General features: G+C 67.5%; 108 protein-coding genes (2 of these 108 cut by a window edge). 56 read left to right on the top strand and 52 right to left on the bottom strand.

Translation table 11 applies throughout. The features are described from left to right. From AB0P21_RS38505 to AB0P21_RS38490, 4 genes are all read right to left on the bottom strand, one after another. On the bottom strand, positions 1–83 hold the start of the coding sequence (locus tag AB0P21_RS38505) for a carbohydrate ABC transporter permease (RefSeq protein ID WP_363703943.1). It extends 895 nt beyond the left edge of the window; only the first 83 of its 978 coding nucleotides appear in the window; its start codon is at positions 81–83; its stop codon lies off the left edge, out of view. Further along, complete coding sequence (locus tag AB0P21_RS38500) at positions 80–1009, bottom strand: sugar ABC transporter permease (RefSeq protein WP_363703941.1); 930 nt, start codon at positions 1007–1009, stop codon at positions 80–82. Before AB0P21_RS38500 ends, AB0P21_RS38505 begins: the two co-directional genes overlap by 4 nt. Next, positions 1009–2388, bottom strand: coding sequence for an extracellular solute-binding protein (locus AB0P21_RS38495; RefSeq protein ID WP_363703939.1), 1380 nt, complete (start codon positions 2386–2388; stop codon positions 1009–1011). The genes AB0P21_RS38500 and AB0P21_RS38495 overlap by 1 nt, the downstream gene beginning before the upstream one ends. 204 nt (positions 2389–2592) lie before the next feature. Then, on the bottom strand, positions 2593–3597 hold the full coding sequence (locus AB0P21_RS38490) for a LacI family DNA-binding transcriptional regulator (protein ID WP_363703937.1): 1005 nt from the start codon (positions 3595–3597) through the stop codon (positions 2593–2595). An 87-nt stretch (positions 3598–3684) separates the two neighbouring features. Here AB0P21_RS38490 and AB0P21_RS38485 point away from each other — a divergent pair, with 87 nt between their 5' ends. Genes AB0P21_RS38485 through AB0P21_RS38475 form a run of 3 tightly spaced genes read left to right on the top strand, consistent with a single transcriptional unit; the run spans position 3685 to position 6526 of the window. Next, positions 3685–4929 (top strand): DUF4032 domain-containing protein, encoded by a 1245-nt coding sequence (locus AB0P21_RS38485; protein ID WP_363703935.1) that lies wholly within the window; start codon positions 3685–3687, stop codon positions 4927–4929. A gap of 50 nt (positions 4930–4979) precedes the next feature. Next, a complete protein-coding gene (locus AB0P21_RS38480) occupies positions 4980–5471 on the top strand; it encodes a SigE family RNA polymerase sigma factor (protein WP_363703933.1) in 492 nt (163 codons plus the stop codon). Beyond that, complete coding sequence (locus AB0P21_RS38475; protein WP_363703931.1) at positions 5471–6526, top strand: hypothetical protein; 1056 nt, start codon at positions 5471–5473, stop codon at positions 6524–6526. Before AB0P21_RS38480 ends, AB0P21_RS38475 begins: the two co-directional genes overlap by 1 nt. Here the strand turns inward: AB0P21_RS38475 and AB0P21_RS38470 are convergent, their stop codons facing one another. The 4 genes from AB0P21_RS38470 to AB0P21_RS38455 all read right to left on the bottom strand — a co-directional run bounded on the left by AB0P21_RS38470 (position 6527) and on the right by AB0P21_RS38455 (position 9245). Next, positions 6527–6940, bottom strand: a complete 414-nt coding sequence (locus AB0P21_RS38470; protein WP_363703929.1) for a type II toxin-antitoxin system VapC family toxin — start codon at positions 6938–6940, stop codon at positions 6527–6529. It abuts the gene before it with no gap. Then, positions 6940–7212 carry a type II toxin-antitoxin system prevent-host-death family antitoxin gene (locus tag AB0P21_RS38465; RefSeq protein ID WP_363703927.1) on the bottom strand — a complete coding sequence of 91 codons (273 nt, stop codon included), beginning with the start codon at positions 7210–7212 and terminating at the stop codon, positions 6940–6942. Before AB0P21_RS38465 ends, AB0P21_RS38470 begins: the two co-directional genes overlap by 1 nt. Before the next feature lie 117 nt (positions 7213–7329). Next, entirely contained in the window at positions 7330–8097 is a 768-nt protein-coding gene (locus AB0P21_RS38460) for an SDR family NAD(P)-dependent oxidoreductase (protein WP_363703925.1), read from the bottom strand. Next, positions 8094–9245, bottom strand: coding sequence for an acyl-CoA dehydrogenase family protein (locus tag AB0P21_RS38455; RefSeq protein WP_363703923.1), 1152 nt, complete (start codon positions 9243–9245; stop codon positions 8094–8096). Before AB0P21_RS38455 ends, AB0P21_RS38460 begins: the two co-directional genes overlap by 4 nt. An 86-nt stretch (positions 9246–9331) precedes the next feature. On the opposite strand from AB0P21_RS38455, the gene AB0P21_RS38450 reads away from it, so the two are divergent. The 6 genes from AB0P21_RS38450 to AB0P21_RS38425 all read left to right on the top strand — a co-directional run bounded on the left by AB0P21_RS38450 (position 9332) and on the right by AB0P21_RS38425 (position 17835). Then, on the top strand, positions 9332–9916 hold the full coding sequence (locus AB0P21_RS38450; protein WP_363703921.1) for a TetR/AcrR family transcriptional regulator: 585 nt from the start codon (positions 9332–9334) through the stop codon (positions 9914–9916). A 60-nt stretch (positions 9917–9976) separates the two neighbouring features. Then, positions 9977–10849 carry a S1 family peptidase gene (locus AB0P21_RS38445; protein WP_363703919.1) on the top strand — a complete coding sequence of 291 codons (873 nt, stop codon included), beginning with the start codon at positions 9977–9979 and terminating at the stop codon, positions 10847–10849. Positions 10850–10890: 41 nt separating this feature from the next. Beyond that, positions 10891–12537, top strand: coding sequence for an alkaline phosphatase D family protein (locus AB0P21_RS38440; RefSeq protein ID WP_363703917.1), 1647 nt, complete (start codon positions 10891–10893; stop codon positions 12535–12537). 143 nt (positions 12538–12680) lie between these two features. Beyond that, complete coding sequence (locus AB0P21_RS38435; RefSeq protein ID WP_363703915.1) at positions 12681–13568, top strand: S1 family peptidase; 888 nt, start codon at positions 12681–12683, stop codon at positions 13566–13568. Between the two features lie 235 nt (positions 13569–13803). Next, positions 13804–14670, top strand: a complete 867-nt coding sequence (locus tag AB0P21_RS38430; RefSeq protein WP_363703913.1) for a S1 family peptidase — start codon at positions 13804–13806, stop codon at positions 14668–14670. Positions 14671–14850: 180 nt separating this feature from the next. After that, positions 14851–17835, top strand: coding sequence for a hypothetical protein (locus tag AB0P21_RS38425; RefSeq protein WP_363703911.1), 2985 nt, complete (start codon positions 14851–14853; stop codon positions 17833–17835). On the opposite strand, the gene AB0P21_RS38420 is transcribed toward AB0P21_RS38425, so the two are convergent. The 3 genes from AB0P21_RS38420 to cysS all read right to left on the bottom strand — a co-directional run bounded on the left by AB0P21_RS38420 (position 17832) and on the right by cysS (position 21055). Then, the gene (locus AB0P21_RS38420; protein WP_363703909.1) at positions 17832–18563 is read right to left on the bottom strand and encodes a hypothetical protein; all 732 of its coding nucleotides are present in this window, start codon (positions 18561–18563) and stop codon (positions 17832–17834) included. The genes AB0P21_RS38425 and AB0P21_RS38420 overlap by 4 nt on opposite strands. A 91-nt stretch (positions 18564–18654) precedes the next feature. Continuing rightward, complete coding sequence (rlmB, locus tag AB0P21_RS38415) at positions 18655–19620, bottom strand: 23S rRNA (guanosine(2251)-2'-O)-methyltransferase RlmB (protein ID WP_363703907.1); 966 nt, start codon at positions 19618–19620, stop codon at positions 18655–18657. Between the two features lies 1 nt (position 19621). Continuing rightward, positions 19622–21055 carry a cysteine--tRNA ligase gene (cysS, locus tag AB0P21_RS38410; RefSeq protein ID WP_363703905.1) on the bottom strand — a complete coding sequence of 478 codons (1434 nt, stop codon included), beginning with the start codon at positions 21053–21055 and terminating at the stop codon, positions 19622–19624. Between the two features lie 74 nt (positions 21056–21129). On the opposite strand from cysS, the gene AB0P21_RS38405 reads away from it, so the two are divergent. Both AB0P21_RS38405 and AB0P21_RS38400 read left to right on the top strand, forming a co-directional pair. Further along, complete coding sequence (locus AB0P21_RS38405; RefSeq protein ID WP_363703903.1) at positions 21130–21687, top strand: GNAT family N-acetyltransferase; 558 nt, start codon at positions 21130–21132, stop codon at positions 21685–21687. A 77-nt stretch (positions 21688–21764) separates the two neighbouring features. After that, a complete protein-coding gene (locus AB0P21_RS38400; RefSeq protein ID WP_363703901.1) occupies positions 21765–23051 on the top strand; it encodes a peptidase C39 family protein in 1287 nt (428 codons plus the stop codon). Positions 23052–23130: 79 nt separating this feature from the next. Here the strand turns inward: AB0P21_RS38400 and AB0P21_RS38395 are convergent, their stop codons facing one another. Then, the gene (locus AB0P21_RS38395; protein WP_363703899.1) at positions 23131–24801 is read right to left on the bottom strand and encodes a DUF2207 domain-containing protein; all 1671 of its coding nucleotides are present in this window, start codon (positions 24799–24801) and stop codon (positions 23131–23133) included. Positions 24802–24925: 124 nt separating this feature from the next. On the opposite strand from AB0P21_RS38395, the gene AB0P21_RS38390 reads away from it, so the two are divergent. The 3 genes from AB0P21_RS38390 to AB0P21_RS38380 all read left to right on the top strand — a co-directional run bounded on the left by AB0P21_RS38390 (position 24926) and on the right by AB0P21_RS38380 (position 29375). Then, positions 24926–26254, top strand: a complete 1329-nt coding sequence (locus tag AB0P21_RS38390; protein ID WP_363703897.1) for a neutral zinc metallopeptidase — start codon at positions 24926–24928, stop codon at positions 26252–26254. A 100-nt stretch (positions 26255–26354) separates the two neighbouring features. Then, a complete protein-coding gene (locus AB0P21_RS38385; protein WP_363703895.1) occupies positions 26355–27449 on the top strand; it encodes a neutral zinc metallopeptidase in 1095 nt (364 codons plus the stop codon). Between the two features lie 858 nt (positions 27450–28307). Beyond that, positions 28308–29375 carry a neutral zinc metallopeptidase gene (locus AB0P21_RS38380; protein ID WP_363703893.1) on the top strand — a complete coding sequence of 356 codons (1068 nt, stop codon included), beginning with the start codon at positions 28308–28310 and terminating at the stop codon, positions 29373–29375. Positions 29376–29440: 65 nt separating this feature from the next. On the opposite strand, the gene AB0P21_RS38375 is transcribed toward AB0P21_RS38380, so the two are convergent. Beyond that, positions 29441–31126: a DUF2207 domain-containing protein gene (locus AB0P21_RS38375; RefSeq protein ID WP_363703891.1), complete on the bottom strand. Its 1686-nt coding sequence runs from the start codon at positions 31124–31126 to the stop codon at positions 29441–29443. Between the two features lie 70 nt (positions 31127–31196). Here AB0P21_RS38375 and AB0P21_RS38370 point away from each other — a divergent pair, with 70 nt between their 5' ends. From AB0P21_RS38370 to AB0P21_RS38355, 4 genes are all read left to right on the top strand, one after another. Further along, a complete protein-coding gene (locus tag AB0P21_RS38370; RefSeq protein ID WP_363703889.1) occupies positions 31197–32420 on the top strand; it encodes a neutral zinc metallopeptidase in 1224 nt (407 codons plus the stop codon). A 355-nt stretch (positions 32421–32775) separates the two neighbouring features. Then, positions 32776–33384, top strand: coding sequence for a hypothetical protein (locus AB0P21_RS38365; RefSeq protein ID WP_363703887.1), 609 nt, complete (start codon positions 32776–32778; stop codon positions 33382–33384). Between the two features lie 276 nt (positions 33385–33660). Beyond that, a complete protein-coding gene (locus AB0P21_RS38360) occupies positions 33661–37587 on the top strand; it encodes a Pls/PosA family non-ribosomal peptide synthetase (protein ID WP_363703885.1) in 3927 nt (1308 codons plus the stop codon). Then, a complete protein-coding gene (locus AB0P21_RS38355; RefSeq protein WP_363703883.1) occupies positions 37587–38933 on the top strand; it encodes a M1 family metallopeptidase in 1347 nt (448 codons plus the stop codon). The genes AB0P21_RS38360 and AB0P21_RS38355 overlap by 1 nt, the downstream gene beginning before the upstream one ends. 1 nt (position 38934) lies before the next feature. Here AB0P21_RS38355 and AB0P21_RS38350 read toward each other — a convergent pair whose 3' ends face one another. After that, entirely contained in the window at positions 38935–39804 is an 870-nt protein-coding gene (locus AB0P21_RS38350) for a LysR substrate-binding domain-containing protein (RefSeq protein WP_363703881.1), read from the bottom strand. A gap of 70 nt (positions 39805–39874) precedes the next feature. Between AB0P21_RS38350 and AB0P21_RS38345 the strand changes: the two genes are divergently transcribed. After that, positions 39875–40840 (top strand): nitrilase family protein, encoded by a 966-nt coding sequence (locus tag AB0P21_RS38345; protein WP_363703879.1) that lies wholly within the window; start codon positions 39875–39877, stop codon positions 40838–40840. Here the strand turns inward: AB0P21_RS38345 and ispF are convergent. Genes ispF through AB0P21_RS38330 form a run of 3 tightly spaced genes read right to left on the bottom strand, consistent with a single transcriptional unit; the run spans position 40834 to position 42541 of the window. After that, entirely contained in the window at positions 40834–41304 is a 471-nt protein-coding gene (ispF, locus tag AB0P21_RS38340; RefSeq protein ID WP_363703877.1) for a 2-C-methyl-D-erythritol 2,4-cyclodiphosphate synthase, read from the bottom strand. The two genes, AB0P21_RS38345 and ispF, sit on opposite strands and share 7 nt — an antisense overlap. Continuing rightward, on the bottom strand, positions 41301–41996 hold the full coding sequence (gene ispD / locus AB0P21_RS38335; RefSeq protein ID WP_363703875.1) for a 2-C-methyl-D-erythritol 4-phosphate cytidylyltransferase: 696 nt from the start codon (positions 41994–41996) through the stop codon (positions 41301–41303). Before ispD ends, ispF begins: the two co-directional genes overlap by 4 nt. Positions 41997–42055: 59 nt before the next feature. After that, positions 42056–42541, bottom strand: coding sequence for a CarD family transcriptional regulator (locus tag AB0P21_RS38330; protein WP_164595486.1), 486 nt, complete (start codon positions 42539–42541; stop codon positions 42056–42058). Positions 42542–42796: 255 nt separating this feature from the next. Between AB0P21_RS38330 and AB0P21_RS38325 the strand changes: the two genes are divergently transcribed. Then, positions 42797–43369 carry a hypothetical protein gene (locus tag AB0P21_RS38325; RefSeq protein ID WP_363703873.1) on the top strand — a complete coding sequence of 191 codons (573 nt, stop codon included), beginning with the start codon at positions 42797–42799 and terminating at the stop codon, positions 43367–43369. A 37-nt stretch (positions 43370–43406) separates the two neighbouring features. On the opposite strand, the gene AB0P21_RS38320 is transcribed toward AB0P21_RS38325, so the two are convergent. From AB0P21_RS38320 to AB0P21_RS38305, 4 genes are all read right to left on the bottom strand, one after another. Then, positions 43407–44414, bottom strand: a complete 1008-nt coding sequence (locus AB0P21_RS38320; RefSeq protein WP_363703871.1) for an iron-siderophore ABC transporter substrate-binding protein — start codon at positions 44412–44414, stop codon at positions 43407–43409. A 43-nt stretch (positions 44415–44457) separates the two neighbouring features. Further along, the gene (locus tag AB0P21_RS38315; protein WP_363703869.1) at positions 44458–44670 is read right to left on the bottom strand and encodes a hypothetical protein; all 213 of its coding nucleotides are present in this window, start codon (positions 44668–44670) and stop codon (positions 44458–44460) included. A gap of 220 nt (positions 44671–44890) precedes the next feature. Beyond that, on the bottom strand, positions 44891–45568 hold the full coding sequence (locus AB0P21_RS38310; protein WP_363703867.1) for a response regulator transcription factor: 678 nt from the start codon (positions 45566–45568) through the stop codon (positions 44891–44893). Further along, positions 45565–46782, bottom strand: coding sequence for an ATP-binding protein (locus tag AB0P21_RS38305; RefSeq protein WP_363703865.1), 1218 nt, complete (start codon positions 46780–46782; stop codon positions 45565–45567). Before AB0P21_RS38305 ends, AB0P21_RS38310 begins: the two co-directional genes overlap by 4 nt. Positions 46783–46992: 210 nt before the next feature. On the opposite strand from AB0P21_RS38305, the gene phoU reads away from it, so the two are divergent. Beyond that, the gene (gene phoU, locus AB0P21_RS38300; protein ID WP_363703863.1) at positions 46993–47715 is read left to right on the top strand and encodes a phosphate signaling complex protein PhoU; all 723 of its coding nucleotides are present in this window, start codon (positions 46993–46995) and stop codon (positions 47713–47715) included. A 53-nt stretch (positions 47716–47768) separates the two neighbouring features. Here the strand turns inward: phoU and AB0P21_RS38295 are convergent, their stop codons facing one another. Genes AB0P21_RS38295 through AB0P21_RS38280 form a run of 4 tightly spaced genes read right to left on the bottom strand, consistent with a single transcriptional unit; the run spans position 47769 to position 51283 of the window. Next, positions 47769–48515 carry a phosphoglyceromutase gene (locus AB0P21_RS38295; RefSeq protein WP_363703861.1) on the bottom strand — a complete coding sequence of 249 codons (747 nt, stop codon included), beginning with the start codon at positions 48513–48515 and terminating at the stop codon, positions 47769–47771. Positions 48516–48525: 10 nt separating this feature from the next. Then, positions 48526–49014 (bottom strand): YbjN domain-containing protein, encoded by a 489-nt coding sequence (locus AB0P21_RS38290; RefSeq protein ID WP_363703859.1) that lies wholly within the window; start codon positions 49012–49014, stop codon positions 48526–48528. Beyond that, entirely contained in the window at positions 49011–50303 is a 1293-nt protein-coding gene (gene mshA / locus AB0P21_RS38285) for a D-inositol-3-phosphate glycosyltransferase (RefSeq protein ID WP_363703857.1), read from the bottom strand. Before mshA ends, AB0P21_RS38290 begins: the two co-directional genes overlap by 4 nt. A 47-nt stretch (positions 50304–50350) precedes the next feature. Then, positions 50351–51283 (bottom strand): hypothetical protein, encoded by a 933-nt coding sequence (locus AB0P21_RS38280; RefSeq protein ID WP_363703855.1) that lies wholly within the window; start codon positions 51281–51283, stop codon positions 50351–50353. A gap of 79 nt (positions 51284–51362) precedes the next feature. Between AB0P21_RS38280 and AB0P21_RS38275 the strand changes: the two genes are divergently transcribed. Next, positions 51363–52118 carry an SDR family NAD(P)-dependent oxidoreductase gene (locus tag AB0P21_RS38275; RefSeq protein ID WP_363703853.1) on the top strand — a complete coding sequence of 252 codons (756 nt, stop codon included), beginning with the start codon at positions 51363–51365 and terminating at the stop codon, positions 52116–52118. Here AB0P21_RS38275 and AB0P21_RS38270 read toward each other — a convergent pair. Further along, entirely contained in the window at positions 52105–52740 is a 636-nt protein-coding gene (locus tag AB0P21_RS38270) for a helix-turn-helix domain-containing protein (protein ID WP_363703851.1), read from the bottom strand. The genes AB0P21_RS38275 and AB0P21_RS38270 overlap by 14 nt on opposite strands. Before the next feature lie 273 nt (positions 52741–53013). Here AB0P21_RS38270 and typA point away from each other — a divergent pair, with 273 nt between their 5' ends. Then, on the top strand, positions 53014–54876 hold the full coding sequence (gene typA, locus AB0P21_RS38265; protein ID WP_363703849.1) for a translational GTPase TypA: 1863 nt from the start codon (positions 53014–53016) through the stop codon (positions 54874–54876). Positions 54877–55002: 126 nt separating this feature from the next. Next, positions 55003–55596 carry a L,D-transpeptidase gene (locus tag AB0P21_RS38260; protein WP_363703847.1) on the top strand — a complete coding sequence of 198 codons (594 nt, stop codon included), beginning with the start codon at positions 55003–55005 and terminating at the stop codon, positions 55594–55596. 57 nt (positions 55597–55653) lie between these two features. Here AB0P21_RS38260 and AB0P21_RS38255 read toward each other — a convergent pair whose 3' ends face one another. Beyond that, positions 55654–56151 carry an O-acetyl-ADP-ribose deacetylase gene (locus tag AB0P21_RS38255; RefSeq protein WP_363703846.1) on the bottom strand — a complete coding sequence of 166 codons (498 nt, stop codon included), beginning with the start codon at positions 56149–56151 and terminating at the stop codon, positions 55654–55656. 105 nt (positions 56152–56256) lie between these two features. Here AB0P21_RS38255 and AB0P21_RS38250 point away from each other — a divergent pair, with 105 nt between their 5' ends. Next, a complete protein-coding gene (locus tag AB0P21_RS38250; protein WP_363703844.1) occupies positions 56257–57066 on the top strand; it encodes a L,D-transpeptidase family protein in 810 nt (269 codons plus the stop codon). A 22-nt stretch (positions 57067–57088) separates the two neighbouring features. Here AB0P21_RS38250 and AB0P21_RS38245 read toward each other — a convergent pair whose 3' ends face one another. The 5 genes from AB0P21_RS38245 to AB0P21_RS38225 all read right to left on the bottom strand — a co-directional run bounded on the left by AB0P21_RS38245 (position 57089) and on the right by AB0P21_RS38225 (position 63045). Beyond that, entirely contained in the window at positions 57089–57439 is a 351-nt protein-coding gene (locus AB0P21_RS38245) for a DUF2516 family protein (protein WP_363703842.1), read from the bottom strand. Between the two features lie 89 nt (positions 57440–57528). Then, positions 57529–58062, bottom strand: a complete 534-nt coding sequence (locus AB0P21_RS38240) for a hypothetical protein (protein ID WP_363703840.1) — start codon at positions 58060–58062, stop codon at positions 57529–57531. Then, on the bottom strand, positions 58062–58580 hold the full coding sequence (locus AB0P21_RS38235; RefSeq protein ID WP_363703838.1) for a helix-turn-helix transcriptional regulator: 519 nt from the start codon (positions 58578–58580) through the stop codon (positions 58062–58064). The genes AB0P21_RS38240 and AB0P21_RS38235 overlap by 1 nt, the downstream gene beginning before the upstream one ends. Positions 58581–60967: 2387 nt before the next feature. Beyond that, positions 60968–61978 (bottom strand): asparaginase, encoded by a 1011-nt coding sequence (locus AB0P21_RS38230; protein WP_363703836.1) that lies wholly within the window; start codon positions 61976–61978, stop codon positions 60968–60970. 59 nt (positions 61979–62037) lie between these two features. After that, a complete protein-coding gene (locus AB0P21_RS38225) occupies positions 62038–63045 on the bottom strand; it encodes a folate-binding protein (RefSeq protein ID WP_363703834.1) in 1008 nt (335 codons plus the stop codon). A gap of 108 nt (positions 63046–63153) precedes the next feature. On the opposite strand from AB0P21_RS38225, the gene AB0P21_RS38220 reads away from it, so the two are divergent. Continuing rightward, positions 63154–63978 carry an LLM class flavin-dependent oxidoreductase gene (locus AB0P21_RS38220; protein WP_363703832.1) on the top strand — a complete coding sequence of 275 codons (825 nt, stop codon included), beginning with the start codon at positions 63154–63156 and terminating at the stop codon, positions 63976–63978. A 73-nt stretch (positions 63979–64051) separates the two neighbouring features. Here AB0P21_RS38220 and AB0P21_RS38215 read toward each other — a convergent pair whose 3' ends face one another. Further along, positions 64052–65434, bottom strand: a complete 1383-nt coding sequence (locus AB0P21_RS38215) for a cation:dicarboxylase symporter family transporter (RefSeq protein ID WP_363703830.1) — start codon at positions 65432–65434, stop codon at positions 64052–64054. Between the two features lie 153 nt (positions 65435–65587). Between AB0P21_RS38215 and AB0P21_RS38210 the strand changes: the two genes are divergently transcribed. Both AB0P21_RS38210 and AB0P21_RS38205 read left to right on the top strand, forming a co-directional pair. Beyond that, entirely contained in the window at positions 65588–66844 is a 1257-nt protein-coding gene (locus AB0P21_RS38210) for an ATP-binding protein (RefSeq protein ID WP_363703828.1), read from the top strand. Then, on the top strand, positions 66837–67514 hold the full coding sequence (locus AB0P21_RS38205) for a response regulator (protein WP_363703826.1): 678 nt from the start codon (positions 66837–66839) through the stop codon (positions 67512–67514). The genes AB0P21_RS38210 and AB0P21_RS38205 overlap by 8 nt, the downstream gene beginning before the upstream one ends. 17 nt (positions 67515–67531) lie before the next feature. On the opposite strand, the gene AB0P21_RS38200 is transcribed toward AB0P21_RS38205, so the two are convergent. After that, a complete protein-coding gene (locus tag AB0P21_RS38200) occupies positions 67532–69466 on the bottom strand; it encodes a hypothetical protein (protein ID WP_363703824.1) in 1935 nt (644 codons plus the stop codon). 314 nt (positions 69467–69780) lie between these two features. Further along, positions 69781–70275 (bottom strand): FABP family protein, encoded by a 495-nt coding sequence (locus tag AB0P21_RS38195; protein WP_363703822.1) that lies wholly within the window; start codon positions 70273–70275, stop codon positions 69781–69783. 166 nt (positions 70276–70441) lie between these two features. On the opposite strand from AB0P21_RS38195, the gene AB0P21_RS38190 reads away from it, so the two are divergent. Next, positions 70442–70804, top strand: a complete 363-nt coding sequence (locus AB0P21_RS38190) for a DsrE family protein (protein WP_363703820.1) — start codon at positions 70442–70444, stop codon at positions 70802–70804. A gap of 9 nt (positions 70805–70813) precedes the next feature. Here the strand turns inward: AB0P21_RS38190 and AB0P21_RS38185 are convergent, their stop codons facing one another. Next, a complete protein-coding gene (locus AB0P21_RS38185; protein WP_363703818.1) occupies positions 70814–72583 on the bottom strand; it encodes a hypothetical protein in 1770 nt (589 codons plus the stop codon). Beyond that, positions 72583–73146, bottom strand: coding sequence for a hypothetical protein (locus tag AB0P21_RS38180; RefSeq protein ID WP_363703816.1), 564 nt, complete (start codon positions 73144–73146; stop codon positions 72583–72585). Before AB0P21_RS38180 ends, AB0P21_RS38185 begins: the two co-directional genes overlap by 1 nt. A gap of 196 nt (positions 73147–73342) precedes the next feature. Between AB0P21_RS38180 and AB0P21_RS38175 the strand changes: the two genes are divergently transcribed. After that, positions 73343–74515, top strand: a complete 1173-nt coding sequence (locus AB0P21_RS38175; protein WP_363703814.1) for a molybdopterin-dependent oxidoreductase — start codon at positions 73343–73345, stop codon at positions 74513–74515. After that, positions 74512–74970: a hypothetical protein gene (locus AB0P21_RS38170; RefSeq protein WP_363703812.1), complete on the top strand. Its 459-nt coding sequence runs from the start codon at positions 74512–74514 to the stop codon at positions 74968–74970. Before AB0P21_RS38175 ends, AB0P21_RS38170 begins: the two co-directional genes overlap by 4 nt. Here the strand turns inward: AB0P21_RS38170 and AB0P21_RS38165 are convergent. Then, a complete protein-coding gene (locus AB0P21_RS38165; RefSeq protein WP_363703810.1) occupies positions 74910–75737 on the bottom strand; it encodes a 3-keto-5-aminohexanoate cleavage protein in 828 nt (275 codons plus the stop codon). The genes AB0P21_RS38170 and AB0P21_RS38165 overlap by 61 nt on opposite strands. A gap of 94 nt (positions 75738–75831) precedes the next feature. On the opposite strand from AB0P21_RS38165, the gene dtd reads away from it, so the two are divergent. Beyond that, on the top strand, positions 75832–76257 hold the full coding sequence (gene dtd / locus AB0P21_RS38160) for a D-aminoacyl-tRNA deacylase (RefSeq protein ID WP_363703808.1): 426 nt from the start codon (positions 75832–75834) through the stop codon (positions 76255–76257). A 182-nt stretch (positions 76258–76439) separates the two neighbouring features. Here dtd and AB0P21_RS38155 read toward each other — a convergent pair whose 3' ends face one another. After that, on the bottom strand, positions 76440–77666 hold the full coding sequence (locus AB0P21_RS38155) for a choice-of-anchor P family protein (protein ID WP_363703806.1): 1227 nt from the start codon (positions 77664–77666) through the stop codon (positions 76440–76442). Between the two features lie 284 nt (positions 77667–77950). On the opposite strand from AB0P21_RS38155, the gene AB0P21_RS38150 reads away from it, so the two are divergent. Then, the gene (locus AB0P21_RS38150) at positions 77951–78679 is read left to right on the top strand and encodes a LamG-like jellyroll fold domain-containing protein (protein ID WP_363703804.1); all 729 of its coding nucleotides are present in this window, start codon (positions 77951–77953) and stop codon (positions 78677–78679) included. Positions 78680–78737: 58 nt separating this feature from the next. On the opposite strand, the gene AB0P21_RS38145 is transcribed toward AB0P21_RS38150, so the two are convergent. The 6 genes from AB0P21_RS38145 to AB0P21_RS38120 all read right to left on the bottom strand — a co-directional run bounded on the left by AB0P21_RS38145 (position 78738) and on the right by AB0P21_RS38120 (position 83223). Next, positions 78738–79034 (bottom strand): DUF1416 domain-containing protein, encoded by a 297-nt coding sequence (locus AB0P21_RS38145; protein ID WP_363703802.1) that lies wholly within the window; start codon positions 79032–79034, stop codon positions 78738–78740. 1 nt (position 79035) lies between these two features. Then, positions 79036–79884 (bottom strand): sulfurtransferase, encoded by an 849-nt coding sequence (locus tag AB0P21_RS38140; RefSeq protein WP_363703801.1) that lies wholly within the window; start codon positions 79882–79884, stop codon positions 79036–79038. Between the two features lie 11 nt (positions 79885–79895). After that, positions 79896–80351 carry a DUF4395 domain-containing protein gene (locus AB0P21_RS38135; protein WP_363703799.1) on the bottom strand — a complete coding sequence of 152 codons (456 nt, stop codon included), beginning with the start codon at positions 80349–80351 and terminating at the stop codon, positions 79896–79898. Between the two features lie 272 nt (positions 80352–80623). Next, positions 80624–81487: an RDD family protein gene (locus AB0P21_RS38130; RefSeq protein WP_363703797.1), complete on the bottom strand. Its 864-nt coding sequence runs from the start codon at positions 81485–81487 to the stop codon at positions 80624–80626. 46 nt (positions 81488–81533) lie between these two features. Then, positions 81534–82019: a thioredoxin family protein gene (locus tag AB0P21_RS38125; protein ID WP_363703795.1), complete on the bottom strand. Its 486-nt coding sequence runs from the start codon at positions 82017–82019 to the stop codon at positions 81534–81536. A 136-nt stretch (positions 82020–82155) separates the two neighbouring features. After that, positions 82156–83223 (bottom strand): OmpA family protein, encoded by a 1068-nt coding sequence (locus AB0P21_RS38120; RefSeq protein ID WP_363703794.1) that lies wholly within the window; start codon positions 83221–83223, stop codon positions 82156–82158. 396 nt (positions 83224–83619) lie between these two features. On the opposite strand from AB0P21_RS38120, the gene AB0P21_RS38115 reads away from it, so the two are divergent. The 8 genes from AB0P21_RS38115 to AB0P21_RS38080 all read left to right on the top strand — a co-directional run bounded on the left by AB0P21_RS38115 (position 83620) and on the right by AB0P21_RS38080 (position 92132). Next, entirely contained in the window at positions 83620–84984 is a 1365-nt protein-coding gene (locus tag AB0P21_RS38115; RefSeq protein ID WP_363703792.1) for a glycosyltransferase, read from the top strand. After that, positions 84981–87029 carry a right-handed parallel beta-helix repeat-containing protein gene (locus AB0P21_RS38110; protein ID WP_363703790.1) on the top strand — a complete coding sequence of 683 codons (2049 nt, stop codon included), beginning with the start codon at positions 84981–84983 and terminating at the stop codon, positions 87027–87029. The genes AB0P21_RS38115 and AB0P21_RS38110 overlap by 4 nt, the downstream gene beginning before the upstream one ends. Further along, a complete protein-coding gene (locus tag AB0P21_RS38105) occupies positions 87026–88297 on the top strand; it encodes a hypothetical protein (protein WP_363703788.1) in 1272 nt (423 codons plus the stop codon). Before AB0P21_RS38110 ends, AB0P21_RS38105 begins: the two co-directional genes overlap by 4 nt. A 33-nt stretch (positions 88298–88330) precedes the next feature. After that, on the top strand, positions 88331–89671 hold the full coding sequence (locus AB0P21_RS38100) for a UDP-glucose/GDP-mannose dehydrogenase family protein (protein WP_363703786.1): 1341 nt from the start codon (positions 88331–88333) through the stop codon (positions 89669–89671). A 33-nt stretch (positions 89672–89704) separates the two neighbouring features. Beyond that, a complete protein-coding gene (gene arfB, locus AB0P21_RS38095; protein WP_363703784.1) occupies positions 89705–90130 on the top strand; it encodes an alternative ribosome rescue aminoacyl-tRNA hydrolase ArfB in 426 nt (141 codons plus the stop codon). Positions 90131–90286: 156 nt separating this feature from the next. Continuing rightward, complete coding sequence (locus AB0P21_RS38090) at positions 90287–90910, top strand: hypothetical protein (RefSeq protein WP_363703782.1); 624 nt, start codon at positions 90287–90289, stop codon at positions 90908–90910. Further along, positions 90907–91524 (top strand): hypothetical protein, encoded by a 618-nt coding sequence (locus AB0P21_RS38085; protein WP_363703780.1) that lies wholly within the window; start codon positions 90907–90909, stop codon positions 91522–91524. The genes AB0P21_RS38090 and AB0P21_RS38085 overlap by 4 nt, the downstream gene beginning before the upstream one ends. After that, entirely contained in the window at positions 91521–92132 is a 612-nt protein-coding gene (locus tag AB0P21_RS38080; protein WP_363703778.1) for a hypothetical protein, read from the top strand. Before AB0P21_RS38085 ends, AB0P21_RS38080 begins: the two co-directional genes overlap by 4 nt. On the opposite strand, the gene AB0P21_RS38075 is transcribed toward AB0P21_RS38080, so the two are convergent. After that, complete coding sequence (locus AB0P21_RS38075) at positions 92095–93471, bottom strand: hypothetical protein (protein WP_363704151.1); 1377 nt, start codon at positions 93469–93471, stop codon at positions 92095–92097. The two genes, AB0P21_RS38080 and AB0P21_RS38075, sit on opposite strands and share 38 nt — an antisense overlap. 552 nt (positions 93472–94023) lie before the next feature. Further along, on the bottom strand, positions 94024–94263 hold the full coding sequence (locus AB0P21_RS38070; RefSeq protein WP_363703776.1) for a MoaD/ThiS family protein: 240 nt from the start codon (positions 94261–94263) through the stop codon (positions 94024–94026). A gap of 160 nt (positions 94264–94423) precedes the next feature. Between AB0P21_RS38070 and AB0P21_RS38065 the strand changes: the two genes are divergently transcribed. Then, positions 94424–95134, top strand: a complete 711-nt coding sequence (locus AB0P21_RS38065; RefSeq protein ID WP_363703774.1) for a response regulator transcription factor — start codon at positions 94424–94426, stop codon at positions 95132–95134. A 257-nt stretch (positions 95135–95391) separates the two neighbouring features. Continuing rightward, positions 95392–95598 (top strand): hypothetical protein, encoded by a 207-nt coding sequence (locus AB0P21_RS38060; RefSeq protein WP_363703772.1) that lies wholly within the window; start codon positions 95392–95394, stop codon positions 95596–95598. Between the two features lie 216 nt (positions 95599–95814). Here the strand turns inward: AB0P21_RS38060 and AB0P21_RS38055 are convergent, their stop codons facing one another. Further along, complete coding sequence (locus AB0P21_RS38055) at positions 95815–97590, bottom strand: bifunctional metallophosphatase/5'-nucleotidase (protein ID WP_363703770.1); 1776 nt, start codon at positions 97588–97590, stop codon at positions 95815–95817. A gap of 118 nt (positions 97591–97708) precedes the next feature. Between AB0P21_RS38055 and mshD the strand changes: the two genes are divergently transcribed. The 5 genes from mshD (at position 97709) to AB0P21_RS38030 (ending at position 102080) form a co-directional block, all read left to right on the top strand. Further along, on the top strand, positions 97709–98641 hold the full coding sequence (gene mshD / locus AB0P21_RS38050) for a mycothiol synthase (RefSeq protein WP_363703768.1): 933 nt from the start codon (positions 97709–97711) through the stop codon (positions 98639–98641). Between the two features lie 295 nt (positions 98642–98936). Continuing rightward, complete coding sequence (locus tag AB0P21_RS38045) at positions 98937–99416, top strand: DUF6318 family protein (protein ID WP_363703766.1); 480 nt, start codon at positions 98937–98939, stop codon at positions 99414–99416. Positions 99417–99829: 413 nt separating this feature from the next. Next, complete coding sequence (locus AB0P21_RS38040; protein ID WP_363703764.1) at positions 99830–100360, top strand: hypothetical protein; 531 nt, start codon at positions 99830–99832, stop codon at positions 100358–100360. Positions 100361–100536: 176 nt separating this feature from the next. Then, the gene (locus AB0P21_RS38035) at positions 100537–101148 is read left to right on the top strand and encodes a DUF6318 family protein (protein ID WP_363703762.1); all 612 of its coding nucleotides are present in this window, start codon (positions 100537–100539) and stop codon (positions 101146–101148) included. Between the two features lie 416 nt (positions 101149–101564). Further along, complete coding sequence (locus AB0P21_RS38030; RefSeq protein ID WP_363703760.1) at positions 101565–102080, top strand: PKD domain-containing protein; 516 nt, start codon at positions 101565–101567, stop codon at positions 102078–102080. A gap of 23 nt (positions 102081–102103) precedes the next feature. Here AB0P21_RS38030 and AB0P21_RS38025 read toward each other — a convergent pair whose 3' ends face one another. Further along, on the bottom strand, positions 102104–103177 hold the full coding sequence (locus AB0P21_RS38025) for an alpha/beta hydrolase (protein WP_363703758.1): 1074 nt from the start codon (positions 103175–103177) through the stop codon (positions 102104–102106). Between the two features lie 67 nt (positions 103178–103244). On the opposite strand from AB0P21_RS38025, the gene AB0P21_RS38020 reads away from it, so the two are divergent. Both AB0P21_RS38020 and AB0P21_RS38015 read left to right on the top strand, forming a co-directional pair. Beyond that, positions 103245–105404: an RNA degradosome polyphosphate kinase gene (locus AB0P21_RS38020; RefSeq protein WP_363703756.1), complete on the top strand. Its 2160-nt coding sequence runs from the start codon at positions 103245–103247 to the stop codon at positions 105402–105404. Positions 105405–105414: 10 nt separating this feature from the next. Further along, a complete protein-coding gene (locus tag AB0P21_RS38015) occupies positions 105415–106296 on the top strand; it encodes an NUDIX domain-containing protein (RefSeq protein WP_363703754.1) in 882 nt (293 codons plus the stop codon). Here AB0P21_RS38015 and AB0P21_RS38010 read toward each other — a convergent pair. The 3 genes from AB0P21_RS38010 to AB0P21_RS38000 all read right to left on the bottom strand — a co-directional run bounded on the left by AB0P21_RS38010 (position 106283) and on the right by AB0P21_RS38000 (position 108464). Next, the gene (locus AB0P21_RS38010) at positions 106283–107194 is read right to left on the bottom strand and encodes a hypothetical protein (RefSeq protein WP_363703752.1); all 912 of its coding nucleotides are present in this window, start codon (positions 107192–107194) and stop codon (positions 106283–106285) included. The two genes, AB0P21_RS38015 and AB0P21_RS38010, sit on opposite strands and share 14 nt — an antisense overlap. Before the next feature lie 77 nt (positions 107195–107271). Further along, positions 107272–107679, bottom strand: a complete 408-nt coding sequence (locus AB0P21_RS38005) for a hypothetical protein (RefSeq protein WP_363703750.1) — start codon at positions 107677–107679, stop codon at positions 107272–107274. 65 nt (positions 107680–107744) lie between these two features. Continuing rightward, on the bottom strand, positions 107745–108464 hold the full coding sequence (locus AB0P21_RS38000; RefSeq protein WP_363703748.1) for a response regulator transcription factor: 720 nt from the start codon (positions 108462–108464) through the stop codon (positions 107745–107747). 274 nt (positions 108465–108738) lie between these two features. Between AB0P21_RS38000 and AB0P21_RS37995 the strand changes: the two genes are divergently transcribed. The 6 genes from AB0P21_RS37995 to pstS all read left to right on the top strand — a co-directional run. After that, on the top strand, positions 108739–109203 hold the full coding sequence (locus AB0P21_RS37995) for a bifunctional nuclease family protein (protein ID WP_363704149.1): 465 nt from the start codon (positions 108739–108741) through the stop codon (positions 109201–109203). Between the two features lie 124 nt (positions 109204–109327). Further along, complete coding sequence (locus AB0P21_RS37990) at positions 109328–109678, top strand: hypothetical protein (protein ID WP_363703747.1); 351 nt, start codon at positions 109328–109330, stop codon at positions 109676–109678. A 105-nt stretch (positions 109679–109783) separates the two neighbouring features. Beyond that, the gene (locus AB0P21_RS37985) at positions 109784–110611 is read left to right on the top strand and encodes a hypothetical protein (protein ID WP_363703745.1); all 828 of its coding nucleotides are present in this window, start codon (positions 109784–109786) and stop codon (positions 110609–110611) included. A 1-nt stretch (position 110612) separates the two neighbouring features. Continuing rightward, positions 110613–111920 carry a hypothetical protein gene (locus AB0P21_RS37980; protein ID WP_363703743.1) on the top strand — a complete coding sequence of 436 codons (1308 nt, stop codon included), beginning with the start codon at positions 110613–110615 and terminating at the stop codon, positions 111918–111920. Positions 111921–111935: 15 nt separating this feature from the next. Continuing rightward, a complete protein-coding gene (locus AB0P21_RS37975) occupies positions 111936–113231 on the top strand; it encodes a hypothetical protein (protein WP_363703741.1) in 1296 nt (431 codons plus the stop codon). Between the two features lie 324 nt (positions 113232–113555). After that, positions 113556–113775: the 5' end (the start) of a phosphate ABC transporter substrate-binding protein PstS gene (pstS, locus tag AB0P21_RS37970; RefSeq protein WP_363703739.1), read on the top strand. It continues 914 nt past the right edge of the window; the window shows 220 of its 1134 coding nt (coding positions 1–220); the start codon lies at positions 113556–113558; its stop codon lies beyond the right edge, outside the window.

Here is a 113775-nt window from a genome sequence, read left to right as displayed (position 1 = left end):
CGCTTCTTCTTGCCCGTACGCCGGGGCGCGGGCGCCGGCGTGGTTGCCTCGAGCACCTGCCGCGGTTGCAGAGTCGTTGTCATCGGCCACCTTCGTTGTCCCGCGAGACGCGCAGGTAGATCGTCGAGAAGACCATCAGGACCACCATCAGCATCAGGCCGAGCGCGCCACCGCCGCCGAAGTCACCGAAGTTGAAGGCGTACTGGTACATCAGGTAGGCCACCGTCACGGTCGCGTTCTCCGGGCCGCCGCCGGTCAGCAGGTAGGGCTCGATGAAGACCTGCATGGTCGCCACCACCTGCAGCATCAGCATCACCAGCAGGATCAGCTTGGTCTGCGGGATGGTCACGTGCCAGACCCGCTTGAACAGGCCGGCGCCGTCCAGCTCGGCGGACTCGTAGAGCTCACCAGGGATGCTCTGCAGGGCCGCCAGGTAGATCAGGGTGCCGGTGCCGAGGTTCATCCAGGTGGAGACCAGGACCAGCGACACCAGCGCGGTACTGGAGGAGTCGAGCCAGGCCAGCGGCGGGATCCCGAACACGTCCAGGATCTGGTTGAACAGGCCGGCGCCCGGATCGTAGAACCACTTGAACAACAGCACGCCGACAGCCGGCGGCAGCATCACCGGCAGGTAGACGACGAAGCGCAGGTAGCCGCGCGCGTGCCGCAGTTCGTTCAGCACCACCGCGAGCACGAACGGGACCGCGTAGCCGATCACCAGCGACAGGCCGCTGAACGCGGCCGTGTTGATCCAGGCCGACCGGAACGCGGGGTCCTCGATCACGGTGCGGAAGTTGTCGAAGCCGACCCACTTGGCCGGGTCGACGAAGTTGTTCTCCTGGAAGGAGAGCACGACCTCGCGGATCATCGGGTACCAGGAGAAGAAGGCGAAACAGATCAGCGCCCCGCACAGGAACCCGTACGCCGTGAGGTTCCTGCCCACCGCGCGGCGCGCCGCTCCCTGGGGAAGGGAGCGGCGCACCGGCGGCTTCGCGGTCAGCAGAGCCATCAGGTGTTCTTGGCGAGGATCTTGTTCGCCTTGCCCTCAGCGTCCGAGAGCAGCTTGTCGATGTCGGCGTCCTTGCGGGTCAGCACCGCGGACATCGCCACGTCCAGGACGGCGTACAGCTCCTGCGCCTTCGGCGGCTCGAGCTTGTTGGTGATGTCGGCCTGCGCGTCGACGTACGGGGTGAAGTGGTCCACCGGGACGGTCGCGAACTGCTTGCGCAGAGCAACGATTTCCTTCCCCGGCGCCGAGTTGCCGTACAGGTCCGGGATCGGCAGGCCGACCGGGCGGCCCTGGGTCTTGGCCCGCTCGTAGTTGAACTGGCCCTTGCCCGGCGTCAGCTCGTGGAACTCCAGCCAGGCCAGCCCGGCCTTGATCTTCTCCGGCGTCGCCTTCGGGTTGAACATGTAGCCGTCGCCACCGCTCAGCGACGACTTGCCCTGCGACTCCGGTACGGCGGTCACGCCGTAGTCCTCGAACTTGCCCTGGAAGTCGTTGTTGACCGACTGGACCACGTCCGGCGCGCCGATCATCATGCCGAGCTTGCCCGAGCCCATCATCCGCATCAGGTCTTCCCACTGCAGCAGCTGCTTGGTGCCCATCGAGTTGTCGTCCCAGCGCATCTTCTTCAGGTTCTCCAGCACGGCCTTGCCCTCGGCGCTGTTGAACGCGGCCGACTTGCCGTCGTCGGCGACCATCGAACCGCCACGGGCGTACAGCGAGGCGGCGAAGTGCCATCCGCCGGTGTTGCCCGCGCTGTACTCACCAAAGCCCGTGTAGCCCGCGCCGAGACCGGCGATCTTCTTGGCGGCCTCCTGGACCTCGCCCCACGTCTTGGGCGGCGAGTCCGGGTTCAGGCCGGCCTGGGTGAAGAGCTTGCGGTTGTAGACCAGGCCCATGTTGTAGTTGTTGCGCGGCAGGCCGTAGGTCTTGTCCTCGGACTTGAAGACGCCCTGGACATCCGGGCGGACGTCCTTGAGGGCCTTCACGTCGGCCAGGTACGGGCTGATGTCCGCGGCCTGCTTGGCCTTGATGATCTTCTGCACGTCGGTGTAGTAGACGTAGAAGACGTCCTCCTGGGTGCCGCCGGCCAGCTTCGCCTGGAAGGTGTCCGGGTTGATGCAGGGGAACGCGTCCTTGCTCTGGATCGTGACGTTCGGGTGCAGCTTCTGGAAGGCGGCGACGTCCTCGTCCCAGCCGGCGCGTTCCTTCGGGTTGCTCTTCGGCGGCTGGCAGCCCACGGTGATCGTGACCGGGGCGTTCGCGTCGCCGGAGCTCTGTGCGGCCGGCTTGTCGTCCCCGGATCCACAGGACGCGGCCGCCAGGCCGAGCCCTGCCACGAGCAACAGGCTGAGCGCCTTGCGGTGGCTCGTTGTCCTCATCGATGTGCCCTTCTGCTGACGAGGGCGCTTTCCGTCCCGCCCCTCGGATGTGGTCCGTACCGTAGGCAACGCGACCGGATGTGCGCAATACTTCGATCGCAAGTTGCAAAAACGTGACTACGCGAGGGAACAAAACAAAACGGAGGCCTCGAACAGTTCCCTGTTCGAGACCCCCGTGGGGTGTCTGTCGTTGTCAGACCAGGCTTACACCTTGGCTGTCGACCTCAGCCGGGCGGTCGACGCGCGGACCACCAACTCGGGCTCGAACAGCAACTCGTCGGCCGGTACGGCGGCCCGCTCGATCAGCGCGACCAGCATGTCGACGGCGGCCCGGCCCATCGCGTCGATCGGCTGCCGGACCGTGGTCAGTGGCGGGTCGGTGCAGTTCATCATCGCGGAGTCGTCGTACCCGATCACCGAGACGTCGTCGGGCACCGACAGGCCGGCCCGGCGGACCGCCCGGATCGCGCCGAGCGCCAGGATGTCGCTGGCGCAGACGATGCCGGTGACGCCCTGCTTGACCAGCCGGCTGGTGGCCGCGTGGCCACCCTCGAGCGAGAACATGGTGTGCTCGACCAGGGCCGGGTCGGCCTCCGGCGAGGCGAGGAAGGCGTCCAGCTTGCGCCGCGACGGGATGTGGTCGCGCGGTCCGAGCACCATCCCGATCTTCTGGTGGCCGAGCGCGCGCAGGTGGCCGATCGCCATCTCCGCCGCGACCACGTCGTCCGAGGACACCTGCGGGAAGCCGAGATGGTCGACCGCCGCGTTGACCAGCACGGTCGGCAGCTTGCGTTCCTGGATCAGCTCGTAGTGCGCGTGCGGCGCATCGGCCTGCGCGTAGAAACCACCGGCGAAGACGACGCCCGAGACCTGCTGCTGCAGGAGCAGGTCGACGTAGTCGGCCTCGGAGACACCGCCGACGGTCCTGGTGCACAGCAACGAGGTGAAGCCCTGCTGGGCCAGCGCGCCGCCGACCACCTCGGCGAAGGCCGGGAAGATCGGGTTCTGCAACTCCGGCAGCACCAGGCCGACCAGCCGGGCCCGGTCGCCACGAAGCTGGGTCGGACGCTCGTAGCCGAGCACGTCCAGCGCGGTCAGCACCGCCTCGCGGGTCGCCTCGGAGACGCCCGGTTTACCGTTCAGCACCCGGCTCACGGTCGCTTCACTCACACCGACCTTTTTGGCCACCTCTGCAAGACGTCGAGTCATAACGCAAACACTACGCCATATTTCGCAAATTCTTGCAGTCGCTTACGTTCATTACCCGATCCGTCAGGAACTGACACACTGGTCACCGTGCCTCGCTTCGTCGCCACCCGCCCGGACACCGGACTGCTGTCACTCCCGTGGGACATCCCGCTGGAGGACTGGCCCGAGGACCAGCTCGTCGCACTGCCGCGCGGTATCTCGCGGCACGTGGTCCGCTTCGTCCGGGTGAACGGCACGGTCTACGCGATCAAAGAAGTGATGGAACACCTCGCGATGCACGAGTACCGGCTGCTGCGCGACCTGGAGCGCCTCGACTCCCCCTCGGTCGAGCCGGTCGGCGTGATCACCGACCGGCTGGACAAGAACGGGGAGCCGCTCGACTCGATCCTGGTCACCAAGCACCTGCAGTTCTCGCTGCCGTACCGCGCGCTGTTCTCCAGCACGCTGCGCCCGGACACCGTCAACCGGCTGATCGACGCCCTGGTCGCGCTGATCGTCCGGATGCACCTGCTCGGCTTCTTCTGGGGCGACTGCTCGCTGTCGAACACCTTGTTCCGCCGCGACGCCGGCGCCTTCGCGGCGTACCTGGTGGACGCCGAGACCGGCGAGCTGCACCAGGACATCTCCGACGGCCAGCGCGCGCACGACCTCTACACCGCCGAGATCAACCTGTTCGGCGAGTTCTCCGACCTGGAGGCCGGTGGCCTGCTCGACCAGGACATCGACCCGCTGGAGACGATCACCACCATCACCGCCCGGTACGAGGCGCTCTGGAAGGAGCTGACCGCGCCGGAGGAGTTCCACTCCGACGAGATGCACCGGCTGGACTCCCGGATCCGGCGGCTGAACGAGCTCGGCTTCGACGTCGCCGAGATCGACATCATCACCGACTGGGACGGCAGCCAGGTCCGGATCCAGCCGAAGGTGGTGGACGCCGGCCACCACTCCCGCCGGCTGCTGCGGCTGACCGGTCTCGACGTCGAGGAGAACCAGGCCCGCCGGCTGCTCAACGACCTCGACTCGTACTCCGCCGCGACCGACCAGCAGAACGAGGACGAGGAGATCGTCGCCCACGAGTGGCTGACCGACGTGTTCGAACCGGTTGTCCGCTCGGTCCCGCGGGACCTGAAGCGCAAACTCGAGCCGGCCGAGGTGTTCCACGAAGTACTCGAGCACCGCTGGTTCCTGTCCGAGCAGGCCGGCCACGAGATCGACACGATGGAGGCGGCCCGCTCGTACGTCGGCGACGTCCTGGCCGCCAAGCCGGACGAGAAGCTGACCCTGCCGCCGGCTCCGCTGCCCGGTACGACGCTCGACCCCGATCTGGACTGACATGCAACGTCTCCCCTCCCGCCTGCGTGGTACCGGGTAGGAGGTGGGGGATGGACTTCGACGAGTGGGTCAGGGCGCGAGGTGCCGCGCTGTTGCGGTTCGCGTACCTGGTCACCCGGGACCACACGCGCGCCGAAGAGGCAGTGCAGGACGCCCTTGTCGCGGCGTACTCGCGCTGGTCGCGGATCCAGAGCGCCGGTGATCCGGAGGCCTATCTGCGCCGGGCCGTCGTCAACGCCGACATCTCCCGCTGGCGCAAGTTCTTCCGTCGCGAGACGCCGGTCGGCGAGGCCGCCGGCTTCGACTCGGCGACAGCGGACCACGCCGGACCGTACGCCGAACACGACGCGGTCTGGGCTCTCTGCGCCTCCCTCCCGACCAAACAGCGCGCCGCCGTCGTCCTCCGGTACTACGAAGGGCTGCCGGACAACGAGATCGCCGAGATCCTCGACTGCACTCCCGGCACGGTCCGCTCCCAGATCCATCGCGCCCTGGCGTCCCTGCGGACGAGCCTGGGCACGACCGAGGAGGTCACCCACTGATGACCAGCCAGGAAGAAACCCTGCTCACGGAGAGCCTGGACCGGCAGGCCGCTCAGGCGCCCGACGACCGCGACCTGCTCAACACCGTGCGCTCCCGCCTGCGTCGCCGCCGCTCCGGCCGGGCAGCCGGTTCACTCGTCCTCGCCTGCGCGGCGGTGGCCACCGGCATCTTCGGCGTCCATTCAGTGCTGGGTCCGGGGGTGACAGCCGGTCCGGACGTTGCCCCGGCAACTCAGATCTCGCCCGGCCCGACACCGACCGAGGGCTGGCGCTGGGAGTCCTATCGGACGATCCAGCTCCAGGTGCCCAGCGACTGGACCTACGGCACGACCGACCGGCCGGCTTGCATGGTGCAGAAGAAGGAGCCCCCGTACGTCGGCCGCCCGGGGATGGTGCCGTCGATCGGCTGTCAGTCCTGGGTGCTGGGACCCGCGGTGCGTTCGCCGTACCTGTGGTTCGCGTCCTCGCGGCTGGTCGGCAGTCAGGACGCCGGCGACGGCTGGGTCGAGGAGACCCGGGAGTTCGACAACGTGAAGGTGACTGTCTTCGCCGGTGACGCGGCCCAACGAAGGCGCATCTTCGATACGGTCACCCCGATCGTCAGCGTCGACGGCAACGGCTGCCCGCCGGTGGTCCCGATCGCCGCGCCCCGCACCGGCAACCCGCTGGCGACCGTCGGGGCCGTCCGGTCGATCAGCGTCTGCTCCTACGGCGCTCAAGTCCTGACCGCGAGCTCCACCCTGCCGGCCGATCGAGCCCGCTCGACAGTGGCCGCCATCCTCGCCGCACCACGAGGCGGTGGACCCAACAAGCCGGAGTGCACTGACTTCAGCCCGGTCGACGTCCTGCTCCTGGTCAAGGGCAGCAAGCACGACGCCGAGGTCACCATCCGCTACAGCCAGTGCACCGACAACGGCACCTTCGACGGCACCACCACCCGCCGCCTGGCCAGGTCCTACCTCGAACCACTCCTGACCGGCGCCCACGCGCTGGCCGGCTGGACCGGCGAGAGCGGCCTCGGCCTGATCAACTACAGCCCCGCCAAGTCCAAGTAGTCAGCGCGGGGCATCCGGAAGACCTGGAGACGCGATCGGCAGTCCCAGGTCTTCCGCTGCAGCAAGCAACCTGCGGTCGTACGTCACGAAGGACGTCAGGTCGTCAGCCAGTACTGCGTCCGCGGTGGCGAGGTGAATCGCATCGAGCGACCGGAGGGCGAGCTCTTCGTAGGCGGCAGCGGTCGTCCGGACCAGCTCGTCGATCTCGTAGACGGCGATCCGGCCGAGCACGCCGGGGACGGCGGCCAACAAGGCCGGCTCGGTCCGTCGTACAGCACGAGGAAGCTCGACCTCGGCCAGGGTCGAGGAGACCAGCAGTTCGTCCGGTTGATCCACGATCCAGTCGACGAGGGCATCCGACTCCACCTCGCGACGGACGAGCTTCACCAGCGCCGCGGTGTCGAGGTAGATCATCAGTACCGTTCCTCGTCCCGCATCTCCTCCAGCAACTCACCAGCCTGCTGATCCGTGCGCACCGCACCCCGTGGGTGCGGCAGCGGGCCGGTGGTTCGCGGCAGCCGGAGCTTGCCGGTCTCCAGCAAACGAGCGACCGGGGACGGGGTGGCAGGGATCAGCCGGGCGATCACCGCGCCGCGCTCGGTGATCTCGATCTCCTCACCCTGCTTCACCCGGGCCAGCACCTTCGCTGTCTCCTGATTCAGCACCCGTACCGGAATCTCGACCATCGTCACATTGTAGTACATATTTGTCAGACACCTCCTCCGCCGCGAACCGTCCGTCGGTTCAGCAGAGAAGTTATCCGCGTTGAGACCTCGCCCGACGTCTGTCCACAGGACAGTTGATCAGCGCGGGGGCATTCGGAGGGCGCCGTCGAGGCGGATCACTTCGCCGTTGAGGAGTTGGTTGCCGACGATGTGGTCGACGAGGGCGGCGTACTCCGAGGGGCGGCCGAGGCGGGCCGGGTGCGGGACCTGCTGCTCCAGGACCTTGCGGGCGTCCTCGGGGAGGCCGGCCAGCATCGGGGTCTCCATCGTGCCGGGGGCGATGGTGACGACACGGATGCCCTTGTCGGCCAGGTCGCGGGCGGCGGTCAGGGTGAGGGCGACGATGGCGCCCTTGCTGGACGCGTACGCCGCTTGGCCGATCTGGCCGTCGTACGCCGCGATCGAGGCGGTCATCACGACCACACCGCGGTCACCGTCCTCGTCGGGCTCGAGGGCGATCATCCGCTCGGCGGCGAGCCGGAGCACGTTGAAGGTGCCGATCAGGTTGACCTCGATCACCTGCCTGAAGGTTGCCAGCGGCAACGGTCCCTTGCGGCCGACGACCCGGCCGGGGGTGGCGATGCCGGCGCAGGTGACGACCAGGCGCAGCGAGCCCAGCTCGGCGGCCGCGTCGAGGGCAGCCGTGACGGCGGCCTCGTCGGTGACATCGGTGGGCACGAACACGACGCGCTCCCCCAGTTCGTCGGCGATCGCCTTGCCGGCCGAGGACGGCAGGTCGCAGATCACCACGCCGGCGCCGGCCGCGGCGAACCGGCGTACGGTCGCCTCGCCCAGGCCGGAGCCACCACCGGTGACGAGCGCGACATCGGACTGGCCAAGCTTCATCGAACACTCCTGAGAAGATCGCGGCTGATCACCAGTCGCTGGATCTGGTTGGTTCCTTCGAAGATCTGGGTCACCTTGGCCTCGCGCATGTAGCGCTCGGCCGGGAACTCGCGGGTGTAACCGTAGCCACCGAGCACCTGGACCGCGTCGGTGGTCACCTTCATCGCGTTGTCGGTGCAGACCAGCTTGGCGATCGCCGCCTGCTGGGTGAACGGCCGGCCGAGGTCGCGCCGCCGGGCCGCCTGCAGGTACGTCGCGCGCGCCGACTCGGTCGCCGCGGCCATGTCGGCGAGCAGGAACTGGACGCCCTGGAAGTCCGAGATCGGCTGACCGAACTGCTCCCGGCCCAGCGCGTACGACGCCGCCAGATCGAGCGCGGCCTGCGCCAGCCCGACCGCGCACGCCGCGATCCCGAGCCGGCCCGAGTCGAGCGCCGACAGGGCGATCCGCATCCCGTCGCCCTCCTCGCCGATCAGGTTGGCGACCGGGATCCGGACCTTGTCGAAGTTGACCAGCGTGGTGGTCGACCCGGTCAGGCCCATCTTGCGCTCAGGTGCACCAAAGCTGAGCCCGCCGGACGAGGCCGGCACATGGAAAGCCGAGATGCCGTGCTTCGGATCGGCCGAGGTCCGCGCGAAGGTGGTGTAGAAGTCGGCGTGCGAGCCGTGCGTGATCCACGACTTGGTGCCGGACAGCACGTACTCGTCGCCGTCGCGGACCGCCTTCGTCGTCATCGCGCTGATGTCCGACCCGGCCTGCGGCTCCGACAACGCGTACGCGCCGAGCAGGTCGCCGCCGACCATGTCGGGCAGCAGCAGCTCGCGCTGGTCCGGCGAGCCGAAGTTGGCGATCGCGTAGCTGGTCATCGTGTGCACGGACAGCCCGACGCCGACCGACATCCAGGCCGCGGAGATCTCCTCGAGCATCTGCAGATAGACCTCGTACGGCTGCTCGGCGCCGCCGTACTGCTCCGGATACGGCAGGCCCAACAGCCCGGCCCGGCCGAGCGTGCGGAACGCCTCCCGCGGGAAACTCTCGGTCTCTTCCGCCTTCGCGGCGTACGGCGCGAGCTCGTGCTCGCACAGGTCCCGGACCAGGCCCAGCAGATCGCCGGCTTCCTCGGTCGGGAGCAAGCGGTCGACCGCCATCGGGCACCCCTCTCAACGAGCTACCGAAATGATACTCGCATTGATACTGAAGACCATACTTGAGTATCGTTCTATGCTGTCTCGATATGACAACAGTCGTCCCCGGGCGTCGGACCCGCAGGCAGTCGGAGCTGCTCGACCGGCTCCTGTCCCTGTTTCTCAGCCAAGGCTTCAGCAGGTTCACCCTGGACGACCTGGCCGCCGAGCTGCGCTGCAGCAAGACGACCCTGTACGCACTGGCGCCGAGCAAGGAGCAGCTCGCCGTCGAGGTGGTCAAGCACTACTTCAAGAACGCCACCGCGGAGGTCGAGGCGGCGGTCGCCAAGCAGACCCGGCCGGACCGCCGGATCGCGGCGTACCTGAACGCCGTCGCCGACGCGCTGCGGCCGGCCGGCCGGACCTTCCTGGACGACGTCGCCACGTTCGCGCCGGCCCGGTCGGTCTACGAGCGCAACACCCGGATCGCGGCCGACCGGGTCCGGTCGCTGATCGAGGACGGGATCGCCAGCCGGGCCTTCCGGCAGGTCGACATCGGCTTCGCGGCCGAGATGGTCGCGCACACCATGCAGGCGATCCAGCGCGGTGACATCACCCGGCGGACCGGCCTCAGTGACGCCGAGGCGTACCGCGAGCTGGCATCGTTCGTGTTGCACTCACTGCGTCACGACTGAGATGCGGCCGGTTGCTGCCAGCGACCGGTCTGGACCGCTCACAGTGGAAGGCTGTTCACCATGACTGCTTCTTTCAGCCGCGTGGCAGCACTGCTGGTCACCGGTGCGCTCACCCTGTCGGTCCTTCCGGTCGCCTCGGCGGCCAAGCCTGAGCCGCCGCGCTCCGCGGCCGCGATCACCGCCGCCCTGAACGAGAGCGTGGAGATCCCCGGCACCGCGTGGATGACCCGGCCGGACGGCACGGTCCTGGTCTCCTACGACTCGACCGTGACCGGCGCCAAGCTCCAGTCGCTGACCAAGCAGACCCGGGCACTGGGCGGCGACAAGGTCGTGCTGGAGAAGCTGCCCGGCAAGCTCAGCAAGAAGCTCGGTGGCGGCGGCGTGATCTGGGGCGGCGAGTACAAGTGCTCGCTCGGCTTCAACGTGCAGCGCAAGGGCCGGTTCTACTTCCTGACCGCCGGCCACTGCGGCAACGTTGCGTCGAACTGGTACCACGACGAGAACAAGACGAACCGGATCGGCACCGTCCACCACTCCAGCTACGCCTGGAACGACTACGCCCTGGTCGTCTACCGGTCCGGGCTCAAGCCGGGCGGCAGCGTGAACCTCTACAACGGCCGCTCGCAGGACATCACCAAGGCGATGAACCCTGGCATCAACCAGCTCGTCTACCGCACCGGCGCCACCACCGGGCTGCACAGCGGCCGGGTCACCGGGCTGAACGCCACGGTGAACTACGAGGACGGCCGGGTGGCCGGGCTGATCCGCACCAACGTCTGCGCCGAGCACGGCGACTCCGGCGGCCCGCTGTTCTACCGCAACTTCGCCTTCGGGCTCACCTCCGGCGGCACCGGTGACTGCCAGACCGGCGGCGTCACCTACTTCCAGCCTGTCGTCGAGGCCCTCAACGTGTACGGCGTCAATGTCTACTGATCCGGTACACCGAGCTTGGCCCGCGCGGTAGCGTTTCCTGAATGCAACTGAAGTTGGGGCCGCTGCTCCGGTACGTCGACGAAACCCGGGCGACTGTGTGGGTCGAGACCACCGAGGCCGGCGAGGTCGAGGTACTCGGGCATCGCACCCGGACCTGGTCGGTGCACGGGCACCACTACGCCCTGGTGCTGATCGAAGGACTCGAGCCGGCCAGCGCCACGCCGTACGAGGTGCACCTGGACGGCGAGAAGGTGTGGCCGTTGGCCGACAGTCCGTACGGGCCGAGTATGATCCGGACACCTCGGGCCGACGGGACGTTCCGGCTGACCTTCGGTTCGTGCCGGCGGTCGGCGCCGTTCGACGAGCAGGGGTTCAAGGATTTCGGGCCGGACGCGTTGGTCGCGCTGGCCCAGCGGATGGCCCCCGAGGATGTCGACTGGCCCGATGCGGTGCTGCTGCTGGGCGATCAGGTCTACGCGGACGACCCGTCGGACGCAGTACTGGAGAAGTTGCGGGCCACCCATGGTGATCGGCAGGACTCCGAGGTGGCCGACGAGATCGGCAACTTCGAGGAGTACACCTGGCTGTACGACGACGCCTGGCTGAACCCGGCGGTCCGGTGGCTGTTCTCGACCGTGCCGCTGTGCATGTTGCTCGACGACCACGATCTGCGCGACGACTGGAACACCTCGCTGACCTGGCGCCGCTGGGTCACCAAGCAGCCCTGGTGGCACGACCGGGTGGTCGGCGCCTATGCGTCGTACTGGGTCTACCAGCACCTCGGCAACCTGTCGCCGGAGCAGCTGGACAAGGATCCGACGTACGCCGCGATGCGCGGGCTGGACGACGAGGACGAGCGCAGCTCCTATCTGGACGCGTTCGCCTGGGAGGCCGACGAGGACCCGGCCTCGACCCGGTGGAGCTTCTACCGAGACTTCGGCGCCCGGTCCCGCGGGGTCCGGCTGGTGGCGGTGGATTCTCGGTGCTCAAGGCATCTGCAACCCGGTGAGCGGGCGATGGTCGACGCGCACGAGTGGGAGTGGGTCCGGCGGCACACGATCGAGGCGACCCAGCCGATCCACCACCTGCTGTTCGCCTCCACGCTGCCGTTCCTGCTCGCGCCCGGGCTGCATCACCTGGAGGGCTGGGACGAGGCGATCTCGTCCGGCGCCTGGGGTGCGCGCGGATCGCGGCTCGGCGAGAAGATCCGGCAGGGGATGGATCTGGAGCACTGGGCGTCGTTCCGCAACTCCTTCGACGACGTGACCGAGCTGTTCGGCGACCTGGTCCGGTCCGACGATCCGCCGAAGTCGATCCTGATGCTGTCCGGCGACGTGCACTGCAGCTACCTGGCCGAGGCGTCGCTGACCGGGGTCGAACACCCGCGGACGGCGATCCGGCAGCTGACCATGTCGCCGTTCCGCAACCCGGTCGGTTGGCATATCAGGCTGGCCAACAAACTGCTCGACAGCCGCCCGATGACCAAGGCGCTGCACGCGCTGGCCCGGTCGGCCGGCGTCCAGGACGTCGCGGCGAGCTGGCGGACGGCGTACGGGCCGTGGTTCGAAAACGGCGTGATGACGGTGATTGTCCAGGGTGACACCGCGGCGGTCGCGGTGGATCACGCGCGGCTGACGGCCGGGCGGCACGAGCTGCGGAGCACCTTGCGGCACGAACTCACCGGTTGAGGGTCCGCAAGAGGGCGGACGGAGGGAAACCCTTACTCTCCGAGTTCGCACGGGTACTTTATGACAGTTTCGGGTAGAACAGATCACGGTTGAGTCAAGAACGCACCCGCCCCGAGCGCGTTCTCATTCTGAGGAGGCTGACCGTGAAGTTCCCTTCCGCCCGCCGTACCGCAGCAATCCTGGCCGTTGCCGGATTGGCCGCTACCACCGCACTGCTGTCCAGCCAGGCGACCGCTGCCCCCGTGCAGCCGTCCACCCTGTCGGCCAGCGCCATCTCCGCCACGTTGACCCGGGACGCCTCGATCCCCGGCACCGCGTGGAACACCCAGCCCGACGGCCGGATCATCGTCTCGTACGACGACACGGTGACCGGGTCGAAGCTGTCAGCGCTGACCGGCGTCACCAAGCAGTTCGGCAGCCGCATCACCCTGGAGAAGATTCCGGGCAAGCTCACGAAGTACCTCAGCGGTGGTGACGCCGTCTACGGCGGCCAGTACCGCTGCTCTGTCGGTTTCAACGTCCGGAGCGGAAGCACCTACTACTTCCTGACCGCCGGACACTGCGGAAACATCGCCTCGTCGTGGTACTCCAACTCGGCCAAGACCACCCTGGTCGGCAACGTCACCGGCTCGAGCTTCCCGGGCAACGACTACGCGATCGTCAAGTACCCCGCCTCCTACACCAACCACCCTGGCAACGTGAACCTCTACAACGGTTCGTACCAGGACATCACCACGGCCGGAAACGCCTCGGTCGGCCAGGCGGTCAAGCGCAGCGGTAGCACCACCGGCCTGCGCAGCGGCTCGGTCACCGGCACCAACGCGACCGTGAACTACGCCGAAGGCAGCGTCTCCGGCCTGATCCGCACCAACGTCTGCGCCGAGGGCGGCGACTCCGGTGGCGCGCTGTTCGCCGGCACCACCGCGCTGGGTCTGACCTCGGGCGGCAACGGCAACTGCTCCTCCGGCGGTACGACGTACTTCCAGCCGGTCACCGAGGTGCTCAGCCGGTACGGCGTGAGCGTCTACTGATCTGTCTGAGCCCCTGACAACGGCTCTCCGAACGCCCCCTGCCGCTGGTCGGCAGGGGGCGTTTGTCATAACTCGCGAGTTAGGTATGTGCATAGCATTGGCTCGGCCAGACGAAGGATGACCCTCACATAGCGACGCCATCCGAGTACTCACAGAGACGCCGGGTAGGTCTCTCCTCGGTTAGGTCTAGGACGCATCCGCCCCCGAATGCGTCCTCATCGTGAGGAGACGAACCATGCGCATTTCCAGAACCGCAGCAGTTCTCGCCACCGCAGGACTCGCCGCTACCACCACTTTGCTGGCCACCCAGGCCAACGCCGCGCCGCCCGGCCCGGCAGCCATCACCGCGACACTGACCCGCGAGGCATCGATCCCCGGCACCGCGTGGGTGACCGACCCGAAGACCGGCGTCGTCACCGTTTCGTACGACGACACCGTGACCGGATCCAAGCTGACGGCGCTGACCGGCGTCACCAAGAGCCTCGGCAGCAACGTCAAGGTCGAGAAGATCCCCGGCAAGCTGACCAAGCTGGTCAGCGGCGGCGACGCCATCTACGGCGGCAGCTCGCGCTGCTCCCTCGGCTTCAACGTGACCGACGGCAGCTCGTACTACTTCGTGACGGCCGGCCACTGCGGCAACATCGCCGCCACCTGGTACGCCGACTCGGGTCACGCCACCTCGGTCGGCGACACCCAGGGCTCGAGCTTCCCGGGCAACGACTACGCCCTGGTGAAGTACCCGGCCGGTACGCCGGAACCGGCCGGCAACGTGGACCTCTACAACGGCTCGTTCCAGGAGATCACCTCGGCCGGTGACGCCTCGGTCGGCCAGGCGGTCCAGCGCAGCGGCTCCACCACCCAGGTGCACGACGGCACCGTCACCGGCGTCAACGCGACGGTCAACTACGCCGAGGGCAGCGTCTCCGGTCTGATCCAGACCAACGTCTGCGCCGAGCCCGGCGACTCCGGCGGCGCCCTGTTCGCCGGCAGCACCGCGCTGGGTCTGACCTCCGGCGGCTCCGGTAACTGCTCCTCCGGCGGCACCACCTACTTCCAGCCGGTCACCGAAGCCCTCTCCACCTACGGCGTGAACGTCTACTGACCTTCCTGAGCAACGACGAAGCCCCCCGGACCTTGCGGACCGGGGGGCTTCGGTTTGCATCAACAACCGAAGGCCCTGCCTGCTCACCCACCGATCTTCCCCGGTCACGAGGGCTCTGCCCCGACCATGCAGATTGCATAGACTTGCGTTGGAACCAATGGACTCTCAACAGGGGATATCGTGCGCGACGGTGGCCGAATTGCTGCACGCGGATTTCAGTATCAGTATCTGCGCACACTTGAGTACCTGCTCGATGCGCTTTCGAACCCACAGATTTCGGCGATCCGTATCGAAGGTCCCGTCCCGGCGGCATCCACAGATACCGTGGACTTCGACCTACTCGATCAGCAGGGCGACTCTCGCGTGGCGGTGCAGGTCAAGAGCAAAGCTCCGCACCTGACAACGAGCGGACCTGAGGTTCTTGCGACGCTTATTGATCTCATCTCGGTCCATCAGGCGCACGAGTACCACCTGCTGAGCAACTCACGGCCAGACAGGTTTGCACAATTGCTCTCTGACGAGCTCCCCTACCGCGGATCTGACGCTACAACTATTCGGCAGCGATTGGCTGATCTCGCCGCCGCTGCCCCTCGGCGTCTCGCGCAACTAGATGCCCTGTCCGACGCGCAGATGCTGCGATTCGCTCGCTCGCACGTTCGGTTCGATCCTCGGGATCGACAAGAAATCAGCGACGGTCTTCGTGAACGAATCCGAGAGTACCGCGAACAGCACCGCGCCGGGCTCGGTCATCAATCGGCTGGTCTGCTGACCGGCTACCTCATCGCCGAGGTCCTGCGCCGTTCCGGTGACGCTTCTGAATCGACGATCACGGTTCGGGACTTCCGGGCCGCGCTAGCAGTCGACAGTAAGACACTGGCGCGCACTATCGGGGTTCGGGACTGGGGCGTGATCGTTGGACAGATGCCTCAGCCACCAGACGTCGCAAGAGTCGACCTTCTCAAGAAAATCCGGACTATGCTGACCCGGCAACGGTCTTTGCCTCAACGAGTCAGTCTGATTGGACCGTCAGGCATCGGGAAATCGAGCCTGGCTGCTGGCTACCTTTGCGATTCAGCCGATTCTTACGACCTCATCGCATGGGTAGATGCCGAGACACCGGCCCTGCTTGAGCAGTCTTTTCGCGGGATTGCAGTTCACTTGGGTGGCTGGACGCACGAAGTGGTGTACGAGATCCCAGCCGACGCAATCCGTGACTACGTACACGTCGAGCTAAGTCGCATGGTGGGACGATGGGCACTGGTCTTCGACAATGTATTACCGGACCGAATACTCGAATCATGGATTCCCAACCATGGCTCTGGACATATTTTCCTTACCTCGGTTGACAGCCAAAGCAACCTTGGGGCAGCACACAAGCTAAAGGTCGGCAGGATGACGACCGAGCAGGCGATCACATTGCTGGCGACGCGTTTAGATCTGGGCAGGGACATTCCGCCGCAAGGCCTGGGCGCCCTTGAACGCCTTACTGACACCCTCGAGGGCTGGCCCCTAGCCCTCGAGCTCGCAGCTGGTTATATGAGCAGTTGCAACCTCGATATCACCGAGATCGACAGCTACATCGACATCATTCTCGCTCGGGCAGTCTCGGACAGTAGCGTCGTTCCACCAGGATATCCGTCGACTCTGACAGCGGCGCTGGCACTGTGCCTTGATCAACTAATGCATACCACGACAGCCGATGGGGAACTTCGCCCATCTGCACTGCTTGCGGTGAACATGCTAGAGCGGACGGCATTCCTCGCTTCATCACAGATTCCGGTCCACCTTCTCCTGGGTGCAGTAGTATTGGGTCCCGGCGCGACACCGATTCCTGATGGCCCAAGCGGTCCGATCTACCTAATCCCCGAAGAAATGCCTCTGCCAGAAATAGTTCGCGAACTGCTGAAATTCTCCTTGATCGAGTACGACACAAAACTGCCCCCGACCTCACTCGGCGCCGCCCCACCTGACGCGTACCAATCGATCAAGGTCAACAGCGTCGTCCAGGATTTCCTTCGTCGGGCCGCGCTCCGAAGGCCCAACCTTGCGGAGCGACTGACCAGACTGTCTCTGCATTTGAACCGGTGGTTCACGAGCGCCCTGGAACTGAACGAAGTGCAACGCGCACTAATCATCAGCAGCCACGCTCAAGCCTTTGTTGAATATACAAGCAATACCGACACGGACGTCACGGAGCGCGCCAACCTCATCGGCAACCTGGCCGGCTCCTACCGCGCAAGAGGCGACGAAGCCCGCGCTGAGCAGTACCTACTGAGGGAGATCGCTCTACTCTCGGAAAATGCCCCCGCCGGGGAAATTCTGGTAGCGCAGTCGAAGTACATGCTGGCCGAGATGTTCTTCGGATCATCGGAACTCGTGCTTACCACCGAATCAGACGCTGTACTGCATTTGGAGGCAATTCTCGGCTACGCGCTGAAGATTGCACTCGAGCACCCGAATGCTGCTGCAAAACTCGCGATCGACGCCCGTGAACTGCTTCGTCGACCTCAAGCGATTCAGCTCTCGAACAGCCATCTCCAAGGTTTGGAGGAAGCCTTCTCGAGCATCCTTTCCCAGATTGGCCCGACCGGTTATACGCGTGCGATCGACTCAATCCGATCTGCCTCGACCCTTATCTCTAGCGGCAAGGACGACGATGCAGAATCTACTTGCCGTACTGCCCTGGCGTCCGATGCGTTAACCGGCACTTCTCGGCTGGTCTGCCAACGCCTTTTGATCGAGGCTCTGGCTGGCCAAAAGAAATGGAGCGAGGCGACGCTTGAAACAGTCACACTGATCCAAACCCTAGGACCGAGCGGGACTCTCGACCCTATCTTCGTGGACCTGGTTCACAACCTCGCTCTACCCTGCATTTTCGCCGGACTCTCCGAGGGCACCATGCAGGCCAAAGAGCTGCTGGGAATTCTTACGGAATCGCCGAGATTTGCGAGCGCTATCAATGGTGCATCTTCGGCCACGCGAAACAGGCTACTATTAATGTCCGCGTTCCACCACTTGATGAGCAGTCGGTCAGCAGATGCCGAGACGATCCTGCTGAGGATCTCAGTTGAATCCCTGCATGATATCACCGCGGCAGAAAACATTGGCTGGTCGGCTGCTCACGGAATCTGCCACCTCGCCCTTTTCGAGCGAGCATTGTACTAGCCCGATCTGCCGCTGACCTTTCCCACTAAATCCTCGATGGAGAACTCCGAGCCATCTGATGCCCTGAAAACTGGCAGGATATTCCCGATGCGCAGGATATCGGCGGACCCAATGAGATCGAGCATCTGCCTGATGCGCACGTAGTCACCCACACGCCCCTCCAGTCCCTGGCTCCGGATTGCGTATAAAACTTCTGCGGCCAGAATAAGGCCTCGGCGAACGTTGCGCGGGTCGCTGATCTCGTGGCGATGGGCATGCTGGGCAGCCAGTGTGCTCGGTTGATACTCCAGCAGGTGTGTGGGTTTGTACAGCATGACAGGAGTGATTAGGCCGTCCATGGTTTGACCTTGGGCGAACGGCACAGCGTGTGGATCTTCGAAGTCGACCGCCACAAATGGGGCAACTGGGTCGATGAACCGCGAAATTCTCGGCAGGTGAATCACACAATGAGAACCAGAGGTCGGGTCGGCGCCTCGACTGGCAACCGGCTCACCACTGTGATCGCGAATGGTCAACGTCACATGGATTACCTGAGCGCTGACACCCAGAGACGTCAAGCAAGCAGCAATTTCGCGACACGCATCCCCGCTAACCGGTATCTGCGGCGCACGCAGTCGCCAGAGTACCGCTGCTGCCCAGTGCGGAATGAAATCTGGCTGAATATCAGGGAGTTTAGCCAGCGCCTCGTACGCCGATGCAATGTAGCTCCTCGCACGCAGAACAGCCACCACCTCCGAACCCAATGCCCGCAAAGCATTCGGTACTCACAGATCGATACACCTGCGATGTGGCCGAACCACTCAGTTCGGCCACATCCAATCAGGAAGAGCGGCGGCGGGAGATCTCGTACAGGGCGACGCCGGTGGCGATGCCCGCGTTGAGGGACTCGGTGGCGCTCGTCATCGGGATGGAGACGATGATGTCGCAGTTCTCCCGGACCAGCCGGGCCAGGCCCTTGCCCTCGGAGCCGACCACCAGCACGATCGGCTCAGTCGCGGCCACCAGCTCCGGCAGCTCCACCTCGCCGCCCATGTCGAGGCCGACGATCAGCAGGCCGGCGTCCTTGTAGGACTTCAGCGCGCGGTTCAGGTTGGTCGCGCGGGCGACCGGGATCCGGGCCGCGGCGCCGGCCGAGGTCTTCCACGCCGACGCGGTCATCGACGCGGTCCGGCGCTCGGGGACCAGCACGCCGTGGGCGCCGAACGCGGCCGCCGAACGGGTGATGGCGCCCAGGTTACGTGGGTCGGTGACGCCGTCGAGCGCGACGATCAGCGGCACCTGGCCGGCGTCGTACGCGCGGGACAGCAGGTCGTCCGGGTGCGCGTACTCGTACGGCGGGATCTGCACCGCGAGGCCCTGGTGGGCGCCGTGGCTGGTCATCCGGTCCATCTCGGTCCGCGGCACCTCGAGCAGCGAGATGCCGTGCTCGGTGGCGATCAGCAGCGCCTCGCGCAGCCGGGCGTCACGTTCGGTGCCCTCGGCAACATACAGCGCGTTGATCGGGACGCCGGCCCGGAGCGCCTCGACCACCGGGTTGCGGCCGTAGACCCACTCGACGGTCGCCTCGGAGTCCTTGCGGTCCGGACCGCGGCGGCCCGGAGTGCGCTCCTTGGCGCGCTCCTTGGCCTTGGCCCGCTTGTGCGCGGGGTGCTTGGTGCGGTCCACCGCCTTCGGCGTCGGGCCTCTGCCTTCCAGGCCCTGACGGACGCGGCCGCCCGACCCGGCGGTCGGGTTGCCCTTCGGCTTCCTGCGGATGGCGCCCTTGCGCTGACTACTGCCTGGCACTTCAGTTTCCTTCGGTCGGTTCGGGCTTGACGACCGTCCAGCGGGCACCCTGTGGGGTGTCCTCCACGACGACGCCGAGCGCCTTGAGCCGGTCGCGGATGTCGTCCGACGCGGCATAGTCCTTGCGTTCGCGGGCGGCCTGCCGTTGCTCCAGCAGCGCCTTCACCAGGCCGTCGACGACCTCGGTGAGTTCCTCGGCGCCACCGGCCCGCGAGGCCCACGGCTCGGCCAGCGGGTCCAGCCCGAGGACGCCGAGCATCGCGCGCACGGCGGCCAGATTCTCTTGCAGGGCAGGGGAATCGCCGTCGGCGACCAGCTTGTTGCCGTCCCGCACGGTGTTGTGCAGCACGGCGACCGCTCCCGGGGTGCCGAGGTCGTCGTCCATCGCGGTGACGAACGCCTCCGGCAGCTCGGTGGCCGGCGCGACTCCGCCGGTCACCTCGACGGCGCGTGCGACGTACCCCTCGATCCGCTGGAAGGCGGTCGCGGACTCCTCGAGCGCAGCCAGCGAGAACTCGACGACCGAACGGTAGTGCGAGCTGACCAGGTAGTACCGCAGCTCGATCGGGCGAACCTGCTCGACCACGCTGCGCACGACGGCGCCGTTGCCCAGCGACTTCGACATCTTCTCGCCGGCCGCGGTGACGAGCGCGCTGTGCATCCAGAACCGGGCGAACTTCTGCCCGACCGCCTTGGACTGGGCCAGCTCGTTCTCGTGGTGCGGGAAGCGCAGGTCGAGGCCGCCACCGTGGATGTCGAACTCGTCGCCGAGGTACTTGCTGGCCATCGCCGAGCACTCCAGGTGCCAGCCCGGGCGGCCGTCGCCCCACGGGGTCGGCCACGACGCCGTCCGCGGGGTGCCCTCGGTGTAGCCCTTCCAGAGCGCGAAGTCGCGGGGGTCGCGCTTGCCGCGCGGGTCCGCGTCCTCGGCCGGCTCCATGTCGTCGATCCGCTGGTTCGACAGCTCGCCGTACGCCGGCCAGGACTTCACGTCGAAGTACACGTCGCCGGAGCCGTCGGTCGCGGCGTACGCGTGCCCACGCTTGATCAGCTCGTCGATCATCACGACCATCTCGGGGATGTGCCCGGTGGCGCGCGGCTCGTAGGTCGGCGGGCGGCAGCCCAGCACGTCGTACGCCCAGTGCAGCTCGCGCTCGAACTCGTAGGCGTGCGCCCACCAGGGGACGTTCCGCTCGGCGGACTTGGCCAGGATCTTGTCGTCGATGTCGGTGACGTTCGCGATCACGGTGACCTCGTACCCCGAGCGCTCGAACCAGCGCCGGAGGACGTCGAACACGATCTCCTTGTAGATGTGCCCGACGTGCGGGGCACCCTGCACCGTCAGCCCACAGTGGTAGATCCCGACCTTGGCCGGGTGGACCGGCTCGAAATCCCTCACTGCTGCCGTCGCGGTGTCGTACAAGCGAAGTGTCACCGATCAAGGGTAACGGTCATTGCAGAGTGCTCTTGACAAATAATCTGCTTGCGGCGGTCTCATAGTCTCGATCGGTGACCTCTTCGCTGCCGATCGAGACCGACCGACTGACCCTTCGCCGCTACCAAGAGACCGACTACGACGACCTGCTGACGCTGCAGTCCAGCCCGGAGGTCACCCGGTTCCTGCTGTACGACCCGAAGACGCCCGAGCAGGTCAGGGAGTCGCTCGCCGGCCGGCTGGCCGACGTCGCGCTGGACACCGACGGCCAGGCGCTGACGGTCGCGGTGATCCTGCGCGAGACCGGTCAGCACGTCGGCGAGGTCACCTTGTTCGCGCACAACGTCGAGCACCGCACCGGGGAGCTCGGGTTCGTCTTCCACCCCGGCTTCCACGGCCGCGGGTACGCCGCCGAGGCGGCGGTGGAGCTGCTCCGGCTCGGCTTCGAGGAGCTCGGCTGGCACCGGATCATCGGCAGGCTCGACTACCGCAACACCGGGTCGGCGAAGCTGCTCGAGCGGCTCGGGATGCGGCTGGAGGCGCACTTCGTCCGGAACGAGTTCCTCAAGGGCGAGTGGACCGACGAGTTGGTCTACGCCGTTCTCGCGGACGAATGGAAAATCCGCTCGTAACTAATTAACCAAAGTCTGACACGTCACGGCACGCGTTCACCGCGACAGCGGGCGCGGGCGGGTCTACCGTCGAAATCATGACCGCCCGCCGCCCCCTTGCCGCGCTGATCACCGGCGTGGTCACGCTCAGCCTCCTCACCGTGCCGAGCGTGGCCGCCCCGCCACAGCAGCGAGAGATCACCTACCGCACGTGGACGTCGTCCGCCGACTTCCTCTCCGGCACCCGCTCCGGGACCACCGTCGCCGGTGGCGCCCTGCGCTTCGGCTCAGCCACCGGCACCACGTCGTACGTCGATCCGTTCGGCGACGGCAGCGCGAAGACCTACGAGCAGGCCAGTTGGGTGTCGCCGGAGGTGAGACCTGGCTACGGCCTCACCGAGCTGGTCGCCTCCTGGAACGCGACCACCCCGGCCGGCACCTGGGTCGAGATCGCCATGTCCGGCCGCTCCGACGAGGGCACCACCACCAAGTGGTACGTGCTCGGCCGCTGGAACCATGGCGACGACACTGCCGCCGGTGACATCCACCGCACGTCGGTGGCCGGCCAGGGCGACACCACTGGCAACGTCTCGGTCGACACCTTCGTTGCTCGCGCCGGCCGGTCGCTGGACCGCTGGCGGCTCAAGGTGACGCTGTATCGCCTCGCTGGTACCAAGAAGGTCCCGGTGGTGCAGTCCGTCGGCGCGATGGCGTCCCGGCTGCCTGCCGATGAGACAGTGCCGGTCAGCCCCGGCGGTGGCGCCTGGGGACGCGTGCTCGACGTACCGACGTACTCCCAGGAGACGCATATCGGCCACTACCCGCAGTGGGACGGTGGCGGCGAGGCCTGGTGCTCGGCGACGTCGACAGCCATGGTGCTCGACTACTACCGCCGGGGGCCGACTCCTGCCGAGACAGCGTGGGTGGATCCGGCTGATGCCGATCCACAGGTCGATCACTCGGCCCGGTCGGTCTTCGACTACAAGTACGACGGTGCTGGCAACTGGCCCTTCAACACCGCGTACGCCGCGACGCGGGGGCTCGACGCCTTCGTCACCCGGCTGCGCTCGCTGACCGAGGCCGAGCAGTTCATCAAGGCCGGTATCCCGCTGGTCGCGTCACTGTCCTTCGAGAAGGACGAACTGCCCGGCGCGGGCTACGGCACCAACGGCCACCTGATGGTCATCGTCGGCTTCACCACCACCGGCGACGTGGTGGTCAACGATCCTGCCTCGCACCTGATCAAGAGCAATGACGAGGTCCGGACTGTTTACAACCGGGCGGCCTTCGAGAACGCTTGGATTCCGCACTCGGGTGGGCTGGTCTACGTGATCCACCCGAGCGGCAAGCGACTGCCACCGAAGACGCACCAGGCCAACTGGTAGTCCCCACAAACAGGAATCGCCCGTATGCCGGGGGCGGCGTGCGGGCGATTCCGAAGTACTGCTCTGCAGCTTGGTTGGCTCAGCGGGTGAAGAGTGCCCCGGTGAGGTTGGTGGTCAGGTTGCGGAGCGAGTCGGGCAGGTACTGCAGGTGCCAGCCCCGCGGGCCGCGGTACCAGTGGAAGCCCTCGTCCTCGTCCTCGTCGGAGTCGGTCGCGACCAGGGCGTCGATCCAGCGCTCGGAGCCGCCCAGTACTACGGCGTACGGGAGAGCACGGGAGCAGAGCTCGGCGTGCTGGTCGGCGGGGAGTTCGCTGACGTCCATTTCCAGCAGCTCGCCGCGGATGGCGGCGACCTGGCCGAGGACGCGGCCGGCGGCCGGTGCCTTGGCGGGCATGTGGCGACCGATCAGCAGCAGTCCGACGCCGACTGCGGTGACGGCGATGCCGAGCAGACCCCAGGTGGAGATCAGGGCGAGCACGACAGTCAGTACGACGCCCAGTGCGGTGACCGCGATGCCGATGGTGGCCCACAGCGAGCGGGTGCGATCCGGGCGCTCGGTGAACCAGCCGCGCTTGACGACACCGTCGTACAGGGCGTCCTGGACCAGGCCGAGGTTCGCCCGGACTTGACGGCCGAGCTCGGAGACCAGCACTGAGTCGCTGTCACCGAAGATCGCGCGGATCAGGACGTTCTCGTAGCGCTGCAGCTCCTCGGACGGGGCGTTCGAGACCCGGCGCAGCTCCCAGTCGGGGCGGGCGAACTCGGTCTCGTGCTCCAGCTCGGTGATCGTGAGGTGGCCACGGACCGCCAGGTCGATGATGGTGGCGGTGACGTCGACCGGGTCGATCCGCTCGTCGATCAGCGTGCCCACCTCGCCGGGCCGCAGGTCGGCCGGCGGGGTGAAGTCGATCCGGGTGTCCTGCCCGAGGCTGAACAGCGACGCCGGTACGACGCGGCGCGGGTCGACCTGGTCGCGGCCGCGGAGCCGGTACAGGATCAGCAGCGCGAGGGCGCCGAGCAGCAGCACCGCGAGCGCGGTGATCAGCTGGGCGGTGTCGGTGGAGAAGGCGCGTTTGAAGGTCTTGCGGTACTCGACGATCGTGTTCGCGGCGATCTGGCCCTTGGGGAAGCCGATCGTGGTGCGGATCGTGTTGCCCGGCGGCAGGCCCTGCTGCTTGAAGGTCGGGCCGGCCGTCTCGCCGAGCTGCGACAGCGTGCACGGGGTGTTGCTGTCGATCGCGCCGGCGAAGCAGGAGACGTGGGTGACCTCGGGGGCGCTGTAGACGATGTTGACGTCCTGCACCGTCAGGCCCAGTCCGGTCAGCGGCGAGAACCGCACCTCGGTGCCGTTCAGCGTCTCGGCGACCGCGCCCTTGACCGTGTAGCTGAACTCCAGCTGGGTGTCACCGGACAGGTTGGCGACCGCGATCGAGGCGATGTCGCCGTTGGTGCTGAGCTCCTTCTCCTTCTCCGCGCCACCGGACCTGACCTGCAGATCCTCGATCTTCTGCACGTGGTCGACGTCGTCGGGCAGGTGGTCGCGGGTGACCACGAACCGGGTGAAGGTCCCGGTCACGTTGCTCAGCTTCCAGGTCTCGACGACCTTCAGCGAGCCGTCGCGCTCCACCCGGATGGTGCTGTCGAAATTGGTGACCACCGGGTCGGCGGCCGGGGTGGCGCCGGCCGGCACGCCGGTCAGGGCCAGGAAACCGAGGGCACACAGAGATACCCCGAGCAGACGTCTACGCATCGCCCAATCACACCGTATCGAGAGGGTCAGTACTGCGCCGCCGGTCGGCCGGAGCAGGTCGTTGCAGACCGCACCATACCGCGCCCTGCGGATCTGAGCCCTGCCTCGGATACCGTCAGGCTCCGTGTCCAACCAGTGGCCCCCCGGGCAGTACCCCCAGCAGCCCCCGCATGGCCAGGTGCCGCCTCCGCCGTACGGCCCGCCCGGCTCCGGTCAGCCCGGCCCCGGTGCGTACGGTCCCGCAGGTCAGCCCGGCCCGTGGCAGGGGCCGCCGGCCGGTCAGCAGTGGCAGGCGCCGCCTCCTCCGTCGCAGTGGGGCCCGCAGCCGCAGTGGCAGCAGCCACCGCCTCCGCAGTACGGGGCGGGGCTTCCGCACGGCATGGGCTGGGGTGCGCCTCAGCCTGGTGGACCGGGCTGGACCCCACCGAAGAAGAAGGGTGGAGCAGGCAAGGTCGTCCTGATCGTGCTGGGCATCGTGCTGCTCGGGACAGTGGGAGGCGTGGCCGTATCCACCTTCTTCAAGCACGACGACTCCTACACCAGCACCCCGTCGCCGACGTCGACCTACAGCCCGACGTACCAGCCGACGGAGGAGCCCTCCCCCCAGCCACCGACCACCCAGCCGACCCAGCCCGCGCCGACGACCACCACGACGACGCAGCCGCCGACAACCCGGCCGACCGCTCCCCGGACCTCCACCAGGCCCACCACCAAGCCCGTGACGGAGCCGAGCGATCTCGACGTCGTCGCCCGCAACAAGCTCTACAAGGCCGGCGTGATGAGCTCGGTGAACTGCAAGGAGTCCAGCGCGCGCCCCGCCACCGCAGCCGGCGCCCGGGCCAACTACGCCAACCTGGCCAACTGCCTGAACCGCTCCTGGCCCGCCCTGATCGCACGCGCCGGGGTGAAGTTCCGCCCACCGACGGTGATGTCGTTCTCCGGCTCGATCACCACCCCGTGCGGCAGCATGTCCGACCAGGGCCCGCCGTTCTACTGCCCGAGCAACCAGACCATCTACATGAACCTGTCCGAGGACATCGGCAACTACAAGCAGGTCAACGCGAACTACGCCCGGGTCTGGGCGCGGATGTGGATGCTGCACCAGTTCGCCCACGAGTACGGGCACCACGTGCAGGCCCTGACCGGCATCTTCCAGGCCTACGCCAACCTGCGCTACGAGGCGCCGAACGAGGCCGGGGAACTGCTGGCCAGCCGCCGGCTAGAGCTGCAGGCCTCCTGCTTCAGCGACATCTTCATCAGGTCCAACCAGCGCAGCTACCCGCTCACCGGCGAGTCCCTGCGGCAGTGGCAGTGGCTGATCGGGAACACCATCGACCCCAAGCGCGACCACGGCAGCAAGGCCAACCACAAGTACTGGGCCCTGAAGGGCTACAACGGCCGCGGTCCGGCCGCCTGCAACACCTTCACCGCCTCCCCGGCGCGGGTCTCCTAGGCGAAGTTTTGATGTTCGACGGGGAGACGGATCGCGCTCCTGGTGGTTAGCCTGGTTCCCCGGACGCGCTCTGTGTGTCCCGGGGGGATGAGGAACGACCGTGTCAGACCAGGAATGGAGCGAGCCACTCGGGCCGCAGCCTCCTCCGGCCGCGCTTCCTGACGGCTCCATACCGTTGTACGGCAACTACCCACTGCCAGGGGCACAGCCCCGGGTGGGCTGGGGGCCCGAGATCGGCGGCGAAGGCCGGCACTTCCGGCACGGGGGTCCACAGCCTCGAAGACGCCAGACCGGGCTGCTCTTCAGCCTGTTGCTGCTCACCGGTGTGGCAGCCCTAGTGGTGACAGTCGCTCTCGCGCTCCGCGAGGGCGACTCGTCTGCTACGCCCCCTGCGGCCGGCGTCGGGCAGGTGACGCCACCCGGCGGCCCGGACGACAGCCCCGGTACTCCGCAGTCGCAGGCCGCGACCCGGACCGTGACGGCCGACGCCTTCTACGCCACCGGAGTACAGCGCACTGTCGGCTGCCAGGAGGCGCAGGTCCCGCTGAGCAGGCAGGCGAACGTCCAGGCGTACTACGCGAACGTGACTGCCTGCCTGAACAAGGCGTGGGCCCCGCAGGTCCAGGCGGCCAAGGACACCTTCACGGCGCCGCGACTGGTCTTCTGGACCGGTGTGGTCCAGTCACCGTGCGCGGGCGGCGCCTCGGTGTCGTTCTACTGCGGGTCGAGCCAGACGATCTACCTGAAGTACTCCGACGACATCAAGCTCTGGAGCAGGTCGCCGGACACCGCGAACCGGGCCTTCGCGCGGATGTGGGCGACGTACACGGGAGCGCACGAGTACGCCCACCACCTGCAGCAGCTGACCGGTATCGCGACGGCTGCCCGGCAGCTCCAGTACGACGCGCCCGACCAGGACGCGCGGCTGGAACTGAGCCGGAGACTCGAACTCCAGGCATCCTGTCTTAGTGCGGTCTTCACCGGCGCCAACAAGACCAGCTACGGGATCAACGGTCTGGACCTGACGATCTACCAGAACTACGTCCAGGCGCAGACCGGCGACGAGAACAACCGCGGCGGGCCGCGGGACCACGGCGCCCGGGTCAATCATCTTTACTGGACCACACGCGGTTTCACCACGCTCGACAGTGTCAGCTGCAACACGTTCACGGCTACGGCCGGCAAGGTTTCGTGAGGAGTATCGATGTCGGACAACTGGACTCCACCCCCGGGGCGGAACCCGAACGAGCCGGAGGCGGAGGGTGACGAGCCCACCGACCCGCCGGCCCCGGGTCCTGCCCGCAGGGATGGCCAGTCGCCCTTGTGGTGGACCGAATCCGCCGAGAAGCAGAAGGAGTACCTGCAGCCCGCTCCTCCCGGCGAGCCAACCCCGTTGGTAGGCCCACCCGGCCAACGCAAGAACCTCACCTGGAATTTGCCGCCCTACAGCCAGCCCGGCACCACCCCCGGCCCGGGCCAGCGCGGAGGCGCGTCCGGCCCCGGCCAGCGTGAGGGCGCGTCCGGTGGTCAGCCGCCTGCGGGCCAGCGCGGAGGGGCGTCTGGCGGGCAGCCGCCTGCGGGCCAGCGCGGAGGCGCGTCCGGTGGGCAGCCACCTGCGGGCCAGCCGGGCGGGCGCCCGGCGGACGGCCGAGGATCCGGCCACCCAGAACCACGTCAAGGCGAGACACCGCCGTACAGCGCGGGTCAGGGTCCGGCAGGACAACCGGCCGGCAGCCGCGGAACCGGCCAGCCAGAACCGCGTCAGGGCGAGACTCCGCCGTACAGCTCGGGTCAGAGTGTGGCAGGGCAACCGAGCAGCGGTTCCGGTGCTGGTCAGGCCGGTGCAGAGTCTGCTGGGCGTACTGCGGGCTCTGGTGCTCGCCGCGCACGGCATGCGGGTCCACCTGCAACCGGCCGTCCCCCGCAGCGCCCGACAACCGGCGCAGGTGCGGGCACTGGCCCAGGCACGGGCTTGGGCGCTGGCGCAGCTTCCGGTGCGGGCAGCAGCGGAGTACTGGCTGGCGAGCCTCCGGTCTCCAGCAGCAGCTGGTCGATGGGCAGCGGCGACGGCTGGCAGCAGCCTGCTCCGGCACCCGCCGAGTTCCAGGGCCTCGGGCAACCAGTGCAGCAGCCGCCGACCTGGCAGTACCCGCCGATCCCGATCCCCCAGCCACCGGGCCCGGGGCGCCGGCGCAAGCCTCGCCGGCTCTCCAAGAACCTGCTGATCGGCCTGGTAGTGCTAGCCGTCCTGGTAGTCGGCACAGGCGTCACCCTCGCACTGAGGAACACCGGCGACGACAAGCTCCCCGCCGCCTCCAACACCCCGACAGCAGAGCCGACCGCGCAACCATCGGAGACCCCGACAGCAGCGCCGTCCACCCCGACGGTGCCGGCCCCGCCGACGGTCGACGAGATCGTCACCACCAGCAAGCTCTACACGGTCGGCGCGCTCAGCCCGACGCAGTGCCTGGAGCCGAAGGCGATCCCGAGCACGTACGCCGGCGCCAAGGCGTACTACGGCCTGATCGTGCCGTGCATGAACCGCTCCTGGTACCTGGCGATGCGGAAGGCGAGCCTGCCGTACCGCGCGCCGAAGCTGGTCGTGTTCGCCGGTCCGCTGAAGACCGTCTGCGGCCAGGAGAGTGGCAACCGCGCCTTCTACTGCGGCACCACCGAGACCATCTACATGCCGTACACGCTCGGTGTCGCCTACTACAAGCGCAACCCGATCTCCGGCCGGGTGTGGATGATGAACACGCTCGCCCACGAGTACGGCCATCACGTGCAGAAGCTGGCGGGTATCTACGCCGCCTCCCTGTCCCGCCAGGTCAACGCCGCCACCCCGGCCGAGCAGCTGGCGGAGAGCCGTAAGCGTGAGCTGCAGGCCTCCTGCTTCGGCTCGGCCTACCTGGGCGCGGCCGGCCCGTACATCCCGCTCCGCGGTCCACTGCTCGCCACCTGGAAGGTCCTGGTCGCCAACACCGGCGACGAGTTCTCCCGGCCGCGAGTCCACGACCACGGCACCCGGGTGAACCACAACTACTGGTCGGTGCGCGGCTTCAACACCAAGGGCCCGAACCTGTGCAACACGTTCGTCTCCACCCCCGCACTCACCAGCTGACCTAATCAGAAAGGCCCGGGAACCCTTGCAGTACAGGGGTTCCCGGGCCTTCTGCTGTTCAGACCTCAGAACAACCGGCGGGCCGACGACAGGTGACCACCGAAAGCAGTGACGAAGTTCGACAGCGACTCACCGATGTCGGACAGGTGCCAGTTCTCCGGGCCGGAGTACCAGCCGATCCCCGCGTCCGGGTCGTCGTCGTCATCGGTCGCCGCGATCTCCAGCGCCCACTTCTCCGTCAACCCCAGTACTGCGGCGTACGGCAGGCAGCGCGACGCGAACTCCAGCCGGTGGCTCTGCGGCAGGTCAGCAGACGTCTCGTCGGTCAGGTAGCGCTGCAGCCCGGCAACACGACCCAGCACTGCGGCACCGCGAGCCGTGCGCGCGGGAGCGACCTGCCCGGCCAACGTCAGCACCAGCCCGGACAGCATCACGGCGAATCCGACCAGCCCGAACTTGGTGACGATCGCGAGCACGATGGTCAGCACCACACCCGCGCCGAGCAGCACCAGGCCGGCCGTCGTCCACCGGTTGCGCACGGCATCGGGCCGGTTCGCGAACCAGCCCTGCGTGACGACATCGGCGTACAGCTGCTCGCGGACCAGGCCGAGGCGCGACCGCAGCCCGTGCCCGAGCGCGGACACCTGGACGGTCTCCCCTTCGGCGAACACCGCGTCCAGCAAGGCCTTCTCGTACGGCAGCAGCTCGGGGCCGCCCGCGTTCAGCCGGCGCAGCTCCCAGTCGAGCCGGCCGAAGTGCGTCTCGCGCGGCAGCTCGACGATCGTCAAGTAGTTGCGTACGGCAAGGTCCAGCAGGGTCGCGGTGATGTCGACGACGTCGGCCGTCTCGTCCACCACGGTGCCGACCTGGCCCGGCCGGATCCCGTCCGGCGCCGCGAACTGCGGCCCGTCGGCGCCGTCCAGCACCGGCCGCTCGGGCGCGCCCGGACCGACCTTGATCGCGTCCCGGCCGCGGAAGAACCACAACGCCGCCGCGCCCAGCACGCCGAGGCCGAGCAGCAACACGCTCAGCCCGACCGTCGACCGGTCGACGGTGAACGCGTTGCCGAGGCTCCAGCGGGTCTTGAACTCCGCGTTCGGTTTGACCGTCGCCTGGTCGCTCAACCCGGTCAGGAAGGTCAGCCGGCCACCCGCCGGTACGCCGTTCTGCTCGATCTCGAGCGCGGCCGACTCGCTCAGCTGCGACGTAGTGCAGGGCATGCTCGAGCCGACCCGGCCGGCGAAGCAGGTCACCCAGGTCGCGAACGGGACGACCACCGAGACGGTCGCCTTCGGGATGCCGACGCCGTACCCCTGGACGATCGGCCAGCTCACCTCGCGGCCCTCGGTGGAGTCGGCGACGACGTTGTCGACCTCGTAGCTGTAGACGATCTTGGCCTGGCCGGAGACCTTCAGGCTGAGCCGGCGGCCGTTGTCGACACCTTCGTCGGTGAAGTTCTCGGCCGGCTGCCCGTTCACCGTGGCCGAGATGTTGCGGATGTCGTAGCTGCGGTCCTCGTCGGCGTTCGACCGGACCCGGGTGGCCAGGGTGCGCGCGAACGTGTCGCCGCCGGCGGTCAGGTCGACCGTCTCCTTGACCTTCAGGACACCGTCGCCGTTCAGCGACGCCTCGGCGGCGTACCCGGTGATCTGGTCGTCCGCGGCCTGGGCCGGCAACGTGCCGAGGGCAACGAGGGGGACGGTCAGAGACACGAACAGGGCGGCCGACGACAGGCGGCTCTTCAGTGACATGGGTCGAGAGTAGTCTCGTGCCGGTTCGTCCTGCGAACTCCTGATCGCCGATTCGAAGGGGCAACGACACGTGAGCACCCCGTACGGGTACAACGGCCGTCCCCAGGACGGGGTCGCCCCGCCGCCCGGCGTCCTGCCGCCGCCGCAGCCGGGTCAGTGGCAGCCGGCTGGCGGGCCGCCGCAGCAGGCTGGGCAGTACCCGCCGCCGCAGTACGGCGGGCCCCAGCATGGTGGTCCGCCGCATGGTGGTCCGCAGTACGGCGGGCCCCAGCATGGAGGGCCACAGTACGGGAGTCCTCAGTACGGCGGGGCGCAGTACGGGCGGCCGCAGTACCAGGGGCAGTGGGGGCAGCCGCAGTACGGCGGTGGTCAGTTCAACGGCTTCCAGCCGCCGAAGCGCCGGGGTGGCGCGATCCGGCTGGTGCTGGTCGGCTTCACCGTGGTGGCGTTCCTCGGGATCGCGCTGGCCGTGGTCGGTGTGATGCTGGCCGGCGGCAGCAGTTCCGACACCGCAGTACCGCAGGTGAACGGCCCGTCGGTGGTCCCGACGGCGACCACGAAGCCGGCGAAGGGCTCGGCCGAGGACTACTTGCTGAACGCCCCGATCTACGGGGTCGGCGGCCTGGACGAGATGAACTGTCCCGCCGAGAAGCTCGGCGACGGCAGCCTGGCAGCGCAGAAGGTCTACTACGAGAAGCTCTTCAAGTGCCTGAACGACGCCTGGCGGCCGGCCTTCCAGAAGATCGGCAAGACCGACCCCGACCCGAGCCTGGTCGTCTTCGACCAGCCGGTCCAGACCTCCTGCGGCCGGTTCGAGCCGCTGTCCGGCCGGGTGCTGGCGTTCTACTGCTACGGCAACCACGTGATGTACACCGACGTGAAGCAGATGAACAAGGCCTTCGGCCCGAAGGAGGACCTGGCCTACCTGATGACGATCGCGCACGAGTACGGCCACCACGTCCAGGGTGTCTCCGACCTCTTCTACGCCCGCGCCGTCTACCTGCAGGAGCACCCCGACCAGAAGCTGGACAGCTCCCGCCGCAACGAACTCCAGGCCTCCTGCTTCGCCGGCGTCTTCAGCCGCGCGGTCGCGAAGTCGTACCCCTTCACCTCCCGGCTGAAGGAGTTCGAGTTCCAGGCCAGCAACAGCTTCGGCGAGACCGCCAAAACCCCCGAGTCCGAACGAACCCACGGCCTGGCCACCAGCCAGGGCTACTGGATCACCAACGGCCTCAACGTCGGCGAAACCAAGGCCTGCAACACGTTCGCGGCCAAGCCGGACCAGGTGAGGTAGTTTCCCCCGCGCCGCCTCACCGCTCGCTCCTTCGTCGCTCGCCGTTCGGCGCTCCCACCCACCCGTCCCTGCGGTTTCGGTCGTCACCCGGGGCGTTTCGCTTGACCCTCGGGTTTCAATGCAGCGGTACTGCAACCTGCCGCAGGGCTGTGGTTCAAGCCAGGCTGCAGGGATAACAACCCTTGGGTGACACCGAGTTTGACGATCGTCACCACCGGTGTAAGGATTGACTTCTAACTCCCCACCGTCCTCCGGGACTGGTGGGGCTTTTTCGTTCGCGGAGGATGTTTTGGGCGCGGAGTTGCGAACTTCGGTAGTGGTCGACTATCAGAATGTCCACCTCACGGGACACGGTTTGTTCGAGTCGACGAGGTACCTGCCGAAGCACGAGACGCTGGTCGATCCACTGTTGTTTGCCGGTCAACTGCTGGCCGCCCGCAACAGGCTGCAGATGCCGGGGATGGCGCACGCCACCCTGCGTCGCGTTCTGGTGTACCGCGGTCAGCCCTCGGTGGAGCACGATCCAGAGGGCTACGCCCGCAATCAGGCCCAGAAATCTCAGTGGGAGCGTGACGGGCGCGTCCAGGTGACGCTCCGGCCGCTGAAGTACGACTACGAGCGCGACGCCAGTGGTAGGCATGCAACCGACCACGAAGGCAAGAAGATCGTGAAGGGATCGCCCCGGGAGAAGGGCGTCGACGTCTTGTGCGCCCTGGCCGCCGTGAGGGAAGCCGGCGATCCGGCAACCGATCTGGTGATCCTCGCGACCTCGGACTCCGACCTGGCACCTGCCCTCGACGAGGTCCGCTCATTGGGCACCGCCAAAATCGAGACGTTCTGCTGGTACGACGAGGTGGCGCGGATGGGATTCCAGCTCCACCCGACCGACCGGACTCGGCGACTCTGGAACACCCGGCTGGCCGAGTCTGCCTTCCGTGCAAGCTGGGACCGCACCGAGTACTGAGCAGGCTGTTCCAGATCGCACGAACTCATCGCCTGAGGCTTGTCAGGGGGTGCGGACTGCTCGCGGGCTGCCGGCCGTGCGAACCAGCCCACGCCAACCACCGCGAGCACGCGACGGAGGAGCGCGCGATCTGACTCGCGCGACGAAGGAGCGTCCCCAGGGTGGGTGGGAGCACCAGAGCAGGAGCGACGGAGGAGCGAGTGCGGCGGCGCGCGGGGTCCAGCTGTTGGCGTGGAGTTCGGCTTCTCGTCGCCTGACCCGCGTATCATCCGCCCCGTGACTTTGCGACGGGGAGGCAGCGCTCCGCCCGTGCGCACGCTGGTGGATGTATTGCACGCATCAGCAACAACACACCCCGACGAGCCGGCGCTCGACGACGGCAGTGTCAGCCTCAGCTACCGCGAGCTGATCACCCAGATCACCAAGTTCGCCAAGCGATTGACGGCTCTCGGCATCGGACCGGGTGATCGCGTCGGCGTACGGATCTCGTCCGGGCACAACGATCTGTACGTCGCGATTCTCGGCACTCTGCAAGCAGGCGCGGCCTATGTCCCGGTCGATGCCGACGACCCCGAGGAGCGCGCCGAGCTCGTCTTCGGCGAGGCGGCCGTCGCGGCGATCGTCACCGACGATCTCGAGATCACCTCCACCCGCCCGGCGCCGTCGCCGGACGACGCCGACGGTTACTACGACTACCCGTACTCCGCCCGCATGGACTCCCCCGGTACGACGCCCGGCCCAGCGCGAGCAGCACACAGCGACGGCCCGACGGCAGACGACGACGCCTGGATCATCTTCACCTCAGGCTCGACCGGCGTCCCCAAAGGCGTCGCCGTCACCCACCGCTCAGCAGCAGCTTTCGTCGACGCCGAAGCCCGGATGTTCCTCCAAGCAGAGCCGATCGGCCCAGAAGACCGCGTACTGGCAGGCCTCTCCGTCGCGTTCGACGCGTCCTGCGAGGAGATGTGGCTCGCCTGGCGGTACGGCGCCTGCCTCGTCCCCGCGCCGCGTTCGCTCGTTCGCAGCGGCATGGATCTCGGCCCCTGGCTGGTCGCGCAAGGCATCACCGTCGTCTCGACCGTCCCGACGCTCGCCGCGCTCTGGCCGTCCGACGCACTCGACAACGTCAGGCTGCTCATCTTCGGCGGCGAAGCGTGTCCCCCGGAGTTGGCCGAGCGTCTGGCGGTCGACGGCCGCGAGGTCTGGAACACCTACGGGCCAACGGAAGCGACCGTCGTCGCCTGTGGCGCCCAACTGACCGGCGATGGCCCGGTCCGGATCGGCCTCCCGCTCGACGGCTGGGATCTCGCCGTCGTCGACAAGCAGGGCAACGAAGTACCAGAAGGCGAGATCGGTGAGCTGATCATCGGTGGCGTCGGCCTGGCCCGGTACCTCGATCCGGCGAAGGACGCGGAGAAGTTCGCGCCGATGCCGTCGCTCGGCTGGGATCGTGCCTACCGCAGCGGAGACCTGGTCAAGAACGAGCCCGAGGGGCTGCTGTTCATGGGCCGGGCCGACGAGCAGATCAAGCTCGGCGGCCGCCGGATCGAGCTGGGCGAGGTCGACGCGGCACTGCAGGCTCTGCCCGGCGTCACGGGCGCGGCAGCCGCAGTACGGACTAGTGGTGCCGGCAATCAACTGCTGGTCGGGTACGTCGTACCGGAGGACTCTGAGGCGTTTGACCGGCAAGCAGCTACAGAGCGACTCAGGGAAGCTCTCCCGGCCGCACTGGTCCCGCTGCTGGCCATCACGGACACACTGCCGACCAGGACCTCCGGAAAGGTCGACCGCAACGCCCTGCCCTGGCCACTGCCCGGCATGGATGCCGACGGACCGCCCGCCGCACTCGACGGGACCGCAGGCTGGCTGGCAGAGCGCTGGACGAAGGTACTGGGCGCGACGGTCACCGGCGCCGACAATGACTTCTTCCTGCACGGCGGCGGCAGCCTCGCTGCTGCACAGCTGGTCTCCGCCCTCAGAGAGCGGTACGCCGAGGTCACAGTCGGCGACATCTACGAGTACCCACGACTAGGCGCGCTCGCTGACCGGCTGGACGACTTCAAGTCGTCAACCGTGCCCGTGGAGATCCGCGAGGTCCGGCTGACCCCACCGGGCACCCAACTGCTCCAGACCGCGCTGACGCTCCTACTGCAGACAGTGGTCGGCGTCCGCTGGCTGGTCTGGCTCTTCACCCTCAACAACCTGCTGGCACTGACGGACGGCCCGCACCCGTGGATGCGCACAGTGTCGTGGTGGTGGATCCTGGCCGGCTGGCTGATCCTCATCACGCCCGCCGGCCGCATGGGCATCGCTGTCGTCGGCGCTCGACTACTACTCAGAGGACTCAAGCCCGGCGTCTACCCGCGCGGCGGCAACGTACATATCCGCCTATGGGCGGCAGAGAATCTCGCCGACGCCGCAGGTGCCGCCAACCTCGCCGGCGCACCCTGGATCGCGTACTACGCAAGGGCACTCGGCGCGAAGATCGGCAAGGGCGTCGACCTCCACACGCTCCCACCGGTCACCGGCATGTTCACCATGGGCCGCGGTGCCTCGATCGAACCAGAGGTGGACCTGTCCGGCTACTGGATCGACGGCGACCGGCTGCACGTCGGCACGGTCACTGTCGGCGCAGAGTCGGTCGTCGGCTCACGCAGTACTCTCCTGCCGGGCGCAGAGGTCGGCCGCAACGCAGAGATCGCCGCAGGCTCCGCTGTCTCCGGCAAGGTCCCGGCAGGCGAGCGCTGGTCCGGTTCACCGGCATCACGTGTCGGCAGAGCAAGGCATCCGTGGCCGGAGGAGCGCCCCGCTCGCGCTCCCTGGTGGGTGCTCGCCTACGGGGCCGCCTCCGCGTTCATGTCCCTCTTGCCGCTAGCAGCCGCAATCACCGCGATCCTGGTACTACGCAACGCCGTCACCGGCACCACCTCGCTCGGCGACGCCGCCCTGCACGCCCTGTACGCCATCCCGCTGATGACTCTGGTCGGCTTCCTCACGCTCGCCCTCCTGACGCTCGTCATCGTCAGGTTGCTCGGGATCGGCATCAAGCCCGGCCACTACCCCGTCCGTAGCCGGATCGGCTGGCAGGTCTGGGCGACCGAGCGGCTGCTCGACTCGGCCCGCACGCTGCTCTTCCCGCTCTACGCGAGCCTGCTGACGCCCTGGTGGCTGCGGGCGCTCGGCGCGAAGATCGGCCGCGACGTCGAGGCGTCGACCGTGTTGCTGCTGCCGAAGATGACCACTGTCGGCGACGGCGCGTTCCTGGCCGACGACACCATGATCGCGTCGTACGAGCTGGGCGGTGGCTGGCTGCACGTGGCCGGCGCCAAGGTCGGCAAGCGCGCCTTCCTCGGCAACTCGGGGATGACCGCGCCCGGCCGCTCGGTGCCCAAGAACGGCCTGGTCGCGGTCCTGTCGGCGGCCCCGAAGAAGTCCAAGGCCGGTACGTCGTGGCTCGGCAGCCCGCCGGTCAAGCTGCGCCGGCAGACCGTCGGCGGCGACCAGAGCCGGACCTTCAACCCGCCGCTGCGGCTGAAGTTCGCCCGGGCCGCGGTGGAGCTGTGCCGGTTCGTCCCGATGATGTGCACGGTCCTGATCGCGCTCGGGGTGCTGTTCGCCCTGCAGGCGCTCGACCTGTGGCTCGGCCCGTGGCCGACGTTCCTGCTCTCCGGCGCGGTGATCCTGGCCGCGGGCGCGGTGGCCGGCGCGCTGGCGACCATCTCCAAATGGGTCATCGTCGGCCGGACCAAGGCGATCGAGTACCCGCTGTGGAGCAGTTTCGTCTGGCGGAACGAGGTCGTCGACACCTTCGTCGAGATGGTCGCGGCGCCCTGGTTCGCGAACGCGGCCGCCGGTACACCGGTGCTGGCGCTGTGGCTGCGCACGCTCGGCGCGAAGATCGGCAAGGGCGTCTGGTGCGAGACGTACTGGTTCCCGGAGGCGGATCTCATCACACTCGGCGACGGTGTCACGGTCAATCGCGGCTGCGTTCTGCAAACGCATCTCTTTCACGATCGCGTGATGTCGATGAGCACCGTAACCTTCGGGGATGGGTCAACCCTTGGGCCGCACGGCATCATCCTTCCCGCCGCGTCGATCGGCGCCGGCGCCACGATCGGCCCGGTGTCGCTGGTGATGCGTGGTGAGAGCGTGCCGGCCGGGTCCCGCTGGGCCGGCAACCCGATCGCTCCCTGGCAGGGTTGATGGTTGCCCGTGACAAGGGTGAACCGGGTGAGGACACAGCCGGTGACCCCTATGTACCGTCCCACGGCAACGGCGGCTACCAGGTCGACTCGTACGAGCTGGACCTGGACTACCGGGTCAACAGCAACCGCCTGAGCGGCAAGGCGACCATCACGGCCGTCGCGACCCAGGCACTCTCCCGGGTGAGCCTCGACCTGGTCGGGCTGCGGGTGGCCAAGGTGCTCGTCAACGGCCGCCGGGCCGGGCGCTACGCCCACCGCAACGGCAAGCTGCACATCTGGCCGGCCCAGGCGATCTCCGACGGCGCCGAGTTCGTGGTGGACGTCCAGTACTCCGGCAACCCGGCTCCGATGGACAGCCCCTGGGGCGAGCTCGGCTGGGAGGAGCTGACCGAGGGTGTGATCGTCGCGAGCCAGCCGAGCGGCGCAGCCACCTGGTACCCGTGCAACGACCACCCGAGCGACAAGGCGCACTACCGGATCACCATCACCACCGATTCGCCGTACCACGTGGTGGCGAACGGGCGACTCGTCTCCCGGCGTACCAAGGCCAGCCGGACCAGTTGGGTGTTCGACCAGGCCGCACCGATGGCGACGTACCTGGCAACCGTCCAGATCGGCCGGTACGACGTACTGGAGCTGGCCACGTCACCCGTCACCACCCGCGCGGTGCTGCCCGCGTCGCAGATGCGCGACTTCCGGGAGGACTTCGGGCGGCAGCAGGACATGATGCGGCTGTTCATCAAGCTGTTCGGCCCGTACCCGTTCGGCGGCTACACGGTCGTGGTGACGGACGACGCACTGGAGATCCCGCTGGAGGCACAGGGCATCTCTGTGTTCGGCAGCAACCATGTGGACGGCAAGCGTGGGTCCGAGCGGCTGGTGGCGCACGAGCTGGCCCACCAGTGGTTCGGGAACAGCCTGACGCCGTCGCGGTGGCAGGACATCTGGCTGAACGAGGGCTTCGCCTGCTACGCCGAGTGGCTGTGGTCAGAGGAGTCCGGCGGGCTGACGGCCTCGCAACACGTCTCCAAGGCCCACACCCGGCTCCGAGGGCTGGACCAGGACCTGTTGCTCTCGGACCCAGGCCCCGAGCTGATGTTCGACGACCGGCTCTACAAGCGCGGCGCAATCACCCTGCACGTACTGCGCCTGCAGCTCGGCGACGAGTCGTTCTTCGAGCTACTGCGCACCTGGACCAGGTCGCACCGGCACGGCTCGGTCACCACCGAGGACTTCATCGAGCTGGCTGTGCAATTCACGCCGGACGCCGACGCAGTACGGGCCCTGTTTGCCGTCTGGCTGGACAGTGTCGACCTGCCTGCGCTTCCCCGACGCAGGCGCTAGGTCACTTGTCCGCAGCCTGGCTGGCGGCGGTGAGGAAGTGGGAGACGAGAGGCGACGGGTAGGCCGGGTTCCACGCCGCACCGATCCACCAGCTCGCCGCCTCACCCTGCAGCGGGATGAAGTGCACAGCGTCCGAGGCGATCGCAGCACTCGTTGCCGGTACTACGGCCGGCCCGACGCCAGCCGCGACCAGGGCCAGGACGGTCTGCAGGTCAGCGGCTTCCTGGAGGACCAGCGGCCGGCAGCCGAGTTCGGCGTACAGGCTGGTGATCTGGGCTGTCAGGCCCGGGCCGCGCTCCGGTTTGAGGCGCACCAGCGGCCGACCGTCCAACCACTTCGCCCGCCCAGCCGGGACCACCTCTCCAGCCGGTACTGCGAGCGCCAGCCGATCCTTCTGCAGCCGTAGCTGCTTGAGACCTGGCGGCACCGGCAACCTGACCAGGCCGACCTGGAGGCTGCCTGCCAGCAGGCGCTCGTGCTGGACTGCTGAGGACATGTCGTCGAGAGACACCTCCACCCGCGGATAGCGGCTGCGGAACAGCGCGACCGCTCGCGGCGCCAGCTGGATCGCGGACATCCCGAACCCGATGGCCAGCGCGCCTTCGACGCCGAGAGCGATCTGCGCGGCGCGGCGCTCGAACGCCTCGACCCGGTCCAGTACGTCGATGGCGTCCGGCAGCAGCAGCTCACCGGCCGGGGTGAGGCGGGCTCCGTGCCGGCCTCGCTCGAAGAGTGTCGAGGCCAACCGCCTTTCGAGCTGCTGGATCTGCTTGGTGAGCGCCGGCTGACTCGTCGCCAGCTCGACCGCCGCAGCACCGAAGTTCCCCGTTCGCGCCACTGTCACGAAGGCCCGCAACCGTTGAAGATCCATAACTTCAGGATATGGAATGCCGTTGAATCGCTATTGGACGGCATGAAAGATCACCGCTTCGATAGCGACTGTGACCACTCTGCGCAGCGCCGTCGTCCAGTTCGAAGCCGTTCCCGACCGACCGGATCGCAACCTCGCGACGATCACCCGGCTGGCCCGCCAAGCCGTTGCCGAAGGCGCCCAACTCGTCGTCTTCCCGGAGCTCTGCCTGCTCGGCTACTGGCATCTGCGCAACCACACCGCTGCCCGCCTGCACGAGCTCGCGGAGCCCCGTACCGGCCCGTCGGTCAGTCGGGTCCGGGAACTGGCGATCGAACTCGGGGCGGGTCTCGGCGTCGGCTGGCTGGAGGCGTCCGAGGGTGCCCTCTTCAACTCGTACGCCGTCTGCCTGCCGGACGGCACCGTCCACGTGCACCGCAAACTGCATGCGTTCGAGCACGCGGCGATCTCCAGCGGGTCGCGGTTCACCGTCTTCGACACGCCCTGGCAGGTCCGGGTCGGGGTGCTGATCTGCTGGGACAACAACCTGGTCGAGAACGTCCGCGCGACCGCCCTGCTCGGCGCGACCGTGCTGCTGGCACCGCACCAGACCGGCGGCACGGCTTCGGTCAGCCCGCACGGCATGAAGCCGATCCCGCGGTCGGTCTGGACCAACCGAGCCGACGATCCCGCCGCGGTCGAGCGGGCATTCAACGGTCCGAGCGGGCGGCAGTGGCTGCTGAGGTGGTTGCCCGCCCGGGCTCACGACAACGGGCTCTTCGTGCTCTTCAGCAACGGAGTCGGGGTCGACGACAACGAACTGCGGACCGGCAACGCGATGGTGATCGATCCCTACGGGCGGATCATCGCCGAGACGCCGGCGCCGGCCGAGGCCGTCGTACTGGCTGACCTGGATCTGGACCTGGTGCCGCTGGCAACGGGTCGCCGGTGGCTGCGTGGTCGCCGGCCCGAGCTGTACGGGATCCTCACCGAGGCCCAGGGCAACGAGTTGGACCCGCGAGCCGCTCGCTTCTCCTCAGCACCGGTGGATCAGTAGACGAGGGCGGTGGCGATGGCCGCGATGCCTTCGCCGCGACCCGTCAGGCCCAGCCCGTCGGTCGTGGTGGCCGACACCGAGACCTCGGCGTCGCAGGCAGCGCTGAGCGCCTTCTCCGCCTCCTCGCGCCGGGCCGCGAACCTAGGGCGGTTGCAGATCACCTGCACCGACACGTTCCCGATCTCGAACCCGGCCGCCCGCACCCGCCGAGCCGCCTCGCCGAGCAACGTGGCGCCGGACGCGCCCGCCCACTGCGGTTCCGAAGTACCGAAGTTCGATCCCAGGTCCCCGAGCCTTGCCGCCGACAACAAGGCGTCGCAGGCCGCGTGCGCCGCCACATCGCCGTCGGAGTGCCCCGACGGTCCAGCGGTCTCCTCGGGCCAGTGCAGCCCGGCCAGCCACATCTGCCGGCCTTCTTCGACGGGATGTACGTCGATCCCGGTCCCTACCCGTGGCACCTTCACGAGCTCCGCCTCTCCGCCAGGATGGATTCGGCCAGGATCAGATCCCGCGGCCGGGTCACCTTGAACGCGTCCTGCGACCCCTCGACCGTCTGCACCGGTACGCCGAGCCGCTCGCACAGCATCGCGTCGTCGGTCGCACCCCGGGTGTCGCCGGAATGGGCCCTGCGCAACAAAGAGGGCTCGAACCCCTGCGGGGTCTGGACGGCGACCAGCGTCGAACGGTCGGGCGTGTCGACCACCAGACCGGCAGCGTCGACGCGTTTGATCGTGTCGGTCACCGGCACCACCGGGATGACCGCGGGCGCACCACCGATGACTGCGGCAACGACTCTCTCGATCACGTCGGCCGGTACGAACGACCGGGCGGCGTCGTGCACGAGGATGCAGTCGATGCCTTCGGCAGGGACCAGCTCGAGGGCCAGCCGGACGGAGTCGGTCCGCTCGTCGCCTCCGGCAACAATCTTGAGCGCCACCGGACCGGAGTACGGCGCGAGGAGTCTCTGGACGGCGTCCTCGGTGCCAGGCGGTACGGCGACCACAAAGCAGGCGAGGTCGGCGGCGGTCGCTGCCCGCAGTCCACGAATGGCGTGGACCAGCAGCGATTCGCCACCGACCTCTCGCAATGCCTTTGGTGCCTCACCACCGAGCCGAAGCCCGAGACCGGCCGCCGGAATGATCGCCGCAGTACTCACGACCACATCATGCCGGACGGTTCAGCCGCGCGACCTCGACTCCACTGCTGACCGGTTGGTCAGGAGGCGAGGACCTCGTCGAGGATGGCTTCCGCCTTGTCCTCGTTGGTGTGTTCGGCCAGGGCCAGCTCGGAGACGAGAATTTGGCGAGCCTTCGCCAGCATCCGCTTCTCACCGGCGGAGAGACCGCGGTCACGTTCACGGCGCCACAGGTCGCGGACGACCTCTGCCACCTTCATCACGTCACCGGAGTGCAGCTTCTCCAGGTTCGCCTTGTAACGACGCGACCAGTTGGTCGGCTCCTCCGTGTGCGGAGCCCGCAGCACGTCGAAGACGCGCTCCAAGCCGGCCTGATCCACGACGTCACGCACGCCGACAAGATCGAGGTTGCACGCGGGGACCCGGACGACCAGGTCGTTTTGAGCGACGATCCTCAAGACCAAGTAGGTCTTGTCCTCACCTTTGATCTGACGGGTCTCGATGTCCTCGATAACGGCCGCACCGTGGTTGGGGTAAACAACCGTTTCGCCGACGTTGAAAGTCATATGTCACGTGCCCCTTTCCGGCTCCTATCCTACCACGCGGTCGCTGGTCCGGTTGGGGCGTTTGCGCTGGTCAGAGGCCACTTCCCGCCTTGACAAACGCTGTCCGGCGTGCCTCGTACGCGCGGAGATGGTTGCCGGGGACATCACCAAAAGGGGTGGTCGCCGTCGAGGTCACCCGCCGTGCTCGCTACGCTGTGCTCCGCCGGAGGCTTCAGCCCGCCGGCATCCACCCGGTTTGTAGGAGAGGGAACTCCAGTGCGCATCACGTTGTCTTCGCAGGCCGTTCGGCGCACCGCCCTGGCCGGAGCCGCCGTCGCTCTGAGCGTCGTGGTGGCGGGCTGCGGGGCCGGTTTCGACGCCCAGACGACCAAGCCGTACCAGCCGGCCGAGGGCACCAACGCGGAGTCCGGCGCGATCGTCGTACGGAACCTGCTGGTGCTCGCCGACGCCGAGGGCAAGGGCAAGCTGCAGGGCACGTTCGTCAACAACGAGCAGGGTGACGACTCCCTGGTGTGCATAGCGGCGACCGACGCCAAGCCGCCGGCCGACGCGGCGGCAGCGGCCAGCCCGTGCCCCTTCCAGACCTACGCCACGGCGCCGTTCCGGTTCGTCAACTTCAAGGCCCTCGACCTCAAGGCGGGCACCGCGCAGAATCTGCCGGCCCCCACCGGCCTCCCGGTCACCGTCGAGGGCGGCAAGCCCGGCCAGATGCTCAAGGTGACGCTGACCTTCGCCAAGGCCGGCCCGATCAGCACCTCGATCCCGGTGCTGACCACGGACCACTACTCCCCGTCGCCGGCCCCCGAGGCCGAGGGCGAGCACGGCTGATCCAGTTGGTTGCCTGAGCCTCAGGCTGATCTGAGGCTCAGGAGGTGGCCTTGGCCGCCTTGGAGAGCCCCGGCAGGATCTTGTCGAGCACCCACGGCACGCTCAGCACGCTGACCGAGCTCATCCCGGAGATGACCTGCTGATCGGTCATCAGGTACGCCGTACCCTGCTTGAACGCCGGCAGCGACGCGTACACCGGGTCGGCTGCGAACTTCTCCGGCGTCAACTCGTTGAGGTAACCGACCACCACCTCCGCGTTCAGCTCCCCCAGCCGCTCCTTGCTGACGGCGATCGCGAACTCCTTCTTGCCGTTCGACTTCTGCAGCGCATCGACGCCCGGGGAGTTCACGAACCCCATCTCGGTCAGGATCTGCACCCGCGGGTCGGTCGGCATGTAGGCGAAGTTCTGCGCGCCGTACGCCAGGATCGACAGCGTTTTCCCTTTGAACTCAGGGTGCTCCGCCGCCGCCTTGCTGGTCAGCTCTTTGATCCCGGCAACCAGTTTGTCCGCCTCGGCCGACTTGCCGAGCGCCTTGCCGATGATGGTGGTCTGGTCCTGCCAGGTGGTCTGCCACGGCGCCCCGGGATAGGCGACCGTCGGCGCGATCTCCGACAACTTCGTGTACGCCGCCTTGTCGAACCCCTCGTACGGCGCCAGGATCACGTCCGGCCGCAACGCCGCGAGCTTCTCGAACGGGATCCCGCTGCCCGTGTCCAGCAACGTCGTCTTGGCCGGGTCGAACTGCTCGGCGTTCCACGCGGTGGTCCCGGCCGGCGTCGGCCCGTACGTCACCTTCGGCATCCCCACCGGCGACTCACCCAGCGCGTAGACGACGTCCTGTGCATTCCACCCGAGCGTGACGATCCGCTCCGGCTTCTTCGCGATCGTCGTCTCCCCGAAGGTGTTCTTCAACGTCACCGGGAACCCGGCCACCGTCTCGGCAACCGGCGTCCGCGCGTCGTCGTCAGCACTGCCACACGCGACCAGCGCGGTGGACGCAACAAGCGCGGCGGCGGCCAGCGCGGCTGTACGGGACCAGAACATGAGGTGCTCTCTTTCAGCGACGAGGATATTGACTTAGGACAGCCTAAGCTAACCCATCGCCAGGGAGCTCGATCCATCGCGCAGCCGCCTCGAAGGTGTCCGTCGGGTTGCTGTTGAACGCGATCGCCGCGTCGGGGGCGTGGCGGCGTACCAGGTTGATCACCTGCTCGAACAGCTCGAGCTGATCCTCCGGCTTCCGCACCCCGCCGCCGATCACCACGCACTCCCACGACCGAACGCCCAGCGCGGCGGTCACCACCGCCGCGATGTCGTCACTTCCGTCGAGACCGAACAGACAGAACTCGGCCCCGACGCCCTCCTCGGCGAAACGAACTCGCTCCAGCTCGATCGCCTCAGCGATCGGCCGGGATCCCAGGGTCCGGGCACCCGATACGGATCGAGCCCGATCACGAGAACCCGGGGTACAGGAGCCGTCGTATCCATCCCTGGACTCTAGAGGCAACCCGCCCCGGAGATCAGGCCTCGAACTTGTACCCCAGCCCGCGCACCGTCACCAGGTGCGACGGATTCGACGGATCCTTCTCCAGCTTCGACCGCAGCCGCTTCACGTGCACGTCCAGCGTCTTGGTGTCGCCGACGTAGTCCGCGCCCCAGATCCGGTCGATCAGCTGACCGCGGGTCAGCACCCGCCCGGTGTTGCGGAGCAGCATCTCGAGCAGCTCGAACTCCTTCAGCGGAAGCCGGATCTCGGTTCCGCCGACGGTGACGACGTGCCGCTCGACGTCCATCCGGACCGGCCCGGCCTCGAGGGTGTCCGGCAGCAGCTCGACGTCGGCGCCGCGGCGCAGTACGGCGCGGATCCGGGCCAGCAGTTCGCGCGGGCTGTACGGCTTGGTGACGTAGTCGTCGGCGCCCAGCTCCAGGCCGACCACCTTGTCCACCTCGGTGTCCTTGGCCGACACGATGATCACCGGCACGTTGCCGCGGCTGCGGAGCGCGCGGCAGACCTCGGTGCCGGACAGGCCGGGCAGCATCAGGTCCAGCAGGACGATGTCGGCGCCGGCCCGGTCGTACTCGTCCAGCGCGTCGGGTCCGGTCTCCGCGACGGCGACCTCGAACCCTTCCTTGCGCAGTACGTACGACAACGCGTCGCTGTAGCTCTCTTCGTCTTCGACGACCAGCACTCGGGTCACGAAGCTGCCTCCTTGGTTTTCTCCGACGGGGTCGGCGTCGGGGGTAGCTCGGACTTCTCCTGGATGGAGCAGTCCGTCGGTTGCCCGGTCGCGGGATCGAGCCGCAGCGGGAGTCGGACGGTGAAGGTGGATCCCTGGCCCTCGACGCTCCAGACCCGCACGTCGCCACCGTGGATCGAGGCGATGTGCTTCACGATGGACAGGCCGAGGCCGGTGCCACCGGTCTCGCGGCTGCGGGCCCGGTCGACCCGGTAGAACCGCTCGAAGATGCGTTCCAGGTCACTGCTCGGGATCCCGACGCCCTGGTCGCTGACGGTGATCTCCACCAGGTCCCCGATCGGGTGGGCGGCGACCGCCACCCTGGTCCCGTCGGGGCTGTAGTTGACGGCGTTCTCGACCAGGTTGCCGATCGCGATCGCCAGCTGGTCCTCGCTGCCCATCACCTCGAGGGCGGGGTCGGTCTTCACGACCAGGTTGATCCCGCGGCCCTCGGCGTCAACCCGGCAGCGGTCGACCGCTGCCTCGATCACGCCGTTGATGTCGACCGGAGCGGGGTGCTCCAGCGGGTCGTCGCCCTGCAGCCGGGACAGCTCGATGATCTCCTTGACCAGCCGGCTCAACCGGCTCGCCTCGATCCGCATCCGGCCGGAGAAGCGCTGGACGGCCGGCGGGTCGTCGGAAGCCTCGGCGACCGCGTCGGCGAGCAGGATGATCGCGCCGATCGGGGTCTTCAGCTCGTGGCTCACGTTGACCGTGAAGTCGCGGCGGATCGCCTCCAGCCGGCGCTCCCGGGTCCGGTCCTCGACCAGCACCAGCACCAGCTGGCTGCCGAGCGGGGCCACCCGGGCGCTCACGTACTGCGTGGCGCCGAGCCGGCCGCGGACGATCTCCAGGTCCTGCTGCCGGATCTCGCCGTCGCGGCGGACCGCCCGGACCATGGTCAGCAGGTCGTCCACCACCAGCCGCTCGCCCCGGACGATGCCGAGCACGTGCGCCGGGGCGCTGGCCTGCAGCACCTGGTCCTCGGGGCCCATCACGACCGCCGACGAGCGCAGTACGGACAAGACGGTGGCGACGCCACTGGGCACGATCGGGTCCGGGGAGACCGGAACCTTGGTCTGGGACCGCTCACTCAGCACGAGCGCTCCGAGTGAAAGCAGAGCCAGAGCCGCGCCGATGACGCCGCCCAGCACCGCAGCCAGCGTGGGGTCCACAGCACCGATGCTACGCGGGCAACCAGCAGGGAAAGACCGAATGAGCACCCGATGACCGGAACGCGTCCTAACTGTTCATCGCGCGTTCACCACTCGTCGCCGACCGGCAACCTGGCTGGCATACCGTCCAGCGTGGGCGGGAACTGTTCCGTGCCCGCGGTCGCCCCGCCCACGCAGTACCGGACACACCACAGATCGGAAGCAGACACGATGCGCGACACCTATCACGAGCAGCTCGACGACATCCTCGCCGAGCTCGAACGGATGACCCGGACGGTGTCGACCGCCGTACGCCGCTCCACCACGGCGCTGCTGACCGCCGACATCCGGCAGGCGGAGGAAGTGATTGCCGCCGACATCCAGTTGGACGCGGCCGGCGAAGGCGTCGAGGAGAAGGTCTTCGAGCTGATGGCCCGGCAGTCCCCGGTCGCCAACGAGCTGCGGATGCTGGTCGCCGCGCTGCGGATGGTGGCCGACCTGGAGCGGATGGGCGACCTGGCCGCGCACGTGTCGAAGATCGCCCGGCTGCGCTACCCGGCCTCGGCGATCCCGGCCGAGCTGCACCCGGTGATCGAGGAGATGGGCGGCGTGGCCGGCCGGATGGTCGACGGCGCCGGTGACGTGATCAAGAGCCGCGACGTCGAGGCGGCCGCCAAGCTGGAGGCGGTCGACGACGAGATGGACAAGCTGCGCAGCAACCAGTTCCGGCTGATGATGGACGACTCCTGGCCGCACGGCGTCGAGGTCGCGGTCGACATCGCCCTGCTCGGCCGGTACTACGAGCGAATCGCCGACCACGCGGTCTCGATGGCCCGCCGGGTCGTCTACCTGGTCACCGGCGAGCTCCCGGTCGCCATCGGCGGCACCGCCGCCGGCTCCGGCGCCGGCGCCTCCACCCCCGGCCCGAACGGCAACGGCAACGGCAGCCACTGACCCTGCACAAGAAGTAGCCCCCGGCAACCAACGGTTGCCGGGGGCTACTTTGTTCAGCGGCCTTGGTTCTTGACTGCTTCGATCGCGGCGGCGGCCGCGGCGGGGTCGAGGTACTCGCCGCCGGCCTTGACCGGCTTGAAGTTCTCGTCGAGTTCGTAGTACAGCGGGACGCCGGTGGGGATGTTCAGGCCGACGACGGTCTGCTCGTCGAGGTTGTCGAGGTGCTTGACCAGGGCGCGCAGCGAGTTGCCGTGGGCGGTGACCAGGACGGTCTTGTCGGCGCGCAGGTCCGGGACGATCGCGTCGTACCAGTACGGCAGCATCCGCTCGACGACGTCCTTGAGGCACTCGGTGGCGGGTAGCAGCTCCGGCGGGAGGCCGGCGTACCGCGGGTCGCCAGCCTGGTCGAACTCCGAGCCGCGCTCGATCGCCGGCGGCGGGGTGTCGTAGGAGCGGCGGAACAGCATGAACTGCTCCTCGCCGAGCTCCTCCAGGGTCTGCTTCTTGTCCTTGCCCTGCAGACCGCCGTAGTGGCGCTCGTTCAGCCGCCACGAGCGGCGGACGTCGATCCAGGACCGGCCGGCCTCCTCGAGGGCGATGTTCGCCGTCCGGATGGCGCGGTGCAGGAGCGACGTGTGCAGGACGTCCGGGAGCAGGTCGCGCTCGAGCAGCAGCTGGCCGCCGCGGTGCGCCTCCTCCACGCCCTGGGCGTTCAGGTCGACGTCGACCCAGCCGGTGAACAGGTTCTTGGCGTTCCAGTCGGAGTGGCCGTGGCGCAGCAGGATCAGGCGGTAAGTCATGGAGCTGAGCTTACCGAGGCTCCAGCCAGCCCTTGAACGCGTCCAGATTCCGGGTCGACTCGCCGCGCTTGATCCGCCAGTCGTACTCCTTGCGGATCGACGACGCGAAGCCCAGCTCGAGGATCGTGTTGAACGACGTGTCGGAGTACTCCAGCACGGCGCCCAGCAGCCGGTCCACCTCGCCCGGCGTGATCGCGTGCAGCGGCACCCGGCCGTCCAGGTGGATGTCACCGAGGTGGTCGACGGCGAAGGCGACGCCGTACATCTTCAGGTTCCGCTCCAGCAGCCAGCGGTAGACCGCCTCGTGGTTCTCGTCCGGCCGGCGCGCGACGAACGCGTGCACCTGGACCGCCTGCGCGCCGACCGTCAGCGACACCGTCGTCTTCAGCTTGCGCTCGCCGGGCAGGTCGGTGCTGAACACCCCCGGCTCGGCCTCGGTGAACTCGAGTTCGTTCTCGGTCAGCACCTGGCGAATCACGTCCGCCGCGGAGACTCTCATCGACCAACCTCCTGGGCCAGTTCGGCCGCCATCGTCTGCTGCGCGATCCGGTACGCCGCCAGCGTCCTCTCCGCGGTCAGTTCCCAGCCGAAGCCACTCGCATGCCCGACCGCGGCGCGGCTCATCGTCTCGCGCAGCGGCGGATCCGTCGCGATCCGGCGCAGCGCGTCGGCGAAGTCGTCGATGTCGTGGCCCGGCACCAGCAACCCGGTCCGGCCGTCCGCGACCGCGGTCGTCAGCCCGCCGACGGCCGCCGCGACCACCGGCGTACCGCAGGCCTGAGCCTCCAGGGCGACCAGCCCGAACGACTCCGAGTACGACGGTACGCAGACCACCGACGCCGCCCGGTACCAGTCGGCCAGCCCGGCCCGGACCATCGGCTTCACGAACCACGTCACGTCGTCGACGCCCAGGTCACGGGCAAGTTCCGCGTGCGCCTCAGGGTGCTCCATCCCGTTGCCGGACGGCCCGCCGATGATCGCGACCACCAGCCGCTCGCGTAGCGACGGGTCCTTCGCCAGCATCCTGGCCGCGGCCCGGATCAGGATGTCCGGCGCCTTCAACGGCTGGATCCGGCCGACGAACGCGAGCACGATCGCGTCCTCGCGCAACCCGAGCGTCTTGCGTGCGACCGCCTGGTCGCCCGGGCTGAACACCTCCAGGTCGACCCCCGGATTGACGACGCCGACCTTCGCCGGCTGCGCGCCGTACAGGCTGATGAGTTCCTGCGCCTCGTCCTCGGTGTTGGCCAGCAACCGGTCAGCGGCCTCGACCACCTGCTCCTCGCCGAGCAACCGGGCCTGCGGCTCCGGTACGTCGTCGGCGGCCAGGCTGGCGTTCTTGACCTTCGCCATCGTGTGCATGGTGTGCACGAGCGGCACGGCCCAGCGATCCCGGGCGAGCAGCCCGACCTGGCCCGACAACCAGTAGTGCGAGTGGATCACGTCGTAGTAGCCAGGCTCGCGAACAGCCTCTGCCCGGAGTACGGCGCGGGCGAAGGTGCACAGCTGCGACGGCAGCTCGTGCTTCGACAACCCCTCGTACGGGCCGGCGGCCACGTTGCGCACCGTGACGCCTGGCAGCAGCTCGACCTTCGCGGGGATCGCGGACGAGGTGGCGCGGGTGAAGACGTCCACCTCGATCCCGAGCATCGCCAGCCGCTTCGACAGCTCGACCACGTAGACGTTCATCCCACCGGCGTCGCCGATACCGGGCTGGTCCAGGGGCGAGGTGTGCAGGCTGATCATCGCGACCCGCCGGAGAGGACGGTCTGCCAAGGGTTGGGTCACTTGCTCAGCGTAACTCCGGGGCTGTCAGGCGAAATCGGGACTTCTCCCTATCTGTCCGGCTCAGCCAGTAGCTGCCCGGTCTCGAGCGCCGCGGCGAGGCTGCGGGCCAGCACGTTCTTGACCTCGGCCGAGTCAGCGCTGAGCTCGTCGAGCACGCTGCTGCTGCCGGCCACCTCGGTGGTCGCCAGGAGTTCGAGGTACCGGTCGCTGTCCGCGGCCGCGAGGTGGGCGGCCGCCTCTGCGCGCAGTACTGCGTCTGCCAGCCGGACCTGCTGGGCGTACTGCTCGAGCTTGACGACCTTCGCTTCCATCGCCGCCGCTGACAGCTTCAGTGCCCGCCGCTGAGCACCGAGAACCTGGTCCAGCTGGGCTTCGTCGAGGCCTTTGCCGATCTCGGCCTGCTGCGCTCGCAGTACGGAGACCTGTTGGAGGACCCGGCCGAGGTCCCAGAGCTGTTCCGGCAGGACCACGTCGTTCTTCACCGCGTCGAGCAGCCCACGCCCGTTCACCTCGGAGTCCTCGACAGCCCGGACCGCGTCCTGAGCGCGAAGCATCAGCGCGGCCGACTCGTCGTCCCAGTCCGCCGCACTCAGGTACCGGCCGTGCCACTCGCGAGCAGCAAGCTGTTCGTCCTGCTCCGTCAGCGTTCCGCCGATCCCCAGCAGCACGAAGAGCCCTCCCAGTACTGCGAACGCGCCGGCCAGCCAGAAGGCCAGCCCGTCTGGCAGGACCGCGTAGAGCCCCCAGCGCAACAGGAACCAGAGGCCGGTCGCGATGCCTACGAACCCGATCAGGCCCTTGACCAAGTCACCGGTGACGTTCCGCGGCCCGACGCGTCGTTCGGGCGTCGGGTCGCTCGCCCGCACCATCGCCTCGGGGTACTCCAGCAGATGGGCGACGGCCACTTCCGACATGGCAGGCGAGAAGACCGGGTCCGGCGTACGGCGCTCCGGCTCCGGCTTGCTCAGGTCCTTATCCATGGCCCTCCTCCCCAACCATCGACGTTCTACTGTGCGGACGGGTTCCTCCGGTCGGCGAGCAGGCTGGGAGACTACAACCATGAGCGGAGCAGCAAGGCCAGTCGCAGTTGTCACCGGAGCCAGCAGTGGGATCGGGGCCGCGTCGGCCCGGTACCTCGCCCGAGAGGGGTTCGAGGTGATCTGCGCCGCCCGGCGGCTGGACCGGATCGAGGCGCTGGCCAAGGAGATCGACGGTCGCGCGGTGCAGTGCGACGTCACCTCGGCCGAGGACGTCGCAGCGCTGGCCGCAGCTGTCGGTGACCGGGTCGATCTGCTGCTGAACAACGCCGGCGGAGCGTTCGGGTTCGAGCCGGTCGCGGAGGCCGACTTGGCGGCCTGGCGGCAGATGTTCGAGGTGAACGTGATCGGCGTCGCGGCCGTCACCAAGTCGTTGCTCCCGGCACTCATCGCCGCGGAGGGCCAGATCGTCGTGATGGGCTCGACGGCCGGCCAGGTCGCCTACGAGGGCGGCGGCGGGTACGTCGCGGCCAAGCACGCCGCGAAGGCGGTCGTCGACACGCTCCGGCTGGAGCTGTGGGACCAGCCGGTCCGGGTCTGCGAGATCGCGCCGGGGATGGTGAAGAGCGAGGGCTTCGCGCTGACCCGCTTCGAGGGCGACCAGGCCAAGGCCGACGCCGTGTACGCCGGGGTCGCCGAGCCGCTGCTCGCCGACGACATCGCCGACATCGTCGCCTGGATCGCCACCCGCCCCAAGCACGTCAACATCGACCGCCTGACGGTCCGTCCCCGCGCCCAAGCCGCACAGCACAAGGTCCACCGGGTCACTCAGCCCTGAGGCGACCTATCTCAGGAGAAGTAATGGGTAACGGACTGGCCGGTACAGGCAGTCCGTAGCCCTCGTGCAAGCGGCGGCGGACAGCCTCCACCGGGAACGTCTCCGGATAGATCGCCAGCTTCACCGTCACCCCCTCGAGTGTTGCCCTCAGCAACATTTCCTCGACGGCCGGATCGGCGGCGCCACGCTCGGCGAAGATCGACCGGATGACGTCCTCGATCTCCCCCAACTGCGCGGCTTTGGCCGACTCGACCGCGGCGAAGACGTCATGCGTGCCCGGCTGCATCATCAGCGAGATCGCCAGCCGCTGGATCGGCAATGTGGACACCGCCGCCAGCAGGCTGCCGTCGATGATCCCGGCCAGCTTCTGGTCCGCACTGCCTTGCAGCGTGAGGATCGCGCCGATCCCGTCCAGCCAGCGGTCCAGCAACTCGGCGGCCAGCGACTGTTTGCTGGCGAAGTAGTAGGTGACCAGACCGCGGGAGACCGCGGCGCGCTGGGTCACGTCGGAGATCGACGCGGCCTCGTAACCCTTCTCGGCAAAGACTTCCAGGGCAGCCGCGAGGATCCGCTCGCGGGACCTCTCCCGCAGCTCACGGTTGGTGCTGGCCGATCGCGGCACGGTGCTTCTTCCTTGGCCGGCGGCCAGGAGTCGAGCCCACCCCCCACGGCGACTCGACCCCCGGTGGCGCGACCCCCCGAGGTACGGACCCCTCCCCAGGCGTCCATTTATAGACTGTACGTACAGCGAACGAATGTCAAAGAGTTCCGCGGATTCGGTCCTTCCCCGGGTGGCGCGTAGGATGAGACGGCTGCGCACTGCGTCTCCAGTGGCACGTAGGACTTGCCGTAGCCACCGCCTGACCTCAATCCGACTTGCTTGGAGCGCTTCCGCATGCCCCTCCGTAATGATCTGCGCAACGTGGCCATCGTGGCCCACGTCGACCACGGGAAGACCACCCTGGTCGACGCGATGCTGTGGCAGTCCGGCGCCTTCGGAGCCCACCAGCACGTCGACGAACGAGCGATGGACTCGGGTGACCTGGAGCGTGAGAAGGGCATCACGATCCTCGCCAAGAACACCGCCGTCCGGCACAAGATGGCCAACGGCGAGCAGATGACGCTGAACATCATCGACACCCCCGGCCACGCCGACTTCGGTGGTGAGGTCGAGCGCGGCCTGTCGATGGTGGACGCGATCGTACTGCTGGTGGACGCCTCCGAGGGTCCGCTGCCGCAGACCCGGTTCGTACTGCGCAAGGCGCTGGCCCGCAAGATGCCGGTGATCCTGGTGGTGAACAAGGTCGACCGTCCCGACGCCCGGATCTCCGAGGTCGTCGACGAGACCTACGAGCTGTTCCTCGACCTGCTCGACCACGACGCCGACCAGTCCGCGCTGGACTTCCCGGTCGTCTACGCCTCGGCTCGTGCCGGCCGCGCCTCGCTGACCCAGCCGGCCGACGGCGGGATGCCCGACTCCGAGGACCTCGAGCCGCTGTTCGAGACCATCCTGGCGAACGTGCCGGCCCCGTCGTACACCGAGGACGCCCCGCTGCAGGCGCACGTCACCAACCTGGACGCCTCGCCGTTCCTCGGCCGGCTGGCCCTGGTCCGGGTGCACGAAGGCACCCTGAAGAAGGGCTCGCAGGTCGCCTGGTGCAAGCACGACGGCAGCATCCAGAAGGTCAAGATCACCGAGCTGCTGATCACCGAGGCGCTCGAGCGCGTCCCCGGCGACTCGGCCGGCCCTGGTGACATCGTCGCGATCGCCGGTATCCCGGAGATCATGATCGGCGACACCCTGGCCGACCCGGAGAACCCGGTCGCGCTGCCGTTCATCACGGTGGACGAGCCGGCCATCTCGATGACCATCGGCACCAACAGCTCGCCGCTGGCCGGCCGGGTCAAGGGCACCAAGGTCACCGCGCGACTGGTCAAGGACCGGCTCGACCGTGAGCTGATCGGTAACGTCTCGATCAAGGTGCTGCCGACCGAGCGTCCCGACACCTGGGAGGTGCAGGGCCGTGGCGAGCTGGCGCTGGCCATCCTGGTCGAGCAGATGCGCCGCGAGGGCTACGAGCTGACCGTCGGCAAGCCGCAGGTGGTCACCCGTGAGATCAACGGCAAGCGGCACGAGCCGGTCGAGCGGCTGACCATCGACTGCCCCGAGGAGTACCTCGGCACCGTCACCCAGCTGCTCGCGGTCCGCAAGGGCCGGATGGAGCAGATGACCAACCACGGCACCGGCTGGGTCCGGATGGAGTTCCTGGTTCCGGCGCGTGGCCTGATCGGCTTCCGGACCGAGTTCCTCACCGACACCCGCGGTACCGGTATCGCGCACCACGTCTTCGAGGGCTACGAGCTGTGGTTCGGCGAGCTGCGCACCCGCCCGTCGGGCTCGCTGGTCTCGGACCGGACCGGCGTCACCACGTCGTACGCGATGGTGAACCTGCAGGAGCGCGGCACCATGTTCTGCGAGCCGGGCACCGACGTCTACGAGGGCATGGTCGTCGGCGAGAACTCGCGCGCGGACGACATGGACGTCAACATCACCCGTGAGAAGAAGATGACCAACGTCCGGTCGAACGCGGACGAGTTCGAGAAGCTGGTGCCGGCCCGCAAGCTCTCGCTGGAGCAGTCGCTGGAATTCTGCCGCGAGGACGAGTGTGTCGAAGTGACCCCGGACGCGGTCCGGATCCGTAAGCTCGCGCTGACCCAGATCGAGCGCGCGAAGCTCGGCCGGAAGAACAAAGCCTGATTCAGTAGCCCGTTCACCTGGTTTGCCGATCCGACGGGGGAATTTTCCGGATCGTTACCAACCAGATGGCGGGCTGCTGCGTCTGACCTAGTGAAAAGCACATCAGTTGGGGGAAGGAAAAGGACCATGGGCATTCTGCGTAAGCTCGGCGCCACCACCACGGCGGTCGCGATGGTAGGGGTAGGCGCTCTCACCGTCGCGACAACTGCTGAGGCCGCGGCTCCGGCCGCGAAGACCGTGGCGGCACCGAAGGTTGCGCCCAGGACCGTTGTCGCTCCGCTGGCGGCCACCAAGGCCAAGCCGAAGGCGAAAGCGAAGAAGACGGTCATCCTCCCGGGTCGGCGGCACGTCGCCAAGCAGTGCATGACCGGGCGGTACCTGTGCATCAACAAGAAGACCCGCAAGGTGATGTTCTTCGTCAACGGCAAGCTGGTCGCCGAGGGTGACGCGCGCTTCGGCGCGACCCGCACCCCGACCAAGAACGGCACCTTCAAGGTGTACCGCAAGTCGAAGAACCACGTCTCCTCGATCTACCACACCCCGATGCCGTACGCGATGTTCTTCGTCGGTGGCCAGGCTGTGCACTACTCGGCCGACTTCCGCGCCCGCGGCTACAACGGCGCCTCGCACGGCTGCGTGAACATGCGCGACAAGAAGAAGATCGCCCTCCTCTTCAGCAAGGTGAAGATCGGCGACAAGGTTCTGGTCTACAACGCCTGATCCCCAACGTCTTCTGAGCGGCGGCTGTCTCCTGCGGGAGGTGGCCGCCGCTTCGCGTTACCGGCCGAGTGCCTGCGAGAACGCCTTGTAGAGCCGGGGTTCCACCAGGCAGAAGGTGACCGCGTCGACAGTGGTCGGCGTCTCCCGCAGTACCCGTACTGCGATCTCGGCCGCCGACTCCTTCGGCCACCCGTAGATCCCCGCCGACACGGCCGGACAGGTCAGCCTGCGAACCCCCAGCTCGTCCGCCAGCCGCAACGCGTTGCGGTAGCAGGACTCGAGCAGCGCGGGATCCCGCTGCCCAGCGGTGTAGTTCGGCCCGACCACATGGATCACGTACTGCGCGGGCAGGTGGCCCGCCGTCGTCCAGCCGGCCTCACCGGTCGGTACGCCGTGGGGGTAACGCTCGATGCAGTCGGCAAGGATTGCCGGTCCGCCGGCCCGGTGGATCGCGCCGTCGACGCCACCACCGCCGCGCAAGGCGTGATGGGCCGCGTTCACGATCGCGTCCGCCTCGACAGTGGTGATATCAGCCGTCGAGAGGTCGATTTCCATGCTTGTAGCTTAGGCTTGGTGGGTTGGTGTCCGCCCGATGCCAACTAACTGATCCGCGTGGGCGTCCTACGTAGTACTGGGGACGGATCGACTTGAGGGGTTCCGATGCGCTGGACTCGTAGTGCGCTGATTGTCCGTAACGTGCTCGCGGCGGTGGTGGTCACGGCGGTTGCCGGGACGGCGATCACCGCTTCGGCCGCGCCGGAGCACCAGGCGAGCACCACCGAACTGAAGCCGGTGCCGTTCGAGGTCAAGGGCGAGCTGCCGATCTACCCGAAGGCCCTGTGGAAGAACGGTTCCAGCAGCGCCGAGGTGCGCAAGGTCGAGGCCCGGCTGATCCAGCTCAAGCTGCTCGACAAGCAGTGGCTGGACAACTCCTTCGGCACCATGACCCGCTCAGCGGTGAAGAAGTTCCAGACCTCACAGGGGATCCCGCCGCTCGGCTATGTCGACCAGAACACCTGGACGAAACTGACCGCCGCGACCCGGGAGCCCACCCAGGCCGAGCTGTACCCGCCGGCGCCGGTGGTGGACGGCAAGAAGCTCGACCAGCGCTGCGCGACCGGTACCGCGCTGTGCATCGACAAGACCAGCCGCAAGCTGCGGTACGTGGTCGACGGCGTGGTGAAGATGCAGTTCGACGTACGGTTCGGGGCGCAGAAGACGGCCACCCGCGAGGGCGGCTTCACGGTCGGCTGGAAGAGCCGCAACCACGTCTCGAAGCTGTACGACTCGAAGATGCCGTACGCGATGTTCTTCAGCGGCGGCCAGGCGGTGCACTACTCCTCGGACTTCGCGGCGCGCGGCTACAACGGCGCTTCGCACGGCTGCGTGAACGTCCGCGACCTGGCCAAGATCAAGGCGTTGTTCGACCTGGTGAAGGTCGGCGACAAGGTGATCGTCTACCGGTCGTAGTACCGGCTGTGGTCCCGGTGGGTCAGAGCGGGCGCGGGCCCCGGCGGCGGCGAATGCCCCAGCCACCGCGTCCGCGGCCGGATGCCGCCCGCAGTGCGGGCCGGGCGTCCACCAGGTAGACAGCCGCGGCGACGATCCCGAACAGGCCGATGAAGCTCAGCCAGCTCTGGAAGATCTGGGACAGCGTGAAGGTGGCCAGAATCAGCACCCAGCCGGGCTTGGTCAGCTTGTCGGCGGCGGTGAACACCGCCCGCGGCCGGAACGCCGCGTCGACCAGCGCGACCAGCTTCAGACCGAGCAGCGCCCACCAAATGACACCGATGGGATCACCGAACCCGGGAAACAGGTTCTGGAACGTGGCGAGGGGGAGCATGTCACGAGCCTAACCCAGGCACGGGTGGCCCACGATCCGTCGAACCTGGATCGGGGCCACCCGTACGCCGCAGAGCCGGGAAACTACTCTCAGTTGCCGACCTTGGCGGCGCCGGTGCTGGCGGCCTTGGTGGCGGTCTTCGCGGTCTTGCGGGCGCTGGTCGCGGTCGCCTTGACGTTGCGGGTGGCGGTGTCAGCGGTCTTCTTCGCGGTGGTGCGGGTGGCCTTGGCCTTGCTCACCGTGGTCTTGGCCTGGGCGACCAGGTCCTCGGACGCCTTCTGGTGACGGATCCGGGTGACCAGGTCCTTGCCACGGCCGGCCAGGTCCTCGTAGGTCTCCTCGGCCTGGCCGATGACGGTGGTCAGCCCGGCCTGCGCGACCGACGGCAGCTCCCGCAGGGCGGCCGGCACGGTCTTGGCGTTGGCGACCAGGGTCTCCAGCCGCTCGCTCAGCTCGGCCTGACGCTTGGCCAGCTCGGTCTGCACGGTGGACTGCACGGTCTTCTGGTCCAGCTTCGCGAACCGGGTGGTGACGTCGTCGCTGACCGCGCGGAACTTCTCCACCGCCAGGTCGGCGGTGCCGGCGATCGCGTACAACGGGGTGACGGGGGTGCGGGTTGCCATCAGGCATCTCCTCGTGAGGTTTTTGTCTTCGGGTTCAGCGGGTTCTTCGGGGTGCTGCTTTTTCGTGCAGGGGTCTTTTTGGCCGCCGCGGGCTTCTTGGCCGGCGCGGCTGCCGTTGTGGGCTCGTCGTCGGAGCCCTCGGTCGTGTTCTCACGGACGAACGAGCCGTACACGTCGAGCAGGACGCGCTTCTGCCGCTCGTTCAGCGCGGGGTCGAGCAGTACAGCATCGACCACACCCGGCGTACGCCGAGCGCCGTCCTCACTCTCGTCCGGATCGAGAATGCCGGCCCGCACGTAGAGCGTCTCCGCGGAGATCCGCAAGGCCTTCGCAAGCTGCTGCAACACATCAGCAGACGGCTTCCGCAGCCCACGCTCGATCTGACTCAGATACGGGTTCGACACACCAGCCAGATCGGACAACTGCCGCAACGACAGCTGCGCATGCCGCCGCTGCTCAGCGAGGTACTCCCCCACCGAACCAACTGCTCCAGCAGCACGATCACTCAACCTGGCCATACGTCCATAGTGCTAGCAGAGTGCTTGCAATTGCAAGCAAGGGCGGGGTGAGGCCGGTCACTTTGGGTTATTGCGTCCCTGCTGATGCCTTCTTCGTCTGCTCGCGGAGGCTCCCCGTCGCGCCTCGTGCTGCCTTGGAGTGCGAGGGTGAGGCAGCTTGTCAGGTGCCACAGTTGCTCATGTAGCGGAGTCCGCTGCTGCCGAGGGCTTGTGGTGCCAGGGTGCTCATCCTCGACCGCCCCTCCCAGGGCTCGTGGCGCTGCGCGCCACCTCGCCAGCGCCTGGATGCTGACGCGAAGATGTCCGAGGTGGACTCGTTCAGGCGCCCGCGTCACCGGAGTAAGCCCGCGATGCGGATCAGCCGATGTGCTTGGGTCGGTGGTGCCACGCCTGCTGATCCGGGATCGTCGAGGCCGAGGGCTCGTGGCGCTGGGCGCCACCTCGCTTGCGCCTGGATGCTCACGCGGGGCAGACCCGCCATGCGGATCAACCGATCGGCCTGGTCCGGGTGGGCCTGCCCGCTCATCTACGAGGTGCACCCGAGGCAACCTTCGGTGCATGGCTGCGGCGTGCACAGCGACAGGCAGTAGTAACTGTTCGGCTCTTCGACGGCTGATCATGCTCAGCGTGTCGTCTCGGCGCAGACCACTGCCTGTCGTCGTGCACACATGTGGACCGCATGCTGGGCTGCAATGATCGGCGTTCACTCGAGTCGAGGATGCGCGGCACCGTCTGCCGCGCTTGTTCCGAGCGACATCTGACTTTGCGCAGCCGCTCGCCGTGGGCTCGTGGCGCTGGGCGCCACCTCGCCTGCGCCTGGATGCTCACGCCATCAAGCCCGTGATGCGGCGAGACAGACTGACCACCCAGCAACGGTCGGGCTGCTGCTGCCGACGGCGATCCTCGAAGGCGTACTGGTCTCCCAGCAAAGCACACCACCCAGCACCAGCCCACCACCCGCATCGACTCACCACAGCCACAGCAGCAAGCAGTGCAGCTGATCCGCAACGCGGACTTACTCGCGTGAGCATCCAGGCGAAAGCGAGGTGGCGCCCAGCGCCACGAGCCCCTCGGCGGACGGGCAGCGAGTTCCAGCACATGAGCACCTGCGGCACCACCACACCAAGCCGAGCGGCTGATCCCCAACACAGGCTTACTCGCGTCAGCATCCAGACGCTAGCGAGGTGGCACCCAGCGCCACGAGCCCTCCGGCGACCGGGTGGTCGTGCAAGAGCAGGCTCGACACCACCGCACCAAGCAGGTCGGCTGACCCGCAAACGCAGGCTTACTCGCGTCGGCATCCAGGCGCAAGCGAGGTGGCGCCCAGCGCCACGAGCCTCCCGGCGAGCGGCTGCGCAAAAGCAGATGTCGCTCGGATCATTGCAGCCCAACACGCGGGCCAAATGCGTGTACAACGACAGGCAGTAGTCGTGCCGGGATGACACGCTCAGCGTGATCAGCCGTCGCCGAAGGCCGAAACAGCTACTACTGCCTGTCGCTGTGCGCGCCGCAGCCATGCACCGAAGGTTGCCTCAGTGCACCTCGTGGATGAGCGGGCTGGCCCACCCCCGACCGATCGGTCGATCCGCATCGCGGGTCTGCCCGCGTGAGCATCCAGGTGCAAGCGAGGTGGCGCCCAGCGCCACGAGCCCACGGACGGGCAGTCGAGCATGAGCACCCCGGTACACCACACCAAGCAGCTCGGCTGATCCCCATCGCAGGCTTACTCGCGTCAGCATCCAGGCACGGCGAGGTGGCGCCCAGCGCCACGAGCCCTCCGGCGAGCGGGCGTTGACGAGCAGCGCCGGCACCACCACACCAAGCAGCTCGGCTGATCCGCATCGCAGGTCTGCCCGCGTGAGCATCCAGGCGCAAGCGAGGTGGCGCCCAGCGCCACGAGCCCCTCGGCGGACGGCAGCGAGTTCCAGTGCATGAGTAGCTGCGGCACCACCGCACCAAGCAGCTTGGTCGATCCCCAACGCAGGCTTACTCGCGTCAGCATCCAGGCGCTAGCGAGGTGGCGCCTAGCGCCACGAGCCCTCCGGCGGACGGGTGTTGACGAGCAGGCACGCCACTTTCACCGCTCTGAGCAGATCGGTTGCCCCGCATCGGAGGCTTGCCACCGTCAGCATCCAGGCACGGCGAGGTGGCGCGCAGCGCCACGAGCCCTCGGGCGGGGCGGGCGTGGATGACCGGGCCGGCACCACAGGTCCAGGAGACCGGTCGATCCGGAACGCAGGCTTACTCGCGTCAGCTTCCAGGCTCTAACGAGGTGGCGCGCAAGCGCCACGAGCCCTCCGGCGAGCGGGCGTGGAAAAGCAGCGCCGAGCCCTGGACAGCCGGAAGATCAGACGGAAGGCCGGAGGATCAGGCGGAAGGCCGGAGGATCAGGCGAAAGCCGCAGCGTGCGGCTGGACCGCGCCCACCTCGACACCACCGCCGTACAGCGGCAAGCGGGTCTGCTTGGTGATCTCCTCGTGGTCGAGACCCAGGCGCTGCAGCGTCGCCGCCATCACCACCGCCCGGGCGCGCGGATTGCCGTCGTCGATCTTCACAGCCAGGCCGCGACCGTCGGCGAGGCCCACCGCGTAAACAGATTCAGCGCCGGCCTTGCAGAACAGACCAGGGATCGCACGCATCAGAGCAGACTCGTCGCGGCGGCTGCCGCTGGCGTAGTTGGGGTGCTCGCGGAAGGCGTTGGCAACACGGCCTTCCAAGGTGTCACCGGGAGCGGCGGCGAACAGCCCGAAGGACCGCGCGAGACCAGCCAGGGTGATGGCGAGGATGGGTGCCCCGCACCCATCGACAGCGACGTACGAGACCTTCTCGCCGGCGGAGTCCTCGACGGCCGTCCGGATCGCCTGCTGCAGCGGATGCTCAGGCGAGCGGTAGTCGTTACGCCCCCAGTCGGCACCGGTCGCGTCAGCACCTGTCGCGTTGCCGTCGTGATGGAACGCCCAGTCATTGGCCACACAGGTAGCGAGCATCGCCGCATGCTTACCGGAGCAGTTCATCGTGATCGGGTCGAGCCCATGTCCCGCGCGGACCCACTCGTCGCGGGCCTGGTCGTCGATCGGGTACGCCGCCGGCGTGCGCAGCGCCGACTCGTCCAGCCCGGCGCCCGCGAGGATCCGCCGTACGCCGTCCAGGTGAAACGCCTCACCGGAGTGCGACGCCCCGGCGAGCGAGAGCAGTTCGCCGTCCAGGTCGAGGCCGTTGCGGAGCATGCCGAGCGCCTGCATCGGCTTGTTCGACGAGCGCGGGAACATCGGCTGGTCGATCACGCCGGCCGACCACTCGACGGAGCCGTCGGGAGCGGTCACCACTACGGAGCCTCGGTGGTGGCTCTCGACGAATCCACTGCGGACGACGTCGGCCAGGAGCACAGGTTCGGTCACGGCTGAAACTGTACGGCGCAAAGGTCAGGGGCAAACAGCCAGATTGGAGATGATTCGGCTCACAGCCGGGCGCGGACGTGCAGCCCGACCTCGGGGTCGACGAGCAGCTCCTGGGTCGCGGTGACCGTCGGTTGGTCCTCGGCGACGACCTCGAGCACCGCCTCCGGGTCCACGTTGCGCTTGATCAGGGCCAACGCGATCGGCCCGTACTCGTGGTGGCGGGCCGCAGAGCCGATGAAGCCGACCTGCTTCTCCCCCACCCGTACGGCGTACCCGTGGCCGGGGAGGTGGTCGACCGAACCATCCAGCAGCAACCGGACCAGCCGACGCGGCGGCCGACCGAGGTTGTGGACACGCGCGACCGTCTCCTGGCCGCGGTAGCAGCCCTTGTCGAGGTGTACGCCGATACCAAGCCAGCCGAGCTCGTTGGGGATTGCCCGCTCGTCCATGTCCAGCCCGAGCCGGGGAGCGCCTGCCTCGATCCGCAGCGCCTCGTAGGCCCAGATGCCAGCAGCAGGACCCGCCTGCTCAGCGAAGGCCTGGAGGTCCCCTCTGGGCAGGAACAGCTCGTGGCCGCCCAAGGAGTCACCTCCGGCCCGCACTAGCGCCTGGGTGTCCGCTGACGGCTTCCCTGGCCGCCAGACGATGGCATAGGAGTCGGTGACGTCGGTGATCTCGACGCGGGACATGAAGACCATCTTCTGCAGCCACTCGACCAGCGCCGCGGCAGCGCCCGGCTCGGTGTGCAGCCAGAACGTCTCACCGTCGTCGACGCCGTACATGGCGTGCTCGACGTGACCCGTCGGGGACAGCAACAGGGCAGTGGTCGACGTGCCGGGCTGCAGGCCTTCGAAGTACTGGCTGGTGATCGCGTGCAGCCAGGTGAGCCGGTCGGGGCCGCTGATGGTGACCACGTCCCGGTTCGAGCGGTCGACGAAGCCCTTGCCCGCCACCAGGGCCCGCTGCTCACGCAGGTCGGTGCCGTAGTGCGCAGCGACCCCGGCGTCCAGGCCGTCGGCCTCCACGGCAGCCGGAAGGTCCAACAGAGGGCTCCGCGTCAGTGACATGTCACCAGCCTACGTCCACCGGCGTACGCCGACTGCCTCCCGCTGTGGGATGTGGACAACACCGCTCCCGACCAGGCTGGAAGCACCAAACTCGAGAGGAGCAGGACGATGACGACCAGAGCATTCCGGTTCGGTGTGGTGGGCAGTCCGGACCGCGGCGCCGACCAGTGGCAGCAGACCGTACGCCGAGCCGCAGACGCCGGCTACTCGACCGTGCTGATGCCAGACGGGCTGCAGCTACTGTCGCCGTTCCCCACCCTCGCAGTGGCGGCTGCAACGGCCGACATCCGCGTCGGCACCTTCGTAGCCGCCGCCCCACTCCGTACGCCGCGCGCAGCGGCCTGGGACGCCCACACGCTCTCTGTACTGACTAATGGCCGTTTCGACTTCGGCATCGGCACCGGACGCCCACAGGTCGAGCAGCAGGCAGCGGAGATCGGCCTGCCGTGGGGATCGGCCAAGGAGCGCCGGGACCAGGTCCGAGAGACGCTGGACCAACTGGCGAAGCTCGACGGCGACCAGCACACTCCGATCATGCTGGCGGCCGGTGGACCCCGCACGCTCGCACTGGCCGCCGCCCGAGCAGACATCGTCTCGCTGGCCAAGCCTGCTGCGGCGCCGCGCGAGGAGTTCGCGCAGTACGCCAAAGAGCTCCGCGAGCTGGCCGGGCCTCGTGCGGACGACATCGAGCTGGCCATGAACCTCTTCGCCGCCGGTACGACGGAACTGCCCGCCTGGAGCAAGCAGGCGACCGGCATGACCCCCGCGGAGTTCGAGGCGAGCGGCACGCTGATGCTGCTGCGCGGCACACCTCAGCAGATGGCCGACGAGTTGCAGCGCCGGCGCGACGACTTCGGGGCGTCGTACATCACCATCAACGCCACCTATCTGGACGAGCTCGCGCCGGTGGTCGAGCTGCTCACCGGGCGGTGAAGCACGCTGCCCGTCAACTCCCAGCTGTGGCTTGGGAGCTGACGGGCAGCGTTGAGGGGTTGGACAGATGGTTCTAGTGGTGGCTCGCGGTACCGCTGTCGACCGCCGGCGGAGTGCTCTCCGGTACGTCGCCCGCGTGGGTGTCGCCGGCCGCGAAGGCCGCCTCGTCGAACGGGTCCTCGCCGGCGAACACCTGGCGGGCCTGTTCCTTGTCGAAGGATCCGGTCCAGTGACCGACCAGCACCGTGGCGACCGCGTTGCCGGCGAAGTTCGTCAGCGCCCGCGCCTCGGACATGAACCGGTCGATCCCGACGATCAGGCCGACGCCGTCGACCAGGTCCGGCCGGTGCGACTGCAGACCGCCGGCCAGCGTCGCCAGGCCCGCGCCGGTCACGCCGGCCGCGCCCTTCGAGGCCAGAATCATGAACGCCAGCAGGGAGATCTGCTGCCCGAGCGAGAACGGCTGGTCCATCGCCTCGGCGATGAACAGCGACGCCATCGTCAGGTAGATCGCGGTGCCGTCCAGGTTGAACGAGTAGCCGGTCGGCACGGTGATGCCGACGACCGACTTGTCGACGCCGAGATGCTCCATCTTGCCGATCAGGCGCGGCAGCGCGGTCTCCGACGACGAGGTCGACACGATCAGCAGGAACTCGCGGCCGAGGTACTTCAGCAGCTGGAAGATGTTCAGCCCGGTGACGACCTTGAGGATCGTGCCGAGGATGACCACCACGAAGATCGCACAGGTGATGTAGAAGGCGATCATGATCTTGCCGAGGCTGACCAGGGCGTCCACGCCGGTGGCGCCGACGACGGCCGCGATCGCGCCGAAGGCACCGACCGGGGCGACCCACATGATCATCGCCAGCACCTTGAAGGCGAGCCGCTGGATGTGCCCGATCCCGTTCAGGATCGGCTGGCCCTTGCTGCCCATCGCCTGCAGTGCGAAGCCGATCAGCAGCGCGACGAACACGGTCTGCAGCACCTCGCCCTCGGTCAGGGCGGACAGCAACGTCTTCGGGATGATGCCGAGGATGAAGTCGGCCGTGGTCTCGTGCCCACCGGCCGCCTGCTTCTGGCCGGTCTCCCGCAGCTTGTCGGTCAGGTTCAGGCCGGAACCGGGCTGGACCAGGTTGCCGACCACCAGGCCGATGGCGAGCGCGACCGTCGACATCACCAGGAAGTAGCCGAGCGCGAGGCCACCGACCTTGCCGACGCTGGCGGCCTGCCGGACCGAACCGATGCCGAGCACCAGGGTGCAGAAGATGATCGGGCTGATCATCATCTTGATCAGGTTGACGAACCCGGTGCCGAGCGGTTTCAGCTCGACCGCGAAGTCCGGGAAGATGAAGCCGACACCGATGCCGAGCAACACGGCGACGATGACGGCGATGTAGAGGAAATGGGTCCGGTCGTTGCGGACCGGCGTCGGTCGGGGTGCGGTGGGGCTCGCCATGGGGGACTCCTGATTTGCCGGGCGGGCGGGGTTCTGAGTAACTGTGACGTGACGCACAGGACAACTGCGCATTTCGTTCATATCGTTCGCCAGCTGTCCGGATAGCGCGCCGCGCGGCATGCCACTGTCACGACTGGTGTGCACAATGTCGGCATGACCAGCCGCCCGTGGGAGCTCCGCCGCCAGGTGCTCTGGCTGCAGTCCGCCACGGCCGCGGTGATGGTCGCGCTGATCTGGCTCGTGCTGCTGGCCCGGACCCGCTCCCAGGCTGACCGGGACGCCGCCTCCGCCGGTATCACGCCGCCCGGCTGGGGTGATCTGATCCAGCTCGAGTTCCGGTCCCTGCTCGGGGTCGCCAGCTTGGTGCTCGGCGTCGCGGTGGCCGGCAACGCCCTCGTCACTTGGCGCGTACGCCGTACGACCCGCGGGATGGGCACCCAGTCACTCGCCTGGATGCTCGATTTCTACGAAGGCGTACTACGGGCCGCCCGCGAGGGTCTGTTGTTGATCGACACCGACGGTCAGGTCCAGCTGATCAACGACGAGGCCCGTCGGCTCCTCGGTCTGGACCAGGTCACGCCAGGTTCGACGGTGCAGGATCTGCACCTGCCGGCCACCTTGTCCGCCCTGCTCAGCGCCGGACGGACGGCGTACGACGAACTGCATCTCGGCGCCCTCGGCGTCGTCGTGGTCAACCAGCAACCGGCCCGGTCCGGGCGGATCGTCACGCTGCGGGACCACACCCAACTGCAGGCCTTGCTGGGTGAACTGGACGCCGTTCGCAGCCTGGCCGAGTCGCTGCAGGCGCAGAACCACGAGGCGTCGAACCGGCTGCACACTGTCGTCAGCCTGATCGAGATCGGGCGGCCGGAGCGTGCGCGGGAGTTCGCGGTCTCCGAATTGCAGCTCGCGCAGGCAATGACGGATCGCGTGGTCGGCACCGTCGGGGATCCGGTCCTGGCGTCGTTGCTGCTGGCCAAGTTGGCTCAGGCGCAGGAGCGGGGTGTGCTGCTCACGCTCGAGCTGGGCTCGGAGGCGCTGCACACGAAGCTGCCTGCGCAGGACATCGTCACGGTGGTCGGCAATCTGCTGGACAACGCGGTCGAGGCCGCGCGTGGCGGTCCGGCGCCCAGAAGGGTTGAGCTGAAGGCTTCCACGAGTGCGGAGTTCATCGATCTCGCGGTGACCAACACCGGGGCCGAGTTGGGGGCGACGGAGTTGGCTCGGATGTTCGAGCGTGGGTGGACGACGAAGGCCGAGCCGGGTCATGGGCTGGGGTTGGTGCTTGTTCGCAGTACGGTCGAGCGGTGGCAGGGGACGCTGATGGTGGACCCTGACTCCGAGCTGGACGAAGTACCGGCGTTGACTGTGCGGGTGCGGCTACCTCGGGCGGTGAGTGCTAGTGCCTGATTTGCGCGTTTTGGTGGTCGAGGACGATCCGGTCGCTGCTGAGGCTCATCGCGTGTACGTCGATCGGCTGCCGGGGTTCGTCTGCGTCGGCCTCGCCGGTACTGCGGCTCGCGCGCTGCACGTACTCAGCCGGGGAGAGATCGATCTGGTCCTGCTGGACATGAATCTGCCGGATGGTCACGGGCTCGACGTCGTACGGCGAATGCGTGCTGCGGGCAACCAGACTGATGTGGTTGCCGTGACTGCGGCGCGGGAGGTTGCCGCAGTACAGGCGGCTGCGCGGATCGGGGTCGTGCAGTACGTGCTGAAGCCGTTTGCCTTTGAAACGTTGAGAGATCGGCTCTCCGCCTATGCGCGGCAGCGACGCGCCGCGGAGGACGGTCAGGTCGTCGCCGATCAGGACGAGGTCGACCGACTGTTGCATCCAGCAACTAGCTCGTCAGTGCCGAAGGGGTTGGCCGGCTCGGTGCTGGATCGGGTGGTGACGCTGCTCGGCAACCGCGAGAGCTGGACCGCGGAAGAGGTCGCGGCGTCGATCGGTACTTCGCGGATCACCGCGCGGCGGTATCTGGAACACCTGGCCGACCAGGGACAGGCGCTCCGTACGCAACGGTACGACGGACGAAGCGGGCGACCGAAGGTCGAGTACTCGTGGGTGTCCGAGAGTTAGGACGAGACTTCGCCTCCTCAATCTTTTGGCATTTTGCGTATCGCGTCTGTCTCCAGCACTCGCTTTTGCAGGGACTTCAAAGCGTCCATGAAATCCGGCCCCTTAACAGCAGCGTAACTCACCTGGAAAGTCGAGAGCACACCTAGATCCAACACATAGAGGTCGGATCTACGGATAACAATTTTCAACTCTATAAGTGCATCAGCTGTGGCTTCGGCGACACGACTGCTACCGACTATTAGACGGTCGAACATTTCACCAAACAAACTGGGATTGTCTCCAGCGCCTGAGCGGAAAGACATGATAATCCGGCGGATCCAAAAGAACACCTCGTGCGAGATAGCCGGCTCGACTCCAGCCTCATTCTTCGAGATCTTGAAAATGAAGGGCCTCCATTGGAAACCTGCACCAGGAACATGCACTCGAAGAGAATCAGGGGGATAAGCGGTGACCCGCATGTCCGGCGGGTGACTCAATTCCCTAGCAACGATTAGAACACTGGCAACCTCGCCAGACTCATCCGACACAGTCACCTTCGATGCATTGATTTGGATTTCACTTACGACGAATACGACATTCGGGCCTATCTCAAACTCGTCTCCGCGCGCCGCAAGTACAACACCGTGATCCGAGACCACGATGCACCGCGATAGTGGAGAATAAAGCTCCAGAACTCCCGATGGTTCTGGTATTTCAAAGAGAAGGCTGTCACCGCGCCGGTCCGGATACTCTTCAAGCATCAAAACGGCACCGCCCCGTTCTGAGCTGGCAGCATACGACGCCATAGTGAGAGCCGGCGTTCCGGCCGCATATGAACGTATCAATTCATCAATTAGAAGCTCGTCGACTTGCGCAATAGAATTTGGCTGGACTGGGCCATCACGCCCCTCAAGTCCAATTCGAGCGCTCAGGCTATGAGCAAAGTGAGCAAAGAATGGTCCCGCTACTCGACACGCTGCTAGGAGGTCAGAGCGGCGAACGCCAAACAACTCACTTGTGGGCGATGTAGCTACGAAAGCTCTAACGTAGTCTGAGAATACAATGTTTGAGAAATCTCGATCGCTCAGGAACGGATGATCCAGAGCAAACGATGCTATCTGCTCTTCATACAGAACCTTATCGGCTGCGTCCAGCATAAGCGGGGGCACCAAATCGAACGAGATTGAAGATGTTACACCTAAAACTCGAAGGCATTGCTCCTCATTAGTGTATAACGTCCTACAATCTTCAGAAGATAGAGATAGAGACTTAGCTATCTGTTCGCGGACCTTATTTGCCTCGCGATTTAGAATACCTTCAACGATGCGCATCAGAAGGTAGCCGCGAGCAAGCCCTGCACCTCCATGCTCGAGCGACAACAGGCCCCCATCCGCCAGAGCAGCGGCGGGATTTTCTACCGCGAGTCGCTCTGATAAAACAAGCAAGACTGGCGGATAGCCCAAGAAATTCTCGGCCGCCTCCCAGTATTCCCCCGTGTTCCCCTCCTCGCCACTTAGCGCTTTCGCTAGATCACGGAAGACCTCATTCCGCAATTCACCGAACGGCTCCGAGTGAATTCTATGCACTCGATATGGGACACCGCTCTCTTCACGCCTATCTAAGGTATTATCGATCAGCTCGCAACTCTGCCCATATGAAAGTGCATTTATCTCACAAATTTCAGCTTTAACTCCGAAATCAGATAGAGCCAAGTATGCGGTCTCCACAGAATCTTTTCGACCGAAAATAATAACTTGCCTTGCCTGAGCCGGACTAGCGCCAAGAGTTTCCGAAACGTTCTTCAGGAAAGCAATAAAGTGCTCCCTCCCAGATAAGAGTTGCGCCTCATCAAGTGAGTCTAAAACCAGCGCAGCTCGCCCGCGCTGTAACTCATCGATGAAAGAAGGAGCAACACTCCATCCAAGCACATTTGCCAACCTGCCAGTCAACGTGTCGTGCCCAACCCGCAGCATAGCTAGATCTATGATTGGAGAATGTAGGTACCTGGCGACCGATTCTGCGGCAGCAGATTTACCCATCGCTCCCGGCGCTGTGACGAGAAGAACTGAGGCTGGTTCCGGATCCGAATCTTTCCAACTAACGTCCGGCCAGACATACCCAGGAATTTGTCCTGCCTCAGTCCGGAGTATTGAGTCAGGCTGTTCAGCGATTAGAAGAGAATCCCGTGCAGGCAGCGTCTTTACGAGATCGAGCAGATGAGCGCGGTGCGACATCCATGCAAGATAGCTCCAACGTAGTCGCCTAGATAGAGGCCGAGCCCTATCAATTAGGCGCGGACGAGCGTGGCCCAGAGGTGCGGCTGCAGCGGCAGACCCTCGGCGGCCATGTCGTAGGCCCACATCAGCTCGCCCTTGACCAGGCCGTAGAGCCGGTGGCCGGCGGCGACCTCCTTGGCCGTCTCGGTCCGGGCCACCACGTCGGTGCGCATCTCGATCTTGGCGCCGTCGATCTCGCCGTACCAGATCTCCGCGAAGCCGGTCGGGTGCGCCAGCACGACCTCGAGCTTGCCGTCCGGCTTGGGGCGCCAGAACCCGGTCTCGAGCGCCAGCGGACGCTCGCGCTTGCCGTCCTCGCCGACCACGTAGGTCTGGCTGACGTAGTGCAGGAACGGCTTGCCGTTGTGGCTGAAGTCGATCTGCTGCCCGAACTCGAATTTCTCGATCGTCGGGTAGTCACCGTGGCCGCGACCCTCCCACCGGCCGAGCAGCCAGGCGAGCGGCATCAGGTCGGGGTGCAGGTCCTGCGGGATCTCGAAAGCCATCTGTCCGCCTCAGCTCGCGCTACGGCCGCGGTACAGCCGGTAGACGACAAAGGCCGAGAACCAGCCCATGAAGATGGTGACGAGCACCAGCAGGGTCGTGAAGATGACGTGTAGCACGTTTGTCAGTCTAGGGGATGCCGGCGGCGGTCTGGGCTACGGTGGCGTGATGTCCCGCACGCTGGTGATCAAACTGACCGCAGGCGCCGATGAACCCGAGCGCGCCAACCAAGCCGTCACGGTGGCCGCGACGGCTGTCGCCTCTGGTGCAACTGTGTCGCTCTGGCTGACCGGAGAGGCGGTTTGGTTCGCCGTACCGGGGCGGGCCGAGGCTTTCGAGTTGCCGCATGCGGCGCCGCTGGCTGATCTCTTGGCGGCGGTGCTGGCCGGTGGTCAGCTGACGGCCTGTACCCAGTGCGTCAAGCGTCGCGAGCTCACCGAGGCAGATCTGCTGCCCGGCACGCGCATCGCCGGCGCTCCGGCTTTCACCGAAGAGATCCTCGCCGACAACGCGCAGGCCATCGTCTACTGAGTACTTGTCCTACTCGCCGATGCCCGGACCGTCTCGGCGGGCGCCCTTGTCCGCTCGGAGCTCGGCGGCGCGGTTGCCGGCGGTCTTGCCACCCACCTCAGCAGGCTCAGCCGTCCGCGGCTGAGTCGCCTGAGCGGCGTCGGCCTGCCCCTTCTGGAAGCCCTGCAGGTGCTTGATCTCGTCCTGCGACATCGGCTGACCGTTTTGTACGCCCTGCCCGTTCTGCCCGTTCTGCCGCGACTCCCGAGCCTCCTGCAGCGTCGTCTCCACCGCATCCGGCCGCTGCCGCCCGTTCTGCTCCTCCTGCCGAGCCGCCGCAGCCTGATCCCCACCGGTAGGCAACCCCGGCTGCTCCCCGGCGTCCCCCAGCTCCTGCCCGTCGCCCCGCTCCTGGCGCTGGTCCTGGCCCTGGTCCTGCGGCCCGACCTCGGCCTGAGGTTCGACCTGCCCCGGCCCGTCCTCACCGATCACCGGAGCCACCGCGCCATCCGCGTCGACGAACTCCCCGTCCTGCCCAACCTCAGCCTGCTGCTCACCGAGCCGAGCATCCCGCTCCTGATCGGTCTCCCCGATCACCTCAGCCGAAGCACCATCCGCATCAACAAACTCACCATCCTGCCCAACCTCAGCCTGAGCCTCGGCCAGCCGAGCGTCCCGCTCCTGGTCCGTCTCCCCGATCACCTCAGGAGCAGCACCGGCCTCATCCAGCACCGGCTCACCACTCTCCTGCTGTGCCGCCGACTCCTGCTGCGCAGCCGGCTCCTGCTGCTCCGCCGGCCCAGCATCCCGCTCCTGCTGCTCGACAGCTTGCTGCCCGGCCGGCTCCTCCAGCCCAGCAGGCTCCTGCTCACCCAGCCGAGCGTCCCGCTGCTGGTCAGTCTCACCAATTACCTCGGGAGCAGCCCCAGCCTCATCCAGCACCGGCTCATCCCGCTGCTGTCCAGCAGGCTCCTGCTCACCCAGCCGCGCATCCCGCTCCTGAGCTGTCTCACCGATCACCTCAGGCGCAGCACCGCCCTCATCAAGCAGCGGCTCGTCCCGCTCCTGCTGCTCGGCTGCTTGCTGCTCAGCTGGCTCCTGCAACTCGGCGGCTTCCTGCCGCTCGCCGGCCTCCTGCTGCTCAGCAAGCTCGGCCGCTTCCTGCCGCTCCTCCAGCTCATCCGCCACCTCATCAGCAACAACCGCCCCAGCTCCAGCAGCAGCAACCGCCGGCAGTACGTCACCCCCACGCGCCTCCTCCGTACGCCGGTTCTCCTCCGCCCGCTGCTGCTCGGCCCGCCTGCGCTCCTCAGCATCGCGCGCCCGCTGCTCCTCCTGCCGCTGCTCGACAGCGTCGACCTGACCGTTCCCGTTCGGGTCGACCCGCTCCTCGACGATCTCGTCGGTCTGCAGCTCACGGTCCCGGTTGTCGTCCAGCCCGTTGCGGTCCCGGTCGCGCTGCTCCTCCACCTCGCGCTGGATGTCCTCCGACGTCAGACTCGGATCGGCGTCCAGCCGGTCGCGCTGGTCCTGCTGCCACTGCGCCTCGTTCTCCAGCAGCGCCGTCCGGTCGTCGTCCGGCAGCCGGTCGAGCGCGTCGGCGAACTCCGGGTTGTTGCTGCGCTCGTGCACCAGGTCCTCGACCAGCGCGCGCCGCTCCTCGGAGCGCGCGGCTTCGCGCAGCTGCGCGTCCCGCATCCGCCGCGCCAGGTCGGAGTTGCGGTGCTTGGTCAACCGGGCGGACAGCATCCGGATCACCTGATAGATATCCCGCAGGATGTCTTCTTCGATCGATGCCATCAGGCCACCTCGCTCGCATAGACGGAGTACCCGAAACCGGCGCTGGCCTTGGCCGGCGTCACCTCGGGCTGGGTCGCGTATAGGTGCAGCTCAGCGCCAGGGCGCAGCCAAACTGCCAGATGACGGCGCCGCCCACGCCACTCCATCGGAATCCGCGGGTCGTCCCCCGGACCGACGAAAACCGGCTCGCCCCAGTACTGCCGGGCCAGCTCCAACTGCCCGGGCCAGTGCTCGTCGAGCCCGTCGTGCGCGTCGCCGATGTCCTCCGGAGCGATCTCGTACGCCGACCACCCGCTGCGCGGACTGTCCGGCAGTACGGCGTCGGGCAGCACCAGCATCACGGTACGGCGCGCGGTGACCAGCCCCCAGGTGTAGCGGTCGGGATCGATGTTGCCGGGAGCCCAGGGACGCCAGCCGGTGGCGGCGGTGACCCGCGACACCAGGGCGCGGATCGCGTCCAGACCGGTCTCGGGCGGACCCCAGACACGCTTCCAGTCGGACACCTCCGCGAGGTCGGCCATAGCGCGCTCGTCGTCCTCCAACGACCGCTGCTGCGTCCTCACTTGTCCCTCTCCCTTCACTCGAACCTGCCCAGCCTAAGGTCAACAGGTGGCATCGTGCTTGGACGCAAGCCGAGAGCCTGTGGATTCCACTCCTGTGAGCGAGCCGTAAGCCTCGGTACGGCGTACCAGCGGGCGTTCGCGAGCAGTAACCGCGCACGACCGCCGAGCAGCTGATTCCTGCGTTCTGATGAGAAGCATGAAGTTGCCGGAGCCACCCAGCGAGCAGTCGTTCCCCTCACCGCTGCACCATCCACGGGTCGCCACCGTGCTCGGGCGCTGGCTCGGGGTGGCGATCGCAATCTGCTTCCTGACCGGACTGCTCAGCCACTTCGCCCAGGTGACACCCGGCTGGCTCACGATCCCGACCCGCCCCGCGTCCCTGTACCGCGTGACGCAGGGCCTGCACGTACTCAGCGGCATCGTCTCCGTCCCGCTCCTGCTGGCGAAGCTCTGGACCGTCTACCCCAAGCTGTTCGCCAAACTCCCCTGGCCACCGAGCAAGCAGGCCCTCGCCACTGCCCTCGAACGCGCCTCGATCCTCGTCCTGGTCTCGGCCCTCGCGCTGGAGCTCTTCATCGGCTTCCTCAACACCCTCCAGTGGTACCCGTGGCCGTTCCCCTTCAAGGAAACGCACTACGCGCTCGCCTGGATCATCATCGGCGCCCTGCTCGTCCACCTCGCCGTCAAGCTCCCCCTGATCAGCACCCACTGGCGCCGCACCTCAGCCGACCGTACGCCGATCCCGCAGCACCCCGTCGATTCGTTGCCTCCAGCAATCACCGGCCTCAGTCGCCGCGGCCTGTTCCGCACCGTCGCCGGCGCCGGCACGCTGGTCGGCATCGCTTCGATCGGCCAGTCGGTACCGGCCTTCGGCCCGGTCGCCGTCCTGGCGCCACGCAAACCCAACATCGGCCCGCAAGGACTCCCGGTCAACCGCACCGCGAAGGACGCCGGCGTCGCCGCGGTCAACGCGGACTGGCGCTTCACAGTGACCGGCCCATCCCCGCTCTCCTACTCCCTCGACCAACTTCGCGCCCTGCCGCAGAACCGATCGGATCTCCCGATCGCCTGCGTCGAAGGCTGGAGCCAGGGCGCCCGCTGGGAAGGCATCCGGATCCGCGACCTGCTGCGGCTCTGCGGCGCACCAGAAGGCTCGCCGCTCCGCGTGGTCTCGATGGAGAAGGGCGGCTTCTACGCCACCAGCGAGCTACCACCCCAGTTCGCCGAGGATCCCTTGACCCTGCTGGCGCTACGCCTGAACGGCTCCGACCTGGACCTCGACCACGGCTTCCCCGCTCGCCTGATCGCCCCCAACCGACCAGGCGTCTTCCAAACCAAATGGGTCCACCGGCTGGAGGTCCTCAGATGATCCGCACAGCCAGAGCTGCACTGGGTGCGACAGGAGTCGGCCTCGGCCTCTGGGGTCTTCGCCTGCTACTCCAAGCAGTCAGCGTGGACGCTCTGATCCGCCTGCCGCTCTGGCTCGGCGGCGCCGTCCTGGTGGACGACTTCTTCCTGGTACCGCTGACCCTGGCCGCCGGCTGGCTGCTGACCCGCTGGTCGATGGGCCCCGACCGGCACCGCATCGTCGGCACCGTCCGCACCACCGGCCTGTACGTCGGAATCACCACGCTGATTGCCATCCCGTTGCTGATCAGGCAAGGCACCGGAGCCAACCCGACTGTCCTGCCGCGGAACTACCTGCGCGACTGGTTGTTGCTAGAGGCCACCATCATCGTGATCGGCCTCGCCGTCGCGGTCCTTCAGCGGCGCTTCACGTTCAGCAGGTCGCGGGCCTCGTCGGGCGACATCGGCGGGCGCTGAGCCAGCGTCGCCAACGCGGCGGCACGCTCGACCAGCTCCGCGTTGTGGGTCACCGGCTGCCCCTTGGCGAGCGTGAGGGTGTCCTCCATCCCGACCCGGAGGTGGCCGCCCTTCGACAGCGCGGCCAGCGCCACCGGCAACGTCGTACGGCCGACTCCGGTGGCCGACCACGACGTCACGCCGGCGGGAAGACCGTTGACCGCGGCAACCAACGCGTCCGGAGTACCGGGCATGCCGCCTGGCACGCCCATCACCAGGTCGCAGTGCACCTTGCCGCCGTAGGGCAGGCCGAACTTGTCCAGCAGCCGGTTGAGCGCCGCCACGTGGCCGAGGTCGAACAGCTCGAACTCCGGCACCACCTCGCGCTGCTGGCTGAGCTGGTAGAGCTCGGTGACGAACGGCCACGGGTTCATGAAAACGTCGTCGCCGAAGTTGACCGTGCCCATCGTCAGCGAGCAGGAGTCCGGTGCGGCGTCCAGCACCCGCAGACGGTGGTCGAACGGATCCGTCACGGCACCGCCGGTGGACAGTTGCACGATCAGCGCGGTGTTCTCCCGGACCGCGGTCACCGTCTCGGTCAGCCGGCCCAGGTCCAGCGACGGCCGGTGCTCGGCGTCCCGGATGTGGATGTGGATCATCGCGGCCCCCGCCGCCTCGCAGCGCTTCGCGGTCTCCACCAGCTCCTCTAGCGTGGTGGGCAGCGCCGGGCAGTCCGCCTTGGTGGTCTCGGCGCCGGTGGGTGCAACGGTGATCAACGTCGACGTCATGAAACGAATCGTGCCAGATCCGGGCCTGAAACGGGATATTTCGCGGCGAAGGGCCTCGATTACCGGACGATGTCCGGCACGACAGGATGGACCCATGAGAGCAGTCGTACAGCGGGTCAGTCAGGCGTCGGTCACGGTCGAGGGCGAGGTGGTCGGGGCGATCGACCAGCCGGGGCTGATGGTCCTGCTCGGTGTCACCCATGACGACACCGCCGAGAAGGCGGCCGCGCTGGCCGCGAAGATCTGGACCCTGCGGATCCTCCGCGACGAGCGCTCCTGCGCCGACGAGCAGGCCCCGATCCTGGCGATCAGCCAGTTCACCCTGTACGCCGACACCCGCAAGGGCCGGCGCCCGTCGTGGAGCGCAGCCGCCCCAGGGCCGATCTCCGAGCCCCTGTACGACGCCTTCTGCGCCGCCCTGGAAGCCCTCGGCGCCAAGGTCGAGCGCGGCCGGTTCGGCGCGGACATGCAGGTTGCCCTGACCAACGACGGCCCGGTCACCCTGATCCTCGACGCCTGACCCGATCGGCGCCCGCCCCGACGCCTGACTCGAAGACGCCCGGCGCGACGCCCGCCCCGACGCCTGACCCAAAGACAGGACCCCTGACTCCGGATCTCGTGGATCCGGACCCGGGGGTCCTGATGAAGCTACCTGGCTGAATCGGTGAGGTTCGGCTCAGCGAGGCTAGGTGGTTGGCTGGATCAGCCGATCACACCGGCGGCCGAGTGGCCGAGGACAACCTTGGTGTTCAGGCTGTAGACGTCGATCACCAGGGCGTTGACGGACACGTACCGGCTCTGACGCACGACCTGGTTGAAGGTCAGCTTGGCGACGCCGGGGATGTCCAGGGTGCTGTTCGGGCCCGTCTCGACCTTGTAGGTCTTGTTGCCGACCTTGATCGAGGCGACGCTCGAGGAGTGGTTCAGACCGACCTTGCCGTCCTTGGTCTTCCACGCGGAGGCGGAGGACTCGATGGCGCCGACCTGCAGGGTGCCGACCTTCACGCCCGCGATGTGCGAGGTGAAGTTGATGGCCGACTTCTCCGGTCCCGCGTAGCCGTTCTTCGTGGTGTAGACAGCGCCCACGTAGGCGACCTTCGGGATGACGACCTCGCCGGTGGCGTTGCGGACGGTCTTGCCTTCCGTGCCCTGGCAGGTGGCCTGGTAGGCGGTCTTGCCGGCCTTGACGAGCTTGTCGACGTGCGCGTACGAACCGAACGCGTCACCGATCACCATCGCGGTGGCCGGCTTGGTGATCTCCGCGCGGGTCTTCAGGACGGCGACGTCCACACCCTCGGGGATGTACTGGTTCTTGACGTTCGCGTGGATCACGACGGCGGTCGAGTACGAGTACTGGCCGGCGCTGGTCTTCACGCCGCCGACGCGGTTCAGCACGATGTAGCCCAGGCCCGGAACGGCGACCTTGTAGTTCGTGCTCGGCTTCAGCAGCGACTGAACGTTGACGCCGCCGATCTTGACCGCGGCGAAGGTGGTGCTGCCGCTGTAGGACAGCTGGCCGTTCTTGTAGACCGACGTAGTCGTGGTCTTGGCGCCGACCAGGTGCAGCAGGTTGCCGACCTTGATGTCAGCGGCGGTGGCGTTGCTGGTCACACCGTTGCCACGCGCGTCGTTGAACGAGTACGTGTTGGTGCTGACCGTCTGCGCGATCGCCTGCTTGTTCACGTTCGCGGTGGCGAGCGTGTTCTTGTCCGAGGCGCCCGGCTTGGTGGTGCAGCTGAACTGGCTGACGACCGTCGGGTCGCTGCCCACGATGCCGGCCTCGACGCTGGTGCCGAACGAGTAACCGCTGTAACCAAAGACCGGCGCGGCCGAGGCCGAACCTGAGGTCAACGCGATCGTCGAAGCTACGCCGACAACCGCCGCAACTCCTACGGCAGCGAGCTTCTTGTATCCGATGCGGGGTCTCATGACCCCTCCTCCCTGAGTGATGACGTGACCCTAGTGAGCGGGCCAGGACACAGACACAACTCAGCCGGTCGCGGTAGGTAACGAGCTGAACCCTCTCCGAGATCAAACCGTTATCCAATCCACCGCCCCGTGAGAACTGTGATCTTGCGCGTAACTTCCAACCGTGTAAGCGAAACCACACGAAGTCGCTGATTTTGCAGCTAGTTGCAGCCGCCGAGCAGCAGTCAGCCGCGGTTACTCGTTGCTAGCGTCCGCAGGATCTGACCAGGCAACGAGGGGGAAGCATGTTGCGAGCACCGTTGGTAGGACTGGCCGCACTCGGACTGCTGGCGGCGACCGCCGGACCGGCCCTGGCGGTCTCCCAAAAACTGCGCTGGAAGTTCGACAGCGTGAGCGCGGTCGTCACCACCGTGGCCGACGACTCCGGCAAGGGCCACACCGGTACCGCGGTCTCCGCGAACGGCGGCCAGATCACCGCCGTCTCGCCGGGCCGCGACGGGATCGGCAAGGCGGTGCAGTTCCCGGCGGTTTGCGCCGGCACCTGCCCCAGGGCCCAGATCACCAGCCCGGACGCGGCGGACCTCAACCCGGGCACGGCGTTGTTCAGCTACGGCGCCTGGCTCAACGTCACGCTGGCCGAGCTCACCAGCGACCACGGGTCCAACGTGTTCCAGAAGGGCAGTTCGGAGACCTCGCAGTGGAAGCTCCAGGTCGACGACGCGGTCGCCGGGCGGCCGAGCTGCATCACCCGTGAGGCCGGCGGCCTCAACTCGAAGAAGGCGTTGTCGAGCGTCGGGGTCGCCGACGGCAGCTGGCACAAGGTGACCTGCCAGCGCACCGCCACCGACCTGCAGATCCTGGTCGACAACGTGGTCCGCGGCTCGGTCACCGTGCCGGCGGCGTACGTGATCAACCCGACCGGGATGCCGGTCACGCTCGGCGCCCGGAGTACCGGCACGAACGGCGACCAGTACCACGGCCGGCTGGACGACATCTACTACAACCTGGACTGACACAGGCCGAAGGGCCCGTCGCGCAAGCAAACGGGCCCTTCGGGGTCAGCAGCGTAGATCAGACGGCGACGGCCACCTCGGCCACCTCGCCGTACTGCGCGACAACCTGCCGGTCGACCGGCTCCGCCTTCGGGGCCAGCGTGCGCAGCGTCCAGCTGCCCGGCGCCGCGAAGAAACGGAAGTGCCCGGTCGCGGAGGTCGGGACCTCGGCGGTGAACTCACCGGACGAGTCGAGCAGCCGTACGTAGGCTCCACCGACCGGCTCCTCGCCGCGCAGGACCTGGCCCTGGATCACGGCCTCCTTGTCGATGTCGACCCCCTTGAGGTCGAGACCGCCCTTCTTCGCGCCGCACATGTCAGGCCTTCCCGGGCTCGTCGCCGAGCGCGACCGGCACGCCGACCAGCGAACCCCACTCGGTCCACGAACCGTCGTAGTTCTTGACGTTCTCCTGGCCGAGGATCTCGTGCAGCACGAACCAGCTGTGCGCCGAGCGCTCGCCGATCCGGCAGTACGCGATGGTGTCCTTGCCGAAGTCCACGCCGGCGTCGGCGTACAGGGTCTTCAGCTCGTCGTCGGCGCGGAAGGTGCCGTCGTCGTTGGCCGCCTTGCTCCACGGGATGCTGGCCGCGGTCGGGATGTGCCCGGCGCGCTGGGCCTGCTCCTGCGGCAGGTGGGCCGGGGCGAGCAGCCGGCCGGCGTACTCGTCGGGGCTGCGGACGTCGACCAGGTTCTTGACGCCGATGGCCTTCTCGACCTCGTCGCGGAACGCCCGGATCTCGAGGTTCGGCTCCTTGGCCTGGTACTCGGTGGCCTCGCGCTTGACGGCGTCGTCGGTCAGCTCGCGGCTGTCCAGCTCCCAGCGCTTGCGGCCGCCGTCGAGCAGCCGGACGTCGCTGTGGCCGTACAGCTTGAAGTACCAGTACGCGTAGGCCGCGAACCAGTTGTTGTTGCCGCCGTAGAGCACGACCGTGTCGTCGTTCTTCACGCCGCGCTCGGACAGCAGCGCGGAGAACTGCTCCTGGTTGACGAAGTCGCGCCGGACCTGGTCCTGCAGGTCCTGCTTCCAGTCCAGCTTGATCGCACCGGCGATGTGGCCGGCGTCGTACGCCGAAACGTCTTCGTCGACCTCGATCAGGACAACGCCGGCGTCACTCTTGTGCTCCTCGACCCAGTCGGCCGAGACGAGCGAGGATTCCCTGCTCATGAATGCTGCTCCTAAGAAGTAGTAGCGGTGGATGGCGTACGAATGCGATGGATCAGTAGATAGGCCTCGCAACCGAGGCAGAGTCCGACGGCGGCGTTGACGAACGCGGCGACCAGGGCGAACCCGGTGGCGACCACGGCGAGCAGTTCGACGCCGGCGAAGTACCCGATCAGGCCGAGGACGGCGAAGACCAGGCCGACCAGCTGCGCGAACCGCGGCGGGGCCGCGTCCTCCAGCTCCATCGGCGGGCCGAGCCGGGGCCGGACCAGCCGCTTGAACAGCAGCCCGTACGGCGAGGCCTGGACGCCGAAGGCGACCGAGATCGCGAACACGACGGCCTGGACCACCAGGGGCCACGGGTTGTTCAGCACCAGAGTGAGCGCCAGGACGACCGTGGTCAGCGCCGCGGCGAACCGGAGTCCGCGCGGATCGACCTGGGGATGCGGTGCTGCCGTCTTGCTGGACATGACGACTCCCGGAGAAGGAGGTGGTGCGAGCCGGATCCGCCCGGGGAGTGCGGGAGGCGACGTACTGGAACCGTGCTCAGCTACCGGTTCCGGAGCGCTCGGGACGCCGCCTGGTCAGTGGGTACGACACAGGGACGAGCGCATGCGGCAGTTGTCCACTGCCCTGCGCTTGGTCAGCCATGTCGTGTACTCCACGCTCCCGAGAGTACGGAAAGCAACTGGGACCACCAGCAATGGTCCCAGTTGGTGAGACAACTGATCACATAGTGATATTAGTGACGCTGCGAGGACCCGATCACCACGTTGGTGGCGGCGACCTTGTCGTGCAGGGCCTGCTTCTTGTCGTCCCACAGCGGCCAGAGGTAGTTGATCAGGCCCAGGAAGCTGAACAGGGTGCCGACGACGGGGATCCAGCCGAGCAACTGGAACGCGTAGTCGGTGCCGAACCGCTTGGCGACGGCCGAGCCGGGCGGCGGGCCGGGCACGTCCCGCAGCCGCACGCTGATGCCGACCGCCATCTTGCCGGGGGTGGCGCCCTTGCGGGTCAGGAAGAAGTACTCGTACAGGAACGAGATGACCAGCGAGATCGCGGCCACCGGGAGCAGCCACTTGTAGACCTCGGGCGGCAGCTCGGTCATCGTCGGCGTTGTCGTATCGCCGTTGGCGGCGCGGTTGAACTCGTACTCCATCTGGTCGGCGAGGATCTTGATCGCCTGCCAGTAGAAGTAGCCGGCGAACGGCATGGTCAGGACGAACAGCAGCAGTCCGTCGAGGAACTTGGCGAGCACCCGCTTCCACCAGCCGGCCAGCGGCTGCCCGTCCGGCGTCGCCGGCACCCGCGGCGCGTAGCCGAAGCCCTGCTGCGGCTGATACCCCTGCTGCGGCCCGTAGCCCTCGCGGCCCATCCCCGGCTGGCCGAGACCCGGCCCGTGCCCGTGCTGGCCCTGCTGAGCCCCCTGCCCCGGTACGCCGTACTGCGGGCCGCCCGGCTGTCCAGCCGCCGGCTGCCCGAACTGGCCCTGGTACGGCGGCGGGCCCTCGCGGGGGCGGCGATAGTCCGTCCAGAATCCGCCGTCCCAGTATCTCTGCTGGGTTTGGTCCTGCGGATCGTCGTACCAGCCGGCGGGGAAGCTCATCGCCAAAGCATCACGTACCAGGAGGTCGCGGCGCTATCCGGGGCAGCTACCGGTCGGCCGAGCTGCCCGCGTCGATGGCCGCACCGAGGGCGGCGATCACGTCGGCCTTGCGCGGCTGGCCGCTGGCGCGGGTGACGATCGCCCCGGTCGCGTCGAGCACCAGCACGGTCGGCGTGCGCATGATGCCGAGCCGGCGGACCAGCTCCAGGTGGGACTCGGCGTCCAGCTCGACGTGCCGCACCCCCTCGACCATCGACTCGACCTCGAGCAGCGTCCGCCGGGTGGCCCGGCAGGGCGCGCAGAAGGCCGACGAGAACTGCAGCAAGGTGGCTCGCTCACCGAGCTCGCCACCGAAGTCCGCGGCCAGGACCCGCTCCGCCGCCGTCACGCTCTCCTCCACCGCATCCTTCTCACCAGTCGGCCGGCGGACCGCGCGGGTGCCGCGGAACCGGCCGTCGAAACGGGACTTGAGCACACTCAACGTGACGCCGAGCGCCAAGGCGCTGACCAGCACGATGATCCCGGGGCTCATGACAATCCAGACTACGTCGGTGGCCATTACGCTCAACCGGACGTTCAGTCCGTGGACCCGGCGGTAATGGACAAACCGGTCCGAGACATATTCAAACGGACGTTTAGAATCACCGCCGGTAATTGACGGGTAAGGATCAGCCCGCGGCGACCGTGATGACCACCCGGCGGTTTTTCTGCCGATTGGCATCCGAACTGTTCGGAACGGCCGGAGCCGCCTCGCCGAAACCTTTCGTGGTGATCTGCCCGGCGGCGAAATGCTCGGTCTTGATCAGGTACAGAGCGACCGCCTGGGCCCGCCGTTCGGACAGCCGCAACCCGTACGTCGCGTCACCGCGATCGTCGGTGTGACCCTCCACCCGGAGCTTCGCGGTGGACGAGGCGGCCTTGATCTTCAGCGCGATGGCGTGCAACGCCTTGGCCGCATCCGGACGGATCGTCGCCTGGTCGGTGTCGAACAGGACGTCCCCGGGCGCCACGTAGGAGACCGTCCCCTCGCCGGTGAAGACGTCGACCTTGTCCTGGCCGGGCAGCTTGCGCGACTCCAGCCGGGCCGGGTTGACGTCGACGTCGGGCAGCTTGAGCTCCGGCACCTTCACCGTCTGGACCCGCAGGTCCGGGACGTCGCCCTCACCGCGGACGAAGCCTCCGGGCCGGGCGGCGCCGCTCCGGGACACCCCACGCCGTACGACGCCCTTGCGGGTCACCGTGGGCAGCACGCCCTTGGTCTCGACCTGGCAGATCTGCGGCGACGTCACGGCCGGCGCGACCTTGCCGGCCACCGTCACGGCCGGGAATGCCGTCCCGCCCACCGTGCCGGCCGGGATCGTCACCGGCGGGATCGTCGCGCCAGTGATCTTGATCGCACCCAGGCAGCCCCCAGGCGCGTCGTACCGGATCACGCAGCCGGCCGGGATGACCTGCGCGGGGAGCGTGAAGCCTTCCATCGCGGTCTTCTGCTGGCCGCCTGAGTCGTAGGTCAGCGCCGGGACGGCCACCTCGGCGACCGTGAGCGGCGGCAGCTCCTTGACCGTCCGGCCGGGGCCGGGGGCGCACTCCGGGTCCGGCGCGGGCGTCGGCGTCGTACCGGGCGTGGTGCTGGTGGTGGAGGGGGTGCCCGGCGTGTTCGGAGCGGTGACGGACGGCTGCGGCGACGGTGGCGCGGAGCCCCCGGCCGACGGCGAATCGTCGTCGCTACAACCCACCAGCGCACCGGTCACCGCAATCGCGAGTAAACAACTCCTCACCAGCCGTGACCTATTCCGCATTGACCAAGTCTCGCATGCGAGCCAGCCCGGCGGAAATGCCGCCGCAACCTGTGTTACCCGCCGATTAATGTTGCGTGAACGATCCCCAAGTCGGCAGCACTCCGGTTGTGTAACGGTTAGTTTCGAGGCTGGCCGCATCGCGTTGACGCCGACGGCGGGGGCGACTACTTTCGACGGAGGCTGCGAGCAAGTTGGTGACTGTCCGCAGCCGTTCGCAGGACGACCGACGTGAGGCCGGTCGCGAGGCGTCACCCGACCCAGGGGTGTGGTCGGGTGAAAATTCGACCGCATTGTGCGGTGGGGGGTTAAGGAATGATTGTGTCGAGTCTGCCCATGAGTCGATTGAGTCTGGCCGAGATCTGGGACCGCATTTCCCATTTCTCCCTTTCGACGGACGACCTTTCCCAATGGCGAAATCTGGTCCCGTTGGCGGCCGCCGGAATTGTCGTCTGGGCCCTGTGGCTTTACCGGTTCTTCTTGTCCCGGCTGGCCGGGCCGATCGAGAACGACTTCACCACCACCACCTCGGTGGTGGTTCCTTCATTTCATGAGGATCCCGATATTCTGATGCGCTGCCTGGAGAGCTGGCGGCACCAGAACCCGGACGAGATCATCATCGTCCTGGACGTCGCGGACACCGAGGCCTACGAGCGGCTGGTCGCGCTGGACGACCCGCGGATCAACCCGATCCTGTTCAAGCACGCCGGCAAGCGCTCGGCGCTCGGCGTCGGGATCCGGATCGCCACCTCCGAGGTACTGGTCCTGGTCGACTCCGACACCAGCTGGGAGCCCGGCCTGCTGAAGGCCGTGCAGCGCCCGTTCATCGACCCCGAGGTCGGCGCGGTGAGCACCCAGCAGAACGTGCACGAGCGCACCACCAGCGTCTGGCGCCGGGTCGCCAACTGGCTGGTCAACCTCCGGTACTACGACTACGTGCCCGCGATGGGCCGGGCCGGCGCGGTCGCCTGCGTCTCCGGCCGCACCGGCGCGTACCGGCGCAGTGTCGTGCTGCCGGTGCTGGAGAACCTGGAGAACGAGTTCTTCCTCGGCCGGCGCTGTATCGCCGGAGACGACGGCCGGCTGACCTGGCTGGTGCTTGCCTCCGGCTACAAGACCGTGCACCAGTCGTCAGCCAAGGCGCTGTCGATGTTCCCGGCCACCTTCCGCGCGTTCGCCAAGCAGCGGATCCGCTGGAGCCGCAACTCGTACCGCTGCTACCTGACCGCCGTCTACAAGGGCTGGCTGTGGCGGGTGCCGCTGGTCACCAAGGTGACCGTGCTGCAGATCCTGCTGACGCCGGTGACGATGGGCATCACCATCGGCTACATGGTGTTCAGCCGGCTCGACTGGACCTGGCAGAGCTTCACCCTGGCCGCGGTCTGGATGACGATCGCCCGCGGTATCCGCGGCATCTCCCACCTGCGCAGACATCCGGGCGAGATCCTGTTGCTGCCTCTGATCGCCGTCACGGTCATCCTGATCGCGCTGCCGATCAAGCTGTACGCGTTCGTGACGATGAACCACCAGGGCTGGCTGACCCGCTCCGAGGACTCGGTCGGCGGCGAGGGCCAGGACGCGGCCTCGCTGATCCAGAAGAACCAGCAGACCGCCACCCCCACCCTGCAGCCGGCTCTGCACCACGAGGCCGGCCAGCCCAAGCACGCCGCCGGCAACCTGCAGACGGAGCCGGCCTCATGACCGCGCCGAAGAAGGGCCGCAAGCTCTGGCGTGCCGTCGTCGTGGTCGGGGTGCTCGGCGTGGCCGGACTGGTCTGGATGCAGTCCACCGCCGCCGGTACCACCGACGCCTCACCGACGCCGACCCCCAAGGCGACCCCCAGTGCGGTCAAGCCGGGCAGCACCACCCCCAAGGCGACCCAGCCGCCGGACTCCGACCAGCCGACCACCCCCGGCGAGGCGAAGGACGACAAGACGATCGACCGGCTGCCCTACCCGGGTGACCCGGAGGCCGAAGCGGCGTACGTCGCCGACGAGGACCGCCGGCTGGTCGAGGTGCGCACGGTCGACTCGCTGGCTCGCTGGAGCAAGACCTCACTCAACTCGCCGTACCGGATCGCCACCGGATCGGCGTACACGCTGGTGCTGACCCCGCGCCGCGAGGTGTACACGATCAAGGACCTGCTCGGGCTCGCCCCGCAGACCTTCATCCGGCAGCCGGACGGCGGCTACCTGCTGTCCGAGCACGTCGTGATCCAGAACGGCGCCACCCTGAACCTGGCCTCGTCCGGCGGCCTCACGCTGCGGCTGGCCAGTGACGGCAACGGCTTCGTCTCGATCGTCAACTACGGCGGCGTGCTGAACGTCCAGGGCGCGAACGGCCGGCCGGTCCGGATCTCCAGCTGGAACCGCGACAACGACGGCCCGGACACCCTCACCAACGACGGCCGGGCCTACATCCGCTCACTCGGCGGCCAGGTCCGGTTCCGGTACGCCGAACTGTCCGACCTCGGGTTCTGGAGCGGCCGCACCGGTGGCCTGTCGCTGACCGGTACCGACCGCCCGAACAGCGGCTCGCTGGACAAGCTCGGCGAGACGATGCGGGTCGGCAAGCGGGCCACCAAGGAACGTCAGGCGGAGAAGGACGCGAACAAGACCACCGCCGGCAGCCCGACCGGCCTGGACGGCGCCGGCAAGAACAGCCTCAGCCAGGTGCTGCCGGCCGGCAAGCTGCCGCTGCCCGAGGTGGACATCGCGGACCCGGAGTACAGCTACGTGTCCGCGCTGATCCAGAACACCACCGTCAAGCGGAACGCGTTCGGGCTGTTCGCGGCCAGCGCCAACGGGCTCGACATCCGGGAGAGCAAGTTCGACGACAGCCTGGTCGACGGCCTGGTGATGCACCGCTACGTCACCAACGCGGTGGTCGACTCCAGCACCGCGGACGGCAACGCCGGTGACGGCTTCGTGTTGTCCAGGGCAACGACCGGGATCGTGCTGTCCGAGATCGAGGCCAGCCGCAACCATCGCAACGGACTGACCATGTCCGGCCTGCCGCTGGCCGACGGCCCGAGCGCGACCGGTTCCAGCCTGGGCAGCTACGGCAACAACACCGTCTCCAACAGCAAGCTGGTGGACAACGCCCGGTACGGCGTCGAGGTGATCGGCGGCACCAACATCGGGGTGAACGCGAACGACCTGCAGGGCAACGACATGGGTGTCGTGGTCCGGGGCGGCGCCGAGGACGTCTCGATCGTCGGCAACCGGGTCACCAAGCCGATCCGGCAGGGCATCGCGATCCGCGACGGCGTCAACAAGTCCGTTGTCACCGGCAACATCGTCAGCGGCGGCAACACCAGCGTCTACGTCCGCGACTCGGCCGCGACGGTGCAGCGCAACACGCTGTCCGACGCCGACTCGCACGCGATCTCGCTGGTCGGCTCGGTGAACGAGACCAAGGTCACCGAGAACACCATCAGCGGCCGTGGCCCGAGCGCGATCGACACCAAGCGCGCGGCCGACGTCAACATGCACCGCTGGAAGAACGACGACGGTCACTGGCACGACACCACGCCCTTCGTGGTCACGCTCAAGCGGTTCCTGCAGCCGCTGACGGCGATGTGGCTGTTCCTGGCCGCCTTGCTGATCTTCACCGCCGCCCGCGGATCCCGACGGATCCGGCGCGTGGTCCACCCGTACGCCGACAAGGCGCCGGTCACCGACGGCCGGACGCTGTCCGCCGCCACCGTGCCCGCGTCCAACGAAAACCATTTGGGAGCCAGATGACCCGGCTGAGCCGGCTGCTCGAACTGACCAGGCTGAACAAGCTTTCCCGGCGTGAGTTGATCATCGCCGGCAGCGCGGCCGGGGCGGTCCTGCTGCTCGGCGGTGGCATCGTGGCCGCCGCCTGGCCGGATGACCGGTCATCGGCGCCGCCGGTGGCGGTGCCGTCGATCCCGGTCGTCCCACCCGAGCCCAGCATCCCTCCGATCACCGACGACCCGACCGATCCGCCCAGCACGACGGAGTCGTCCCCGACCGAGTCCAAGTCACCGGACGACTCCGGCGAAGAGGAGGAGGGCAACGACGGCAAGAAAAAGCCCGCCGATGCGCCGCTGATCGCCAACGCGGCGGCCGCCGGGCAAGGCCCGTTGCCGAACTCGGCAGCGGTCACCTGTCCGCAGGCGACCGTCACGGTGACCGACACCAAGAGCCTGGAAGAAGCACTGGCGAAAGCCACCCCCGGGGCCAGCATCGCCCTCGAGGACGGCAAGTACACCGGGAAGTTCGTCACCCAGGCGTCCGGCAGCGCGGAGCAGCCGATCTGGCTGTGCGGCGGAACGGGCGCGGTACTGGACGGCGACGGGATCAAGGGTGGCTACGTCCTCCACCTGAACAAGGCCAAGTACTGGCGGCTGGTGGGTTTCACCGTCACGAACGGTCAGAAGGGGGTGATGGCCGACACCACCGTCGGCACGGTGGTCCAGGGGCTGACCGTGCACGACGTCGGTGACGAGGCGATCCACCTGCGCGCCAACTCCACCGACAACGTCGTCCTGAACAACACCATCTCCAAGACCGGCCTGCGCCGCGACAAGTTCGGCGAAGGGGTCTACATCGGCTCCGCGGTCAGCAACTGGTGCACCACGAACAACTGCCAGCCCGACCGCAGCGACCGCAACGTCGTCAAGGGCAACAAGATGTCGCAGACCACCTCGGAGGCGATCGACATCAAGGAAGGCACCACCGGTGGACTGGTCGAGGGCAACACCTTCGACGGGTCGGCCCTGACCGGCGCGGACTCCTGGGTCGACGTCAAGGGCAACAACTGGCTGATCAAGGGCAACAGTGGGATGAAGTCGACCCAGGACGGCTTCCAGACCCACCAGATCCTGAAGGGCTGGGGAGACCACAACGTCTTCACCGGCAACATCGCGACCGTCGACGGACCCGGTCTGGCCATCGCCCTGCGCCAGCCCGCCGCCAACGTAGTTGCCTGTGACAACAAGTTCACAGGGGCCGGCGAAGGTCTCAGCAACATTCCCTGCCGTTGATTTTCTCCACCTGCGAACCTATGGGGGGTTCTGATGGCTGACAAGCCACGCATCACCGTTCTGGGCACCGGCTACCTGGGCGCCACGCACGCGATCTGCATGGCCGTTCTCGGCTACGAAGTACTCGGCATCGACACCGACGAGGCCAAGATCGCCGCCCTGGCCGACGGCCGGGTGCCGTTCTACGAGCCCGGCCTGCCCGAGATGCTGAGCAAGGCGCTCGACTCCGGCCGGCTGAAGTTCAGCACCGACATCGCCGACGCCGCCGCCTTCGGTGACGTCCATTTCGTCTGCGTCGGCACACCGCAGGCCAAGGACTCGCCTGCGGCCGACATGACGTACGTCGACGCCGTCGTCACCGACCTCGCCCGGCACCTGACCCGGCGCGCTCTGGTGGTCGGCAAGTCCACCGTCCCGGTCGGTACTGCGGCCCGGCTGACCCAGCTGCTCCAGTCGACGGCGCCGGCCGGCAAGCAGGTCGAGCTGGCCTGGAACCCGGAGTTCCTGCGGGAGGGCTTCGCTGTCGAGGACACGCTGCGGCCGGACCGGCTGGTCTTCGGGGTGGCCTCCGACTGGGCGCTGGAGCAGTTGCAAGGGGCTTTCGCGCCGCTGCTCGAGGCCGAAGTACCGGTGGTGGTGACGGATCTGCCGACCGCCGAGCTGGTCAAGGTGTCCGCGAACTCCTTCCTGGCCACGAAGATCTCGTTCATCAACGCGATGGCCGAGGTGTGCGAGACCACCGGGGCCGACGTCCAGCAGCTGGCGGCGGCGCTGTCCTACGACCCGCGGATCGGCGGCCGGTTCCTGCGGCCGGGCCTCGGGTTCGGCGGCGGTTGCCTGCCGAAGGACATCCGGGCCTTCATCCACCGCACCGAGGAGCTCGGTGTCGGGCAGGCGGTGTCGTTCCTGCGCGAGGTCGACGCGATCAACCAGCGGCGGCGGCAGCGGACGGTCGACCTGATCCGTTCGCAGGCCGGTGGTTCGCTGGAAGGTGTCACGGTCTGCGCGCTGGGGGCGGCGTTCAAGCCGGACTCCGACGACATCCGGGACGCGCCGGCCCTGGACGTGGCCCGGCTGCTGCAGGCCGAGGGCGCCATCGTGCGCGTCTACGACCCGCAGGCGATGGACAACGCGCGCAAGGCGTACCCGGACCTGCACTACGCCTCCGGAGTCGCCGAGGCGGCCGAGGGCGCGCAGGTGGTGGCGCTGCTGACCGAGTGGGACCAGTTCAAGGACATCGACCCCGAGTGGCTCGGCGAGACCGTCGCAGTACGAGCGATCGTCGACGGCAGGCACGCCCTCGACCCGGTGGCCTGGCAGGCGGCAGGGTGGGACTACCGGGCGCTCGGACGCGCTCACGAGACCGCGGCCTGAATCCGCATTGACGCGGGTTGATTGAATAGAGGCATGGATTCCGGGTTGACAGTGCGCCACGGCGTCGTCATCCCGGAATCCGAGCTCTCCTGGCGGTTCTCCCGGTCGAGCGGCCCCGGTGGTCAGTCGGTGAACACCACCGACAGCCGGGTGGAGCTCAGCTACGACGTGGCGAGCACCACGGCGCTGAGCGACGTACTGAGGGCGCGAGCGCTGGAACGACTCGGCTCGCGGCTGGTGGACGGTGTGCTGACTGTGACGGCGTCCGAGCAGCGGTCGCAGTGGCGGAATCGTGAGGCGGCGCGAGCTCGGCTGGCTGCGTTGGTTCTTGAGGCGATCGCTGCACCGCCGCGGACGCGGCGGCCTACGCGGCCTAGTAAGGGGTCGGTGCGGCGGCGGTTGGACGCGAAGAAGCAGCGCGGCCAGACGAAGCGGCTGCGAGGACGGCCTACCGACTGAGCGTTGGGCCGCCGCGGTCGCGGCCCGTGCCCCTGCCCCGCTGTCCGCGACCGGCACCCACTCCCGCGGGTTCGCGCCCGGCGCCCATGCCACGCGGCCCGCGCCCGCGCCCGGCACCGACCGACTGGAGGCCCTTTGGGTGGCTAGGCTTCGGGCGTGCAGGAACCAACGGGGAGCGGTGAAGGCGAGGAATTGCCGGAGCTGCAGGACATGAAGGTGCGCGGCAGATCCCTCAAGGTGTGGGGTATCGGCGCGGCAGTGCTGCTGCTGGCGATCTCAGCGGCGTTCGGCGGCTTGAAGAAGGCTGCTGACGAGACACCGCGGGTGGATGCCGGCCAGGCGATCGATGCCGGCCGGTTCGAGGTGACGATCCAGCGGGTGGTCACGGTCAAGGACCTGAAGCCGCTGTTCTCGCCCGACGACGGTGGCGCGCTGATCGCCGTGGTGACCAAGGTGAAGGTGACCGACGACACCGGCGTCACGCCGCCTGGCGACCTGGTCCGGCTGATCGGCGTACCGGGGATCAAGGACGACGCCGCGCCGCTGGGCAGCACCAACCTCCGCGACGAGACGCGTGATCCGGTCCTCACCCCGGAGTACGGCGAGGACGTCGCCTACGTCTGGAAGTTGCCCAAGGCCACTGAACTGCCGACCGAGGTGAAGCTCACCGTGCAGCACTACGAGCACGTCGAGTCGTCGCTGCTGGACAGCCACGAGAAGTGGAATCCCGACGCGCTCGCCGCCGAGAGCAGCGTCAAGGTGAAGGACAACAGCAAATGACCGCGCCACCGCTGGAGCAGGCCACTACCGGAGCCGGGCGACGCCGCAAGGTGCTGAATGTCGCCTTGGTGCTGGTCGTCCTGGTCGCGATCATCGGGCTCTACCGGCTGACGCCGACGCAGAAGGACGTCCAGGAGCCGATCGCGGTCAAGGGGATCGTCGGCAAGCCGGTCAAGACGCCGCGGTTCGAGCTGACCGTGCGCGGCGTCCAGGTCAGCAAGAAGCTGCGAATCCCACGATCCGCGCCGGACCGAGACACCTTGTCGGACTTCGTCGTCGTCGATGCGCTGGCAACGGCGACCCGGGAACCGCTGTATCTGAAGAACGTTTCGATCAAAGCTGCCGACGGCACCACCTATCTCGGCGCCAACCGGTCCGGCCTGCGTGAGGCAGACCTGACCGGGTTCCAGCTCTCGACCGACATCCCCGCCCGTGGTTTCTTCGTGGTGGAGATGCCCGCCGACCAGTTGCCGGGGGCGGTGCTGCAGGTGATGGAGAAGCCCTTCCTGAACGATTTAGAGCCCCAGGCAACCATCCCGCTCGGAGTGGAGAAGGACCAGCTGGACGGCCTGCGGAAGGACGTGGCGATCATGACCGCCGCGGATGCGTCATGAGCAGCGCTCGACGGGCCCGGCCGGGCTGGTTCCGGAAGAACACGCTGGCCTTGCTCTCCCTGGTCGTCACGGTGCCGCTAGCGGGTTGGTGGACGACACACTCCGACTACAAGTCCTGGTACGACGCTGAGCCGCGTGACGCGGTCAGGGTCGCGGCGGGCGGTACGTCGTACGCGGATGCCACCTGGTTCGCCGCGAGCGTCGAGCTGGATCCTGCGCCGACGCGCTCCACCGCCGTACCGAGTGCGCTGCCCGACGGGACGACCCGGGTACGGGTGTACTTCCGGATGCAGGTGGACGACGTAAAGAAGCTGGAATCGCTGAGCGGCTGCCAGGTGCATCTGCGCGCGCCGGACGGGCGGATCTGGGACGAGTCGAACCTGGAGGACGAGTTCCAGGACCGGCCGACGGGCTGCACGGGTGGTTTCGACGACAAGCCGGCCAGTTTCCGGGACCCGAAGATCGCGCCGTACTACGTGAAGCCGGCGGCCGGGAAGCCGTACGAGGCTGTCGCGATCTTCATCGTGCCGACCTCGGTGGCCGCTTCCGTCGAGCCGACGATCACCTGGGCTACTCGGCTGCCGGAGTACCTGGCATTCCCGAGGTAGCGGCGGTCAGGTCCGCGACGCCCTTGTCCTCCTGCGGGCCGGGCGCTGCGTGGGCCGCGTGGGTCTTGGTGTTCAGGTAGCCGGCCAGGCCCCCGATCATCCGGTCGTACGCCGCCGCGAGCAGGCTGACCTGGAGCATGATCTTCAGCCCGTCGGTGAGCAGGCTCAGCGGCTCGTCAAGAACCAGCCAGAACTGCAGCGAGTGCGGGCCGAGCACGTACTCCTTGAGGAAGATCCAGACCCCGCCGGCCAGGAACGTGACCACCGCCCAGGCGAGGAAGTAGCCGAGCATCGGCCGCAGCCCGGACCGAACCACCAGCCGGAACGCGTTGGCGACCGGTGTCCACCGATCCTTCCAGTCCGCCACCATCGAGTTGCCGGCCACCCGGACGATCTTCGGCGTCTGCTGCCACCGATGGGTGATCCGGTCGAACCGCCAGCGCCGCTCCGGCTTGTCCGCCTTGTGCACGGCCCGGCCGTAGATCACCGCGGTCATCGTGATCCACATCAACGGCAGCACCGCGGCGCTCCACAGATCACCGATGCCTGCGGCAACAAACCCGGTGACGGTGTCCCAGATCTCCCGGATCTTCTCGACGCCGAGCGCATGGTCGAGCAGCCAGAGGTACCCGTCGTGCACCCAAGCGGCGGCCTGACGCTCCTTCAGCCAGTCCTTCGGCGACGGGATGAACGAGGAGGCCTGGTAGATGACCACGAAGATCCACAGCGCCTCGAGGTAGGTGACGAACAACCGGCGTACGGGCCCACCGGTGTTCTTGCCCTTGCGCTTGAAGAAGAACCGCAACACGTACGCCGCCAGCCCGAGCCCGATGAACAGCCAGGTCGACAACGCCTGAAGCCCCGTCGGCTGATCATTCGCCGTACCCCCGTTGAGAACGGTCGCCAGGGTGTCGTTGACCTTGTGAACAGCCAGCTTGTACTCGTAGTCGAGCGCCTCGGCCTGCAGGAACTTGTAGGCCGCATAGAACGCCAGGAACGGCAACAACGCCGCCGCCAACGCGTCAACCGGCCGACTCTCCTTGCCCGGCTCGACTCCATCGGGCGCCAGCATGCCCTCCGCCACGGCCCGACGGTGGAACGGCAATTCGCCTCGCAGTACGAGGAACATCGCGACATACATCGCCAGCGAAACCACCACCAGCAACGCCAACACCGCAATCCCCGCCGCGTCAGCCTGCGCCCCCGCCTGCACAGCGACCCACTGCAGCCCCCGATGCACCAACTGCGCTACCAGAAACACAGCCAGCAACCGCGGCCAAGCCTTCCCGAACAAAGCCCCCGCGCGCCCCACCGTAGTGAGCAACGTCCCCGATTCCATCGCCACAACCGCGCAATCTACCGCCCCACAGGTTCCCCACCTGCTCTCTTGCGCTGTGGATAACGCCGCCACCATCCGCCAACCGGCGAATACACTCAGTTAGGAAGGACAGGGGTGCTGGGACCGCGAGCTGACCCGCTCGAAGGATCTCGGCGGGAGCGCCAGCATCCCTCAGTTCGGCAACCAGCCTGAACACCCTCCGAGGTGGTGTCGGTCGAGCCTTCGTCACCCGGCAGCAAGACCAGCGGTCTTTGCAGGGCCGGCCGCGTCCGAGCGTCCCAACAGAGCCATGAGCGTTCCCACGGCGATCAGCCGGGCGGGGATGGCGGTCCCGAGCGCTTGCTCAGCCCGCCCGACGGTAGGGCCGTGTTAGGGGCGCGGTCAGCAGGTAGGCCCCGCCCGATCGCCGCTTCGTAGGCACGCTCGCCGCGTCGAGGCTTCCGGGTCCACGAGCAGACCCTGGCCACCGCAGGAAACCGTTGTGCGAGGAGGGCATCAACAGCTAGTACCGCCTGCGCTTCGGCCCGCGACCCACGTGCGCGAAGTACCGGATCAGCCGCCGGCGAATGGCGGGAGGGCGTCGACCAGGGCACCGTCGGTGAGGCCTGCGTCGAGGTCTACCCGCTCGCCGTCGAGCAGGAACGTGCAGATCCCGAGCACGCGGGCCAGTTCCGGCTTACCCGCCGAGACCGTGCCCACCAGCTCCTTGACGGAGACCGCCTGGGCAGTTGCCGTCGACTCGCCGGCCGCGGCGCGGGCAGCGGCGAAGTACCTGATGGTCACTTCCGGCATCTGGAGGGGCCTCACTAATCGGTTAAGTCTTCGGCTATTATGTCAGCTTGCTGTTGCATCCAGTGTGTCTCGGGCCCCCGGCAATGACGCCGTTGGGGCCTGACGTGCAAAAGGACCGGTTCTCTCACCAGGGAGCCGACTACCCGCACAAGGAGACAGCGTGAGCACGTTGCTTCTGCTGACGAATGCGCTACAGGCCTCCACCGAGGTCCTGCCGTCGCTCGCCCTGCTGCCACACCAGATCAGGATCCTGCCCTCCGAGGTCGCCGCTCTGGTAGACGCCCCCGACGCTGACGCGGTCCTGCTGGACGCCCGCCGTGACCTGGTCACGGTCCGCGGTGTGGCACGCCTGATCCGCACCACCGGGATCGCCGTACCGCTGTTCCTGGTCGTCACCGAAGGCGGCTTGACCGCGGTGAACGCCGACTGGGGCGCCGATGACGTCCTGCTCGACACCGCCGGGCCGGCCGAGATCGAGGCCCGCCTGCGACTGGTGATCGGCCGCTTGGCCGCCGCTCGTAACGAGGATCCCGACACCTCGCTAATCCGCAGCGGCGACGTGGTGATCGACGAAGCCTCGTACACGGCGAAGCTCAACGGCCGCGCGCTCGACCTCACCTACAAGGAGTTCGAGCTGTTCAAGTTCCTCGCGCAGCACCCTGGCCGGGTGTTCACGCGGGAGCAGCTGCTGCAAGAGGTCTGGGGCTACGACTACTTCGGCGGCACTCGCACGGTCGATGTCCACGTACGCCGCCTGCGCGCCAAACTCGGTCCCGAACACGAGGCCCTGATCGGCACCGTCCGCAACGTCGGCTACCGCTTCGTCATCCCGCCTTCGAAGGACCGCGAAACCGCCGACGCAACCGTCTGATCCAGCTCTGCTCTCGGCGTCGATCCGCCTCGGATTACTGTCTGGGATTGACTGTTGCGCCGTTCCGGACTGGACCAGGCGCATGAGTTCCGAGCTTGACCCGGCGCGTATTCGTGCTGCTACCGTGCGTATTCGGTCTTTTTCACGGAAGGTGACCGATGGCGCACGTCGCTCCGACTTCGCACCGCCGAGGTGCTCGTGCTTCACACCGCGGCGTCCGCACCGACGGCCCGATCCAGCCCACAACCTGGCTCGGTGTGACTTTCGCTCTGATCTTCGGCCTGGTTCTGACCGGCCGCTCCCACGTCGGCGTGCACGCCGCCGGAATCACGCTCCTGCTGATGCTGATCCCGCTCACCCTCGCCGTCGCCGCGAGCGCACTCCGCCAAGGTCTCGGCTCCGCCACGGCAGCCCTCTCGACCGCCATCGCCTTCGCACTGGTACTGCTGAAGTTTCTTCTCTGAACCATCCCGGCGGAACCGCGATCTCACCAGCGCGGGGCGCTTTCTGACCGCGCTCATCCATTGCCGAAGACAACTAACTTGTCGCCGAGTCCGCTAGAGCGTCGCCGCTGCTGGTTGCTGGTTCCGGCCGCCAACCGACGCGCCTCACCTGCGGGCTGAATCTCGGCGCCCGACCGCCTCTCGAGGAGGCGGCCGGGTACCGGGATCCGGTACTGACTACGAACCGATGCTGATCCGGTCCGTCGGACCCGGGGTGTACGGGTCGTGCGCTGCGAGGTACGTGGCGAAGGCGTCGATGTCCAGGCCGCCGAAGAACTTGTCGGTCGCCGTGGTGAAGGCCGGGAAGCCGTCACCGCCGTCGGACAGGAAGTTGTTCGTGACGATCCGGTACGTCGTACCGTCCACCAGCGGCTGGCCGGCGATCTTGATCGAACCCGCCACCACCTTGGCGCCCGGCGCCGCGGCCGGGTTGTAGGTGTAGGTGATGCCCGAGATCTGGAGCACCTTGTTCGCGGCCTGGTTGGTACCGGAGAACTGCTGCTCCAGCAGGGCCTTGATCTGCGTCCCGGTCATGTCCATCGAGACCAGGAAGTTGTTGAACGGCTGCACCGTGAACGCCTGGCCGAAGGTGACCGCGCCCGCGTTCGACGCGAGGTCGGCCCGGATTCCGCCCGGGTTCATGAACGCGACCACCGGCGTCTTGCCGTTGGTGACGGTCGACGGGTCGGCCAGTTGCGCGTCCGCGATCAGGTTGCCCAGCGGGGACTCCTGCGAGTCGTCCACCGTCTTCACCACCGACGGGGTGGTGATGTGACCGATCACCTTGGACTCGATCGGCGCGACCAGGCCCTGGTACTTCGTGATCAGCTTGGTGATCGCGCGGTCCTTCGGCACGTCCTGGGTGACGATGTGGTTGTTCGCCAACGTGTTCAGCCGGTCGACGTCCTTGGTGGCCAGGTCGATGCTCAACCGGACCTCGGTGACGACCTTGCCGAACGACGAGGCACTCGTCACCAGACGCGGCTTGCCCGCCGGGTCGTTGATCGAGCAGTTGTACGCCTGGTGGGTGTGACCGGAGATGATCGCGTCGATCGCCGGGTCGAGCGTCTTGGCGATGTCGGTGATCGGGCCGGAGATCCCCGGGCAGCTGTTGAACGCCCGCGGGTCGGACGGCAGCCCGCCCTCGTGCAGCAGCACGACGATCGCCTCGATACCGTCCTTCTTCAGCTTCGGCACCAGCGCGTTGGCGGTCTCGACCTCATCCTTGAAAGACAGCCCCTCGACACCGGACTTGGTGACGATGTTCGGGGTGTTCTCCAGCGTCATCCCGATGAAGGCGACCTTCTGCCCGCCGCGGAACTTCTTCACCGTGTACGGCGCGAACAGGGTCTTGTTGGTGTTCTCGTAGAACACATTGGCCGACAGGTAGTCGAAGTCGGCGCCCTTGAACTTCGCCTTCGGGTCCGGGCAGGAATTCTGGTTGTTCTGCCCGTCGCCGTCGTTCAGGCAGCCGCCCTTCTGCATCCGCAGGAGTTCCTTGTAGCCCTCGTCGAACTCGTGGTTGCCGACCGAGGTGGCGTCCAGCCCCATCTCGTTCATCGCCTCGATGGTGGGCTCGTCGTGGAACGCGGCGGACAGCAGCGGCGAGGCGCCGATCAGGTCACCCGCGGCGACAGTCGCCGTGTCCTGACCCTGCGCGTCGGCCGAGTCACGCAGCGCCTGCAGCTTGGCCGCCAGGTACTCCGCTCCGCCGGCTGGGGTGCCGTTGACGTTGCCGCTGGAGCTGGTCGCCGGGTTGGGCGCCAGGTTTCCGTGGAAGTCGTTGATCGCGAGCAGTTGGATCTGTGTGTGCGTCGGCTTCGGTTTCTCCGGCGCAGCCTGGGTCACGGTTCCCCCCGTGGCCAAGCCGAGCACCACAGCAGCGCCGGCGGCCACCAGGGCAACAGCCCGGGGTCCCCGCAGCCACTTCTTGTCTCGTCCTGTGAAGGCCATGTCTTCTCCGTCGTCGTTTCGATCACCGCTGGTGCGCGGTTCCCGAAAATTACCCTGCTACGGCGTGGCTGACCAAGGTCTCGACGATGAACTGAGCAGGACCTTTTACGGTATCGAGGTGACCCTCGAAGTCGTTCCCTCACCGTTGCCCTCGGCCACCGCCGCCACCGTCACCGAACTCGCTCGCTCCGCTGCTCTCAGCGACGGGGTCAACCCACTCTCCGAGCACACTTTGCTGCACCTGGAGGGCGAACACTCCGGCGACGCCCACTTCCTCACGTACGCCGGCGAACCAGGCTCGGCCGAGCTGGCGGGGTACGGGGCACTCGGCCCCGACGGATCCGCTGAGCTGGTTGTCGCCCCGCAGTACAGGCGACAGGGATTCGGTACTGCGCTACTGCGGATGCTGCTCGACCACGGCGGCCCGGGGCTGCGTGTGTGGGCTCACGGGCGGCTGGCGGGGTCGGACGAGCTCGCTGGACGACTTGGGCTGGAGGTGACGCGGGAGCTGTACTTCCTGCGTCGTGCCAGCGCGCCGGTACCTGCGGCTGTCTGGCCGGAGGGGGTCACTGTGCGCACTTTCGTACCGGGACAGGATGACAGCGCCTGGCTGGCCGTGAACGCCGCTGCCTTCGTCCACCACCCGGAGCAGGGTGGTTGGACGCAGGCAGACCTGGCTGATCGGCTGCAGCAGCCGTGGTTCGACCCAGAAGGCTTCTTCCTGGCCGTGACGGACGACGGCGCAATTGCCGGCTACCACTGGACGAAGATCCACGACGACGAAGGCGACACCCCGTTTGGCGAGGTGTACGTCGTCGGCGTCTCCCCCGACCACCAAGGCAGCGGGCTGGGCAAGGCGCTAACCGTCGAGGGCGTCCGCCATCTCCAGGAGGATCGCTCGCTGTCGTCGGTGGTCCTTTACGTCGACGGCACCAACACCGCTGCTCACCGGTTGTATACAAATCTCGGCTTCACCACCGCGTCCCTGGACGTCCAGTTCGCGCCTGTGAGTGGTGCCACAGCGGATTCATCTGGTAACTCCGCGTCATAGTTCGCTTGCTAGCCCGTCTCACCTGCAACCAGGAGCCGTCCGAGCGATTTTCCCCCAGCCGGGCGGCTCCTGGCCTCAAGCAGTTATCCACAGGCTGCACGAAGTGACATCCCACCGCGCTCCCGCCTCCGGTTACGATCGAGATCGACTACGGAGAGGTGACAAGCGTGACAACCCGCAACAGGCAAGCCATCGCGTGACCCTGGCCTGCCTCTGCGCTGCCGCACTGGTTGGCTGCACCAACGACAGCCCAAAGGCAGGCCAGCCAAACACGGCGCCACCGCCGTCGTCATCGATGCCAGCGACGTCACCTAGCGACACCACGTCAACGCCAACGTCGCGCTTGACGGCACCTCCATCCAGGCCGGCGACCGCCGAAGGCGCCACGCTCGCTTCTGCGGAAGCCTTCGTGGGCTATTACGTGAGCCTGATCAACTACACGTACGACAGTGGCGATGGGCAGCCACTGCTCTCGGAAAGCGACAAGGGTTGCGTCGGATGCAACGCACTCGCGGCATACCTTCGCAAGATCAATGGCCGAAATGGCGGCTTGCAGGGCGACTACAAGACCACGCTGCTGGACATGAAAGAGATTGTTCGCGGCGACGAGGGCCGTCTGTCCGGATCCGCTGCCATCAAATCGGGGACTTATGAGGAGCGTGCGACGCCGGGCGCCTCACCCGTCCCACAGGAAGGACGGACTGGTTCGCTGAACTTCTCGCTCGCATCCAGTGCTGGGCACTGGGTGATGTTCGAGATGCAACTCAAGGAATGATTCGGGTGACTAAGGCTACGAAGACCGCCGTATGCGCCATCACCCTCGCGGCGTTGTTCAGCACCGGACTACCGTCAGCGGCTAGTGCCTTCAGCCAGTCAAGCAACACTGCGACAGCTCGCCTACCGCAGACCTCAGTGACCAAACCGCCACCCAGCCCATCCCGTAAGGGGAAGAAGCCTAAGACGAAGGTGGAGTTGAAGGCGTGGGGAGCGACTGTCACTAGTCGGCAACAAGCTGGTCGTGGATTGCCAGGCGATGGGAAGCCCTCCAAACCTAAGGGCTCTGAGTATCCATCGTCACCGACGAGACCTCGAAATCGGGTACCGATCAAAAGCGTTGCTACACAGGACTTTCGTCTCGGCGTCGGGATCTGTGGGCACTCTCCCACGATGACCAGATGCCTCCCGGCCATGGAAGAAGATCCAGCCGAGCAACCGAATCCTCCGCAGGCGACTCCGAGCATGGTGGTCGCGGTCCGGATACCGCTACCGCAGGATGTGGAGTGGGCGCAGGTTCTAGCCGAGAGCAAGAACGTTCTGTTTCCGAAGCTCAGCGTGAAGGTGCAGCCGGTTGGGCGAACACTGGTCAACCAGAACACCATCGTTTTTACGGACGAGAGCACGGTGTACAGGCAGACCGTGAGCGTTCTTGGCTTTCCGGTGCTCGTCGAGGCTATGCCGATGAGTTACACGTGGAATTTTGGTGATGGTGCGTCGGCGACGACCACGACACCGGGGCGGCCCTACCCGGCGATGGACATCACACACAACTACATGAAAAAAGGTGGGGTGAGTTTGACTCTCACCACCAACTACGCAGCCCGCTTCAATGTTGCTGGCACCGGATGGCAATACGTCGATGGGACGGTGCCCATTACTGGACCCGCGACTGCGTTGCAGGTGCGCGAGGCGGTGCCAGTCTTGGTTGAGCAGGGTCGGTGAGCCCTCTCAGGTGACCGATATCGAGCACGCCGGTCGGTGGCCGGTACCCGTAGGGCTTGTTGCACAGAGTCTTCGCGTGGTGGCGCAAATCCGGCCTCGAAACCCACAGGGCCGCTCATCCGACGCTGCTCCCACGGCTGGTTACGATTGAGATCGACTACGGAGAGGTGACAAGCGTGACAACCCGCAACAGGCAAGCCACCGCATTGACCCTGGCCTGCCTCTGCGCTGCCGCACTGGTTGGCTGCACCAACGACAGCCCAAAGGCAGGCCAGCCAAACACGGCGCCACCGTCTTCATCGTCGACACCCGCAACCAGTGTCCCGACGAGCAACCCAAGCAGCACGATGACCACGCCCACCGCGCCGCCCGGCCGCCCCTCTACAGCAGATGGCCTGGGATTGTCGGCCGCAGAAGATTTTCTCAAGCACTACATAGACTTGCTGAATTTCACCTACGCGACAGGGGACACCCATCCGCTGCTCGCGGCGAGCGACAAGGGATGCGTCGGTTGTCAAGGAACTGCCGACTATCTGCTTAAGACGAACGCCCGGAACGGTGGCCTGTCCGGTGACTACACGGATCATTTGATCGATGTCAAAGAACTTTTCCGTGGTGACTCTGGTCGACTCGGCGGCTCTATGACGGTCCGATCTGGCAACTACATCGAGCGCCCGACTCCAAGCGCATCGCCCGTTCCGAAGCAGGCACACACGGAAACCTGGCAGTTCACCTTGGCGCCAGCCAAAGGGAACTGGGTGATGTATGAAATACAGGTCGACCAGTGAGCGCCAATCCCCTCCGGACAGCATCTGTTCTGTTAGCAGCGGCATGTTTCATGTTTACTTTCGCAAACCCATGCGGAGAAGCTGCACACGCCACCTCAGGCTCTTCGGCTGTATGGCTGGATAAACCCAGTCCGAAGCCAAAGAAACCTAAAGGCACTATGACATTGGTGAAAGCTGGGTCTCAGGTGACCCTCACACAAGAGCAGGCCAGTCGCCAGGAAACCAAACCGAAACATAAGAAGGCGACGTACACCAATAGCAACGGGGTGAACTCGACCTCGAGATCAACCGTTCGCCCTTCGACTCAACACAAAGCACAAGTGCCATTTCGCCTGAATATCGGCATTTGTGGTCACCCCGGTGGGAATACTCCTGGGCTGACTAGGTGTCTGCCGGCTATTGAGGATGATCGGCCCGTGGAGCAGCCCAACTTGCCGGTGGCTACGCCGAGTATGGCGGTGGCGGTTCGGATTCCTCGGCCTGAGGATGTCAGCTGGGATCAGGTGTTGAGTGAGGTCAAGGATGTGGTGTTTCCGCGGTTGGGTGTGAAGGTGCAGCCGACTGTGCGGACCTTGGTGAATCTGGAGACGATTGTTTATACGGATCAGAGTCGGGTGTCGATGACTACCGTGACTCTGTTGGGGTTTCCTGTGGTGGTTGAGGCGACGCCGTTGAGTTATACGTGGGACTTTGGCGACGGGGTGTCTGTCACCACGAGCACGCCGGGGCGGCCGTATCCGGCGAAGGACATCACGCACAAGTACATGAAGAAGGGTGGGGTGAGTTTGACCCTCACCACCAACTACGGCGCTCGGTTCAATGTGGCCGGTACGGGGTGGCAGTACGTGGATGGGACGGTGCCGATTACCGGGCCTGCTACTGCGTTGCAGGTGCGGGAAGCTGTGCCGGTTCTGGTTGAGCCGGGGCGGTAGGCCTAGCCGAAACCGACCTGAAGTCAGCCCGCAGGGTTGAGCGCCTTGCGGATGGCAGCGGTTAGCCGGGACTGGGCGGCTTGGGTTTCGCCGGGGAGGGCGAGGATGTTGGCGAAGCCGTGGACCATGGCCGGTTCGCAGACGTGGGTCACGGGGACGCCGGCTGAAGCGAGGCGGGTGGCGTATTCGTTGCCTTCGTCTCGGAGGGGGTCGAAGCCTGCGGTGACGATGTGGGCGGGGGCGAGGCCGGTGAGGTCTTCGGCTAGGAGCGGGGAGACCAGGGGGCTGGGGCGGATCTCGGGGTCCGGGGTGTAGTGGGCTCGGTACCAGAGGATGTCTTCTTCGGTGAGGAAGAAGCCTTCGGCGAAGAGGTCTCGGCTGGGGCGGCGGCCTACCAGGTCCAGGGCGGGGTAGATCAGCGTCTGGTGGGCGGGTGGGGCGAAGCCTCGGAGGGCGCATTGCTGGGCTACTACGGCGGCCAGGTTGCCGCCGGCGGAGTCGCCGCCTACTCCTACGTAAGCCGGGTCGGCGCCTAGGTCTTCGGCGTGTTCGAGGGCCCAGTTGAAGGCTGCGATGGCGTCTTCGGCGGCTACGGGGGCCTCGGCCTCGGGGGCCAGGCGGTAGTCGACGGAGAGGACGCGAATGCCGGCGTCGTCGGCCAGGACGCGGCAGTAGGCGTCGTGGGTGTCCAGGTCGCCTGCGACCCAGCCGCCGCCGTGGAAGAAGACCAGCAGGCCGCCGCCTGAGGACGGGGCGCTGCGGGGGACGTAGAGGCGCGCGCCGAGTTGGCCGTCGGCGCCACGGACCGTGAGTTCGGTCACTCGCAGTAGTTCGCGGCGGGGGCCGGCGACCAGCTTGGACAGCGTCAGCAGGTTCCCGCGGGCGGACGCGACCGACTGCTTCGTTGCGTTCGGCAAGAGTCCTTCGATCCGCATCAGCAACTGCAGTTCCGGGTCCAGGACGTTGCCGTCGATCTGGATCGGGGCGCCTGCCAGCCGCCGCCGGACCGCGAGGGGCAGCACCGTCACCGGCCTCAGGGCGTTGCCCTGCACAGTCTCAAGGGCAGTCCGCAGCAACGTGTCCACTCGTCGGTTCACAAGGAGTGACGCTAGCAAGAAGGGCCGCCATGCCGCCTAGGCCACCTGCTGTTCACCCGGGGATGGGATGCTGGTCAACGTGGCTGGAGACTTGTTGGCGTCGCACAACCGGGAATATGACGTAGAACCCCCGTACGACATCGCGGAGGCCGGCGACCTCCCGAAGGACCGGTTCTCGGACCGCGAGCTGAGCTGGCTGGCGTTCAACCAGCGGGTGCTCGAACTGGCCGAGAGCGACCGGGTGCCGCTGCTCGAGCGGGCCAAGTTCCTGGCCATCTTCGCCAGCAACCTGGACGAGTTCTACATGGTCCGGATCGCGGGGCTGAAGCGGCGGATCGCCGCCGGCGTCGCAGTACGGGCCGCCAGTGGGCTGCTGCCGCGGGAGGTGCTCGACCGGAGCCTGAACCGCAGCCGCGAGCTGATGGACCGGCAGGCCGAGACCTGGCGCAAGGTGGTGCTGCCCGCGCTGGTCGAGGAGGGCATCGACATCCTCCGCTGGGACGAGCTGAGCAGCGAGGAGCGGGAGACGATGACCCGGTTCTTCCGGGACCGCGTCTTCCCCGTACTGACCCCGCTGGCCGTCGACCCGTCGCACCCGTTCCCCTACATCTCCGGCCTGTCGCTCAACCTGGCCGTCGTGGTCCGCAACCCCGACACCGGCGGTGAGCACTTCGCCCGGGTCAAGGTGCCGCCGCTGCTGCAGCGGTTCGTCACGGTGGCCGACGGCAAGTTCGTCCCGCTCGAGGACGTCATCGCCGCGCACCTGGGCCAGCTCTTCCCCGGGATGGAGGTGACCCAGCACCACACCTTCCGGGTCACCCGCAACGAGGACCTGGAGGTCGAGGAGGACGACGCGGAGAACCTGCTCGCCGCGCTCGAGAAAGAACTGCTGCGGCGCAAGTTCGGCCCGCCGGTCCGGCTCGAGGTGGAGGAGTCGATCGACCCGAAGGTCCGCGACCTGCTGATCTCGGAGCTGGGCGTCACCGAGGCCGAGGTGTTCGAGCTACCCGGCCCGCTGGACCTGCGCGGCCTGTTCACCATCGCCGCGCTGGACCGGGCCGAGCTGAAGTACCCGGCCTTCGTCCCGTCCACCCACCCGCACCTGGCCGAGGTGGAGACCTCCAACCCGGCCGACATGTTCCACGCGCTCAAGCAGCGCGACGTGTTGGTGCACCACCCGTACGACTCGTTCTCGACCAGCGTGCAGCGGTTCATCGAGCAGGCCGCTGCCGATCCGCACGTGCTGGCGATCAAGCAGACGCTGTACCGGACCAGTGGCGACTCACCGATCGTGGACGCGCTGATCGACGCCGCCGAGGCCGGCAAGCAGGTACTGGTGCTGGTGGAGATCCAGGCGCGCTTCGACGAGCAGGCCAACATCAAGTGGGCCCGGCAGCTCGAGCACGCCGGCTGCCACGTCGTGTACGGCGTGATCGGGCTCAAGACGCACTGCAAGCTGTCCATGGTGGTCCGCGAGGAGCCGGACGGCCTCCGCCGCTACGTGCACATCGGCACCGGCAACTACCACCCGAAGACGGCCCGCCTGTACGAGGACCTCGGCCTGCTCACCAGCGACAAGGTGGTCACCGAGGACGTCGCGCACCTGTTCAACCACCTATCCGGGTTCGCCCGCTCCAGCGGCTACCGGCGGATCCTGGTCGCGCCCCAGTCGGTACGCCGTGGGCTGCTCGACCGCATCGAGCGCGAGGTGCAGCACCACCTGGCCGGCCGCCCGGCCCGGGTCCGGATCAAGGTGAACAGCCTGGTCGACGAGGCCCTGTCCGATGCGCTGTACCGCGCGTCGCAGGCCGGCGTACCGGTCGACCTGTGGATCCGCGGCATCTGCACGATCCGGCCGGGGGTGCCCGGGCTGTCGGAGAACATCCGGGTCCGCAGCGTGCTGGGACGCTTCCTGGAGCACAGCAGGGTGTTCTGGTTCGAGAACGGCGGTGAGCCGGAGGTGTGGATCGGCTCGGCCGACCTGATGCACCGCAACCTGGACCGCCGGGTGGAGGTACTGGTCCAGCTGAAGGAGCAGGACCACGTCACCGAGCTGTGCGACCTGTTCGACCTCGGGTTCGACGAGCGGACCGGGTCCTGGTGGCTGCAGGCCGACGACACCTGGCAGGCGCGGCTGACCGATGAGGACGGCGAACCGCTGCGGGATCTGCAAGAGCGGCTGATCTCCACGCGTGGCCGCCGTCGGCAGACGGATCCGATTACCTAAGGTTGACACTGTGAGCAACCCGGCGACCGTGATCGCCGCGGGTGGTGTGGTCTGGCGGGACGGCCGCGACGGCCGGCGGATCCTGCTGGTGCACCGTCCCCGGTACGACGACTGGTCCCTGCCCAAAGGCAAGCTGACCGCGCACGAGCACGTGCTGTCGGCCGCTCGACGGGAGATCGAGGAGGAGACCGGGCAGCAGGTCCTGCTCGGTCCCCCGCTCGGCATCCAGCGGTACGACGTCCGCAAGAACGGCAGCGTGGTGCCGAAGATGGTGCACTACTGGTCGGCCCAGCTGACCGGTCCCGAGCAGGAGTTCGTGCCCAACGACGAGGTCGACAAGCTGGAGTGGCTGCCGGTCGACAAGGCCCGGCGCCGGCTCAGCTACCCCCGTGACGTCGAGATCCTGGACGCGCTGAACGACGTCACCCCGGTCGTCTCGACGCTGGTACTGGTCCGGCACGCCCAGGCCGTCAAGCGCAAGGACTGGGACGGCAAGGACACCAAACGGCCACTGACCGAGACCGGCCAGGTCACGGCCGAGCGGCTGGTCGAAGTACTGGCCGCTGTCGGCGTCGACCGCATCCGTAGCAGCGACGCCGAGCGCTGCCTGGCCACGATCAGCCCGTACGCGGCCGAGCTCGGCCGCCAGATCCACGTGCACCCCGAGATCTCGGAGCGCGGCTACGAGGCCGATCCGTCAGCGCTCGACGGGATGGCCGAGCACTCCTGGAAGCCCGGCAGGATCACCGTGGTCTGCTCGCACCGCCCGGTACTGCCCGCGCTGTCGAAGGCACTCGGCCTGAAGGTCGGCAAGTTCTCCCCCGGCGCTTTCCTGGTCGCCCACCAACTCGAAGGCGGCCGGCTGGTCTACGAACGCTTCAGGGCGCCCTGAGTACGTCGGCAGCCTTCGCCGCCAGCGCCTCGATCCGGGGATTCAGCCCGCTGAACTCACTCACATGCCGCTCGACGATCTCCTGCTGCATCGGGATCTCGGCCTGATCGAGCGCCGCGAACAGGCCCGTCGACGTCCCGCACCGGACGAAGGCCAGCGCGAAAGCCACCTCGGCCTTGCTCGGCCGGTACTCCCGAGCCGGTACTGCGGGCTGGAACTCGGCGTCAGCGGGCAACCCGGCCGGTCGCACAGTTCGCGCCGGCGCAACCGCGACGTGCACCCCCGCCTTGATCCCGTACTGCGCCAGATCCCCGCGCGGGTTGAACTTGTCGCCGGACTTCAGCCGGTAGCCGGCTCCCACCAGGCAGCTGGTGATCTTATTGCTATAAGCAACGACCATCTCCTGGGACCGCTTCGCCCGGGTCTGCACCATCGCGTTGCCGAGATCGGCGTACCGGCTGCGCAGCGCGCTCACCTCGCGCGAATCGCCGAGCGGCGCCCGCGCGGCGGACTCGCAGCGGGCAGCAGTCTCCTGGAAGGCCGGCTCCTTGCGGGTGATCAGGGCCGGCCGCGCTGCCTCCGCCGCGCCGAAGCCGTACCGGCGAGCGGCCGCCTCCGTCCGCGGACTGATTGCCGGACGCAACAAAGCGCTCGCCGCCACCCCGGGACCGGAGCTGAGCTCGCGCTCCTGCGGGTAGCCGTGGTCGGCGAGGCAGTCGAGGAAGAGCTTGAGATCGGCCCGCTCGATCACCGTCACATCAGCGTGCCGGTACAGGTCGAACGGTTTAGCGCCGGCCGGCAACGCGGGCAGTTCGGCGGACCGTGGGACGGGATCCGCACCGCAACCGGCGGTCACCGCCAGCACCACCGCACCGATCATCACCGCAACTGCACGCATGGCCGTCCTTTCGAGAGATGCCGGAACCGTCGGCGCCCAGTGGGGACGGGGAATCACCCCCGTCCCCACTGGAGGCGTCAGCAGTTGCGGCGCTCGTGCTTGTTGTTCTCGTCGTTCAGGTCGTTGGCGAAGTTCGACCACGACCCGGACCGGGCCGGGAACTGCCAGCTGTCGTTGACGATGTCGCCGGACTCGGTCACGCAGACGTTGCTGACCGTGTCGCGGTTCTTGATCGCGCTGGCGTTGTGCCAGAACGGCAGCGTCCGGCCACCGGAGAAGTTGCCTTCGTTCGCGTGCGCCAGCGAGCCGTAGTAGAAGTGCCGCTGCCCGCCGCCGCCGTTCGAGTCCTCGCTGAAGCAGATCTCACCGGAGTTGCAGGCGACCTGGCCGTCGCCGCGGTCGACCGCGCTGGCCATCATGCCGCCGGTCACCCCCATCGCCATGGTCGCGACGATTCCCCCGGCGATCCTCGTGATTACGCGCATTCCCACTCCCTGGGTCGGATTCACTGACCGCCACCGACGGCCATACCAGTAGTCAATCCGCCCGCTCAGCGGGTGACCCGTGTCGTTCGGACAACCGTTCCCTGTCCGCAAGCACAGGCCATCGGCAACAACCCTGTCCGAACGGCCAGCTTGACCACGTGGGCCCGGTTGCGCGCCTGCAGCTTGGCGAGCAGGTTCGAGACGTGGAACTTGACCACCCGTTCGCTGCGCTGCAACCGGGTGGCGATCTCGCGATCGGTGTGGCCGTCGGCCACCAGACGCAGTACTGCGTACTCGCTCGGCGTGACCTGATCCAGCGACACCCGCGGTACCGGCGTCTCCTCGATCAGCGCCGGCCGCAGGGTCGGCGGCTCGTACCGGAGGATCTCGGCGCCCAGCGTCGGGCTGATCCAGCCGCCGGGCGCCTGGCCGGTCCGGATCGCCACCAGGCTCGCCCCGATGTCCTCCGCGGTGGAGACGATTCCGTCCACCCCGGCAGCGACGTACTCGCGAAGTTTGCTCACCTTCGGCACCTCGCCGGTGACGAGCGCGACCACGCTGACCGACCGGGGCCCGACGGAGTCCCGGACCCGGACCAGGTCGACGATCCCATTTCCGAGTGAGGTGTCCACCAGCAGTACTTCGGGCCGGCCGCGCCGGATCGCCGCGGCAGCGTCGGCGTACCCGGCGACCGCACCGGCCACCTCGATCCGCACCTGGTCGTCCACCAGCGTCCGGATACCGGCCCGGACCACCTGGTTCGGCGCCACGATCAGCACCGTCACTTGTCTACATTCCAGTTCCATCGCTACGGTCCCCCGACCTTTCGGGATGCGGCCCGCGGCCGGAGCGTGCCGCGGGTCACCACTCGCCCTGCTGGCGATCACCTCTGGTGACCGCCTCTGAACACACTGCGACACGCACAGACCCGACACAATCTGTTCGACGTTCCTGAAACAGCCGTGGGCCGGGCCGGATGACGCCGGTCAGGGCGGGTATGTTCCTACCGAGGCGTCCCACCGGGCGCCGGCTCACGGAGAGGTCGGGGCGATGACGACGATGCGAGAGCTCACTCTGATCGGAATCCGGATGGAGTCGCCCAACCGGGCGCCGGTGATGATGCTGCGCGAGACCGAGGGCTACCGGTACCTGCCGATCTCGATCGGCTCGGTCGAGGCGACCGCGATCGCCTACGAGGAGCAGGGCCTGCGCCCGTCCCGGCCGCTCACCCACGACCTGATGCGCGACCTGATCGAGGCCTTCGGCGTGACCATCGAAGCGGTCGAGATCGTCGAGTTGCGCGACGCGGTCTTCTACGCCGAGTTGGTCCTCGGCAACGGCGCCCGCGTCTCGGCCCGGCCGAGCGACTCGGTCGCCCTCGCGGTCCGCCTCGGTACGCCGATCCGCTGCACCGAGCAGGTGCTCCAGGAGGCCGGCGTGGCCACCCCAGAGGAGGAGCAGGCCGAGCTGGAGCGCTTCCGCGCGTTCCTCGACGGTGTCGCGCCGGAGGACTTCTCCAGCTGACCGATTGCAACAAGCTGCAATCTGTCTTCAGTACTGCGTGCCGCCTGCGCTAGGTTGCACTCCGACGTACTGGCGGCGCCGGGGGGCTGATGCGCCAGGCTTACCTCTCCTGGGGGATCTCTCCATGCGCAAGACAATCGCTGCCGGTACGGCTGCCCTGATCCTGCTCGGCGGCGCGCAACTTCCCGCCTGGGCGGCCTCCGGACCCGAGGCGCCGACAGACCTGCAGATCAGCTGGACCGACGCGGCCAACGGACGGCTCAAGCTGAGCTGGACCGATGGCGGCGAGGCGAACAAGGTCAGGGTCGAGTACCAGGACGCCGATGCGCTGGTGCTGCTGGCCACAACGAAACCCGGCGAGGCCAACGAGCTCAGCGTGCGCAGTACCTCGGTGTACGCCAACCGGGTCGCCCGGATCGTGGTGGTCACCCGCGACGAGGCCGGAGTCGAGAGCGCCGCGGCCGTCTCGCCCTGATTCGACACCAACCGGCCTGCGGCGGCGAGTCTCTTCACGGCGGCGGCGCTGGCGGACGGCTCCGTCCGGTTGACCTGGATCCGCGAGCAGGCCCCTCAGGACACGATGCCCCACGACCCGCTCGACCGGACTTCGGCAGACGAGCAGGTGGTACCGACGATCGAGCCACCGTCCGGCTCGGCCGAACAGTTCCCGGTGCCGACGGAGGCCAAGTCGACGACCATCCCGCCGCGACCCCGGCCGTACCGCGTGGCCCTTCGCAGCCAGAACGAGTGGGGCACGACTGTCGCCCAGTACCAGTCGACCGCCCGGGTCACCACGTTGACCACTTCGTTCGCACTGCCGGCCGTTGGCCAGTACTTGAGCACTATCCCGTTCACTGCGGGTGTCGGCTCGCCGGAATGCTTCGGGATCAGGTGCGGCTACGGCCCGGTCTACCTGCAGGCCCGCGCTGACTCGACGAAGCCCTGGGCGACGATCGGCACGTACGGCGGTGGAGGGCCCGACTTCGCGGGCAACCTCGGCGTGTACGGCGGACGGCAGTACCGTCTGTTCGTACCGGCCTGGAGTTACAGCAGCAGTGAGTTCTTGGTGGCCCCGCCGATCTCCACCTCGGCCCGGTACTCCGCTGCGCAGGCCAAGTTCGCTGTCGTCGGCTTCAACACCGCCACCGCGAAGGTCGGCCAGGTCGTCAAGACCACCGTCAGCGTCCTCCCGGCAGGCAGCGTCAAGGCCAGCCTCCAGTGGTACGACGGCAAGGTCTGGCACCACTCGACCTACATCCAGCTCACCAAGGGCAAGGGCACCTTCAGCTTCAAAGCGGCTGGACGCGGCACCACGCGGTACTGGCGGGTGACCGTCCCGAAGATGACCATGAACGGCCTTCCGATCCTGGCGACCCCGAGTCGCTCCTTCAAACTGGCGGTGCGTTGAGATGCGTAGAGTGATTGCTGTTGTTGCGGTAGCGGGGCTGTTCGGCGCCGGAGTACAGGTGCCGGCTTGGGCCGCGGCGCCGGCCGCGCCCAGCGAGGTGCAGGTCAGTTGGAGCGATGCTGCCGCAGGTCTGGTGAAGACCACCTGGACCGACGGCGGCGAGGCGAACAGCCTGTCGATCGAGTACAAGGACGGCACCACGGCCGCCTGGGCAACGCGCAAGGCGAGCCTGCCGAACGAGGTGATCGGTGGTCAGGCGGCGCTCAACAAGGTCGCCCGGATCAGAGTCGTTTCGATCGATGCGGCCGGGGCGCAGAGCACCGCGGCCGTGTCGCCGTGGTTCGACACCAACGTGCTCGGCGTGCCGACCGTCACCGCGGCGACCCCGCTGGCGGACGGTTCACTGCGGCTGACCTGGAAGCGCACCACGGTCGCCGACTCGACCCCGAACGACCCGCTCGATCTCACTCCCGGTCCGGAGAAGATCTCGCTGAAGCTCGGGATGACGTTCGATGACGGCCCCGAAGAACTCTTCCCGCAGCCGGCCGGCGTCAGTACCGGGGTGATTCCGCCGCGTCCGCATCCGTACCCCGCGTTCGTCCACCTGCAGAACGAGTGGGGCACGGTCAGGTCGATGCGCATCGTCGCGGCCGAGATGAAGGTGCTGCTCCGCAAGGTCCCCGCCTTCACGCAGTACGGCCGGCCGATGACAATCGTCGGCCAGGCAGGTGCGGATGGCTGCCTGAGCAGCTCCGGCTGCTCGCTGTGGCAGGGCTCCGGCATCCCAGTGACAATGCAGACCCGGGCCGGCCAAGCCAAGCCCTGGGAGTACGCGGGCCGGTTCACCGCCTACGCCGACACCGAGAAGTACAACGTGGGGTTCGAAACCAGCGGTACGGCGATCGGCGGCCGGGAGTACCGCTTCTACGTGCCCTCCTGGTCCTACCGGTTCTCCGACGAGTGGTGGGTTTCCGGACAGGTGTCCACCACTCCCCGGTTCATCCCCACCCAGGCCTACTACCGCGTGGCCGGCTTCAACGTCCTCACCGCGGGCGTCGGCCAACTGGTCAAGACGACCGTCGACGTCCAGCCCGCCGGCACGGTGAAGGCCGACCTGCAGTGGTACGACGGCAAGGTCTGGCACCACTCGAGCTACATCCAGCTCACCAAGGGCAAGGGCACCTTCAGCTTCAAGGCAGCGGGACGTGGCACCACGCGGTACTGGCGGGTGGTCGTCCCCAAGATGACCATGAACGGCCTGCCGATCGTGGTCACGCCCAGCAAGGCCTTCAAGCTCACCGTTCGCTGACTTCAAAGGAATCACATGCTGCGCAAGACGCTGATTGGCGCGACCGCTGTCGCCCTGCTGGCCTGTACTCAATTGCCGGCGCAGGCTGCTGCTCCGGATGCCCCGACGGACCTGCAGATCGGCTGGGCTTCGACGGCGGAGCAGATTCGGGTCAGCTGGACCGACGGCGGGGAGGCGAACCGCATCTATCTGTGGCACGACGGGTCCACGCAGCCGAGCCTGCTGTCCAGAACGGTCGTCGGTGGGACGAACGAGAAGTTGCTGCCCACCCGCTACTTCTCCAGCAGCTGGATCACCCGGATCGTCGTCACCACCGTCGACGCCGCGGGAGTCGAGAGCACGCGGACCGAGTCGCCGCGCTTCGACGCCGACCGGCCGCCGGTGCCGGTGCTCACCGACGCGACTCCGCTGGCCGACCAGTCGCTGCGGCTGACCTGGACGCAGCCCGCAGTACCGGCGGACGAGACTCCCGATGACCCGCTCGACCGGCCGTGGACCGAGGCGAAGGTCGGCCCGGCGATCTGGTGGAACTCCGGGGCGCCCAAGGCCGAGGAGTTCCTGAAGCCGTTGGGCACCACCACCGCGATCGTGCCGCCGCGTCCCCGCCCCTTCCCGGCCGACGTCACGGCTCGCAACGAATGGGGTGCGGTCACCTCCGACCGCACGGTCACCTTCGCCACCACGGCGCTGACCCTCGGAGTGCCGGCCACCAACGACTTCGGACGCGGTATGCCGATCCAGGGCGTCGCCGGGCCGAGATGTATCGCGCCGTCGCTGGACTGCGGCGTCGGAGACATCAGTGTGGTCATGACGTTGCAGTCCCGGGCCAACGCGAGCAAGCCCTGGGCCTACGCCGGCCGGTTCACCGGCAAGAGCAGCGGCTACCTCAACTACGCGAACGTCTTCGGCAGCCAGCAGTACCGGCTGTACATGCCGACCTGGAAGTACTTCCGCGACCCGCACTGGACGGTGACCTCGCCCGTCTCGACCACCGCGCGGTACTCCGCCACTCAGACGTTCTTCCGGGTGGCCGGGTTCAACACGCTCAACGCTCAGGTCGGGCAGGCACTCAAGACGACCGTGGAGATCAACCCCGCGGCAACGGTGAAAGCCAGCCTGCAGTGGTACGACGGGAAGGTCTGGCACCACGCGGCGTATATCCCGCTGTCCAAAGGCAAGGGCACTTTGAACGTCAAGGCAGCAGGCAAGGGCACCACTCGGTACTGGCGGGTGGCGGTGCCCCAGATGACCTACAACGGACTACCGCTCGTCGCGACCGGCAGCAGGGCTTTCAAACTCACCGTGCGGTAGACCCCGGTGGCGGACCATGCGGAGAAGATCATCGGCCACCACGGCGGCGAACCGGGTCATCCTCGAACGGCAGTACAGCTCGGTCAAGGAACTGGTGGGCAGGACACTGGTATCGGACCGTGACCCAATAGGCGTTTTGGTCACTCTGGGTCACGGTCCTTAACTCAGTTCATCTGCTGGTCTCCTGGCGGCACGCCAGGCGTCGCGATTGCTACCGGAACCGTTCACCGCTCGTTCATCCTGCACGGGCCACCCGGTCATCTGGTCTCCCTACCGTCTGTGGAAGTTCAAGAAGTCTGAATCCCGCAGAAGGGCAACACTCTCGTGTCCGTCAATCGCCTGCTCCGCGTCGGCACCGTCGCCGTGGCATCCCTCGGCGTCCTCGCTCTCAGCGCCTGTGGCTCCGACCCGGAGCCGTCCGGGACCTCGAACCCCGGTGGCACCAGCTCGTCGCCCGCCGGCGGCGACTGCCCCAAGGGCACCCTGAACGCCGAGGGATCCTCGGCGCAGAAGAACGCCATCGAAGAAGTCATCGCCAAGTACA

Origin of the sequence: Kribbella sp. NPDC056861, from assembly GCF_040687575.1 — a bacterium.
Taxonomy (GTDB): Bacteria; Actinomycetota; Actinomycetes; order Propionibacteriales; family Kribbellaceae; genus Kribbella.
Note: the sequence above shows the minus strand (reverse complement) of the source record. Positions and strands in the feature narration are given on the sequence as shown.

Bases quoted from the DNA above. Each gene is read 5' to 3' on its own strand.
- AB0P21_RS38395 (WP_363703899.1), bottom strand. From the start codon at position 24,801: ATGCGTAGACGTCTGCTCGGGGTATCTCTGTGTGCCCTCGGTTTCCTG.
- AB0P21_RS38130 (WP_363703797.1), bottom strand. From the start codon at position 81,487: ATGAGCTTCCCCGCCGGCTGGTACGACGATCCGCAGGACCAAACCCAG.
- AB0P21_RS38105 (WP_363703788.1), top strand. From the start codon at position 87,026: ATGACCCGGCTGAGCCGGCTGCTCGAACTGACCAGGCTGAACAAGCTT.
- AB0P21_RS38455 (WP_363703923.1), bottom strand. From the start codon at position 9,245: ATGGCGGTCGACCGCTTGCTCCCGACCGAGGAAGCCGGCGATCTGCTG.
- AB0P21_RS38295 (WP_363703861.1), bottom strand. From the start codon at position 48,515: ATGACTTACCGCCTGATCCTGCTGCGCCACGGCCACTCCGACTGGAAC.
- AB0P21_RS38235 (WP_363703838.1), bottom strand. From the start codon at position 58,580: ATGGCCAGGTTGAGTGATCGTGCTGCTGGAGCAGTTGGTTCGGTGGGG.
- AB0P21_RS38275 (WP_363703853.1), top strand. From the start codon at position 51,363: ATGAGCGGAGCAGCAAGGCCAGTCGCAGTTGTCACCGGAGCCAGCAGT.
- AB0P21_RS38150 (WP_363703804.1), top strand. From the start codon at position 77,951: ATGTTGCGAGCACCGTTGGTAGGACTGGCCGCACTCGGACTGCTGGCG.
- AB0P21_RS37995 (WP_363704149.1), top strand. From the start codon at position 108,739: ATGCGAGAGCTCACTCTGATCGGAATCCGGATGGAGTCGCCCAACCGG.
- AB0P21_RS38190 (WP_363703820.1), top strand. From the start codon at position 70,442: ATGTCCCGCACGCTGGTGATCAAACTGACCGCAGGCGCCGATGAACCC.
- AB0P21_RS38495 (WP_363703939.1), bottom strand. From the start codon at position 2,388: ATGAGGACAACGAGCCACCGCAAGGCGCTCAGCCTGTTGCTCGTGGCA.
- AB0P21_RS38175 (WP_363703814.1), top strand. From the start codon at position 73,343: ATGAAGTTGCCGGAGCCACCCAGCGAGCAGTCGTTCCCCTCACCGCTG.
- AB0P21_RS38475 (WP_363703931.1), top strand. From the start codon at position 5,471: ATGACCAGCCAGGAAGAAACCCTGCTCACGGAGAGCCTGGACCGGCAG.
- AB0P21_RS38110 (WP_363703790.1), top strand. From the start codon at position 84,981: ATGACCGCGCCGAAGAAGGGCCGCAAGCTCTGGCGTGCCGTCGTCGTG.
- AB0P21_RS38470 (WP_363703929.1), bottom strand. From the start codon at position 6,940: ATGATCTACCTCGACACCGCGGCGCTGGTGAAGCTCGTCCGTCGCGAG.
- AB0P21_RS38440 (WP_363703917.1), top strand. From the start codon at position 10,891: ATGCAACTGAAGTTGGGGCCGCTGCTCCGGTACGTCGACGAAACCCGG.
- AB0P21_RS38055 (WP_363703770.1), bottom strand. From the start codon at position 97,590: ATGGCCTTCACAGGACGAGACAAGAAGTGGCTGCGGGGACCCCGGGCT.
- AB0P21_RS38155 (WP_363703806.1), bottom strand. From the start codon at position 77,666: ATGAGACCCCGCATCGGATACAAGAAGCTCGCTGCCGTAGGAGTTGCG.
- AB0P21_RS38320 (WP_363703871.1), bottom strand. From the start codon at position 44,414: ATGTTCTGGTCCCGTACAGCCGCGCTGGCCGCCGCCGCGCTTGTTGCG.
- dtd (WP_363703808.1), top strand. From the start codon at position 75,832: ATGAGAGCAGTCGTACAGCGGGTCAGTCAGGCGTCGGTCACGGTCGAG.
- AB0P21_RS38350 (WP_363703881.1), bottom strand. From the start codon at position 39,804: ATGGATCTTCAACGGTTGCGGGCCTTCGTGACAGTGGCGCGAACGGGG.
- AB0P21_RS38010 (WP_363703752.1), bottom strand. From the start codon at position 107,194: ATGCGTGCAGTTGCGGTGATGATCGGTGCGGTGGTGCTGGCGGTGACC.
- AB0P21_RS38125 (WP_363703795.1), bottom strand. From the start codon at position 82,019: ATGAGCCCCGGGATCATCGTGCTGGTCAGCGCCTTGGCGCTCGGCGTC.
- AB0P21_RS38460 (WP_363703925.1), bottom strand. From the start codon at position 8,097: ATGAAGCTTGGCCAGTCCGATGTCGCGCTCGTCACCGGTGGTGGCTCC.
- AB0P21_RS38075 (WP_363704151.1), bottom strand. From the start codon at position 93,471: ATGGAATCGGGGACGTTGCTCACTACGGTGGGGCGCGCGGGGGCTTTG.
- AB0P21_RS38200 (WP_363703824.1), bottom strand. From the start codon at position 69,466: ATGCTGCGGGTTGGGCACGACACGTTGACTGGCAGGTTGGCAAATGTG.
- AB0P21_RS38355 (WP_363703883.1), top strand. From the start codon at position 37,587: ATGGTTGCCCGTGACAAGGGTGAACCGGGTGAGGACACAGCCGGTGAC.
- AB0P21_RS38005 (WP_363703750.1), bottom strand. From the start codon at position 107,679: ATGCGCGTAATCACGAGGATCGCCGGGGGAATCGTCGCGACCATGGCG.
- AB0P21_RS38040 (WP_363703764.1), top strand. From the start codon at position 99,830: ATGGAAGAAGATCCAGCCGAGCAACCGAATCCTCCGCAGGCGACTCCG.
- AB0P21_RS38220 (WP_363703832.1), top strand. From the start codon at position 63,154: ATGACGACCAGAGCATTCCGGTTCGGTGTGGTGGGCAGTCCGGACCGC.
- arfB (WP_363703784.1), top strand. From the start codon at position 89,705: ATGGATTCCGGGTTGACAGTGCGCCACGGCGTCGTCATCCCGGAATCC.
- AB0P21_RS38240 (WP_363703840.1), bottom strand. From the start codon at position 58,062: ATGGCAACCCGCACCCCCGTCACCCCGTTGTACGCGATCGCCGGCACC.
- AB0P21_RS38210 (WP_363703828.1), top strand. From the start codon at position 65,588: ATGACCAGCCGCCCGTGGGAGCTCCGCCGCCAGGTGCTCTGGCTGCAG.
- AB0P21_RS38170 (WP_363703812.1), top strand. From the start codon at position 74,512: ATGATCCGCACAGCCAGAGCTGCACTGGGTGCGACAGGAGTCGGCCTC.
- AB0P21_RS38375 (WP_363703891.1), bottom strand. From the start codon at position 31,126: ATGTCACTGAAGAGCCGCCTGTCGTCGGCCGCCCTGTTCGTGTCTCTG.
- AB0P21_RS38445 (WP_363703919.1), top strand. From the start codon at position 9,977: ATGACTGCTTCTTTCAGCCGCGTGGCAGCACTGCTGGTCACCGGTGCG.
- AB0P21_RS38045 (WP_363703766.1), top strand. From the start codon at position 98,937: ATGCCAGCGACGTCACCTAGCGACACCACGTCAACGCCAACGTCGCGC.
- AB0P21_RS38255 (WP_363703846.1), bottom strand. From the start codon at position 56,151: ATGGAAATCGACCTCTCGACGGCTGATATCACCACTGTCGAGGCGGAC.
- AB0P21_RS38135 (WP_363703799.1), bottom strand. From the start codon at position 80,351: ATGTCCAGCAAGACGGCAGCACCGCATCCCCAGGTCGATCCGCGCGGA.
- AB0P21_RS38145 (WP_363703802.1), bottom strand. From the start codon at position 79,034: ATGTGCGGCGCGAAGAAGGGCGGTCTCGACCTCAAGGGGGTCGACATC.
- AB0P21_RS37990 (WP_363703747.1), top strand. From the start codon at position 109,328: ATGCGCAAGACAATCGCTGCCGGTACGGCTGCCCTGATCCTGCTCGGC.
- typA (WP_363703849.1), top strand. From the start codon at position 53,014: ATGCCCCTCCGTAATGATCTGCGCAACGTGGCCATCGTGGCCCACGTC.
- AB0P21_RS38290 (WP_363703859.1), bottom strand. From the start codon at position 49,014: ATGAGAGTCTCCGCGGCGGACGTGATTCGCCAGGTGCTGACCGAGAAC.
- AB0P21_RS38185 (WP_363703818.1), bottom strand. From the start codon at position 72,583: ATGGCATCGATCGAAGAAGACATCCTGCGGGATATCTATCAGGTGATC.
- AB0P21_RS38480 (WP_363703933.1), top strand. From the start codon at position 4,980: ATGGACTTCGACGAGTGGGTCAGGGCGCGAGGTGCCGCGCTGTTGCGG.
- AB0P21_RS38215 (WP_363703830.1), bottom strand. From the start codon at position 65,434: ATGGCGAGCCCCACCGCACCCCGACCGACGCCGGTCCGCAACGACCGG.
- AB0P21_RS38115 (WP_363703792.1), top strand. From the start codon at position 83,620: ATGAGTCGATTGAGTCTGGCCGAGATCTGGGACCGCATTTCCCATTTC.
- AB0P21_RS38140 (WP_363703801.1), bottom strand. From the start codon at position 79,884: ATGAGCAGGGAATCCTCGCTCGTCTCGGCCGACTGGGTCGAGGAGCAC.
- AB0P21_RS38080 (WP_363703778.1), top strand. From the start codon at position 91,521: ATGAGCAGCGCTCGACGGGCCCGGCCGGGCTGGTTCCGGAAGAACACG.
- AB0P21_RS38225 (WP_363703834.1), bottom strand. From the start codon at position 63,045: ATGTCACTGACGCGGAGCCCTCTGTTGGACCTTCCGGCTGCCGTGGAG.
- AB0P21_RS38165 (WP_363703810.1), bottom strand. From the start codon at position 75,737: ATGACGTCGACGTTGATCACCGTTGCACCCACCGGCGCCGAGACCACC.
- phoU (WP_363703863.1), top strand. From the start codon at position 46,993: ATGCGCGACACCTATCACGAGCAGCTCGACGACATCCTCGCCGAGCTC.
- AB0P21_RS38070 (WP_363703776.1), bottom strand. From the start codon at position 94,263: ATGCCGGAAGTGACCATCAGGTACTTCGCCGCTGCCCGCGCCGCGGCC.
- AB0P21_RS38500 (WP_363703941.1), bottom strand. From the start codon at position 1,009: ATGGCTCTGCTGACCGCGAAGCCGCCGGTGCGCCGCTCCCTTCCCCAG.
- AB0P21_RS38245 (WP_363703842.1), bottom strand. From the start codon at position 57,439: ATGCTCCCCCTCGCCACGTTCCAGAACCTGTTTCCCGGGTTCGGTGAT.
- AB0P21_RS38250 (WP_363703844.1), top strand. From the start codon at position 56,257: ATGCGCTGGACTCGTAGTGCGCTGATTGTCCGTAACGTGCTCGCGGCG.
- AB0P21_RS38280 (WP_363703855.1), bottom strand. From the start codon at position 51,283: ATGGATAAGGACCTGAGCAAGCCGGAGCCGGAGCGCCGTACGCCGGAC.
- AB0P21_RS38465 (WP_363703927.1), bottom strand. From the start codon at position 7,212: ATGGTCGAGATTCCGGTACGGGTGCTGAATCAGGAGACAGCGAAGGTG.
- AB0P21_RS38020 (WP_363703756.1), top strand. From the start codon at position 103,245: ATGCTGGTCAACGTGGCTGGAGACTTGTTGGCGTCGCACAACCGGGAA.
- AB0P21_RS38260 (WP_363703847.1), top strand. From the start codon at position 55,003: ATGGGCATTCTGCGTAAGCTCGGCGCCACCACCACGGCGGTCGCGATG.
- AB0P21_RS38400 (WP_363703901.1), top strand. From the start codon at position 21,765: ATGACCGCCCGCCGCCCCCTTGCCGCGCTGATCACCGGCGTGGTCACG.
- AB0P21_RS37980 (WP_363703743.1), top strand. From the start codon at position 110,613: ATGCGTAGAGTGATTGCTGTTGTTGCGGTAGCGGGGCTGTTCGGCGCC.
- AB0P21_RS38195 (WP_363703822.1), bottom strand. From the start codon at position 70,275: ATGGCTTTCGAGATCCCGCAGGACCTGCACCCCGACCTGATGCCGCTC.
- AB0P21_RS38330 (WP_164595486.1), bottom strand. From the start codon at position 42,541: ATGACTTTCAACGTCGGCGAAACGGTTGTTTACCCCAACCACGGTGCG.
- AB0P21_RS38490 (WP_363703937.1), bottom strand. From the start codon at position 3,597: ATGACTCGACGTCTTGCAGAGGTGGCCAAAAAGGTCGGTGTGAGTGAA.
- AB0P21_RS37985 (WP_363703745.1), top strand. From the start codon at position 109,784: ATGCCCCACGACCCGCTCGACCGGACTTCGGCAGACGAGCAGGTGGTA.
- AB0P21_RS38450 (WP_363703921.1), top strand. From the start codon at position 9,332: ATGACAACAGTCGTCCCCGGGCGTCGGACCCGCAGGCAGTCGGAGCTG.
- AB0P21_RS38100 (WP_363703786.1), top strand. From the start codon at position 88,331: ATGGCTGACAAGCCACGCATCACCGTTCTGGGCACCGGCTACCTGGGC.
- AB0P21_RS38430 (WP_363703913.1), top strand. From the start codon at position 13,804: ATGCGCATTTCCAGAACCGCAGCAGTTCTCGCCACCGCAGGACTCGCC.
- AB0P21_RS37975 (WP_363703741.1), top strand. From the start codon at position 111,936: ATGCTGCGCAAGACGCTGATTGGCGCGACCGCTGTCGCCCTGCTGGCC.
- AB0P21_RS38380 (WP_363703893.1), top strand. From the start codon at position 28,308: ATGGGCAGCGGCGACGGCTGGCAGCAGCCTGCTCCGGCACCCGCCGAG.
- AB0P21_RS38085 (WP_363703780.1), top strand. From the start codon at position 90,907: ATGACCGCGCCACCGCTGGAGCAGGCCACTACCGGAGCCGGGCGACGC.